This is a genomic window from Photorhabdus sp. RM322S (genome assembly GCF_042879395.1).
GTDB classification, from domain to species: Bacteria; Pseudomonadota; Gammaproteobacteria; order Enterobacterales; family Enterobacteriaceae; genus Photorhabdus; species Photorhabdus khanii.
On the sequence record NZ_JBHFKW010000008.1, the window covers coordinates 1 to 115343 of the forward strand.

Below are 115343 nucleotides of genomic sequence, written 5' to 3' on the forward strand. Positions count from 1 at the left end.
ACCTGTGCGCTGATTTCCCGAATGAGTTGTGCCTGTCTCAGTCGTTTCTGTTCTTTCTCTTTATCAAAGATAGGGCTTAATGCATTGCCGGCATTATCCGTGTCGCGGCTCAGGGTGGTGATATCCTGTTGCTGTTTGTCCTTATCTCGGATAGCAATCGTGCCGTCGCTGACTGCCGCATGAGTGGTGCTTTGGGCATGGCCTTCTTTATTTGCCCCACCCAGGGTATTGGAGGCCAGATTACTCAGCAATGAACTCCCTACCGGTCCGCCGGTGCTGAATCCGGCACTCTGGTGTTCGGTTTTGAAATCCGCTTTGTTTTGAATATCCCCGAAGCCGAGGGTACCGGTCTCGAGGGTGTTTTTGGCTTTGTCTGCGGTACTGGCAATGACGGCGCCATCAAGCTGGGTATGTTCACCCACGTTGACCTCGTAGCCGCCTTTGCCGGCAAACAGGCCGGTTTGCTCTTGCACGCTGTCAAAGTTGCTGTGGATTTTGTCGCGTCCGATACTGAAACTCACTGTTCCATCAGTCTGAGGGCCGACCGTGACACTGGTGCCGGCGCTGACGTTCTGCTGCTTCATATCATAGCGGTTGCTGTCTTGTTCGCTGGTAAGCGTCAGGTTGCGTTTTACGTCGGCGGTAATCTGTTCGCCACTGACCTGTGCGCCTTTGAGGGTGGCATCCCGACCGGCGTTGAGGGTGACGGTGTGTCCGGCACTCACGGTGGTTTCGTTATGGCTGACGCCGTCACCGCTTTCACGGCCTTTGCCATGGTTGACACTGGCGGAGATATTCAGACCGGTGCCACCCGGTCCGGCGGTGAAGCCTATACCGAGTGAGCCGCTGCGACTGCTGTTGCTGCCGGTGGTCTGTTCGGTGTTCTGGCTGGAGGTCAGCTGAATATCCCGGTTGGCATTGAGTTGCAGGTCTTTGCCTGCCTGCAATCGGCTGCCCTGAATGCGGATATCGCCGTCAGGAGTTGAGGTGTCTTTGCCTGTAGCGGTGATATTGAGGTTATCCCCGGTGGTCAGGCTGCTGCCCTGTTGAGTGGTCTGATGCTGTTTCTGCTCTGACCGGGAGGACTGGCTGCCGTAGGAGAGGTTGATACCCACCAGGTTGTTGTTGGTTTTGTTGTCACCGCCTTTGGCATCGGCCAGTCGGGCGGCCTGCACCGCTTGTACCCCGCTGAGGGCGGCTTTGGTACCCTGTAAGGCTTTGAGGCGGCTGTCACTTTCATTGCTGGCCGCCTTGACGGTCTGCACGGCGGTATTCACCGCACTGCCGGCTGTCCCGGACAGGGCCACGGTCAGGCCGCTTTGTTTCTGCTCGGTTTTGGAGATAGCGGTGTGGCTGTTTTCGGCACTGGTGATAGTGACGTTCTGACCGGCAAGTTGCATATCGCGGCCCGCCACCACATCACTGCCGTGAATGTTGAGTTGTTCTCCGGCGTTGAATGTCACGCTGCCCTGACTGCTGCCGACGGTGCTGCCTTTGCTAAGGTTGCTGTCGATGTTGGTGGTGGATTTTTGGCTGGCTTTGCCGACGGTGAAGCCGATGCCGCCGGTGCCCATCAGGCCGGATTTTTTCTCCTTCCGCAGGTGAGTTTCGTGACGGGCTTCATCCGCAGTGGTGACGGTAAGCTGATTGCCGGCGGCCAGATTGACATCTTGGGTGCCAGCCACGTTACTGCCGATGATGTTCAGGTCATTGCCAGCCTGTACGGTGACGCTGTCTCCGCTGAGGGTGGTACTCACTGCCCGGCGCTCATGGACTTCGTCGTGGGTTTCGACTGAGGATTTGGAGAGTAAACCTTTGCTGGTCTGTTTACTATGCTCGACCAAATCGGATGAAGCAGTACCAGCATCCAGAGTCAGATTATTCCCAGCTTGTGCTGTCAGTTGTTGACCGGCATTGACGTTGGCGGCGGTAGCTTTCAGGTTATTGCCGGCCCGCAGTGCCAGGTTGCCCGCTGTATTTATTTGGCTGCCGGTGTCGCGCTCCTGTGTCAGATGACGGTAATTGTCATTCCCCCAGTCACCGTTTTCTGTGCGGCGGGTGCGCAGGGTGTCCAGTGTCAGGTCAAGGCCTGCTGTTATCTCTGTCTGACTGTCTTTGCCGGCATTATTTACTTCACTGGCGGTGAGACGGACGTTGTTGATGGCTTTCAGTGATAAGGTACCTTGGTCATTCTGGACATAAATCCCCGCAGGGCGGTCCAGCCAGCGATCAACTCCCTCTCCGCGCAGGGCAGAGGCACTGGTGATATCCCGGCCTGCCAGCACGGAAACTCTATCTTGTCCCTGAATGCTGCCACCCAGGTTGGTGATGTCCTGCTGGGTGGTTAAGTTGACCTTACCGCCTTGAATAAAGCCGCTGTTGGTCAGGTTCTTAGCCGTCAGTTGGGTCACTTCACGTCCAGTGATGGTGCCACTGTTGGTGATATCACCCCGGCTATTCAGTGTGACGTTGTGACCGGAGAGCAGGGCGCCGTCACCGGTCAGATCGCCTTTATTCACCCGGGCGTAGACCTGCGGTACGGTCACGGTCTGTGTTGTGCCGTCCGGCAGGGTCACCGTGCGGTTGGTTAGCCAGATAATGTCCGAGGTGAGCAGCGCCATCTGCGATGGGCTCAAGGCAATGCCAGGGGTGAGTTGTTGCTGTTTGCCGAAGGCAACGCCGGCTTCCATTAACGCTTTGAACTGGGCTTCATCGTTGTTGTGACCGGCCAGATAACGGTGTCCGGTCAGCTGGGTGATCTGATCACGCACCAGACGTTGTTCGTAGAACCCGTCTCCCAGGCGTTTGTGGGTCAGTGCCGGGTCGTTGGTGAGCTGTTGTTGCATATAATCCGTGCCCAGCCATTTTTTATACTGGGTGAATTTGGGGTCGGTCTCTACCAGATAGTGGCTGTCACTACCCGGTTGCACGATATACAGGCTGTTATCCGGTAGGCGGGTCTCCGGGGCGATTATGCGGATAAGCGGTTCGGCTGTTTGCCCTTTGACGGTAGTGGGTGGAAGTGCAAGTTCAAATTGTTGACCGGTTGGTAACATCAGTGGGCGTTCATCCAGCGGATCGCTATCCGGCAATGTGATGGTGTTTGGTGGCAGCACCCGCTCAGTTTGACCGGTAGGTGACAGTGTTGGGTGTTCAGCCAGTGCGTCTCTGTTCGGCAGTACCACTGTGCCGGATGGTAATACCTGCTCAGTCTGTTGACTGGTCGGTGAAAGCATCGGGTGTTCAGTCAGCGCGTCTCTGCTCGGCAATGTCAATGTGCCGGATGACAATGCCTGCTCAGTGTGTTGGCCTGTAGGAGAAACTAACGGGCGGTCAACCGGTATGTCCCTGTTCGGTAATTTAATTGCCTCAGTCGGGATAGCCACGGTAGTTCCTCGATCGTTAGCCTGCAACGACCGGTCGTTAGTCTGTGTCGGGATGCTGAGTGTGATGGCATTGATAGTCGCATTTGTGAGCGAGACATCACCCGCGCCTGCCATCCTTGATGCCGGATTAATCCCGGCAGGTGAATTCTGAACACTGCCCGTTTGCCTGTCACTGATCGTTATGCCGGCTGTATCCGGGCGGGTATTGGCCTGCCAGGCCAGTGCTTTCAGGTCAATGGTTTCTTTTATCGGTGTCGGGCGATAATCGCTCCAGCTTTTTCCCTGGGATCTTTTGCTCCTTCTCAGTTGACGTTTTTTCTTTTTGGGGTACCAGCGGATTTGGTTGCCTTCATCTGCGGTGATACGTTCGCCTTTGGTTGAGTTATTGTGTAGTTCGTCAATATTACCCCCCAATATTGCGCCAGCTACGATTTGACTGTCGTTGTTGGTTAGCATTGTACTATTTAGGGTGATGTTGCCCCCGGCTAGAATTTTACCGGGGTCGCTCTCTTTTATCTGGGTTTCTGTGACGGTATGGGTATATTGGTATTCGTAAAATTTATTATCTCTGCTACCGTCCGGCATAATGGCATCGCGTATACCATATTTGTTTCGGTAGGAGGTATCCACCTGTGACCAGTCATAGCGGGTGGTGTGGCCGCTCAACACGGCTTCATGACGCTGGGATTTTTCCGTTTCTACAACGTGTGTTACTAGGCGATTGTTGGTATTGCGGATAAGAGCAGCATCAATTCCCAAGTTGCCTCCAGCCTCAATGGTTGCCGCGTGGTTGATAAGCCGGCCAGCTTGACTGGTAGCCGTCAGGTTCTCATCCAGTTGCCCACCAATGAGCATGTCTCTCACACTGTAAATCTGGGCATGGTTAAGGTTGTTGAGGGTCCCGGTGGCGATATCCATTCGGTCTCGGGCAGCAATGACTGCGGCTTTGTCTCCCTGAGCGGTGTTATTGAGCGTGCCTGTCTGGAGGGCTATCCGGTCACCGTAAATACGTCCGGTGCCCATGTTGTCCAGTATTTTGGTCGTCAGGTGAGTGAGTTCGCCGTCAATGAGTCCCGTGTTAGTCAGTGTGTCGCGGATGTGGATGCGGGTTTTCCCGGCACTGATTTCCGCAGCTTGGGTGTTGGTGAGGTTTTTTGCTACCAGGTACGCCTGCCCGGCTTTAATTGTGCTGTCGTTGATAATGTTGCCTGCGGTTTCCAGAGACAGATTGCCGTTAGCGGCAGTGTTGCCGGTATTGTGGAAGTCCTGTTTTAACTTTATCTCCATGTCGCCCTGCGATAGTATCTGACCGTCACCGCTTAGGGTATCAACTTTGATGCTGGTTTTTTCACTCGCAATTAGGGTGCCTTTTTGGTTGTTAATCGTCAGTTCCTGATCTTCGTCTTCAATGGTGAGCCGTTTTCCACCAGAAATCATTCCTTGTGTGTTATCCAGTGTCTGGCTGACGATGGCTTGCAGGCTGTCGGCTCCCCGTAATGCGCCTTGGGTGTTATCCACCTGTTGAGCTTCAATTATTAGGTTTTGGGCTTCGGTACCTTGGTTAGAGCGATTAGTTTCCCGGTTAATGAGTTTTGCCGTGTTTAATGCCAGTTGTTGGCTGCCGTGGATAAAACCGCCGGTGTTGTTCGTTTGTTGCTGCGCGTTAATCGTCGCGTCACCCACGGCTTGTACTTGTCCGTGGCGGTTGTCGAGCAACAGGGTATTCAAGTCCATGGTGTCTGTTGACAACAGTTTACCGTCCTGATTATCGGTATCAGCCCGTCCTGTGTCGATGACCAGTTTCTCACCCTGAATGTGTCCATGTTGGTTATCCAGCTTGCCGCTGGTCACTGTGGTGTTGCCATCACCAATAATACGACCGTGCTGGTTGTCCAGTAATTGCCTGTTTGTATCAATATTGATAGTTTTCGCCGATTGTAATGTGCCACCGCGGTTGGTGAGTGTTTGGCTGTGAATCGCCAATCCACCGTTACCGGCAATACGGCCATTGTCATTGGTCAATGTTGTGCCGGTGATGTCGGTTTTGCCGTCAGCGGCAATAAAACCGGTGTTGTTATTTAATTCTCCGATATCCAGTTTCAAATCTCCCTGGGCAGAGAATTTGCCTGATTTATCTTTGTCGCCGTTGTTATCCAGACGTTGACCTTGGGTGTTTAGGCTTAGTTTGCCATCAGTCCGGACGGTTCCTTTTAAGTTATTGAATGCTTGGGTAGTCAGTTCAATTTGTTGGGTGCCGGTTAGGGTACCTTGGGTGTTATTTACCGCTGCTGTGTTCAGGGTGGCGATCTTATGGCTGGCAATAATACCGGCCTGATTATGTAAATCACCGCTGGTAATTAACATGTCATCTTGGCTGCGAATGCCGCCCTGATCACGACTGTTCTTGTTAGTCAGGGTGTGACCATTCGTATTGAGTGTCAGTTTACCTGCGGAATGTAACAGGCCGCCGCTGTTGTCAGTTTCGTTCACCGATAATTCCAGTGCATCGGTTTTGCTGGCTAGGGTTCCGCGTTGGTTTTTTAGTTCACCACCGGTGATGGTTGTCTTTCCTGTGCCAATAATTACGCCATCATGGTTGTCGATTTCACCTGTGGTTAGGGTCATTGTCCCTTTGCTGATAACGCCACCGTTGTCGCCACTTTGGGCGGTTGTCAGTTTTTCCCCATGAGTGTTCAGCGTCATATTACCGGCAGAGTCTATCCTTCCGCCTGTACTGTCGAGTTCCCCGCTGTCGAGTTGCAGGTTTTTCTTACTGACAATGGTACCGGCCTTGTTGTGGAGTGATTGTTTCTGGGTGTCAATGTGAGTTTCGTCGCCACGGATAAATCCGCGATCATTGGTTAGTTTACCGGTGGTCAGTTTCATGGCATCTCGTGCCATGATACCGTTGATCTCACCACTGTCAGTATTGGTCAGTTCCTGCTGTTGGGTATCCAATTCTAAGCTGGCTGCGGATTGCACCAGTCCGCGCTGGTTATTAACTGCTTTTGTTGTTAGGGAGGCCTTGCCCTTCGAGAGGATTTTACCGTCGGTATTGTTGAGGTCTTGGCTGGTCAGCTTAATTTCGTCTTGTGAGCCTATCACGCCCGCGGTGTTATCAATTTCACCGGTCTGAAGTGTCAAGTTGCTGCCGCTGCGTATGCCGAGCTTATCTCTGCTTTGCGCGTTAGTTAGCTTCTGGCCGTGAGTGTCTAGTGAAAGGGTGGTGCCGGATTGCAGCAAGCCACCTGTGTTGTCCATTTCACCAGTATTCAGTGTCAGTTGCTGATGCTCACTGACTATTTTGCCGCCTGTGTTCTTAACTATTCCTGATGATGTCACTTTGAGTTGTTGATTGACTGACACGATTCCCTGATGGTTATCAATGGCATCCGCAGTCATCGTCAGGGTTCCCAGGCTTAAGATCCCTTGTTTAGGCTGGCTGTTGCGGTTGGTTATTTTACCTTGTAGCCCATACAGGATCAGGTTTTTACCCGCATGGATCAGGCCAGCATCATTATTGATGCCCTGCGCAGTCAGGTTTACGTTGCCTTTACTGAGGATGCCGCCATTTTTGCCGCTGTTGATGTTAGTCAGCAGCCCACCCTGCGTATCCAGTGTCAAGTCACCGGCTGATTGCAGCAGGCCATTGCTGTTGTTAGTTTCGTTCACGGTTAGTGTCAGTGCACCGGTTTCGCTGACGAGTGTTCCGCCCTGATTTTTCAGTTCACCGCCAGTGACCGTTGTTGTTCCTGTACCAATAATGGCACCATCACGGTTGTCAATTTCGCCGGTGGTCAGAGTGAGTGTGCCTTTACTGATAACGCCACCGTTTTTCCCGCTTTGTGCCGTGGTCAGTTTTTCCCCATGCGTGTCCAGCGTTATGTCGCTATCAGATTCTATCGTTCCTCCAGTACTGTTGAGCTCTCCACTATCGAGTTGCAGGTTTTTCTTACTGAATATGATGCCATCCAGGTTGTTTAATGCCTGCTTTTGAGTGTCAATGTGAGTTTCGTCGCCACGAATAAATCCGTGGTCATTAATGAGGTTACCGGTGGTCAGTTTCAGGGTATTTTTCGCGATCACCCCGCCTGACTTACCGCTGTCGGTATTGGTCAGTTTATGCTGTTGGGTATCCAGCTTCAGATCAGTTGCGGATTGAATCAGTCCGCGTTGGTTGTTGACCACCGCTGTTGTTAGGTCTGCTTTCTCCAGCGAGAGGATTTTACCTTTGGTATTGTTGAGGTTCTGGCTGGTCAGTGTGGTTCCGCCTTGTGACTCGATCACACCCGCTGTGTTATCGATTTCACCGGCTTCCAGGGTCAGGTTACCGCCGCTGAGTATGCCGTGTTTATCTCCGCTTTGAGTGTTAATCAGTTTCTGACCGTGGGTGTTGAGTGAAAGAGTTGTTTTGGATCGCAGCAGACCACCAGCGTTATTCAGTTCGCCGGTATTCAGTGTCAGTTGTTGATGTTGGCTGACCATTTTACCGCTTGTATTATCAACGATTCCGGTTGATGTCACTGTGAGTTGCTTATCGGCGATGACTCTTCCCTGTTGATTATCGATGGTGCCTGCGGTCATTGTTAGCGTTCCCAGGCTTGAAATCCCCTGTTCAGGCTGGCTGTTGCTGTTGGTTATTTTGCCTTGTAGCCCATCTAAGATTAGGTTCTTGTCTGCATGGATAAAGCCCGCTTTATTATTGATCCCTTGGGCGGTTAGGCTTGCATTGCTGGCACTGACTATGCCACCAGTCTTGCCGCTGTTGATGTTAGTCAGCAGTCCGCCCTGCGTATTCAGTGTCAGGTCGTCAGCTGATTGCAGTAAGCCGCCGCTGTTGTCAGTTTTGCCCACTGTTAATGTCAACGCACCCGTTTCGCTGGCAAGTGTCCCGCCCCGGTTGTTCAGTTCACCACCGGTGACCGTTGTTGTTCCTTTACCAATGATGACGCCATCATGGTTGTCTATTTCGCCGGTGGTCAGGGTGAGTGTGCCTTTACTGATAACACCACCCGTATCGCCGCTTTTTGCCGTGGTCAGTTTTTCTCCATGCGTGTCCAGCGTCATATCACCGGCAGATTCTATCCTGCCCCCGGTATTGTCTAACTCCCCGCTGTCGAGTTGCAGGTTTTTCTTGCTGGCTATGGTGCCGGACAAGTTGTTTAGCGCTTGCTGATGGGTGTTAATGTGGGTTTGATCGCCACGGATAGAGCCGCGGTCATTGAGCAGTTTACCGGTCGTCAGCTCCAAGGCATTTTGCGCTACGATCCCGCCGTTTTCACCGCTGTCAGTGTTGACCAGTTCGTGCTGTTGGGTATCCAGATCCAGGCTGGCGGCGGACTGGATCAGTCCACGTTGGTTGTTGACTGCTTGTGTTGTTAGATCCGCCTTGCCCTGTGAGAGGATTTTTCCGTCGGTGTTGTTGAGGTTCTGGCTGGTCAGTGTGGTTTCGCCTTGTGAATTTATCGCGCCAGCCGTGTTATCGATTTCACCGGCTTCCAGGGTCAGGTCACCGCCGCTGAGTATGCCGTGTTTATCTCCGCTTTGAGTGTTAATCAGTTTCTGACCGTGGGTATTGAGTGAAAGAGTTGTTTTGGATCGCAGCAGACCACCGGTGTTATTCAGTTCGCCGGTATTCATTGTCAGTTGTTGATGCTGGCTGACCATTTTACCGCTTGTATTATCAACGGTTCCGGTTGATGTCACTGTGAGCTGCTTATCGGCGATGATTCTTCCCTGTTGATTATCGATGGTGCCTGCGGTCATCGTCAGCGTTCCCAGGCTTGAGATCCCCTGTCCAGGCTGGCTGTTGCTGTTGGTTATGGTTCCCTTTTGTTCATTCAGGCTCAGATTTTTACCTGCATGGATAAAACCTGCTTTATTATTGATGCCTTGAGCGGTCAGATTCATATTGCCTGTACTGATTATGCCACCGCTTTTACCACTGTTGATATTCGTCAGCAGTCCGCCCTGTGTATTCAGTGTCAGGTCGTCAGCTGATTGCAGTAAGCCGCCACTGTTGTCAGTTTTGCCTACTGTTAATGTCAGCGCACCCGTTTCGCTGGCAAGTGTCCCGCCCCGGTTGTTCAGTTCACCACCGGTGACCGTTGTTGTTCCTTTACCAATGATGACGCCATCATGGTTGTCGATTTCGCCGGTAGTCAGGGTGAGTGTGCTTTTACTGATAACGCCACCATTTTTCCCGCTTTGTGCATTGGTCAGTTTTGCTCCGTGCGTGTCTAGCGTCATATCACCGGCAGATTCTATCCTGCCCCCGGTACTGTCTAACTCCCCGCTATCGAGTTGCAGATTTTTATTGCTGGCTATGGTGCCGGCTAAGTTGTTTAGCGCTTGCAGATGGGTGTTAATGTGGGTTTGGTCGCCACGGATAGAACCGCGGTCATTGATAAGTTTACCGGTGGTCAGTTCCAAGGCATCTTTCGCTATTATCCCGCCGTTTTCACCGCTGTCAGTGTTGACCAGTTCGTGCTGTTGGGTATCCAGATCCAGGCTGGCGGCGGATTGTATCAGTCCACGTTGGTTGTTGATCGCTTGTGTTGTCAGGCCTGCCTTTTTCTGCGAGAGAATTTTACCGTCGGTATTGTTGAGGTTTTGGCTGGTCAGCGTGGTTTCACCTTGTGACTCGATCATACCCGCTGTGTTATCAATTTCACCCGCTTCCAGGGTCAGGTCATGGCCGCTGCGAATACCTTGTTTATCCCCGCTCTGGGTGTTAATCAGCCTCTTGCCTTGGGTGTTGAGTGAAAGGGTGGAGCCGGATTTTAGTAGGCCACCAGTGTTATCAACCGTTCCAGATGTCACTTTGAGTTGCTGATTGGCTGCCACGGTTCCTTGATGATTATCAATGGCATCTGCGGTCAGAGTTAAGTCCTCTGAACTTAGTATGCCTTGATCAGGCTGGCTGTTACGGTTGGTTATGGTTCCTTGCTGCCCATCAAGGATCAGGTTTTTACCCGCATGGATCAGGCCCGCATCATTGTTGACGCCTTGGGTGATCAGCTTCATGTTGCCTGTGCTGGTTATGCCCCGGTTTTTACCGCTGTTGGTGTTGGTCAGCAGTCCACCTTGTGTATCCAATGTCAGATCGCCAGCGGATTGCATTAATCCGCCGCTGTTGTCGGTTTTGTTGACGGTTAAGGTCAGGGAGCCGGTTTTGCTGGCGAGTTTTCCGCGCTGGTTGTGCAGTTCACCTCCGGTGATGGTGGTCGTTCTTGTACCAATGATCGAGCCATCATGGTTGTCGATTTCACCTGTGGTTAAGGTCAGCGTTCCTTCACTGGCTACGCCACCGGTGTCGCTACTTTTGGCTGTGGTCAGCTTTTTCCCGTGGGTGTCCAGTGTCATATCACCATCAGATTTTATCTTTCCTCCGGTACTGTTAAGTTCTCCACTATCAAGTTGCAGGTTTTTCTTACTCGCTATGGTGCCGCTTTGGTTGCTCAGTACTTGCTGATGGGTGTCAATGTTGATGCCATGACCACGAATAAAGCCAGCATCGTTATTCAGTTTACCGCTGGAAATCTGTAATGAATCTTTGGCAATGATGCCGCCAGTTTTACCGCTGTTGATATTAATCAGGGCTTGGTTTTGGGTATCCAACAACAGACTTGATTCTGATTGGATCTGTCCTCGAGTATTATCTAATGCCTGTGTGGTCAGTTCTGCCATCTGTTGTGATAAGAATTGTCCATCAGTATTGTTAACATTACCGGCGTTAAGAGTGGTTTTTCCTTTAGCGGAAATGATGCCAGCGGTGTTGTTGATATCACCTGTACTGAGTTCCAGATTGCCTTGGCTTAATATGCCTTTTTCTTTGTCACTGTTGGCGTTAGTCAGTTTTTGTCCGTGGGTATTGACTATCATGTCATTGCCGGATTGTAACAGACCAAATGTGTTATCCAGTTCACCGCTGTTTAGGGTTAGTTTTTCTCGGGCAATAACTTGCCCTGCGGTGTTGATGAATTTATGTCCTTTGGTCTGGATATCTATCTGCTGGGCGAGTAATTGTCCTTGATGGTTATTCAACGCCTGACTTTTTGTGGTGAGCTCTGTTTTGGCTTCGATTCGGCCATCGGCGTTCTTAATGTTTTGCTCGGTGATCAGTTCTGCATTGCCACCGGTTGCCGCGATTTTACCCTGGCTGTTATCAAGCTGCCTTGATGTTAGCTGGATATCTTGACCTGCCTCCAGGCTGCCATTCTGGTTATTCAGAGTGTCATTGACAGTCAGCTTCAAAGAGCCTTTTTCGGCAGCCGCTATTTTGCCTTTGCGGTTATCCACTGTAGTGGCGTTAATTGTCAGGTTGCCATTACCTTCAATCTCACCATTGTGGTTATTCAGCGTGTTGGCAGTGAGGGACATTTTGTCTTTGCCCTTCTGTTGCATTAATCCACTCTGATGGCTCAATGTGTCTGCTTTTATGGTAATTTTGTTGGCGGTAGTGACGGCTTTTTCGTTCAGTTGCAGGTTGTGGGCTTGTATATCCAGTTCGCCGTTGGAGAGGAGTTTGCCACCATCGCCTATCCACTGTTGTGTGTTGAGTGATAGTTTACCTTCACCAGACAGTTGAATTGTTCCCAGAGTGTTGTTCGCTTCATGTATGGTCAGATTCAGGTTATGACCATTATTGGCGATTTTTCCCCGTTGGTTGTCCAGCTCTGTTGTTGTGATCGTCAGTTGTTTCCCTTCATTGAAAAGGGTGCCGCCGCGGTTGCTTAATTTTTGGGTGTTGAGTACCAGGTCGCCTTTGCCGGTCTGGTTAATTTCCCCCTGATTGTTAGATAAATCTGGTGTAGTTAAGTTGATTTCCCGGGCCACCAGTTTACCGCCATTATTGTTAAATTGGTCTGGTGTTTTAGCGGTAAAACGGTCAGCTGTAATGGTAGCGTTGGCGGTGCTAATCTCTTTTTGACTGGCAGTGAGTTGAATGTTGTTGGCAGAGGTTTGGCTGCCGCTGAGATCAATCTTTTTACTCTGTACTTCCAGGGTATTGGTTGCCAGATTTTGTCCATTGGCTTGAATTTGCTGTTTAGCTGTCAGTGTCAGTGAACCGGGCAGCGTGGCTTTCCCTTTATCATCAATACCGGCAGCCAGAATACTGCCATTGTTACTTTGTATTTTACTCGCGGTTATTGTGGTATTGCCCCGCGCCGCGATTGTGCCTCTGTTCTCAATTTGTCCATTAATTGTGAGGTGTACTTCGCCGGCTGATGCCCCAATGTGACCAGCGTTACGTACCCCCACGCCAGACTCTGTTCCTATCAGCGTGATTTTATTGGCATACATGCCTCCGAGTGCGGCTACATCCAGCGTAAATTTCGGAAGCTTACTGTCGTCAGCAGATTTTTTCTCGATGTTCTTGTGAGCGGCATCAACGATATTACGCCCGGTGGTGACTTTCAGATCCTGCGCATGGAGCTTGCCGTTGATTGCCACCGAACGGGCAATAATTTCTGTGTAATTTTGTTGTGAGCTATCCATACCCAGCCCTTCAATGCTCACCTCTCCTTGGCTGATATCAAAGCCTTTTAGTCGGCCTTGTTCCATCATGACTTGTCCAGTGGTGAGTGTTGTGCGATGAGCGTTGATAAATCCGCAGCCGTCGCAAGTGATACCTGCCGGGTTGGCAATAATAACTTGTGCTTTTTGTCCAGCAACCTCAATCCAGCCATTAAGTCGACTTTTATCTAGGCTGTTGATTTCATTTATAATGATTTTAGCTTCTGCTTTGGCGAGCCACGGATTGCCGGCCACCATACCGCCTAGTTGAGTTTGGGTAGCAGTATGACTGTTATTTAAGATCGCTCCTTGTTTATCAATATCAAATTTGCTGTAGGTATTGTGTGAAACACCAGCCGCATTGGGGGTCTGAATATTGATTTGTGGCGTGCCGTTTGCGCTGCTAAGGATAGCGGGTTGCTGATGACCTGGCGCGTGTCGGTCGGCTACAATGTCTGCTTGTGCGGTTAGAGAAATACAGCCGGTTGCCAACAACAAACTTAGCCTTAACGCGGTTAGCCGACAAAGACATTGTGATGATTGCCGACGGCTGCGGCGGCGTACCGTACTACCTTGCCCGGCGGTAGCAATATCAGCCACGACCATCAACATGTTTCGGGCTTTATTAAAGATAATGCGATACAGGTGCTTGTTCATTGTTTTTCTCCGCTAACACGCTTTATATCTGCTACGCTCTGGCAGCATTGTTATTTTGAATTAGTACTGCCAGTACAAGCTGAATCCGGTTGTGACGGGTGAGGTTTTAAAGCCATCCGGTTTGGATAGAGGGATACCGGCAAACAGGTCATAGCTCACGCCTTTCAGGCTGCCTCTCCAGCCCAGGACGCTACCAGCCAGGTGTTTTCCCAACTGTCGTTCTTTTCCAGGTCCGCCAATTTCGCCATAGTCCATTCCCATATATAGGGATTGACCATTCAGTGGTGTTTGCCATTCCAGTTCGTTACGGCTGTACCAGCCACGATCCCCGTTTAGCGTGCGTTCCCCGTCAAATCCGCGTACGGTCCAGCGATTGCCAATTGAAAATTGATCTTGTGGTGTCAATGGTCTGTTGCTTATTTGATGCATGTATTGGGTTTTGTAGGAAAATGACTGAGAAAATAAGGTAAATGGCGCGGAAAGCGCGGCCGTAAATTGCGTTGTTTTAGGTAGAGCGGTTGCCTCATCCCGGGCTTCTTCTGGGGCTGGTTGAGCACCAAACCAGCGCGTTCCCCGCAGGTAAGTCACTCCGGCATCCAGTGTTGCACTGCCGATGTAGTGACGATGAGATAGCCCTAGTTTCCAACCGGCGGTTTCCCGTCGCTGTATGTCTACTTCAATGTTATTAAAGAAATTTTTGGATGTGCGACGATAAATTTCTCCGTTAAGGGAGGTTTTCTGGCTGGCGTTACGATGCAAGACCCGACTTAACTGGAAGTTTAGGTTTTTGCTTTCACCACTGTATTTATCATCTTTATGTAGCCCGGCTACCGTTTGGTTATAATCATAATTACTGGCAGTAATGCCCACCATCCAATACCCCACAGGCAGTGAGTAGTGGATGGTGTAGTTTTTGTTGCCGCGACCGGAGGGGGAGTGAATATCGCGCCCACCGGAGAGATAAAATAGGTCACTCAATGCCAGTGGGTTGTGCAGATATAAAGTTAATCCGCCTTGGTAGCGCCCAGTGCTTTCAGAACCTGAATCATCCATATAAGTGGCTAACTGCCAATGCCGTGACTGGCGCCAGTCTAGTACAATATCGCTTTCCCCTGGTTGTTCACCCGGCACGATTTCCATATTGGCTTGAACGGTAGAAAAACGCTGTAAATTTTCTAATCCCTGCTCGATATCTCGTAAATCAAGCAGCTTTCCTTCTCGGGGGGAAAGGTGGTTACCCGTTGGATATAACTTCCGCTTTCAGCGGTATAGCGGATGTGACGGATTTTGCCCGGTATTATCACCAATTTTAATGTTTTGGAATTAAGATTCTGATTGGGAGCCAAGACCCTACTGGTGACATAGCCATGATTGATTAGCCGGTTTTGTATCCGGGTCATCAACACATTAATCCCCTGAGTGCCCAGGCATTGATTTTCGCCTTGTTGGGCTAGGCGCATAAGGGGTAACCAGTGCGGGAAGTTTTCTGTTCCTGCCAGCACGACACGCGTAATCGGAAAACAGGGCGTATCGACCGGAAATTCAGAAGGTACAGTTTTTTCAGGTATAGACAGACGAATATCCGCTGGTGGCGGTGCTAATTGGGCCTCCAGGGCTTTCTGACGTTCCTGTTGATGAATAAGTTGTTGATCTGATATTTCGGTAGCTTTAGCACTGGTAGTCACAATAAGAAAGCTAGTGAAAACAATAACCTTTTTTTGCATTATTCTTCAGCATCCCGCACACGTCATGTGATTTTTGGGGTGCTATTAATCATTAATTTAAATTAACAATCAATATGTGAGAATTACTTAATTGATATGGAATAGATGTATGGGTTTATTTAAATTTTCAGTAAAAACAATATGTTATATTTCATTGAAAAATAAGAGGGTAATGTGAAATATGATATCAATCAATGAATTATGTGAATAATATAGATATTTGTGACCTGATGTTATTTATTGGTAAGTATGTGATATGTGTCACTGGGAATATTATTATGTAATTTTGGGAATTATTGCTTTTGGTATTAGATAGTGAGGGGGTTTATTTTTCTTATCATAATATAGGATGCTTATTTTTTGGCATATTTACCAAAAAATAAGCTCTTACGGGTTGAGAGATGGCAGTCAGATATTTTAACTTATTCTTCTTCTTGCTGGTTTTTCTCGTTTGATTTGCTGTTGGCAGTCAACAAATAAGGCGACTGTTGCCAGCGGCTGGGTGTTAATTGCAACAGGTTATGCGCCAGAATAAAACCAATTGCTAGAGCCAGTAAGATCATGATCCTGAGCAGGTTGGTGGTGTTATCCACCTGTTTGGATTCCGTTGCCAGTTTGTGTGTGTCCAGCGTCAGGCGCAGAAAACCTTTTGGTTCTTCTTTTCCTGGAATGGGAACGACTATTTGGTGGTTAAAATAGCTGCCCGCTTTTTTACCATCCAAAGATAAGCGATCCCGTACCGATACATTTTCTCCGCTATGGGCAACTTGTGTCCCATTGTTAAGATAGACACTGGCGTCAAGTATGCGGCTGTTTTTGGTCAGGTAGTGCAAATTAGCCAGTATCTGTTCATTATTAAGATCTTTGCTGCCACTCTCCATATAATCGGATAAGCTGAATGCGACTTGTTTTGCCAGGGTTTTCGCCAATTCCTCAAATTGATCCATCTGGGCCTGTTGGTGAGAACGGCTAAAATAAGAAACGCCCTGCATTAGAAATACTAATAAAGCAATACAAATCAATATAATAGCTGTTTTATGCAGTCGAAATTTTAATTTAGCTTTGGTCATGGTTATTTCTTCCAGGCGTTGGTCAACTCAATGTTGCCAGATGCAATATAGGGAGGATAGTTTGAAATGCAATTTTTTGCTGCCAGAGTCATGTGGGATTACAGGAGTAGGGATTAATGTCTAATAACCTGGCTTATCGCTATTTGCCGGAAGAGGTCCATAAGTGGCCGGGATTACCACTTTCGTTAAGTGGGGAGGAGGTGATGCCATTGGATTACCGGGCGGGTGACAGTGGCTGGTTGATATACGGCCGTGGCCTGGATAAACAACGCATCAGTAATTTTCAGCACCGGCTTGGTGCTGCTATTGTCATCGTCTCTTCATGGCGTATTGATGATTATCAGGTGGTACGTATTGCCGGAAGTTTGACTTCGCGTATTAAGAGGCTGGCTGATGAGTGCCGGTTGGATGTGGTTCCTTTGGGGCAGATCCCTCGGTTGCGCTCACCCGGTTTGCTGGTGATGGATATGGATTCAACGGCAATTCAAATTGAATGTATTGATGAAATTGCCCGTTTGGCCGGCGTAGGTGACCAAGTAGCCGAAATTACCGAGCGGGCAATGCAAGGAGAACTGGATTTTTCTGATAGCCTGCGGGAGCGGGTTGCTCAACTTGCAGGGGCTGATGCTGATATTTTGCGGCAGGTTGTTCAAGATTTGCCGCTTATGCCGGGGCTGACCAGTTTGGTACGTAAGTTACAATCTTTTGATTGGCATGTGGCAATCGCATCGGGGGGGTTTACCTATTTTGCCGACCATTTGCGCCAGAATTTACGTTTAGTTGCTGCGGTAGCAAACCAGTTAGAAGTCAAAAACAGCAAGTTAACAGGTAAGGTTATCGGGCCAATTGTTGATGCTAAATATAAGGCTGCCACATTGATGAAGCTGGCGAAAAAATGGGATATCCCGTTGGAACAAACAATCGCTATTGGGGATGGTGCCAATGATCTGAAAATGATTCGCAAAGCGGGGCTGGGTGTTGCTTATCATGCTAAACCGAAAGTTTATGCACAGTCGAAAGTGACAATTCGTCATGCTGATCTAATGGGAGTACTGTGTGTGTTAAGTGGCGGTCTTAAACACGAAGAACGTTAATAAAGTCGTTTTAGGGAGTACAGAGTGGCGAAAGCAGCAAAACGGGCATTTGTCTGTAATGAGTGTGGGGCGGATTATCCGCGCTGGCAGGGGCAATGCAGTGCATGTCATGCCTGGAATACCATTACTGAGGTGCGTTTAGCCGCAGTATCTTCCTCTCGTAATGACAGATTCAGTGGTTATGCGGGAGATGCTGGTGTCAGCAGGGTTCAGAAATTATCAGAGATTAGTCTGGAAGAGCTTCCCCGTTTTTCCACTGGATTTAAAGAGTTCGATCGGGTTCTTGGTGGTGGTGTTGTACCCGGTAGCGCGATTCTGATTGGCGGGAACCCCGGCGCAGGGAAAAGTACCTTATTGTTGCAGACGATGTGTCAGTTGTCCGCACAGATGAAAACCTTATACGTCACCGGAGAGGAGTCATTACAGCAGGTTGCGATGCGTGCGCACCGGTTGGGGTTGCCGGTTGATAATCTGAATATGCTGTCAGAAACAAGTATTGAGCAGATTTGTCTGATTGCGGAGCAGGAGCAGCCAAAATTGATGGTGATTGACTCCATCCAGGTGATGCATATGGCGGATATTCAATCTTCTCCGGGGAGTGTCGCTCAGGTCAGGGAAACCGCTGCTTATCTTACCCGGTTTGCCAAAACCCGCGGTGTTGCCATTGTTATGGTAGGTCATGTCACCAAGGATGGCTCGCTGGCAGGCCCGAAAGTGTTGGAACACTGTATTGACTGTTCAGTAATGCTTGATGGTGAAGCGGATTCCCGCTTTCGTACTTTACGCAGTCATAAAAACCGTTTTGGTGCTGTCAATGAGCTTGGGGTGTTTGCCATGACAGAGCAGGGATTGCGCGAAGTCAGTAACCCATCAGCGATTTTCCTTAGCCGTGGCGATGAAATTACGGCGGGTAGTTCCGTCATGGTAGTGTGGGAGGGAACTCGTCCTCTGCTGGTGGAGATTCAAGCGCTGGTGGATCATTCGATGATGACCAATCCACGGCGGGTGGCTGTGGGTTTGGAGCAAAACCGGTTGGCTATTTTGTTGGCGGTTCTTCATCGTCACGGTGGCTTGCAAATGTCCGATCAGGATGTATTTGTCAATGTGGTTGGTGGGGTTAAGGTCGCGGAAACCAGCGCGGATCTCGCTTTACTTCTCTCTTTAGTCTCCAGTTTTCGCGACCGGCCCCTGCCGCGTGATTTGGTTGTCTTTGGTGAGGTGGGGCTGGCCGGTGAAATTCGTCCTGTACCCAGCGGGCAGGAAAGGATATCAGAAGCGGCTAAACATGGTTTCAAACGGGCGATAGTGCCTTATGCCAATATGCCGAAAAAAGAGCTGCCAGGGATGAAAGTTTTTGGTGTGAAAAAGTTGTCAGATGCGTTATCTGTTATGGAAGATCTTGATTAAACGGGAGGAGATATGGGTCAATTTGACTACCTTAAAGAAGCGATTAAACAAACGGGTTGTACGTTGCAACAAGTTGCTGATGCAAGCGGTATGACCAAAGGTTATCTCAGCCAGTTAATTAATGACAAAATTAAAAGTCCCAGCGCTCAAAAACTGGCATCTCTTCATAACTATTTGGGGGTGCAATATCCTGTGCAGAATAAAACGGTTGGGGTGATATTCGGTAAGTTCTATCCATTGCATACCGGGCATATCTATCTGATTCAGCGGGCTTGTAGTCAGGTGGATGAGTTACATATCATCCTTTGCCATGATGAGCCCAGAGATAAGGCGTTGTTTATGAGCAGCTCCATGTCGCAGCAACCGACGGTCAGTGATCGTCTGCGCTGGTTACTTCAGACGTTTAAGTATCAGAAAAACATTCATATTCACTCTTTTGATGAACAGGGCATTGAGCCATATCCACATGGTTGGGATGTGTGGAGTAAAGGCATGAAAGCCTTTATGTCAAAAAAAGGGATTAATCCAAGTTATATTTATTCCAGTGAAGCTCAGGATGCTCCTCGTTATAAAGAGCAATTGGGAATTGAGACTATTCTTATCGATCCACAGCGCTCGTTTATGAAGATCAGTGGTCGGCATATTCGTCAGGATCCATTCCGTCATTGGGAATATATCCCTACGGAAGTAAAGCCTTTCTTTGTGCGTACTGTAGCGATTCTCGGTGGGGAATCCAGTGGTAAATCCACATTGGTTAATAAATTGGCAAATATTTTTAATACTACCAGTGCCTGGGAATATGGTCGTGATTATGTTTTTTCTCATCTGGGGGGTGATGAGATGGCGCTACAATATTCAGATTATGACAAGATTGCGTTGGGGCAGGCTCAGTATATTGATTTCGCAGTAAAATATGCGAATAAAGTCGCATTTGTCGATACTGATTTCGTGACTACTCAGGCATTCTGTAAGCGGTATGAAGGACGTGAGCACCCGTTTGTTCAGGCATTGATTGATGAATACCGATTTGATTTGGTCATTTTATTGGAAAACAACACACCTTGGGTTTCTGACGGTTTGCGTAGCCTTGGCAGTGAGCAGGATCGTAAAGCGTTCCAGCAATTGTTGGAAGATATGCTGAAAGACAATAATATTGAATATGTAAATGTGAATTCACCAGACTATGATCAGCGTTTTCTGCATTGTATAGAGCTAATTCAGCAACTTTTAGCGGTTAATCCTAAGTAACGGGTTAGTTGAATCGTTTATAATTAGATTCATATATAATATTTTATATGATAAATTAATAAATATATTCAATGTATATCCAGCCACAATATGAATTGTGGTTGGATGTTTTTATTACTGATAAGTAATAAAATATATAATAGCTATTAATATTTTTGATACTTCTATTGATTATTTATTCCTTGAATAAAAGCAAAATTAATAATTAAATACTTCCATGTTGATTTGTAAATAAAAATTTTTATATTTGTGATTTATTCTTGAATAAGATAAGGTTGGTTTTTTATTAAAGATTTAATGTTTGATGCGTTGTTGTTATATGGAAATTAAATATTAATTTTAACATGTTGTTATGATATTAAGGTGTTTTTATATATAAGAAATTATTTGTCTGATGTTATTTTTGTGTTTGAACTAACAAAATAATGGCCTATTGCTAATGAGTGGTTGCTAGGAATGGATTGATTTTGTTTAGTGAAATTTTAATTTTAGCATACAGATAGCCATTTGAAATAGTCACTGGTAGAAATATTGATATACTTTTAGTTGAGATATTTCTTATATGATTTCCCCTCGTTTGTGTAATCTTATAATGATAACTATCTGTATTTTTACGGATTGCTCTGGCTGCAAGTGTTACTGATAATGCCAGATTTCTTACACTATTATGCTGAGATAATGAATTTGAATCAAATTGCTACGATTGAAGCCATTGATATTTCATATGGTTTTTCTAACAGTAAAGCTAGCCAGAAAATGATTTCAGACATCACTCTTTCTATTTTTCCAGGTGAATTTACTTTGGTTACTGGGGATCTCAGTTCGGGAAAAAGTACTTTCCTGGCAACGATTTCCGGGTTATTGCGTCTCGATAGAGGAAAAATATTAATTGCTGACAAAGAATTGGGTAAACTGAATAACAGCGAATTAGATAGATTCCATTTGATGAATTGTGGTTTTATCTTTCAAAGAATTAATTTATCTAATGAACTTACAGTCCTGGATAATTTGCTATTATCTCTGTCCTGTGGAATCACAGCTTCCCATCAGGAAGCCATGACCAGGGCAACTAAGGCCCTCAATATTGTTGGTCTGAAACACAAGAAGGATATATATCCCAATGAATTACGTGACAATGAAAAACAACGGGTAGCAATAGCCAGAGCTATTGTGAAAAGCCCCCAGTATTTGTTTGCTGACGAGCCGACCAGTTATCTTGATAATTATGACTGCCAGGTAGCCATTGATATCTTAAGTTTTATTGCTCATAACCAAAGAGGAACGGTTGTTGTGGCTTCACAGGATAATAGGCTTATTAGGCATGCAGATCGTATTATTACTTTGAAAGAAGGAAAGATTATCCATGATACTCATCTTACACATAGCATAAGGAATAAGACTACGAGTTTATATGTAAATAATTGAGAGGAAAATGGCCTGTTATCAGGCCATTTCTAATATGATTACTTGCTGATTCTCTTATATTTAATGCGATGCGGTTCTAGCGCTTCGGCACCAAGAGTCCGTTTTTTATAGTCTTCGTATTCACTAAAGTTACCTTCAAAGAAAGTCACTTTACCCTCATCCTGATAATCAATGATGTGGGTTGCAATACGGTCAAGGAACCAACGATCATGGGAAATAACCATTGCACAACCTGGGAACTCCAATAGGGCGTTTTCCAGTGCACGCAAGGTTTCAATGTCCAGGTCGTTGGTTGGTTCGTCGAGCAGCAACATATTACCGCCAACTTGCAACAGTTTAGCTAAATGTAGCCGGCCTCTTTCACCACCAGACAGTTCACCGACACGTTTACCCTGATCAACACCTTTGAAGTTGAAACGGCCAGCATAAGCACGGCTTGGCAGCTCGAAGTTGCCGATACGCATGATATCCTGACCGCCGGAAATCTCTTCCCAGACGGTTTTCTTATCATCCATATTGTCACGGAACTGATCTACAGAAGCCAGTTTGACGGTTTCACCTAATGTGATAGTACCGGAATCAGGTTGTTCCTGGTTAGCAAGCATACGGAATAGGGTGGATTTACCTGCACCGTTAGGCCCGATAATCCCGACAATTGCCCCTTTTGGCAGAGAGAAGTTCAGATTGTCGATAAGCACCCGGTCGCCATAGGATTTGGTCAGATTTTCCACTTCCAGAACTTTGTCGCCCAGGCGTGGCCCAGGTGGGATAAACAGTTCACTGGTTTCGTTGCGTTTCTGGTATTCAACGTTGTTTAATTCTTCAAACCGGGCCAGACGTGCTTTACCTTTTGCCTGACGGCCTTTTGGATTTTGGCGAACCCATTCTAACTCTTTCTCAATAGATTTACGGCGGGCGGCTTCTGTTGATGCTTCCTGAGCCAGGCGGGCGTCTTTCTGCTCCAGCCATGAAGAGTAATTACCTTCCCATGGAATACCTTCACCACGGTCAAGTTCCAAAATCCAGCCGGCAACGTTATCAAGGAAATAACGGTCATGCGTAATTGCAACAACAGTACCTTCGTAATTGTGCAGGAAGCGCTCCAGCCAGGCGACAGATTCGGCGTCAAGATGGTTTGTCGGTTCATCCAGCAGCAGCATATCTGGTTTTTCCAGCAGTAAACGGCAGATTGCTACACGGCGGCGTTCACCCCCGGACAAATGCTCAATTTTTGCATCCCATGGCGGCAGACGCAGCGCGTCAGCTGCACGCTCAAGCTGGTTGTCAAGATTATGACCATCGTGGGACTGGATAATCGCTTCTAGTTCACCTTGCTCTTTAGCCAGTTTGTCAAAATCAGCATCAGGATCAGCATAGGCTGCGTAGACTTCATCCAGACGGGTCAGCGCGTGTTTCACTTCGCTAACTGCTTCCTCTACTGCTTCGCGGACAGTGTGCTCAAGGTTTAATTTTGGCTCCTGTGGTAGATAGCCAATTTTAATTCCCGGCTGTGGGCGGGCTTCGCCTTCGATATCTTTATCAATACCGGCCATAATCCGCAGTAAGGTTGATTTGCCCGCGCCGTTAAGGCCAAGAACACCAATTTTGGCTCCCGGAAAGAAACTCAGGGAGATATTTTTTAGAATATGACGCTTCGGGGGGACAATTTTGCCGACCCGATGCATGCTGTAAACATATTGAGCCACGTTGCTATAAGCCTCGCTATCTCTGATTGTTGTGATGATAATGCCTGTTTTGCGAAGTCAATCGCATGAACAGGGCGTGTTGGTATCTGATTATATCCAGTTAGGTTATTTATGTTCATCTGAACACGATTTATCACAGTTTACCCGATTTAAGTTAATAAACTCTATAACCCAATTGCCGGAATAGGATGACTCTGGGGAGAGTTTGTTAGGATGGATCAATTTATTGGATAAAAAACTTACCTGTTTAGTATATATGGTTAAATATTTCATTATGGAGTGAATTAATGTGGTAAGTGGCGGTGATTATATTATTATGGTGTGTATACATTTGTAATATTAACCTATTCAATTTGATCTCCGGGAGGAGCGTGTGGTAATGGCTAAATGGCAACACTTTGCGGTGGCTATAGGGTTGGTTTTTGTGTCTGTCGCAGTAAACGCTGATTCTCTGGACGATCAGCGGCAGCGATATCAGCAAATTAAGCAAGCGTGGGATGCCAGTGATATGGCTGAGGTGGCGAGATTGATGCCAACATTGAAAGACTACCCGCTTTATCCTTATCTTAAATACCGGGAACTGACTCAGGATTTGGCGCTGGTGACACCAGAACAGATCCGTAGCTTTATTGATAGTTACCCTAATCTGCCACCAGCACGCTCTTTACCATCCCGTTTTATCAATGAACTTGCACATCGTGAAGATTGGCGTGGGTTGCTGGCATTTAGTCCTACAGCACCGAAATCGATTACAAGCCGTTGTAATTACTATTTTGCCAAATGGGCGACTGGTGAAGAGCCGGTTGCCTGGCAGGGAGCGAAAGACATTTGGTTGAATGGTCGCTCTTTACCTGCCAGTTGCGATAAATTATTTGATGTCTGGCAGCAAGCGGGCTACTTATCGGCGGAACTGATATTACAGCGTATTAGTCTCGCATTGAAAGCAGGGAACACTTCGCTGGTCAGTTACCTCGCTAAGCGATTGCCGCTGGGATACAAAAGTATCGGTGATGGCTTGATTAAGTTGCAGGATGATCCTGCGACTGTCTCTGTTTTTGCTGATAATACCGGGCCGACTGATTTTACCCGTGTCGTTACTTTAACGGCTTTCTCACTCCTTGCCCGTCAAGATCCGGATCAGGCAGGAGCAATTATTCCATCAATTGCCAGAGCGCAAAAGATGAATGACGGCGAGCGTCAGCGGTTAAAAGATATTGTTGCCTGGCAGTTAATGGGGGATGTAAACGATGAGCAGGAGAAGTGGCGCGATGATGTGATCCGCGATAGCCAATCTGTTTCACTGCTTGAGCGTCGTGTTCGTCTGGCGTTGGGTCATGCAGATGAGCCGGGTCTGGCTCAGTGGATCAAATTGCTACCGTCAGCGAACCAGAACAAAGAGGAATGGCGTTATTGGTGGGCTAATATTTTATTGACGCAGGGTAATAAAAGCGAAGGTGAGGCGATACTGCGTAAGTTGACGGAAGGTCGCGGTTTTTACCCAATGGTTGCTGCGCAAAGACTGAATATCCGTTATCCACTGACGATTAATACCGCAGAAAAGCCAGATGCGACGATGGCTTCGATGCCCGAAGTGCGAAGAGTAAGGGAACTGATATATTGGCAGATGGATAATCTTGCCCGCATAGAGTGGAGTTATTTGGTTGCCAGCCAGAATAAATCACAGCAGCAGCAGTTGGCACGTTATGCTTTTAACCAAAAATGGGCGGCTCTTAGTGTACAGGCGACAATAACCGGGAAAATGTGGGACCATCTTGAAGAGCGTTTTCCGTTGGCATGGCAGCAAGATTTCAGTCGTTTCACGTCAGATAAGGGGATTTCTCAAAGTTATGCAATGGCGATAGCCCGTCAGGAAAGCGCCTGGAATCCTCAAGCCAGTTCTCCAGTCGGTGCAATGGGTTTGATGCAGGTGATGCCGGGAACGGCGGCGGATACGGTTAAGCAAAATGGTATTCAGGGATATGTAAACAGTAGCCAGTTGATGAACCCGCTGACGAATATCGAAATTGGTACGGCTTATCTCGAATCGGTCTATCAGCGTTTTGGTCATAACCGAATACTCGCCAGTGCTGCTTATAATGCGGGTCCGGCCCGTGTGGATCGTTGGTTATCTGACAGTGGTGGGCGGTTGGATGCGATAGCTTTTATTGAAAGCATTCCGTTTTCCGAAACGCGCAGTTATGTCAAAAATGTTTTGGCTTATGATGTTTTCTACAGTAACTTTATGGGTAAGTCATCAAATGTGTTGGCTAACGCAGAATGGCAAAGGCGATACTGATTTATGGCAAACTATGCTATGCTGCTGTACTAGTTAAATAGTATGACAACTGATTAATTATGACTCCAAATCATCTGACAGACCCGGCGCTTTCGCCCCAAGATAATGAAGATTGGCAACGCTTCGTGACGTTACTCCAACAGGCTTTTGCGCAAGATCTGCAACATCCGGTTTTGCAGTTATTATTGACGCCTGATGAGCGGACAGCTCTGGCTACAAGAGTACGGATTATCAAAGAATTGATGAGTGGGCAAATGAGCCAACGTGAGCTGAAAAATGAACTTGGGGTTGGAATTGCGACTATCACTCGTGGTTCTAATAGCTTGAAGTTTGCTTCAAACGATGTGAAAGCGTGGTTAGAAGAACAATTGCTGAAATGACAGGCCGCCGACTGCGGCCTAGGTGAATGCCTGTTTTAACGGGTATTCAGTTCTTTATAAATTTCATGATGGACAGGCACTAAAGCGAGTATCAGGGCTTGATGGTACACACTGGTACGAGTCAGGATGCCATCAGTGAAAAAGCCAATAGCACCGCCTTTCTGTTTGATGTTATCAACACCTGTGAGGTAAGCCATTTCGTGGCCTAATTCACGACCTTCGCGGATACCATCAAGAATTTTCTCTGGCAGCATCAGGCTGGCAGAGCGGGATTCTCCGCGAATTTGCTGATATTCCACTACCATCCAGGCAAATGTCATATCATCTTCAATACCTGCTTCCACACCTACCCAAAAATCTGCTTCGGGGCGGACCTGCCTGGCTGCCATCACACGCTGGCGGGCACCGGTACGGGTTTCTGTGTTACCTATGGGTTGTTGTGGGACACTGCTGTCTACATTGATATCTTCGATCCGGTAAGCACCTGGTCCAAAAACGTCATCAAATGCGAGACTGATGGCTTTAATTTTGGCGGGGTTGGTGGTTGCAGCAATAACGTGATACATAATAGATAAGTTATCCTTTGAACTAATATTTACGCAGTATAACGGAAAATGAAAATGTTACAGGTATATCTTGTTCGTCATGGGGAGTCTGAATGGAATGCGGCACGTCGTATCCAGGGTCAATCTGACAGCCCTTTAACCGAGACAGGCGAACATCAGGCCAGATTAGTGGCGCAAAGAATAAAATCTGAAAATATTACCCATATTATTACCAGTGACCTCGGGCGTACATGTCGTACCGCAGAAATCATTGCTGAGGTTTGCGGTTGTGAAGTTATTTTGGAGCCACGTTTGCGTGAATTGCACATGGGAGTGCTTGAGCGCAGAAATATTGACTCACTGACTTCAGAAGAAGAAAGGTGGCGTAAGAAAGTCCTTGATGGTACACCGGGTGGGCGCATCCCTGAAGGTGAATCTATGGAGGAACTCTCCGTGCGAATGAGGGCCGCGCTGGAGACTTGCCGTCATTTGCCTAGTGGTAGCCGGCCGTTACTGGTCAGTCATGGAATCGCTTTGGGATGTTTAGTTAGCACGATATTGGGATTACCCGCACATGCTGAACGTCGTCTTCGTTTGCGTAATTGCTCTCTGTCTAGAGTGGATTATCAGCACAGCCCGTGGCTAGCATCAGGCTGGATTGTGGAAACGGCAGGCGATATCACACATCTTGATATGCCCGCACTGGATGAATTACAGCGTTAGTGCTGGATAGGAATGAGATACTGAAATTCGATGATATGATTCGCTGCTTCCTTTTCCCGGTCATTGGTATTGGTGAGATAATAGCGTTCGATATCGTATCCTTTTCGGCGTGTCAGATTTAACATTGGCAAGCAAATACCATAGACGGTGAACAGGAAATCCTGTAAGCCATCTTTGGTGCCATAGTAACTGAATGAGACATATTCTCCAGCTGGCAATGTAACAGGTTGACTACCTGCCACATCAAACTGTGCATATTTGGGTTCTACTGCTGTCGTGTAGAATACCGTCTGCTCATCTTCTTTGTCTGGGTTGAGAATAGCGTGGTGAAGGCCATAAAGCACCGGCGGTAACACTTCTGCATTTTGCAGATAGTAGGTCCAGAAATTATGGCGCATTTCAGTACAAGAACTGGACCACTGTTCCAGCGTATAGGAACAGGTCTGTTCTATACCAACCAGAGGTTGTTCCTCCAGCGTGATATATGTTGCTTCGGGAATATGCCTCTTATCCAGCAATATGGGGGGGCAAATACCGGCTGCACACCATTCCTCACTGAGCCGGTAAAGTGCCGGAGTTTTATTGAATTGTTTTTTAAATGCACGAGTGAAAGTTTGTTGGGAGTCAAATCGGTATTGTAAAGCAATATCCAGAATAGGACGGCTGGTTAAACGCAAAGCAACGGCTGCCCGCGATAACCTTCTGGCACGGATATAGGAGCCAATAGCCTGGCCGGTAACATCTTTAAACATACGTTGCAGGTGCCATTTAGAATAACCTGCTTTGGCTGCAACATTGTTGAGTGATAACGGTTGATCCAGATGACTATCTAGCCAACGTAATAAATCACGAATGATGCTGGTTTGATCCATACATCTCCTTAGTCATTAAGACCAGAAAGAATAATATAAGAGCCTATACCATTAGGCTATTTTGTTTGCTATTTGAACAGTCTCGCAGGCTAAGTGAAACGAATCATTCACATATATTGTGTACGTTTTGGTCTCTGCGTGCTGCTCGTGTTCATAATTTATTGACAAGAGTAGCATTCAACAATAACTCTACTGGATATAAACACTAAGTGTAAGACAAGTCTTCTATTTACAATAGGATACTTGTTCGTATTATTATTTCACTCATTACTTTATGAAATTATATTAATGAGTAACTATTATTGTTGGTGGTATTACCATATTGTTTGGTATTACTGTGGTGAAATTTTAGGCTTAATTAATTAAGGTATGAGATTATATATGTTAAAAATCATAAAGATATTAGTAGCAACTACATTGTTGTTCGTACCTTTGGCTACTCAGGCTGAAGAAATTGGCTCGGTAGACACCGTTTTTAAATTTATCGGGCCAGATCACAAAATTGTGGTGGAAGCGTTTGATGATCCAGATGTTAAAAATGTGACTTGCTACCTGAGCAGAGCAAAAACAGGCGGAATAAAAGGGGGATTGGGGCTTGCGGAAGATACCGCTGATGCGGCTATTTCCTGCCAGCAGGTTGGATCCATTGAACTGACAGATAAGATTAAAAAGGGCGATAAGAAAGGTCAGATTGTTTTCCAGAAACGCACTTCACTGGTGTTTAAAAAACTTCAGGTTGTTCGTTTCTACGATGTAAACCGTAATGCATTAGTCTATCTGACTTATTCTGACAAAATGATTGATGGTTCACCGAAGAATGCGATCAGTGCTGTACCCATTATGCCGTGGAAAGTTGTGGAAAACTGAGAGGCAGGATGGGGTCCCATATGGATATCCCATCCTTCATTTATTTAGATGTATCGATGATTCACGTTACGCTTCTAAATCACCGCAGAAACGATAACCTTCACCATGAATGGTGGCAATAATTTCCATCGTATCTGGGTTAGATTCGAAATGTTTACGGATACGCCGGATAGTCACATCAACAGTACGGTCATGAGGTTTCAGCTCGCGGCCTGTCATCTTTTTCAGTAATTCTGCGCGAGTCTGGATCTTACCCGGATTTTCACAGAAATGAAGCATGGCGCGGAACTCACTGCGTGGCAATTTGTATTGCTCACCAGCAGGACTGATCAGAGAACGGCTATTGATATCCAATTCCCAGCCATTGAATTTGTAGCTCTCAACCAGGCGGCGTTCCTCGCTGAGATTACTCAGATTCATGGTACGGGAAAGCAGGTTGCGGGCCCGAATAGTTAATTCACGTGGGTTAAAGGGTTTGGTGATGTAATCATCTGCACCAATTTCCAACCCAAGGATCTTGTCTACCTCATTATCACGGCCGGTCAGGAACATCAGAGCAACATTCGCTTGCTCACGCAACTCGCGGGCAAGTAACAAGCCATTTTTGCCTGGAAGATTAATATCCATAATCACCAGGTTAATGTCATTGTCTGACAGAATATGGTGCATTTCTGAACCATCAGTGGCTTCATAAACGATATACCCTTCAGCTTCGAAAATGCTTTTTAGGGTATTGCGAGTGACAATTTCGTCTTCAACAATCAAAATGTGCGGGGTTTGCATGGTTGCTACCTAGAATCGCTTAAAATAAAATCAGAATGACTCAAACTACTCTTATCTCAGGATATTTACTGGTTATTGTTTGTCATCACTGAAATTATAGCTTAAGTCAGTAATAACATTTATTGATATGTTTTACACTGAAAGTAAAAGTTGTTTTTCCTTTGTGGGCATATACCCGAAAAAACTAGCTAAACAGTGTTATGTTAGTCTATTAACAGCAATATAACAGCTTGCAATGCATTTACCATCTAAAAAAACTACCTTTTATTGACGTACATCAAAATTGATTGTAGCACGTTAATATTATTTATATTTGTTATTTTATACCTTGTACTATGTCAGGCAAATGACAAATTCCTGTTAATGTGACGATCGTTATTGTGCGAAAAATAATCCACAATAAGTTTGTCGGCGAACAAAAATAACTGATTTTTACTAAAAGATAAAACATATTGTTAATTTTGTTAAAAGTAGATTTAACAACTAAAATATTACGTTCAGTAAGATATATTTGTTGGTATTGATGACTATGAAATGAATTATTCCAATGGGAAAAATATCAAAAAAATAAGATTATTTAGATAAAATGTTTGACTTTGTGAAAGAATTCATTTAACCAGTATAGGGTCGAACTAATTAAATGACAGACAGGAACCTATGCAAACTATCAGCCTGAAAACGACAATTATTATCACCACCGGAACCACAGGTTGCGGGGCGGGCTGACGCATATATTAAGATAGAGAGAAAAGCCCGCATCCAAATCAGATGCGGGCTTTTTTTTGGCGTGAAATCAGGAGAAAAATGTTAATGCGAGTGCTTAAATTTGGAGGAACTTCGGTCGCTAATTGCCAGCGTGTGCAGAGCGTCGCCGATATTGCAGAGAAAAAACTTTCTCAGGGAGGGGTTGCGTTAGTGCTTTCTGCCCCGGCAAAAATTACCAACCATTTAGTGGCGATGATCGAAAAAACGGTGGTTGGGCAAGATGTTATTACCCATATGCACGATGCAGAGCGGATCTTTGCTGATTTATTGCAGGGGTTAGTGCAAGCACAACCTGGTTTTGATTATGAGCGGTTAAAAATGGTGGTGGAGCAAGAATTTGCTCAATTGAAACAGGTTCTGCATGGTATTTCATTATTGGGTCAATGCCCGGACAGTATTAACGCTTCACTGATTTGTCGTGGTGAAAAACTCTCTATCGCAATCATGGAGTCTGTATTGCAGGCACGTGGTCACAAAGTCACGGTGATTGATCCGGTAAAAAATCTATTGGCACAAGGTCATTACCTTGAATCTACAGTAGATATTAATGAGTCTACCAAGCGTATTTCTTCTCTGAATATTCCTGATGACCATATTGTCCTGATGGCTGGATTTACTGCCGGCAATGATAAAGGGGAGTTGGTTGTTCTGGGTCGGAATGGTTCTGACTATTCTGCTGCTGTTTTGGCTGCTTGTTTGCGGGCTGAATGCTGCGAAATCTGGACGGATGTGGATGGCGTTTATACCTGTGATCCCAGAGTTGTACCGGATGCTCGGCTATTAAAAGGCATGTCCTATCAGGAAGCGATGGAACTCTCTTATTTCGGTGCTAAAGTGCTTCATCCACGGACTATTGCCCCGATTGCCCAATTCCAGATCCCTTGTTTGATTAAAAATACAGCCAATCCAGAGGCACCGGGAACACTTATTGGTGACGGACAGAAAGATGAAAGTACGCCGGTGAAAGGGATTACCAACCTGAGCAATATGGCAATGATCAACGTATCAGGCCCCGGTATGAAAGGGATGGTTGGTATGGCCGCAAGGGTATTTGCTGTTATGTCCCGCAAAGGGATTTCTGTCGTGCTGATTACTCAGTCATCTTCAGAATACAGCATCAGCTTCTGTGTCCCTCAACGTGAATTGGAACGTGCTCGTCAGGCGTTGAGTGAGGAATTCTATCTCGAGCTGAAAGAGGGTGTTCTTGATCCTCTGGATGTGATGGAAAATCTTTCCATTATCTCTGTTGTGGGTGATGGTATGCGTACCTTACGTGGCATCTCTGCCCGTTTCTTCTCCGCACTGGCTCGCGGTAATATCAATATTGTCGCCATCGCACAGGGATCTTCTGAACGTTCTATCTCTGCGGTTATCGACAATGAAATGGCAACGACAGCGGTTCGTCTGTGTCATCAGATGTTATTTAATACCGATCAGGTGATCGAGCTCTTTGTTGTTGGTGTTGGTGGTGTTGGCAGTGTTTTACTTGAGCAGATCCGTCGTCAGCAAACCTGGCTGAAACAAAAGCACATTGATTTACGGGTATGTGGTATCGCCAATTCACGAGCTATGCTGACGGATATGAGAGGTATTTGTCTTGATAACTGGCAGCAATGTTTATCAGAGGCCAAAGAGCCATTTAGCCTAAGCCGTCTAATTCGCCTGGAGAAAGAGTACCATTTGCTTAATCCGGTGATAGTCGATTGTACCTCTAGTCAGCAAATTGCTGACCAATATGCCAGTTTCCTGAGTGATGGTTTCAACGTGGTAACGCCGAATAAAAAAGCCAATACTTCGTCAATGGCTTATTATCGTCAGATCCGTAAGGCAGCAGAGAAATCTAAACGTAAATTTCTGTATGACACCAATGTGGGTGCGGGTTTGCCGGTTATTGAGAACTTACAAAACCTGCTTAACGCGGGCGATGAACTGGTGCAGTTCAATGGTATTCTTTCCGGTTCTCTCTCTTTCATTTTTGGTATGTTGGATGAAGGGATGTCATTATCTCAGGCGACTTTACTGGCGAAAGAGAAAGGCTATACCGAACCGGATCCTCGTGATGATCTCTCCGGTATGGATGTTGCCCGTAAGCTATTGATCCTTGCTCGTGAATCAGGTTATGAACTTGAACTGGGGGATATTGATGTGGAGCCTGTGCTGCCAGCCTCTTTTGATAGTAGCGGTAGTGTGGATACTTTCCTTGAACATTTGCCCTTGCTTGATCAAGTTTTCAGCCAGCGTGTGGCAGAAGCAAAGGAACAAGGAAAAGTGTTGCGCTATGTTGGTATGATTGAAAATGGCCGGTGCAGAGTGAAAATCTCCGCGGTGGATGGTAATGATCCGCTTTATAAAGTTAAAAATGGCGAAAATGCGTTGGCCTTCTCCACACGTTACTACCAACCAATACCGTTGGTGCTGCGGGGTTACGGGGCAGGTAATGATGTTACTGCCGCAGGTGTTTTCGCAGATATACTGCGTACTTTATCCTGGAAACAGGGAGTTTAATTGTGGTTAAAGTCTATGCGCCCGCATCTATCGGGAATGTCAGTGTTGGGTTTGATGTGCTGGGAGCTGCGGTCTCTCCTGTTGATGGTACTTTATTAGGTGACTGTGTTACTGTCCGGGCTGCGGAGAGTTTTAGCTTGCGTAATGAAGGACGGTTTGTCGGAAAGTTACCTGCGGAGCCGGAGTACAATATCGTGTATCAGTGCTGGCAGCTGTTTTGCCAGCATTTAGGTAAACAATTACCCGTGGAAATGACGCTGGAAAAGAATATGCCAATTGGTTCTGGTCTTGGCTCCAGCGCGTGTTCGGTTGTGGCGGGCTTGATGGCGCTGAACGAATTTACGGGGCACCCATTCAGTGAACACCAATTACTGGAAATGATGGGGCAACTGGAAGGGCGTATTTCCGGCAGCATTCACTATGATAATGTCGCTCCATGCTACCTTGGTGGTTTGCAATTGATTATGGAACAGGAGGACATTATCTGTCAGCCGGTACCGTCATTTGATGAGTGGCTATGGGTGATGGTCTATCCGGGAATCAACGTTTCCACTGCGGAAGCCAGAGCCATTTTACCGGCAAAATATTCGAAACAGGATGTTATCGACCACGGACGTTTTCTGGCTGGTTTTATTCATGCTTGCCATACACGGCAGCCAGAATTGGCAGCCAGATTGATGAAAGATGTGGTTGCTGAACCGTATCGGACGCAACTGCTCCCGGGTTTTACCGAGGCCCGTGAGGCAGCAAAAGCGATAGGTGCGTTGACCTGTGGTATTTCTGGTTCCGGCCCGACGTTGTTTTCCATTTGTAATGATATGACTACCGCAGAGAAAATGGCGCAGTGGCTGCAACAGCATTATGTTCAGAATGATGAAGGTTTTGTACACATTTGCCGTCTGGATCTTGCAGGCGCACGACAGATAGGGTAACGGAACGGATGAAACTGTATAACTTAAAAGACAATCGCGAGCAGGTGAGTTTTGCGCAGGCGGTAAAGCAGGGATTAGGCAAACAGCAAGGGCTTTTTTTCCCGCAAGATTTGCCAGAATTTAACCGTGAAGAAATTGATCAGCTACTGAAATTGGATTTTGTCACCCGCAGTGGCCATATTCTTTCGGCGTTTATTGGTGATGAGATTCCGCCAGAACAACTGGCGGCACGGGTTAAGAGCGCTTTTACTTTCCCGGCGCCTGTAGCAAAAGTGGAAAATGATGTTGCAACACTGGAATTGTTCCACGGCCCGACTCTGGCATTTAAAGATTTTGGTGGTCGTTTTATGGCGCAAATGCTGGCACAGGTTGCTGGTGAGCAGCCTGTGACTATCCTGACCGCGACTTCCGGCGATACCGGTGCAGCGGTAGCACACGCTTTTTATGGGTTGGACAATGTACAGGTGGTTATCCTTTATCCGCAGGGAAAAATCAGCCCGTTACAAGAAAAACTGTTCTGTACATTGGGCGGTAATATTCATACGGTAGCGATTGATGGTGATTTCGATGATTGCCAGGCATTGGTTAAGCAGGCGTTTGATGATAATGAGTTAAAACAGGCTCTGTATCTCAATTCAGCTAACTCAATTAACATCAGCCGCTTGTTGGCGCAAATTTGCTATTACTTTGAGGCGGTTGCTCAATTACCAGAAAATAAACGTGAACAACTGGTTATCTCTGTACCCAGTGGGAATTTTGGTGATTTGACCGCGGGTTTATTGGCGAAATCAATGGGGTTGCCGGTAAAACGCTTTATTGCGGCGACTAATGTTAACGATACCGTTCCACGTTACCTGACCGATGGAAAATGGGTGCCTCATCAGACAGTTGCCACGCTTTCCAATGCAATGGATGTTAGTCAGCCAAACAACTGGCCGCGTATTGAAGAATTGTTTTATCGTAAATCCTGGCCGCTAAGTGAATTGAGCCATGGTGTAGTCAGTGATGAAGTGACTAAAGAGACGATTAAGGCGCTGGCTAAACTGGGTTATATCTCTGAGCCTCATGCTGCTATTGCTTACCGTGTTCTGCGTGATCAGTTACAGGAAGGTGAGTATGGGCTGTTTCTCGGTACGGCTCATCCGGCGAAATTTAAAGAGAGTGTGGAGCAAATTTTGGGAGAGGAATTACCCTTGCCTGAAGCTTTGGCAGAACGGGCTGATTTAGCGTTATTGTCCCATTGCTTACCCGCAAATTTTGCTGAATTGCGGGCTTTCCTGCTGGAAAGAGCACCTGAGTAATTAAGAAAATAAACGCCGCACAGATCATGCGGCGTTTATTTTCTTATCAATGATAAAAGTTTTAGTGTTGTTCCGGGCGTTTGAATACCAGCTCGTTCCCTTTGGATAACGACTCATCAAAGGTATAGCCATCCAGATTAAACTCCACCAGATGGTCAGATTGGGTTAGCTGATTTTGAATAATAAACCGGCTCATCAGTCCACGGGCTTTTTTCGCATAAAAACTGATGATTTTATATTTACCGTTTTTCTCATCAAGGAATACGGGTTTGATAATTTTACCGGCTAACTTTTTCGTATTAACGGATTTGAAGTATTCATCGGAAGCCAGATTAACCAATATATTATCGCCTTGCTGCTCCAGGGCTTCATTAAGCTTTTCCGTGATCAGATCTCCCCAGAAAGAGTAGAGATCTCTACCGCGTTTATTTGCCAGTTTGATCCCCATTTCCAGTCGGTAAGGTTGCATCAGATCCAAAGGACGAAGCACGCCGTAAAGGCCGGACAAGATCCGCAGATGATCCTGAGCAAAATCAAAATCCCTATCGGAAAAAACTTCAGCTTGCATACCGGTATAAACATCACCTTTAAATGCCAGAATAGCCTGACGTGCATTTTCTGGTGTGAAATCAGCATGCCATTCACCAAAACGGGCTGCATTCAGACCAGCAAGTTTATCGCTGATACCCATCAGGCTGGCAATTTGAGCAGGCGTCAGTTCTCGACAGATACTGATTAACTGCTTTGATTGGTCGAGTAATTCTGGCTGACTGTATTTTTCCGTGGCAAGCGGACTTTCATAATCAAGGGTTTTTGCTGGTGAAATAGTAATAAGCATAATATCGTCCCGGTTGTTCAGATTGAGCTACTTTAATAAAAACTCAGGTGAAAAGAATAATAACAACGATAACGGAAACTGTGAGGCATTTTATTTACACTGTTTGAAAACATTTGCGAACCAACTAACTGTCAGTGATCGTTTTTACCGCCTTGCAGCAAGGCCTTGCCGTGTTATCATCAATGGATGGCTCAGTAACAATGCCTTAATTTCACGCATAACGATGAGATATGACAAAATGACCGATAAACTAACTTCCCTGCGTAAACTGACAACAGTAGTAGCAGATACTGGGGATATTGCGGCGATGAAACTTTATCAGCCACAAGATGCTACAACTAACCCATCTCTGATCCTTAACGCTGCACAGATCCCTGAATACCGCAAACTCATTGATGAAGCCATTGCGTGGGCGCGTGAACAAAGTGATTCCCGTGAGCAGCAGATTGTGGATGCCAGCGATAAACTGGCTGTGAATATTGGTCTGGAAATTCTGAAACTGATCCCTGGCCGTATCTCTACAGAAGTTGATGCCCGTCTGTCTTATGACACCGAAGGTAGCGTAGCTAAAGCTAAACGCCTGATTAAGCTGTATAACGAGGCGGGTATCAGCAATGATCGTATTCTGATCAAACTCGCTTCAACCTGGCAAGGTATCCGTGCGGCTGAACAGTTAGAAAAACAAGGTATTAACTGTAACCTGACTCTGCTGTTCTCTTTCGCTCAGGCCCGGGCTTGCGCAGAAGCGGGTGTTTACCTGATTTCTCCATTCGTTGGTCGTATCCTCGATTGGTATAAAGCGAACAGTGATCAGAAAGAGTACGCTCCACACGAAGATCCGGGCGTAGTTTCTGTGACGGAAATCTATCAATATTATAAAGAACATGGCTATGACACTGTTGTGATGGGCGCAAGTTTCCGTAACTCCGGTGAGATCTTGGAATTGGCGGGTTGTGACCGTTTAACTATTGCGCCTGCGCTGCTGAAAGAGCTGTCTGAAACTCAGGGTGAGGTTGAATATAAGCTGGGTTATAGCGGTGAAATTAAAGCGCGCCCGGCGCCACTGAATGAAGCTCAGTTCTATTGGGAACATCATCAGGATGCAATGGCTACAGAAAAACTGGCGGATGGCATCCGTAAATTTGCTGTAGATCAGGGAAAACTTGAGAAGATGATCGCTGAGCTGCTGTAATTACAGGTTATAAACTATTCTTTTTGCTTTAAAGGCGGCATAATTAGCCGCCTTTTTGCTGTTAGTTAATTATGTATTATTGAGGTTTGTATGAATGAATTGCGCATTGGCCTGGTATCCGTCTCTGATCGTGCATCAAGCGGTGTTTATCAGGACAAAGGGATTCCGGCACTGGAAAAGTGGTTGAAAAGTGCTATTACAACACCTTTCAATATAGAAACGCGTCTGATCCCTGATGAGCAGATTATCATTGAACAAACCCTGTGCGAGCTGGTGGATGAAATCGGCTGTCATCTGGTTTTGACTACCGGTGGAACTGGCCCTGCACGCCGTGATGTGACTCCTGATGCAACATTAGCGGTTGCAGATCGTGAAATGCCAGGCTATGGCGAACAGATGCGCCAGATCAGCCTGAAATTTGTTCCAACCGCAATCCTATCCCGCCAAGTTGGCGTTATTCGCAAACAGGCGCTTATTTTGAACTTACCAGGACAACCAAAAGCAATAGCAGAAACGTTGGAAGGTTTGAAAGACGAAAATGGCAATGTTCTGGTATCCGGCATTTTTGCCAGCGTGCCGTATTGTATCCAATTGCTGGATGGCCCATATATCGAAACCGATGATAAGGTAGTTGCTGCTTTTAGACCGAAAAGTGCTCGTCGCTGAACAATGAACTCACTGTGGAAGGAATCAAAAAAATCGAGCTTTTATCTGACACTTATCGAAAGGCAACTTCAACATTATAAGTCTATAATTCATTTAGCATGTTGATTAGTTGTTTGGAATAAATTCCGAGGTGAAAAGATGAAACGGTCAAAAAAAGCAAAGATAATTGGTTTTATTTCTGGTTTTGCATTGGTTGTGAGCATAATGGCCTCAATGTCGGTGCAGGCAATGGAAACAAAGACAACGATAGCCCAGTTAATTAATCAGCGTCTTTCTTACATGAAAGATGTGGCAGGATATAAGGCTGAAAACCATTTACCTGTTGAGGTTATGGCTCAGGAAGATAAGGTGCTTGCCAAATCAATAAGTGAAGCCGAGTCTTTTGGATTAAGCGGGGAGTCAGTCAGGCCATTTATTGTAATCCAGATGGATGCTGCGAAGGCGATTCAATATCGTTATCGGGCCGATTGGTTGTCAGTTCCTGAAAATGGCTGGCAACCAAAACCGCTGGATGATGTTCGTATTAAAATTAGTGGGTTAAGTACTGAAATTCTCCAACAAATTGCGGTTCTGCTAAAAGACGGAGAAAAGATAAACGTTTCTGACAAGGAAATGTTTATGGCAAATATTCAACAACATAACTTAAAGGATTCGGATAAACAGCAAATTTTTGCTGCGCTTGAAAAAGTGAAATTGAAATAATAGTTGCGTTTTACTCTTCAAAGTCAGTTAGTTTCAGTGCCACAACAAGGATGGAATACCCGAACGCCAGACCGATTAGTCTAGTGATACTGGCGATAACTGAGTGGATAGCCAGAATTTGCGCACTGAATCTAACATGCATTATATATTTTCCTTAAATGGAGTTTACCAGGTAAGTGTATATATCTCTTTGTGGCAGAGTGCTTCCATTAAAACGTTCACCGTCATAAAAAATACATGAAGCCGCAGGGCCTTGTCCACCATAGGGAAGAAACCCACGTTCTTCTTTATGGAGATCCGTATTATGGAGGATGCTTTCTTTGTGGTGTAATTTCTCATCCAGTTGATGAGAAATATAATCACTGGTTCCAAATAAGGAGATGTACATAGCGTTGTTCGGGTATTGTGGGTCTGAGAAGTAAAGATGAAGGTCGGAGTCAGTATTATATTCTTGAAGAAAAAATACAGGCGCGAAAAATTCCTTATAATTCCCCCCAAGATAAATAGGCTTCTCAAATACTGTAGGTTTAATCATACCGTTAATGGGGTTGACTTCACCGCCATATGTACAGAACTGACGATATTGCTTGAATACACTGGCAATTTTTATAGTGTGATCAATATCACTGTTGGGACCGACAATATTTTCTCTCACACTATAGGGGCCAACTTTATTTTCAAGCAAGATCAGGTCTGACAACAGCCGCTCTTTGAAATTCTTATATATTTTACTATGTACTAATATGGTGTTAGGGCCAGCGCAATCCTGGCCTTGATTGTAAAGAACGATACTTTTAGCACTTTCGACAGCCTTCTCTATATTTGCATCATCTGAAACAATTAAAGGATTGTGACCAGCACCATTGAGGATAAATAGTGTTTTTTTCTTAAAATGTTTTCTAACTTTTAGTGCATTTTCGGGTGTTCCTGTAAAAATCACTGCATCTGTAATTTTTACCCGGTCACTAAGAAAATTTTCTTTCTCGGCAAAGGATACCGATAAAGAAGGTGAGTATTGTGTGATATCTATTGCATTAAGGAAACGTTTGTAATGTGGGGTCATGGTTGTCGGTGGTCGAATACAAACATCTTTTGACATGATAGAGGGAATAAATCCAAAACATACAGATGCATAAATAGGCTGATTTAACGGAAGAAATGAGGTCACTCCGTAAATTTTCTTTTTAAAATAGTTTTGGTTCATCTCAATATTCAAAAGCAAATCTGTCGATCTTTTAATTTCATCTTCTGTAACATTTTTACATTGATAGGAAGATAATGCCTCAATAATATGATCTTTCTTTTCGACTAAAGCATATGCGAATAATTGGCAGGTTTTTTTCACACTTTCGAAATCGATATCTTCATAGAGTAGAGAAGAGCCCATTTGATCATCCTCTTTATTATTTCTTGTTAATAATTCTTGTTGTTCAATAGCCGGGTTTTTTGCGGAAAGTAGGGTGTCCATTGAAAGGATTGGATTTTGCAAACGTTTTGTTGCAACTTCGATCCCGACAATATCAAACCAGGTTTTAAGTTTGGGTCCGTGAATAGTTCCAAACAAAGCTCGATTAAGTAGATTCCATGCTTCACTTGGTTGTCTTTCTGGGAATAATTTGATGAATATATCGATGGCAAATTTATGTAGTTCACTGGCATTGCATGCAAAGCCAGTCGTCAAATTATCCGCTATCGTTGAGATATATTGTTTTTCATGTTCGGTACTTAGTCCATTAGATCCGTAGTTAAATGTCTTTTTATGATAATTGTAACTGTAATTAATAACGTCATCAGTGATTTCAGATTGAGATTTTCTCGCATATAGAAGTAAGAATTTTCTGGCTGAAAGTTTATCAATAGGCTTAGAGGCAAATAACATGCGAACAGCCTTTGCGAAACCTATATTGCATGCAGATTGTTTCTCATCTGTGCTGTCATTGAGTTTTGGTGCAAGTGCGATATGAAATTTTAATGTCCGTTGAGGTTTTTTAGACAGATACCACTCTATCGCTCTTTTTTTTAATAAATTCTTGGCATCAGATAAGGAAAATCCGTTGCCTTTAGATTTAGAAATTTTTTTACCATTTGCATCCAGAAAAAGCCCGTATCTATATAATCTGGGTATAGGGGCGTTTAATGCCTCTGCGATTTCTTTGGCCACTTTGGCTGAATCACTTAGATCTTCACCATGCATTTCAAAATCAATCGATCTGGAAAGCAATCGCATTGCCCAGTCAGCTTTCCATTGGAGTTTACAGTTACCATTGAGGACAGAAATTGTTTGCTCTTCATCCAAAACTTCAGACTTGTATAATTCACTTAGCTCAACGGCATATTCATAACCAGGCTTATTTATCACTTCGCTGCTAGGAATGAAATAAGTCATTTCTCCCTTATTCCAATCAACGTTTGTCACCTTTATATGTTCAATAACATTTCCAGTGATGGGAGATATAGGCATAACAATGCTATATGTCCTTTGTCTTAAAGGCCCAGTTGAATTCATACAAATAGTGTTGATTTTATCGTAGTTTTTAATTAATTCAGTAAGTTGTTTATTATAGTCTCCTTTGGAATAAGCTAATGAATTGCGGATCAAAGTACAATTAATATTGTATCTTTCAGCCAGTTGTATCAATTTATTTTCAGCCATCGCAGAAAAAGAATTGAACTCACCATAAGGATCAGGTACTTGGTTAATAGGTTTACCAAGATAGAGTTTTAATTCTTCTTGTAACGGAACGTTTGCTGGTACTTTCCTGAAAGGATCGAGATCGTCTGATACCAGGAAAAAATTGACTTTGCGGCCAAGTTTTTCTAATTCCGTTTTAACGAAATTGATCCGAATAATTTCACATAGGGTTCCTATATGAGGAAGGCCTGTGGGACCAAATCCTGCACCTATATTTATGACTTCGTCATTTGCTTTAGTATTGTGAATATAAAGCGCTTCTTTTAAAAACCATTTCATAATTAGATAAAACTTCTCTAAGTCTATAGTTGTTCTACTCTTATTGGTTAATGACTTTAGGAAATTGAGCTATCCATAACCATGAGTCCAACATATGAAGTTTTGATATGATTTGGTCTGTAAGATACAGATTGGGCTCAGTAGGTATTGTAGGTTGCCATCATTGATATCATCTTCTCTGCAAGGTAAATAACGGGCAGTAATTATTATGTAATGGATATCAATAGTGTGGAGAAGCAAACTTGTCAATGGAAATAAATCATTACTATTTTTCAATAGCTTCTGTGCGATTATTATCTCGGACGAGATCGTATTATCTTTATTATGCAATTCCATCTAAATCTCAATTATATGTTATTTAAAGATTTCTGTTTATGTCATTGCTTGTGACCGATTTCATGACAAATCATATTTATGCCAGAGTACAGCATTTAATGTGAAATGTTTTGCTTCCTTGTATTATTGGTTGCCTTACCTAAGGACAACCCTCTTTGTCAAAGCATTATATTAATTAAACTATTTAATCAACTATGTAAAGGGGTATTTAATCTTAGATAATATTTTCAGTAGGAAAGTATTTTAATATTTGAGTGGATTTCAATGCATTAATTAATCGATATTTAAACGAAAAAATTAACAAATTCAACATCAGCCAAGATGATGAGGCGATTCCAACTTAAGGATATACAGTTAAATCACCTCAACTCTGCATGAGACAATTTCATTACCAGAAAGCAACATACAACACAGCGAGAATAATCATGATGGCATAAGCCGCTATGTTAAAACTGCGGTCAGTAACGAGCATGGATGAAACTAATATAATTCCTTTGGGATCTATTTGATTCATTTTCGTATTTTGGGTGAAATCGTTTACATTTGCGTGATTGATATCTCAGATTGGTGTTGAGGCCCATTGTTACACTGCGGTCAGTCCAAGTATTAACAAATATTTTCACAAATGATGTTGAAAAATATAAAAAAGTAGAGACTGTTATGTCTAAGATTGAATTTAACCCTATTGAACATCCCCATCGTCGTTATAATCCTCTAACCGGGCAATGGGTTTTGGTTTCTCCCCATCGGGTGAAGCGGCCGTGGAGTGGGCAAGATGAGCAGTCATTAATAGACGATATCCCAAACTATGATGAGCAATGTTTCCTTTGTCCATCAAACGTGCGTATTTCTGGTGAGCAAAATCCTGCTTATCAAGCAACATTTGTTTTCAATAATGATTTTTCGGCTTTAATGCCAGATTCGCCTGATATTCCACAATCGCATCACCTGTTATTTAAAACACAAGGGGTACGGGGATTAAGCCGCGTGATCTGTTTTTCTCCTGATCACAGTAAAACCTTGCCTGAATTGTCTGTTGAACAAATTCGTCAATTAATTGATACCTGGCATGAACAAATTGAAATGCTGGGTAAAGAGTATCTCTGGGTGCAATTATTTGAGAATAAAGGAGAAACAATGGGGTGTTCTCAGCCTCACCCGCATGGGCAAATCTGGGCAAATAGTTTTTTGCCAAATGAAATTGAGCGTAAAGATAAACAGTTGCGAGCCTATTACCAGGAACATAATTCTAACTTACTGGTGGATTATGTTCAGGCTGAATTAGCTGATGGTGAGCGAGTCGTGGTTAATACCCTGCATTGGCTGGCGGTTGTGCCTTATTGGGCAGCATGGCCCTATGAAACAATGTTGTTACCTAAAGTTCATGTTCGTCGTATGAGTGAATTAACAGATGAACAACGTGATGATTTAGCGGTTGCACTTAAAAAACTCACTAGCCGTTATGATAATCTATTTCAAAGTTCTTTTCCTTATTCGATGGGCTGGCATTTTGCCCCGTTTTTTGAACAAGATACAGATATTGAGCATTGGCAATTACACGCACTTTTCTATCCGCCGTTATTGCGGTCTGCTACCGTGCGAAAATTCATGGTGGGCTATGAAATGTTTGCTGAAACGCAACGTGATTTAACGGCAGAGCAAGCAGCTCAAATTTTGCGTGCTTTGAGTGATGTACATTATAAAGAGCAAAAGTGATTATGCCCGGTGGCGATATTTCATTGAAAGTATCGTGCGGTTAACGCTATATTTGAGAATAAAGTGATGAAAACTTTAATTAATTGTGCTAAAGATATTTTTAATTCAGTATTCCATTATACACCGACACATATTATTCAAGCGCCAGGTCGGGTTAATTTGATTGGAGAGCATACTGATTATAATGACGGCTTTGTATTGCCATGTGCCATTAATTACCAAGTTGTGGTTGCTGCGGCGAAGCGACAGGACAATATTATTCGTGTTGTTTCAGTTGATTATGGTAATCAATTAGATGAGTTTGATATCAGTCAGCCTATTATATTTCACGAAAGTAAAATGTGGGCTAATTATATTCGAGGGGTTGTGAAGTATTTGCTCCATCGTGGATATGTATTTAAAGGGGCAGATATTGTCGTGACGGGTAATGTGCCGCAGGGCGCTGGATTAAGCTCATCGGCTGCATTGGAAACGGCTATTGGTCAAACATTTAAAACCCTTTACCACTTAACGATTAGTCAAACAGAAATTGCGCTAAATGGACAGCAGGCGGAAAATGAATTTGTGGGATGTCATTGCGGCATTATGGATCAATTAATTTCAGCAGAAGGGAAAAATAATTATGCGTTATTAATTGATTGTCGGAATTTAACCATTCAGGCTGTGTCTATGCCTAAAGATATAGCGGTTATTATTATTAATTCAAATAAGAAACGAGAATTGGTTGGCAGTGAATATAATATTCGCCGGACTCAATGTGAGCAAGCGGCGGCATTATTTGGTGTTAAAGCTTTACGGGATGTGACAATAGATGAGTTTGAAAAGCGTATCTTTGAGCTTGATGGGGTAGTCGCTAAACGTGCACGCCATGTGATCACAGAAAATGAGCGTACGCTTTTGGCAGCAAAAGCATTGATGGCCGGTGGTGATATATCGTTAATCGCGGAACTCATGGCACAATCACATCAGTCAATGCGTGATGACTTTGAAATTACCGTACCTGAAATTGATATCTTGGTTGATATTGTGAAGCAAGTTATCGGTAAACAGGGTGGGGTAAGAATGACTGGAGGGGGATTTGGCGGTTGTGTGGTTGCGTTAGTGCCACAAGTACAGGTTGATGCTGTTAAGGCCGCGGTAGAACAACACTATTTTGCATCGACAGGTCTGAAAGAAACCCTTTATGTGTGTCGGGCTATGGATGGTGCAAGCTTAGTTGAAAGAGGGAGTGAGAAAACTTTCCCTCTTCCAACCCGCGGTTTATGACTATTTTATCTCGCCAATAGGCAGGATAGTGCGGCCATACTGTTCATTCAGTACTTCCGCCATGGCCAGATAAAACGCACTGACGCCACAAATGATCCCTTCATAACCGGCAATCGTCAGAAGCGCGGTATTTCCAGTAAAGTTGCCAATGGCTAACAAAGCGAATAACAGTGTCAGGCCACCAAAGATAAACTGGAGTATGCGGTTAGTCTTGAAGGTGCCAAAGAACATAAACAGAGTAAAAATACCCCACAAACCAAGATATACCGCCAAATACTGACTGCTGGTGGCTTCTGCCAGTCCCATTTTCGGCAGAAACAGTAACCCGACTAGACTGAGCCAAAACAGCCCATAAGAGGTGAAAGCCGTTGCGGCAAAAGTATTGCCTTTCTTATATTCAAAAAGTCCCGCCAGTATTTGGGCCAGACCGCCATAAAAAATGCCCATGCTCAGGACAACTGATGCCAGTGGAAAGAAACCTGCGTTGTGCAGATTAAGCAGAATGGTTGTCATGCCGAAACCCATCAAACCTAAAGGGCCGGGATTTGCCAACTGATTAGTGCTCATAAGTCCTCTGAAAGAAAATCGTAAAAGTAATAAATAGCAAAGGTGGCGAATCATAATGATCTGTCAGCAAGGAAACAATGACCTGTGAAATAATAAAAAGGTTTTTTTTTCACGCCCCCCTTGATGATGGTTTTAACGGCCCCATCTTATAATCAACCGCAGTTGCTAATCGCTGTTCTATACAGCTGATGTATATAAGCAAAGGTGAGGAATCGCATAGAGGCAATAAAAATAGGTGCCGTTGAAAAGCAGATAACCATCCTCATATTGATTAGCAACTTGACTGATTACGAATTTCTTGTGGAGGCGTTTAGATGGGTAAAATTATTGGTATCGACTTGGGAACTACCAACTCTTGTGTAGCTATTATGGATGGCACGACAGCTCGTGTACTGGAAAACAGCGAAGGTGATCGTACAACTCCTTCCATTATTGCATATACCCAGGATGGTGAAACTCTGGTTGGTCAACCGGCTAAACGTCAGGCTGTTACTAACCCGCAAAATACGCTGTTTGCTATTAAGCGTCTGATTGGTCGTCGTTTCCAGGACGAAGAAGCACAACGTGACGTAGCTATCATGCCATACAAAATCATTGCGGCAGATAACGGTGACGCATGGCTGGAAGTGAAAGACCAGAAAATGGCTCCTCCTCAGGTTTCTGCTGAAGTTCTGAAGAAAATGAAGAAAACAGCTGAAGACTACTTGGGTGAGCCGGTAACTGAAGCAGTTATCACTGTACCTGCCTATTTCAACGATGCTCAGCGTCAGGCAACAAAAGACGCAGGTCGTATCGCAGGTCTGGAAGTAAAACGTATTATCAACGAACCAACCGCAGCTGCACTGGCTTACGGCCTGGACAGAGAAGTGGGTAACCGTACTATCGCGGTTTATGACCTGGGTGGCGGTACTTTCGATATCTCTATTATCGAAATTGATGAAGTTGACGGCGAAAAAACCTATGAAGTTCTTGCAACCAACGGTGATACTCACTTGGGTGGTGAAGATTTCGACAGCCGTATGATCAACTATCTGGTTGACGAATTTAAGAAAGATCAGGGCATTGATTTGCGTAATGATCCACTGGCAATGCAACGTCTGAAAGAAGCGGCGGAAAAAGCAAAAATTGAGCTTTCTTCTGCACAGCAGACCGATGTTAACCTGCCGTACATCACTGCGGATGCAGCGGGTCCTAAGCACATGAACATCAAAGTGACCCGTGCGAAATTGGAATCACTAGTAGAAGACCTGGTTAAACGTTGTATGGAGCCGGTACGGGTTGCATTGCAAGATGCTGGACTGTCAGTTTCTGATGTGCAAGATGTGATTCTGGTGGGCGGTCAGACCCGTATGCCAATGGTGCAGAAAGTGGTTGCTGACTTCTTCGGTAAAGAACCACGTAAAGACGTGAACCCTGACGAAGCGGTAGCGATGGGTGCTGCGGTACAGGGCGGTGTTCTGGCTGGTGATGTGAAAGACGTATTGCTTCTGGACGTAACGCCTCTGTCTCTGGGTATCGAAACGATGGGCGGCGTGATGACTTCCCTCATTACGAAAAACACCACTATCCCAACTAAACACAGCCAGGTGTTCTCTACGGCAGAAGATAACCAATCTGCGGTAACTATCCATGTATTGCAGGGTGAGCGTAAACGTTCCGGCGATAACAAATCTCTGGGTCAGTTCAATCTGGATGGTATTCAGCCGGCACCTCGTGGTATGCCTCAGATCGAAGTCACTTTTGACATTGATGCCGACGGCATTCTGCACGTATCTGCTAAAGATAAAAACAGTGGCCGCGAACAGCAGATCACCATTAAGGCTTCTTCTGGTCTGAATGAGGAAGAGATCCAACAGATGGTTCGTGATGCAGAAGCTAACGCTGAATCTGATCGTAAGTTTGAAGAGTTGGTACAGACGCGTAACCAGGCAGATCAACTTGTTCACGGTACTCGTAAACAAGTAGAAGAAGCGGGTGACAAACTGCCAGCAGAAGATAAAACAGCTATTGAAAGCGCGGTAACTGCATTGGAAACTGCCGCTAAAGGCGAAGATAAAGCGGATATCGAAGCGAAAATTCAGGCTCTGGTTCAGGCTTCCGCTAAACTATTGGAAATTGCTCAGCAGCAGGCTCAGGCTGGTGCAGCAGACGCGGGTGACAGCGCGAAAAAAGATGACAACGTTGTAGACGCTGAATTCGAAGAAGTTAAAGACAAAAAATGATTGCCCTTAGCGGGCGCAGTGACAGTGGATAACAACTGTTGCTGATTAACCGGCACGGGCGTTGAGGGAACTCTGCGCCCGTGCGCGCATGTTAAGGGTAAAATAAGAGATGGCAAAAAGAGATTGTTACGAAGTTTTGGGGGTCTCCAAAACAGCCGACGAAAAAGAGATTAAAAAAGCCTATAAACGGCTGGCAATGAAATATCATCCTGATCGTAATCAGGGCGATAAAGATGCGGAAGGCAAATTCAAAGAAGTTAAAGAAGCCTATGAAATTCTGACTGACGATCAGAAACGGGCTGCTTATGACCAATATGGTCATGCTGCTTTTGAGCAAGGTGGCATGGGCGGCGGTGGCGGCGGTGCTGATTTCAGTGATATCTTTGGTGACGTTTTCGGTGATATCTTCGGTGGTGGTCGTCGTCAGCAGCAGCGTCCAAGCCGCGGTGCTGATTTGCGTTACAGCATGGAACTGACACTGGAAGAAGCGGTTCGTGGTGTGACCAAAGAGATCCGTATCCCGACATTGGAAACCTGTGATGCCTGTCATGGCAGTGGTGCTAAAGCCGGTACCAGCCCTGTCACCTGTTCAACCTGTCAGGGTTCTGGTCAGGTTCATATGCGTCAGGGTTTCTTCACCGTTCAGCAACCTTGCCCACATTGTCATGGTCGTGGTCAGATCATTAAAGATTCTTGTAACAAGTGTCATGGTCATGGTCGTGTCGAAAAATATAAAACACTGTCTGTTAAGATCCCGGCTGGTGTAGACACCGGTGATCGCATTCGCCTGAGTGGTGAGGGTGAAGCGGGTGGTAAGGGCGCACCGGCAGGTGATTTGTATGTTCAGGTACAGGTGAAAAAGCACCATATTTTCGAGCGTGAAGAAAATAATCTCTATTGTGAAGTGCCAGTTAACTTTGCCATGGCGGCACTGGGTGGGGAAATCGAAGTCCCAACCCTTGATGGCCGTGTGAAACTGAAAATACCTGCTGAAACCCAGACAGGTAAGATGTTCCGCATGAAAGGTAAAGGTGTTAAATCTGTCCGTGGCGGCGTTCAGGGTGATTTACTGTGCCGGGTGGTAGTAGAAACTCCGGTTAAATTGAACGAAAGACAGAAAGAATTACTGCGTGAATTGGGAGAATCTTTAGGTGGTACTGGTGGCGAAACCAACAGCCCACGTTCTAAAAGTTTCTTTGATGGCGTAAAGAAATTTTTTGATGATTTGACCAAATAGCCGTGCATATCTTCATAATAGCGCTGTGTTTATAAACACAGCTCAGATTATTGATAAAGTCCTCGTTTTCACGCGAGGACTTTTTGTTTTGGCTGAAAATTATAAACTAAAGGTAATTTGTGTGAGTAAATTATAAGCATCGTCCTCTTTTGGTGTTACTGAGGGGTGATGAGTATAGGATAAGCTGTTGGTCCAATAGATCCCGTTGTAAACACGATACGAATATGACGCGGAAGCAGTTGCACTATAACTTTCAGCAGATTGACCGTTACGGGCGAAGTAATCTTTTGCGTCATCACTAAACTTATTATATGACAAACCAAAAGTAAGCATATCGGTCGGACGTGAATCGAATGGACCAATGCTGAACAACGATAACGAAACATCGGTATTAAACAGGTTACGATCCTTTGGTGCATAGTTGGCTTTACCATCAATATACCAGCCGCGGAAAGGCATGGACGCATCCGGTTTGGTTATCTGGCGGGTAACCGCGATATAATGAGAGTAGGTATGATCTTCATATTCTGAGTTGTTATAGTTAAAATAAGGTGTTTTATTAAACACCGAGCCGCCTCGAATCCAGATCATGTTTTCCGTTTCATTGGCATTAACACGATAACCTAATTCATTGATGACTAACGTACCCGCACTGGGAAGTTTCCAGCGCAGACCATAAGTATTGTATTTTGAGTCCGCTCTTAAACCTTCCGAGCTTTGACTTCTGGCAACGCCAATATGGTCATACCAACGTTTATTTTCCGATAAAAACCGAATATCTATCGATGGACTCGGTTTTGTACTGGGCAGACCGGCCTGGGACAACATCACACTGGTTGGCCCCAGGGCAGATGACGCTGTACTGCTACCGAAAAACAATCCATAGAAATGAGAGAGCAGTGTTGTGTAGCCGTAATTCAATATCACCCGATCATTAAATAAAGGTTGGTTAATAGAAAAAGCGGAAATAAAAGGATGCCCATCTTGACCATTATTTTTAAAGTTATTGTAGGCATAGTTTAGACCTACACGTAATTGTGCCTTATCAGTGAAACCAACCCGCGATAAATCATAGGTCAGTTCTGTAATAAACATATTACCGGTGGTTAAGCGTTGGCCTACATAGTTAGGATTAGAGGTATTTTTCCAGTTTCTTGAAACATCATAGGTTAGATTTGTTAACATTTGGATATTTGCATAAAAACCATGATCTGCCATCTCTTTTCTGAGACCGCCCCATTCAGGAAATACGGTATCGCAAGCGGATGAAACCGAAGGTGTTTCCGGACCTCTTGGTAAAAGGGCATCATATGCACTACAGTCACTTTTTGTCGCTGCAACTGTATTGCTATGAAGCAGAATAAGCGACAGCGTTAATAAAAGAAATTTATTGGCTATTTTCATTTTTTACCTCCGGGGCTTTAAGAATATTTCCGTGACTGCTTATAACATCTTTATACCAGCTAAAACTTTTCTTACGCCGCCGTTCCAGTGTGCCATTGCCCTGATCATCACGATCGACATAAATAAACCCGTATCGTTTTGACATTTCTGCGGTAGAGGCGCTGACCAAATCTATTGGCCCCCATGAGGTATATCCTAATAACTGAACACCATCTTCAATGGCTTCCCGTACCTGGAATAAATGATCGTTGAGATATTGAATACGATAATCATCAATAATAGTGCCATCGTTTTGAATAACATCTCTGGCGCCCAAACCGTTTTCTACAATAAACAGTGGCTTCTGATAACGGTCATATAGCATATTGAGCAGATAACGAATGCCCTTAGGATCTATTTGCCATCCCCATTCTGAGCTGGACAAATAAGGGTTTTTCACCGGATTAATCAGATTCCCAGCGGTCTTATTAATTTCTGGATCTGTTGTTGCACAACAGCTCATGTAGTAACTGAAAGAAAGGAAATCTACGGTTTCTTTTAGTGCTTGTGTATCTTCATCTGTTATATCGAGCGTAATATTCTGCTCTTTAAACAGGCGTGTCATATAGGATGGATAATACCCACGTGCCTGTACATCAAAAAAGAACAGCGATTCTCTATTCTTTTTCAATGATTCTAGTGCATCATCAGGATGACAAGTTAATGGGTAGTAAGATGCTGCCGCTACCATATTACCGATTTTTGCATCAGGAATGATTTCATGGCAGGCTTTAACCGCTTTGGCACTGGCAACTAGCTGATAGTGTAGTGCCTGATAAATATCCTGAATTTTACTGTTTTCCGGTAATCCTGCACCGGTAAAGCAAGAAAATAAAGACATGTTAATTTCATTGAATGTCAGCCAGTATTTTACTTTATGTTTGTAACGTTCAAAGACCGTTCTGGCATAATGGTCAAAAAACTCAATTGTTTTACGATTTCCCCAGCCGCCATATTTTTTTACTAAACCATAAGGCATTTCAAAATGAGACAGCGTAATTAATGGTTGAATATGATATTTTCTCATTTCGTCAAAAAGGCGATCATAAAAAGCCAGACCATTTTCGTTCGGAGTTTCTTCATCACCTTCGGGAAATATCCGTGTCCAGGCGATAGAGGTTCTCAGGCATTTAAATCCCATTTCAGCAAACAGCGCAATATCGTCAGGATAACGATGGTAAAAATCAATACCAATATCCTTGATATGGAAATCACCCAAATTGCGTTCTAAACTGTGACCTATAACGCCGTGAGGTTGCATATCTGAGGTTGATAACCCTTTTCCACCTGTTTGATAAGCGCCTTCGGCCTGATTTGCAGCTAATGCGCCTCCCCAAAGGAAGTCTGCTGGAAATTGTTTTTTCATGGTTTTCCTCTCTTTTATTACTCGTTAAACTTGGAAGATATCGTCTTAATACGACACGTTTTATCAGCGTTTAAATTAATTTGTTGTGCGGGATATGCTTTGTGAAGCTTTAGCTTCTGACGGTACACCGAATAAATAGGTTGCAATACAGGAGAACATGAATGAACCCAGTGAACCTAAAATTACACTCCAGAAAGCGTTGTCTATTCCAGCCGGAGAAATAAATGAGGTAAACGCAAAGACACCCATACCGCCGAAGTTATGTGCTGTCCCAGAATAGAAGCCGACAACAGCACCACCAAGTGCACCGCCAATACAACCGATAATAAATGGACGTTTCAGTGGTAGTGTCACACCATAAATAGACGGCTCAGTAATGCCAAAGAGACTTGATATGAATGCAGTTCCTGATAACGTTTTCATATTCTTATCGCGTGTACGTAGAAATACACCTAATGTTGCACCTGCCTGACCAAATATTGCTGGCTGGAGCAGTGGGGAGAGCATATCTTTTCCCTGTGTCATCATATTATTGATTATTATTGGGATGAGTCCCCAGTGCAGACCGAAAATGACACAAACTTGCCATATTGCTCCCATTATAATCCCAGAAATGACCGGGTTAAGTTGATAGAAAAAGAGATATCCTGCCGCCAGACCATTACTGAGTTCCGTTGCCACAGGGCCAATGACCAGAAAAGTCAGAGGAACGGTAATCAACAGGCACAGGAAAGGCGTAATAAATATTTTGAAGGAGGAATGAAACCAACTATTGAGCTTCTTCTCCAAAAAGCAGCTAAACCATGCGGATAAAATAATAGGAACCACTGTCGAGCTGTAATTAATGAAAGTGATGGGAATACCCAGGAAATCTAAGTGAATGTCTGGCGTCGTTTGAGAAAGTTTAAATGCTTCGGTCATGGTTGGATAAGTTAATACTGCCCCAATAACCATAGTAATAAAAGGGTTTCCACCGAATCGCTTACCGGCGGTATACCCTAATAAAATAGGCATGAAATAAAGCATTGCATCGCCGGTAGCGAATAAAATTTTATAGGTACCACTGTCTATACTCATCCAATTAAATACATTGGATAAAGCGATTATTCCTTTAATTAATCCGGCAGCAACCAGTACACCTAATAGTGGTGTAAAAATACTGGAAATAATATCAATTGCGCCATCAAAAATACGTTTTACACCTTTTGTATTCTCTTTTTTTATCTCTTGTTTTGAGGTTACACCTTGTTTATTCTCGGTTTTTTCTACATTATCCTGTAAGTATTTATTATTAATATCATCGTAGACATCACCTACATGGCTACCAATAACCACCTGATATTGCCCACCACTCTCTACTACGGTGATAATTCCTGTTGTCTGTTTAAGTAATTCGCTGTTAGCTAAATTCCTATCTTTAAGTTTAAATCGTAAACGTGTGGCACAATGGACAAGGCTGGATATGTTTTCTTTCCCGCCTATTGTGCTGACTATCTTATCAGCCAGACTTTCGTACCTCATTAGACTTCCCCTTCTTTGAATTAAGTTGAAAACAGCGAAAGGCCGAATTTAAGTCAAAAAAAAACCTAACCCACCATCTAATAGCCCTGGAATAGGGGCATAGTAGATAATAGATTAGGTTTTGCCCGACATCAGTCGCAACTAAGTCGGTAACAAGCCTAGATTAATATTTAGAAATTAGTTATTCCTGATGATACTTGCAAGTCATTAAGAATAATTTTGGCAAAAATGTGATACTTATCATAAATGCCTTAGGTAAACTGCGCCTGTTGTTGTGTCATTGACTTTATAAAAATTATACCTTAGCCTGAAAGAGGGAATGTCTATATGAATTAGTGTACGGAAGTGTCAATGACCAGGATTGACTAGATCAGGTACAATCAGGTCACGGATATATTTTACCTATTCTATAGGTTAGGGCTGATAATAGTTTATCCTTAGGGTATATCTTTTGTTAACGATAATAAAACTCATAAATAATAATGTCGTTCTTGCTATTGATGAGAATAATAATGAAATGATTCTTATGGATAAGGGCATAGGATTTAATCGGAAAAAAGGGGACAGGCTGCATATTCAAGATGTTGCAAAAGTTTTTACTGTCGAAAAACACTGTAAAATAAATCAGATCCTTTCTACTATCCCTGTTTCAGTTATAGAGTTAACTGAGAAAATTATCACATTGGGTAAAGATTTTCTTGCCAAACCTCTTAACGATTCATTACTCATTACTTTGTCAGAACATTTAAACTTTGCATTTGAGCGTGTGCGCAAAGGGTATCAGATTGGTAATGTCTTGCAGTGGGAGATTCCCCATCTTTATCCGTTAGAATATGAAATTGGTAAACAGGCGCTTATTCATATTAATAACCAGATTGAAACGCCATTACCACCGATAGAAGCCTCATTGATTGCCTTGCATTTTGTTAATGCTCAATATGAAGGGCAAACGATGGGAGATACATTAAAATTAACGAATTTAATTAATAAAACTGTTAAACTCATTCACTACTATTTTCATGTTAACCTTGATTCAACGTCAGTAAATTATTCTCGTTTTATTACTCATCTGCGCTATTTCTTAATCAGACAAAATAAAAATCAGCACTCGTCTGCTATTGAAATGGATTTCTCATTGCAAGAATTGATAGAGGAAAAATATTTCAAAAGTTACAACTGTGCAGTGAAATTAATAAAATATCTGCGAGAAAAATATCAGTGGAAAGTTCCCGATGATGAACTGATTTATTTGGTGATTCATATAGAACGGGTGGTCAATGATAGTTATAAGGCCAGAGATTAATAGTAATAGCAAATGAGTCGTCAAATAGGTTTGTAGACAGGTATTAATTTAAACAATATGAGATAAATAGATTTATGTGGTTTGGTTATTTTTGACAATAGATTAGATGTGGGTGGTAAAAATGAATTATGAAGACTTAGCGAAAGATATTATTATATTTCTTGGGGGAGGGGGGAATATAAATAAAAGTTGGCATTGTGTTACCAGATTACGTTTTAATGTTATAGATGATAGTAAAGTAGATATTGCCGGGATAAAGAAAATTCAGGGGGTTATGGGGGCGCGTTTCCATAGTGGACAGTTGCAAATAATTATTGGTAATAGAGTTATTGAAATATTTAGTGAAATAATTAAGCAATTGAAAGAGAGTGAAAGTGGTTGTGATGACCAAAATAAAAGCCGGGTAAGTCATATTTTTGATATAATCTCAGGTATATTTGTTCCCATATTGCCAGCGATAGTTGGCGCTGGGTTACTGAAAGGCGGGTTGATTTTTTTCTATACGATGAACTGGATTTCAGCGGAGAGTAATGAGTATAAATTATTATATATTATTTCTGATGCGCCTCTGTATTTTTTGCCTGTTCTTCTTGCCTTTTCGGCGGCAAGAAAATTTAAAACTAACGAATTTATTGCGGCAACGTTAGCATGTATTTTAATTTATCCAACATTATCTGATCTTATAAGCGCCTCTGGTGGTGGATATTTCGATGTGTTTGGTGTCTCTGTTCCCGCTATTCATTATAGCTACACTGCCATTCCAATTATCTTAGGTGTTTGGTTACTTAGTTATATCCATAGATGGGTAGACAGATTTATTCCAATGGTATTAAAAATAATATTTACGCCATTGTTAGTCTTATTGATTTCCGTGCCAATTTTATTAATTATTGCTGCGCCGTTAGGAAATGCAATTGGCTTGTATCTTGAGAAGATGATTTTAGAATTATTTTCTGTGGTTGGACCATTTGCGGGATTATTACTGGGAGGACTGATACCTGTTTTGGTGATTACTGGGATGCATTATGCTTTTTTACCGAGTGTTTTTGCTAATTTTAAATCTCTCGGATATGATTTTATGCTATTACCAATCAGTTTTGCCAGTAATATCGCACAAGCTGGCGCTACATTGGCAGTTGCAATTAAAATTAAAGATAGACAGATGAAATCATTAGCATATTCAGCCTCATTTTCTGCTTTTTTAGGGGTAACTGAACCCGCAATGTATGGTGTTACTCTTAAATTAAAAAAGCCTTTTTATGCAGCATTAATTGGAGGGGCAGTTGGTGGGGCTATTGTGGGTGTTTTTTCTATAAAAATATTTGCTTTTAGTATTCCAGGATTGGTATCACTCCCTTTTTATATGCAAAAAGATAGCAATAATTTTCTTTCTATTTTGTTTGGGATTTGTTGTAGTTTCTTAGTTGCGTTTATACTCACGTTATTAATGAAATTAGAACCTAATAGTGAGCCTATGGTATTAACAAATCCACACTCTTCGAAAACTAAAAAACTTACATTACTTTCTCCTATGACGGGTGAAATTAAACCTCTCTCAAGCGTACCTGACGACACTTTTTCTGAAAAAATCATTGGCGATGGCATTGCTATTATTCCTACCGAAGGTATAGTGAAAGCGCCTTTTAATGGTAAGGTTTCAATGATTACTCCAACTGGACATGCTATTGGTTTAATTTCCGATCAAGGAATTGAATTATTGATTCATATTGGTATTGAAACTGTAGATTTACAAGGAAAGGGGTTTAATTTGCAGGTTATGGAAGGTCAGATTGTGGTTGCCGGTGACATATTAGTTAATTTCGATATTTATTTTCTTCAAGAGAATCAGATTCAACTGATATCACCGATTATTATCACTAATAGCGAAGAGTATTGTGAAATAATTCCTGCTGAGAAAAAATCGGTTATGGCGGTTAAGGATTCTTTGCTAATTATTAATAAGTGTTAATTTTTTAAGTTATTTATATGTGTTAATGATTTTCTTAATATATTTCACATAATATGCATTCATGTTGAATACGAATATTTTGCGATGAGCACTATGAAATGACTACTGCTGAACTCGAAAAAATCCATGCTGAAATAGTAAAATTAATGGCAAAAACAACAAAGATAAACCGTGAGGCCATGTGGTATCCGATTGTCGTCGCTTCCTGCCTTATTGGTGTGGTAGCTACCATCACAACTCTGTTGCTCAAATTCATTTAATGGCTCCCTCTGGTTGATAATCTACTTTTATTGAGATGTAGATCATCAATAGATCGGTTATAGCGAATTATTCTGGCTATAAAATCGATTTTTTTCGAAATTATAGTTGGAGTACTATTTATAACCCGATCAATTTCAGAGGTTAATCATCGTGACAGCAATTATTCGTCAATTCCTGAAATTAGAAGCGGCTGGAGGGCTTCTTCTTATCATTGCAGCCATTATTGCGCTGATAATGGCGAATTCGCCATTACAGGGTGTTTATCAGCAATTTCTTAACATTCCGGTAGCAGTACAATTTTCTGCACTGGAGATAAATAAACCTTTATTGTTGTGGATAAATGACGGCTTGATGGCTGTCTTCTTTTTGATTGTTGGTTTAGAAGTTAAGCGTGAGCTGCTGGAAGGTTCTTTGGTGGGGCGTGATAAAGCGGTATTTCCAGTGATAGCGGCTATGGGTGGTATGGTCGCACCGGCATTGATCTATCTGCTATTTAATGGCAGTGATGAGTTTACCCGTCAGGGATGGGCTATTCCTGCGGCAACAGATATCGCATTTGCCCTGGGTGTGATGGCGCTATTGGCTAAACGGGTACCAACAGAACTCAAGGTTTTTCTACTGGCATTAGCGATTATTGATGATCTGGGCGTTATTGTGATCATTGCTCTGTTTTATACCAAAACAGTTTCCCTTGTTGCGCTTGGATTATCGGCAGCAATGATTGCTTTGCTGATTTGGATGAATTGGCGTGGTGTCGAAAAAACATCGGCTTATCTGGTTATTGGCACAATTCTTTGGGTTTGCATCTTGAAATCGGGTGTTCATGCAACGCTGGCCGGCGTCATCGTTGGTTTTCTTATTCCTCTGCGTTGCCGGAATGGTCATTCACCCTCTGAATCACTTGAACATGGATTACATCCTTGGGTGGCGTATCTTATTTTGCCGTTATTTGCATTTGCCAATGCAGGTGTGATCCTGAGTGGCGTTACGTTGAATGGTTTGACTGATATGTTACCGTTGGGTATTGCGGCGGCTCTGTTTCTTGGTAAGCCACTGGGAATTTTCCTGTTCAGTTATATTTCCATCAAGATGGGATTGGCTAAATTGCCACAACGGATTAGTCTTAAACAGATATTTGCTGTTTCGGTTCTTTGTGGGATTGGCTTTACCATGTCCATCTTTATTTCAGGGTTGGCTTTTGAGGGAGCAGGTGAATCTTTCAGTACCTATTCCCGTCTGGGAATTCTGATTGGCTCAACAACTGCCGCGCTAATGGGCTATGGTTTGTTACGAATGGTCTTACCAAAGAAAAAGTGATGGCAGAGCCGTGATAAATTAATTAACTTAGCCTGATAGTTTCAGAAAGAATTTCCGAACTGACTCTCATTTTTGTACTCGCGGTACAACAATAAAATTGTATCGCGGATATTTTATGTAGCGAAAAAACAGGAAATCGCCGTAAAACGGTAAAAATTAGGAATGTATGGCTGGCGTTGATTATCAGACGAAAGCGATACACAAGGAAAAATATATGCGGGTGTCACATCTGAATTTTAATCATCTCTATTATTTCTGGCATGTTTGTAAGGAAGGGTCTGTGGTTGGGGCGGCAGAAGCGCTTTACCTGACGCCGCAGACGATTACAGGGCAAATAAAAGCACTGGAGGAGCGTTTAGGCGGAAAGTTGTTCAAACGCCAAGGCCGGGGTCTGGTGCCATCAGAACTGGGACAGCTTATCTTCCGCTATGCGGATAAGATGTTTATGCTGAGTCAGGAGATGCTGGATATTGTTAACTACAGCCGTGAATCCAACCTGTTGTTTGATGTTGGTGTTGCTGATGCATTATCTAAACGTCTGGTTAGCCAGGTATTGGAAACGGCGGTGGTGGAACATGAGCAGATCCATCTGCGCTGTTTTGAATCAACCCATGAATTGCTGCTTGAGCAACTGAGTCAGCACAAACTCGATATGATACTGTCTGATTGCCCAGTGGATTCTTCCCAGCAGGAAGGGTTGTTCTCGGTAAAACTGGGTGAGTGCAATGTCAGTTTCTTTTGCCGGCAACCTATTCCGGAAAAGCCTTTCCCAGAATGTTTAGAGGAACGTCGCCTGTTGGTTCCAGGACGTCGCTCTATGTTAGGGCGTAAACTGTTGACCTGGATCCGTAATAAAAATCTTCAGGTTGAAGTTCTGGGTGAATTTGATGATGCCGCATTAATGAAAGCGTTTGGTATGTATCATAATGCGATTTTCGTTGCGCCGTCTTTGTATACCAATGATATTTTTGCTGACAATGATATTGCTGAAATTGGCCGGCTGGATGCAGTGCAAGAAGAGTATTATGTGATTTTTGCTGAACGAATGATTCAACATCCGGCGGTTCAGCGCGTGTGTAATAAAGATTTTTCCGCGTTGTTTAATGCGCCATCTAAGAAGCGGACTTAAAAAATAATTGATAATAATCGCAAACAACAAAAAAACCGGCGAAAGCCGGTTTTTCAGTAATCTAAACGCAAATTATTACATTGCGTTGATTTGAGCTGCCAGATTAGATTTATGACGTGCTGCTTTATTTTTGTGGATCAGACCTTTACAGGCGTGACGATCGACAATAGGTTGCATGTCATTAAATGCTTTCTGTGCAGATTCTTTATCGCCAGTGGCGATAGCAGCATAGACCTTCTTGATGAAGGTACGCACCATAGAACGACGGCTAGCGTTGTGCTGACGACGTTTTTCAGACTGAATGGCGCGTTTCTTAGCTGATTTGATATTAGCCAAGGTCCAACTCCCAAATATATTCTATCGAGGACAATTCAAAGGCCGAGGAATATGCCTGTTCAGCCTTCTTTTGTCAATGGATTTGTGCAAATAAGCGCCGTTGTACTGCGGCACTTGTTACGTTGTGATGGCGCAGGATTTTATCAGCTTAGTTAGCTGGAATACAGTCTTTCACAATAAAAATCTCATTGAATAGTCCTGATGAGAAATAAAATAAATATTTTTCGGGATTCCTGCCCGTTTTTGTTGTATGAATCAGGGTTATTAATTTTAGCCATCTTATGATGGTGGGTTAACCTTGCGCTTTGTACAAGGTATAATTTGGCAATTTCCAGGGTATTGAGCCAGCTATGGAGCTAATTCGCGGTATACGTAATATTCGGGCGCGTCACCATGGTTGCGTGCTGACGATTGGTAATTTTGATGGCGTTCATAGAGGCCATCAGGCACTGCTGAGGCACTTAAAACGCGAAGGGCAGCGTCTGGGTTTACCGGTAACGGTTATGATTTTTGAACCACAACCCTTGGAAGTTTTCGCCAGGGATGATGCTCCAGCCCGTTTGACGAGATTGAGGGATAAAGCTAAATATCTCGCCCGGTATGGAGTGGATTATTTATTATGTGTGAAATTTGACAGGAATTTTGCGGCAAATACGGCAGAAGCCTTTGTTTCGCGGTTGCTCGTGGAAAAATTGGGTGTTAAGTTTCTGGCGGTAGGAGATGATTTTCGTTTTGGTAAATCCCGCAGTGGTGATTTTGCCTTTCTACAGCAAGCCGGTGAAACATACGGTTTTGACGTGACCAATAGCGAAAGTTTTTGTGACAGTGGCTTACGGATCAGCAGCACCGCTATCCGTCAGGCACTGCAAGATGATGATTTGGTATTAGCTGAAACATTATTGGGACATCCATATAGTATTTGTGGCCGGGTTGTTCATGGTAGACGGCTGGGGAGTACTATTGGCTTTCCAACAGCTAATTTACCATTAAAACGTTTAGTGGCTCCTGTACAAGGCGTTTATGTCGTTGAAGTCTATGGCTTGGGAGATAAGCCTTTACCGGGGGTTGCCAATATTGGTACACGTCCAACCGTCTCTGGTCAGGGCCAACAACTTGAAGTACATCTGATTGATACCCAAATGGATCTGTATGGGCGTCATATTGATGTGGTGTTACGCAAAAAACTGCGTAATGAGCAGCGGTTTGCTTCCCTTGATGCACTCAAGCAGCAAATTGCTAATGATTTGGTCGCTGCGAAGGAATTTTTTAAACAGCAGCCAGTGTCATGTATCTAGCGGAAAATTGGAATTGAGAATCGAATGAGTGACTATAAAAATACCCTGAACTTACCAGAAACAGGGTTTCCAATGCGCGGAGACTTAGCAAAGCGCGAACCAGACATGCTAAAACGTTGGTACAAAGATGAGTTGTATCAGGTAATTCGTAAAGCAAAAGCCGGTAAAAAAACATTTATTCTGCATGACGGCCCTCCTTATGCGAACGGCAGCATTCATATTGGTCACTCAGTTAATAAGATTCTCAAAGATATTATTATTAAATCCAAAGGGATGGCGGGATATGATTCGCCATATGTACCCGGTTGGGATTGTCACGGTTTACCCATTGAGCTCAAGGTTGAGCAGATTATTGGTAAACCGGGAGAAAAGTTTTCCGCTGCTGAATTCCGTGCCGAATGCCGCAAATATGCCAAAGAGCAGATAGAAGGTCAGAAGGAAGACTTTATCCGTCTGGGCGTATTAGGTGATTGGGAACGTCCATACCTAACGATGGACTTTAAGACTGAAGCCAATGTTATTCGTGCATTAAGCCGTATTGTTGCCAATGGACATTTGTTGAAAGGGGCAAAACCTGTTCACTGGTGTACGGATTGTGGTTCATCATTGGCTGAGGCGGAAGTTGAGTATTATGACAAAACTTCGCCATCGATTGACGTGCGTTTTGGTGCTGTTGATACGGTAGCTGTTTACGAGAAATTTGGCGTGCAGGCATCAGATCAACCCGTTTCTTTGGTGATCTGGACAACCACGCCGTGGACGTTACCGGCTAACCGAGCGATCGCTTTGCATGCTGAATTTGACTATCAATTAGTACAGATTGAGGGTGAATGTCTGATCCTGGCTGCTGATTTGGTTGAAAGTGTGATGAAGCGTGCGGGTGTGACTGCGTGGACAGTGCTGGGGAATTGTGCGGGTGCTGCACTGGAACGGTTATGCTTCAAACATCCATTTATGGGCTTTGATTCACCGGTTGTACTCGGTGATCACGTGACTCTGGATGCAGGTACTGGTGCTGTTCATACCGCGCCAGGTCATGGCCCGGACGATTTTGTCATTGGTCAGAAATATGATTTAGAAGTCGCAAACCCGGTTGGCCCGAATGGCTGCTATCTGCCGGGGACTCATCCTTCTCTGGATGGCATGTTTGTCTTTAAGGCGAACGACATCATTACGGATATCCTGCGTGAAAACCATGCGTTGTTACATCTGGAAAAATTACAGCACAGCTACCCTTGCTGCTGGCGTCACAAGGCACCCATCATTTTCCGTGCTACGCCGCAGTGGTTTGTCAGCATGGATCAAAATGGCCTGCGCAAACAATCTCTGAAAGAGATCAAAGGTGTTCAGTGGATCCCAGGCTGGGGGCAGGCCCGTATTGAGGCAATGGTAGAGAACCGCCCTGACTGGTGTATTTCACGTCAACGTACCTGGGGCACCCCTATGTCCCTGTTTGTCCATAAAGAGACGGAAGAATTTCATCCACGCACTGTCGAACTGATGGAAGAAGTTGCCAAACGTGTTGAAGTGGATGGTATTCAGGCGTGGTGGGATCTGGATCCAGCCGAACTGCTGGGTGATGATGCGGCTAACTATGTCAAAATCTTTGATACTCTGGATGTATGGTTCGATTCTGGATCAACCCATTCATCGGTTGTTGATGCTCGTTCTGAATTTCAGGGTAATTCTGCGGATATCTATCTGGAAGGTTCAGATCAGCATCGTGGTTGGTTTATGTCTTCCCTGATGATCTCCACCGCAATGAAAGGCAAAGCGCCTTACCGTCAGGTACTGACACACGGTTTCACGGTGGATGGTCAGGGCCGTAAGATGTCCAAGTCTATCGGCAACACTATCAGTCCACAGGATGTGATGAATAAATTAGGGGCGGATATTTTGCGTCTGTGGGTTGCCTCTACTGATTACACCGGTGAAATTGCGGTATCGGATGAGATCTTGAAACGTTCTGCTGATGCATATCGTCGTATCCGTAACACAGCGCGTTTCCTGTTGGCAAACCTGAATGGTTTTGATCCTGAACAACATAGGGTTAAACCGGAAGAGATGGCTGTGTTGGATCGCTGGGCTGTAGGCCGTGCTCAGGCTGCTCAGGCAGACATTATAAAATGTTACGATCAGTATGATTTCCACTCTGTTGTTCAGCGTTTAATGCAGTTCTGTTCTGTGGAAATGGGGTCGTTCTATCTCGATATTATTAAAGACCGTCAGTATACCGCGAAGGGCGATAGTCTGGCTCGCCGCAGTTGCCAGACTGCGCTGTATCATATTGCAGAAGCATTGGTTCGCTGGATGGCGCCTATTCTCTCCTTCACCGCAGATGAAGTCTGGAATGAATTGCCTGGTAAACGCGCTCAGTATGTCTTTACCGAAGAGTGGTATGACGGCTTGTTTGGCCTAGCCGCAGGCGAACAAATGAATGATGCTTTCTGGGCTGATTTACTGGCTGTTCGTGGTGAAGTCAACAAAGTGCTGGAGCAGGCACGTGCAGATAAACATATTCGCAGCTCTTTGGAAGCCGCCGTCACTCTGTATGCAAATAATGAACTGGCTGATAAATTGAACAGCCTGGGAGATGAATTGCGTTTTGTTCTGCTGACATCTCAGGTTTCTGTTGCGGCTTATGAACAGGCGGGTGACGATGCGCAGCAAAGCGAAATCGACAGCCTGAAAGTTGCTTTCCGTAAAGCGGATGGTGAAAAATGTCCTCGTTGCTGGCATTACGCGAAAGATGTGGGATTGGTGGTGGAGCACGCAGAACTTTGTGGCCGCTGTGTAACTAATGTTGCCGGTAACGGCGAAGAGCGTAAATTTGCCTGATGAATAGACCCATTTGTTCCACTGGCCTTCGCTGGCTTTGGTTAGTTGTCGTGGTATTGATTCTGGATCTGGGTAGTAAACAGTTAGTGCTGAAGCACTTTTATCTGTATGAATCCGTTCCATTAATACCTTATTTCAACCTGACTTATGCCCAGAATCTGGGGGCGGCTTTCAGTTTCCTTGCGGATAAAGACGGCTGGCAGCGTTGGTTGTTTGCATTAATTGCCGTTGCTATTTCAGTCGTATTGATGGTGATGATGTATCGTTCCAGTGCAAAGAAGAAACTGAGTAATATCGCTTATGCCCTGATTATTGGTGGAGCATTGGGTAATCTATTTGACCGGTTGGTCCATGGTTTTGTCATCGATTTTATTGATTTTTATGTCGGTGACTGGCACTTTCCAACCTTTAATATCGCCGATATGGCGATATGCATCGGGGCCGCATTGGTTATCATTGATAGCTTTTTAAGCCCGGATGAAAAGACAATTAAAGCGGGATAAAAGCCTATTTTACTAGGCGTTATTGTCCAAGTCGTTCTTGTGAATGAATAGTGAACTTGGCTGTGCTCAGGTTCACTTTTTACGATAAAAAACGGCAAATAAAATAGGCAAATAAAATAGGTTCTAAGCAATATGTCAAAGCAGGTGCATGCAGATAGTGCGGTTTTACTGCATTTCACATTAAAACTGCAAGATGGTTCTACTGCCGATTCCTCCCACCATCAGGGTAAACCTGCATTATTCCGTTTAGGTGATGGAACCCTTTCTGCTCCTTTGGAACAGCAGCTTACTGGTCTGAAAGAGGGAGATAAACACACATTTACTCTGGCTGGTGAGGCTGTATTTGGTAAACCGAATCCTGATCTGATTCAATATTTTACTCCGCGTGATTTTGCCGAAACGGGGATTCCTGAAATTGGAACTATAATGTTATTTATGGCAATGAATGGCAGTGAAATGCCAGGCATTGTAAAAGAAGTGGCAGAGGAGTCCGTCACTGTTGATTTCAATCACCCGTTAGCCGATCAGAACATCACATTTGAGATTGAAGTGTTGGAAATTGATCCACAGTTGGAGGAAAACCATGCAGATATTGTTGGCTAACCCGCGTGGTTTTTGTGCCGGCGTTGACCGAGCCATCAGTATTGTAGAACGTGCTCTGGAATTATATGGTGCACCGATCTATGTTCGCCATGAGGTTGTACATAACCGCTATGTTGTGGATAACCTGCGCAAGCGGGGTGCTATCTTTATTGAAGACATCGCAGAAGTACCCGATGATGCGATTCTGATTTTTTCTGCCCACGGCGTTTCACAGGCGATCCGCGCAGAAGCCCGTTCCCGCAATTTGACGATGCTGTTCGATGCGACTTGTCCTTTGGTAACTAAAGTCCATATGGAAGTAGCCAGAGCCAGTCGCAAAGGCAAAGAAGCTATTCTTATTGGTCACGCTGGGCATCCGGAAGTTGAAGGGACAATGGGTCAGTACAATAATGCTGATGGTGGAATGTATCTGGTTGAATCTCCCGAAGATGTGTGGAATCTGAACGTCAAAGATGAAGATAACTTGTGTTTTATGACTCAAACAACGTTATCTGTTGATGATACTTCAGAAGTGATTGATGCGCTTAATGAGCGATTTCCCAACATTGTCGGCCCGCGTAAAGATGATATCTGCTATGCGACGACTAACCGCCAGGAAGCGGTACGGGATCTGGCATCTGATGCTGATGTTGTATTGGTTGTGGGTTCGAAGAATTCATCTAACTCTAACCGCCTTGCAGAGTTAGCTCAACGTGTTGGTAAACCTGCTTACCTGATAGATTCTGCTGATGATATTAAAAAAGAATGGATAACAGGTGTTTCTCTGATTGGCGTGACTGCGGGAGCTTCGGCACCGGATATCTTAGTTCAGCAAGTCATTGAGCGGCTGAAAAATCTTGGTGCTGATTCTGTCGAGGAATTACATGGCAGGGAAGAAAATATTGTTTTCGAAGTGCCGAAAGAGTTACGTGTTGAAGTTAAACAGATTAGTTAAGTAATTTAAAGTACTGCGCCGGATTATGAGCGAGGTTGCTCGTAATCTATTGATTTAAGATATTTATCTGACTGATCGCCTGTGTTAAATCAGGAAAGGGATTAATTCACAGTGAGGGCTTATGGCTGATACAGAAATTCGTGTTGCTATTGTTGGTGCTGGTGGGCGTATGGGGCGTCAGTTAATACAGGCTATCCATCAATTGAGTGGCGTCGCTCTTGGTGCAGCTTTAGAACGCTTAGGTTCTTCTCTGATTGGCGCGGATGCCGGAGAATTGGCGGGTATTGGTAATATAGGCGTTACTGTTTGTGATGACCTGAAAAATGTTGTTGATAATTTTGATGTTCTTATCGATTTTACCCGCCCGGAAGGAACGCTTGCCCATCTTGAAATCTGCCGTCAGAACGGTAAAGCGATGGTTATCGGCACCACAGGTTTTGATGATGAAGGTAAGCAGGCGATTAAAGATGCTTCCGCGGATATCCCGATAGTATTTGCTGCAAATTTCAGTGTTGGTGTGAATCTGGTGCTTAAATTACTGGAAAAAGCGGCGAAAGTGATGGGTGAATATACTGATATCGAGATTATCGAAGCACATCACCGCCATAAAGTGGATGCACCATCAGGAACGGCGTTAGCGATGGGAGAATCTATTGCCCATACTTTAGGGCGGGATCTTAAAGAGTGTGCTGTCTATGCCCGTGAAGGTTATACCGGTGAACGTGATCCGAAAAGTATTGGTTTTGCGACTATTCGTGCCGGGGATATCGTTGGTGAACATACCGCTATATTTGCAGATATGGGTGAGAGAGTTGAGATAACTCATAAGGCTTCCAGCCGGATGACATTTGCAAATGGGGCGGTAAAGTCAGCATTATGGTTAAGTGGTAAAAATAGTGGTCTTTTTGATATGAAAGACGTTTTAAACCTCGATTTTATTTAAAATTTTATTTTTATAACTAATTGATATCGCATAATTAAATTATCTATTATGCGATTTTTGATTGCTTGATATGGTTTAATTAATTTTTTGTGGGTTTTGTTTGTTTTTCTCTCTTTTTTACCTTTGTTTTTCAGTTTTTTTCTCTTTTTTATGGTTATTTTCAATTCTTCACCTGAAAATTAAATCTTCTATGCTGGTAATCGTTTTCTAAACTAACTTTGTCTCTATTTTTGGTCTTATTTTATCAGTTTATCCAGTGAAGTACGCAAAAAAATAATAAAAGTAACATTTTTTGTAGACAACTATCCCTCTCATCATTAGAATGCGCGCAATTTGCCAAAATTTTGCCTAAAAAGCAGCTTTGGCATTGATTTTGACGAACAAATCTGAATTAATATGCACTAATTGTGATTGATTATTCCCTGGAGGGTGTTTTGATTAAGTCAGCTATATTGGTTCTGGAAGACGGAACCCAATTCCACGGTCGCGCCATAGGTGCTGAAGGGGCGGCAGTTGGGGAAGTGGTTTTCAATACCTCAATGACCGGATATCAAGAAATTCTTACAGACCCTTCCTATTCCCGCCAAATTGTCACTCTTACTTATCCCCATATTGGTAATGTCGGTGTTAACTCAGTCGATAAAGAATCACTAAAAGTTCAGGCCCAGGGGCTGGTAATTCGTGATCTGCCGTTATTGACCAGTAACTTCCGCAGCGAAGAAACGCTTTCTGATTACCTTAAACGCCATAATATTGTTGCGATAGCGGATATCGATACTCGTAAACTGACCCGCTTGTTAAGGGAAAAAGGTTCACAGAATGGTTGTATTATAGCAGGTAAGCAGATTAACGCTCAGGTTGCACTGGAAAAAGCACAAGCGTTCCCAGGGCTGGAAGGGATGGATTTGGCAAAAGAGGTGACAACGGAGCAGGTTTATCCGTGGTTACAGGGGAGCTGGACTCTGGCAGATGGATTACCGGAAGAGAAGCAAGAACAGGAGCTGCCTTATCATGTTGTTGCTTATGACTTTGGTGCAAAACGCAATATTTTGCGGATGCTGGTAGATCGTGGCTGTCGCTTGACAGTGGTTCCCGCTCAGACACCGGCTGAGGATGTATTGAAGCTGAATCCAGATGGTATTTTCTTGTCCAATGGTCCGGGCGACCCGGTACCTTGTGGCTATGCGATTGAAACAATTAAAATTCTCCTTGAGACAAATATTCCGATCTTTGGTATTTGCCTTGGGCACCAATTGCTGGCATTGGCCAGTGGCGCCGAGACAATGAAAATGAAATTCGGCCATCACGGAGCTAACCATCCGGTAAAAGATCTTGATCGTAATATTGTGATGATTACCGCACAGAACCACGGTTTTGCTGTAGATGAAAAGTCATTGCCGGCCAATCTGCGTGTGACCCATAAATCCCTGTTTGATGGTACGTTGCAAGGAATTCATCGCACAGATAAATCGGCATTCAGCTTTCAGGGGCATCCGGAAGCTAGCCCTGGCCCACATGAAACGTCGTCATTGTTCGATCACTTTATCGAGCTGATTAAACAGCACTGTCAGCAAAATAATCGTCATAACACCAAGTAATCAGGAGAGAATAAAATGGCAAAACGTACTGATATTAAAAGTATCCTGATCTTGGGTGCTGGTCCAATTGTTATCGGCCAGGCGTGTGAATTCGATTACTCAGGTGCACAGGCTTGCAAAGCGTTACGGGAAGAAGGTTATCGTGTTGTGTTGGTGAACTCAAACCCTGCCACCATCATGACTGATCCAGAAATGGCGGATGCCACTTATATTGAGCCGATCCACTGGGAAGTGGTACGTAAAATCATTGAAAAAGAGCGTCCTGATGCAGTTTTGCCAACCATGGGTGGACAAACTGCGCTGAACTGTGCGTTGGAACTGGAACGCCAGGGGGTTTTGAAAGAATTTGGCGTGACTATGATTGGCGCTACCGCAGATGCGATTGATAAAGCGGAAGATCGTCGCCGTTTCGATATGGCAATGAAAAAGATAGGCTTGGAAACTCCGCGTTCTGGTATCGCCCATTCAATGGAAGAAGCGCTGGCCGTTGCAGATAAAGTTGGTTTTCCTTGTATTATCCGTCCTTCCTTTACTATGGGAGGAAGTGGGGGGGGGATTGCCTATAACCGCGAAGAATTTGAAGAAATTTGTGAGCGTGGTTTGGATCTTTCGCCGACCAATGAGCTATTGATTGATGAATCGCTGATTGGTTGGAAAGAGTATGAAATGGAGGTGGTGCGTGATAAAAATGATAACTGCATCATCGTCTGTTCGATTGAAAACTTCGATGCCATGGGGATTCACACTGGCGATTCCATCACTGTTGCACCGGCCCAAACCCTGACAGATAAAGAATACCAAATCATGCGTAACGCTTCGATGGCGGTACTGCGTGAAATCGGTGTGGAAACCGGAGGCTCTAACGTTCAGTTTGCGGTGAACCCGAAAAATGGCCGTTTAGTTATCATCGAAATGAACCCGCGCGTTTCCCGCTCTTCGGCATTGGCTTCGAAAGCGACAGGTTTCCCGATTGCTAAAATTGCCGCCAAGCTGGCGGTAGGTTATACCCTTGATGAACTGATGAATGATATCACTGGTGGTCGCACGCCAGCTTCCTTTGAACCTTCTATTGACTATGTAGTGACTAAAATTCCTCGTTTCAATTTCGAGAAATTTGCTGGTGCCAATGATCGCCTGACGACTCAGATGAAATCTGTTGGTGAAGTGATGGCGATTGGCCGCACTCAGCAGGAATCCATGCAAAAAGCGTTGCGTGGTTTGGAAGTGGGCGCAACCGGCTTTGATCCGAAAGTCAGCCTGGATGATCCACAAGCATTGACTAAAATTCGCCGTGAATTGAAAGATGCTGGTGCGGAGCGTATTTGGTATATCGCCGATGCTTTCCGTGCTGGTATGTCGGTTGACGGTGTTTTCAATCTGACTGATATTGACCGCTGGTTCTTGGTGCAAATTGAAGAATTGGTGCGACTGGAAGAGCAAGTAGCTGAACAGGGAATTAACAGCCTGACTGTCGATTTCCTGCGTCATTTGAAACGCAAAGGTTTTGCTGACGCACGTCTGGCGCAACTGGTCGGTGTGGCGGAAAAAGAGATCCGCAAACTGCGTCACAAATATAATCTGTATCCGGTTTACAAACGGGTTGATACCTGTGCGGCAGAATTTGCGACTGATACCGCGTACATGTATTCCACTTATGAAGATGAGTGTGAAGCCAATCCGAATAGTGACAAGCCGAAAATCATGGTGTTGGGCGGTGGTCCTAATCGTATTGGACAAGGGATCGAGTTTGACTACTGCTGTGTTCATGCATCACTGGCACTGCGTGAAGATGGTTATGAAACCATTATGGTGAACTGTAACCCAGAAACAGTTTCAACGGATTACGACACTTCGGATCGCCTCTATTTCGAACCCGTTACTTTGGAAGATGTGCTTGAAATTGTGCGTGTTGAGCAGCCAAAAGGGGTGATTGTTCAGTATGGTGGGCAGACTCCGTTGAAATTGGCTCGTGAGTTGGAAACCGCAGGTGTGCCAATTATTGGTACCAGCCCGGATGCGATTGATCGTGCTGAAGATCGTGAGCGTTTCAAACAGGCGGTCAATCGTCTCGGTCTGAAACAACCAGAAAATGCCACTGTGGCGACGATTGAACGAGCGGTTGAGAAAGGGAATGCGCTGGGTTATCCGCTGGTGGTTCGCCCATCTTATGTTCTGGGTGGCCGTGCGATGGAAATCGTATATGACGAAGCTGACCTGCGTCGTTACTTCCAGACGGCGGTCAGTGTATCTAATGATGCCCCGGTACTGCTTGATCGTTTCCTTGATGATGCAATAGAAGTGGATGTTGATGCTATCTGTGACGGTGAACGTGTGCTGATTGGTGGCATTATGGAACACATTGAGCAGGCAGGTGTTCACTCCGGTGATTCCGCTTGTTCATTGCCGGCTTACACATTGAGTCAGGAAATTCAGGATGTCATGCGTCAGCAGGTAGAAAAACTGGCGTTTGAGTTGTGTGTCCGTGGTTTGATGAATGTCCAGTTTGCAGTCAAGAATGACGAGGTTTACCTGATTGAAGTCAACCCTCGCGCGGCTCGTACTGTGCCATTTGTTTCTAAAGCTACCGGTTTGCCATTGGCGAAAGTTGCCGCTCGTGTGATGGTGGGCCAGTCTCTGGCTGAACAGGGCGCAACTCAGGAGATCATCCCGCCATACTACTCGGTGAAAGAGGTTGTACTGCCTTTCAACAAATTCCCAGGTGTGGATCCGATTCTTGGGCCTGAAATGCGCTCAACCGGGGAAGTGATGGGTGTTGGCCGTACTTTTGCAGAAGCTTTCTCAAAAGCCCTGTTGGGATGTGACTCCAGAATGAAACAGAGTGGCAGAGCCCTTTTGTCGGTGCGTGATGGTGATAAAGGCCGAGTCGTAGATTTAGCGGCGAAGTTGTTGAAGCAGGGCTTTGAATTGGATGCGACTCACGGTACGGCAGTTGTGCTGGGTGAAGCGGGAATCAATCCTCGCTTGGTGAACAAAGTTCACGAAGGGCGTCCGCATATTCAGGATAGAATCAAAAATGGTGAGTATAGCTATATAGTGAACACCACCGCTGGTCGTCAGGCGATTGAGGATTCTAAGCTTATTCGCCGTAGTGCACTGCAATATAAAGTGCATTATGACACTACATTGAATGGCGGTTTTGCTACAACAATGGCACTGAGCGCAGATCCAACCGAGCAGGTGATCTCTGTACAGGAAATGCATGCGGAGATTAATAGCTAGTCTGTATTCTGATTAATTGAAGTAATAAAAAGGTGCGCTCTAATTTAAGCGCACTTTTTTTATATTCATTGAAAACTTAAAGGGAGGGAATGAACTCCTGTTATCCCAGTGCCACTTTGACACCTAAGCCAATCAAAACAACGCCAAGCAGTTTATCAATAATCTTTTGAGCTTTAACTAATCCACGGCGTACTGGCGCACTCTGGATCAATATTACCAATAATGGCCAATAGATGGCCGCCAGGCTCCAGATAATAAAGGCATACCATAATTTTTCATCAACACCCGAATTGACGTTTAGTATCTGAGTAAATATTGCCAGGAAGAATAAGGTTGCTTTTGGATTCAGCAGATTACATAGAAATCCCTGCATAAACGCTTTTTTAAAAGTGACAATTTGTCGTGTCTGGTCATCAAGAGTGACGGTATTTCCTCCGCGGGAAAGCAAGCTATTGATCCCGATCCAAATAAGATAAGCCGCTCCGGCATATTTCATCAGATTAAACAACCACGGAGTAGTGGTAATAAGAATAGCCAGTCCAGCGACACAGTAAACCATATGGCAGGCGATAGCGGCAATTAATCCCATCACTGTCATCATTGCGGCAGGACGTTGATAACGTATGGCATTTTTGACTACCAGAAAGAAATCGGGACCGGGAGAGAGCATGCCCAAAGTTGATATGGTGATGACGAACAGTGATGTTTCCAGCATAATGTACCCTATAGTTAATATTAGATTTGTTATTATTTTGATCAATAAATATCTTAATCGACAAATCAAGTATAAATGAATTTTTTGTACTTAAGAAAGTGTTGATCCTATCGACTGGGTACATCCCTTTCCGTATAGTGTCACCAATTTTTATACTATTTGCCTATAAGGTGACTCAATGAATATCAGCTTGATCGCTGCTTTAGCTATGGATCGGATTATCGGCATGGAGAATACAATGCCGTGGCATCTGCCGGGGGATCTGGCTTGGTTTAAACGTAATACATTGAATAAACCAGTCATTATGGGACGAGTAACTTATGAATCCATAGGTCGCCCATTGCCAGGGCGGCTCAATATTGTATTGAGTAGTCAACCGGGTAACGATGAACGTGTAACCTGGGTAAGTTCAGTTGATGAAGCACTGGCAGTAGCCGGTGATGCAGAAGAGATTATGGTGATGGGGGGCGGTAAAATTTATGACCAGTTCATCTCGCTGGCTAGCCGTATGTATCTGACTCATATTGATGCAGAAGTGATAGGTGATACTCATTTTCCTGATTATGAGCCAGATGAGTGGGATTCTGAATTTACTGAATACCATGATGCAGATGGATTAAATTCTCACAGCTACTGTTTTGAGATTTTACAACGCCGTATCTAATTGATAAAACACGCCGATGAACTTTCTTCACGGCGTGTCTGGTTTTAGTGCTGTTTTACGGCTGACAGCGATGGTTGCGTAAAATATTGTTTATCTTCCCAACGCAGCATGGTTAGCTCGCCTCCCCAGCAGCAACCTGTATCCAATGCATAAAATCTTTCTGGTACTCCCTGACCTTCCAGTGAGGCCCAGTGGCCGAAAACGATGGAATACTCTTCAGGGATTGGCAATGGCAGTTCAAACCAAGGTTTCAGCGGTGCGGGAGCACTTTCGGGTTTATCTTTGCAAAGCATATCTAGCTGACCATTTGGAAAACAGTAACGCATACGTGTTAATGCATTGGTACTGAAACGTAAGCGCCCCAGTCCAGAAAGTTCCGGTGACCAGTTATTCGGCATATCCCCATACATTGAATTGAGAAACAGAGGATAGCTGCTACTATTGAGCATGACTTCAACTTCGCCAGCGCATATTTTAGCTGTTTCCAGATCCCATTGGGGCGTAATACCCGCATGTGTCATGACCAGTTTCAGATCATCGTCGCACTGTAATAGCGGTTGTTTGCGTAGCCAATTAATTAATTCGTCTGCATCTGGAGCGGACAGTAATTCATTAATTTTGTCTTTAGGTTTATTACGGCTGATCCCGGCATAAACGCCTAATAAATGAAGATCATGATTGCCTAATACTATTTTTGCGGCTGAACCTAACTGTTTAACATACCGCAGAACTTCAAGAGAATCTGGGCCACGGGCAACTAAGTCTCCTGTCAGCCATAATGTATCCTTTTTGGGATCAAAATTGGCTTTAGTTAATAAAACTCGTAATTCATGATAGCAGCCATGAATATCACCGATCAGATAGGTAGACATAATTAATTAATCAGAGTTGGGATAGCCAAACGGAAAACCGGAATGGCAACGCGGAATGGATCACCATTGTGATCGACCATTTCATAATGGCCTTGCATCGTGCCTAAAGGCGTTTCTAATATAGCGCCACTGGTGTAACGGTATTCTGTACCAGGCAGGATTATGGGTTGTTCACCAACAACACCTTCCCCCTGAACTTCAGTCTGGTGACCGTCACTATTGGTAATTAGCCAATAACGGTTGATTAACTGAACCGGTTCGCGCCCAAGATTACGGATAGTGATTGTATAGGCAAAAACGAAACGCTGTTGCTCGGGATACGATTGGCTCTCGACATAAACACTTTGTACCTGAATAGAAACTCTGGGCGCATTAATCATGGTTGACTCCTGTTATGACTGCATTTCAGGTTGTTCCGATAACCAGTTTGCCATTTTGCAGTATTGCTCAACAGAAATATTCTCTGCGCGTGTACCTGGATTGATACCCAGTTCTGTGAGCTGTTCTACAGTGAAAAGATCACCGAGGCTGTTACGGATAGTTTTACGCCGTTGGTTGAAAGCCTGAGTAGTGATCCGGCTTAGCATACGAATATTTTTGACCGGGTGAGGTATGCTTTTGTGCGGTATCAGACGTACAACTGCTGAATCGACTTTAGGTGCGGGAGTAAACGCGGTTGGCGGTACTTCCAGCACTGGGATAACCTGACAATAATATTGGGCCATGACACTTAACCGCCCGAAAGCTTTGCTGCCGGGGCCTGCTACCAGTCGGTTTACTACCTCTTTTTGCAACATAAAATGCATATCAGCAATAGCATTAGTATAGCTGAAAAGGTGAAACATCAACGGCGTGGAAATATTGTAAGGTAAATTACCAAAGACCCGCAGCGGCAACTCTCTTTGTTGAGACAATTCGCTAAAATTAACGGTCATTGCATCTTGCTGGATAATGGTCAGTTTATCTTTTAATTGCGGATGAACTTGTAGACGTGCAGCTAAATCGCGGTCGAGTTCAACCACGGTCATTTTATCCATGCGCTCACCAACCGGTTCTGTCAATGCGCCAAGACCGGGGCCGATTTCCAGCACTGCCTGGCCTGGTTGTGGATTGATAGCGGTAACAATACTATCAATGACAAACTGATCGGTTAAAAAGTTTTGCCCGAAGCGTTTACGGGCGAAGTGCCCTTGGTGGACTCTATTATTCATTACTGTTTTGTATCATTTTAATTGCTAAATTCAATGCGGTGATAAAGCTTCCCACATCAGCTTGACCTGTACCAGCCAGTTCCAATGCTGTGCCATGATCGACAGAAGTACGGATAAACGGCAGGCCCAAGGTAATATTCACAGCTCTGCCAAAACCTTGATATTTTAACACGGGTAATCCTTGATCGTGATACATCGAGAGAACGGCGTCTGCATGTTGAAGATATTTAGGCTGGAACAGGGTATCTGCCGGCAAAGGTCCTTCTAATATAAGACCTTCTGCTCTCAGATTTTCTAACACGGGAATAATGACATCAATCTCTTCCCGCCCCATATGACCACCTTCTCCTGCATGGGGATTCAGACCACAAACATAAATACAGGGTTTTGCCAGGCCAAACTTTGTTTTTAAGTCATGGTTAAGGATCGTGATAACTTCCCGCAGACTATCGGCAGTGATGGATTTTGGTACATCAACAATGGGCAGATGCGTTGTTGCCAGAGCAACCCGAAGTTCCTCTGTCGCAAGCATCATGACAACCCGCTGACATCCACTGCGATCAGCAAAGAATTCGGTATGGCCGATAAAAGGCACGCCGGCATCATTGATATTCCCTTTATGAACCGGTCCTGTGACTAACGCTGAAAACTCGCCATTCAGGCAACCGTCGCAGGCTCTTGCCAGAGTTTCAGTCACATATCTGCCGTTTTCCTGCTTCAGCTCGCCGGCGATTGCCGGTACATGCAGAGGAACTGGCAATATAGTCAACGTTCCGGCAGCCTGGGGTTCGGGTATTTTATCAGGCGAATATTCTAATAATTGTAAAGGCAAATTGAGTTGTCTGGCCCTGTCCAGAAGTAAACTGGGGTCTGCGCAGGCGACCAATTGTATGGGCCAGCTTTGTTGAGCAAGAGCGACAGTCAAATCGGGCCCAATCCCGGCCGGTTCGCCGGGGGTAATCACAATAGGTTTATTGTTGTACATCGCTGCCATCTAAAATTTTCACATAAGCTGAGGCGCGTTGTTCCTGCATCCAGCTTTGTGCTTCTTCGGTGAATTTACGGTTGAATAACATACGATAAGCACGATCTTTCTGAGCGACATCTGTTCTATCGACTTTACGGGTATCCAGCAATTGAATCAGATGCCAGCCAAAAGAGGAATGAACCGGTTGGCTGATTTCACCTTTATTCAGTCGCATTAACGCGTCACGGAAGGCGGGATCATAGATATCTGGTGTGGTCCAGCCAAGATCGCCACCACGCAGGGCTGAACCGGGATCTTCTGAAAACGCTTTTGCGGCATCAGCGAAATCCGTTTTTCCGCTGCGAATATTACCGGCGATTTGCTGCAACTGAGTACGCGCCTGATCATCGGTCATGACGGGTGAAATTTTCAGTAGAATATGACGGGCATGAACTTCAGTGACTGCGATTGTCGCATTACCGCCACGGATATCATTGACTTTGAGAATATGGAAACCAACACCAGAACGGATTGGGCCAACGACCGCACCTTTCGGGGCTGATTGCAGTTGCTCGGCAAACAGGGTTGGCAATTCTTGAAGCTTACTCCAACCCATATTACCGCCTTTCAGGGCTTGTGGATCAGCGGAATAGGCGATAGCCAGTTTACCGAAGTCAACGCCATGCTTAAGTTCAGACATAATTTTCTGTACTACAGCCGTGGCTTTTTCCATTTGTGCCTGGTCAGGGTTTTCTGGTAGTGGGATCAGAATGTGGCTGATATTCAGTTCAGTATCATAAGCATTCTGGTTGCCAATTTGTTTCGCTAAGGCGTCAATTTCCTGAGGCAGAATGGTGACACGACGGCGAACTTCATTGTTGCGCACTTCTGCAATGATCATCTCCTTACGGATCTGATTACGATAAGTATCGAAATTCATCCCGTCAGCAGCGATACGGAGTTTCATCTGATCCACAGTTATATGGTTCTGGGCTGCAATATTTGCAATGGTGGAATCCAGAGCCTGATCAGGAATGGCGATCCCCATCTGTTTTGCCATTTGTAGCAGGATATTATCCATAATCAGACGCTCAAGGATCTGATTATGTAGCATTTTCTCGTCCGGTATCTGCTGGCCTGCACGTTGCGCATCCAGTTTAACGGACTGTAAGAGGCTGCTGATGTCGCTTTCCAGTACTACCCCATTATTGACAACCGCAGCGATTTTATCCATTTGCTGAGGTGCAGCGAAGGCGGTACTCACTGAAAACATCAATCCGAGAATGAGCGTTCTCCAGTTCTTCATACTTTTCCCATCATATGTAGGTTCCGCAATAGCGGACTTATATTGTTTAATATCAAAGCGTTATTAGCATCAGAATGCACGCTGGTATGGCATGATGCCAGACTGCAACATTTTCTGGCTACCCAGACTATGATTGTTACTTAAGCCTCGGAGTTCAAAATTAAATGACCATTTGTTGTCATATTCACTATTGTTGTCTTTCCAACCAACGATTTTACGCTCATAACCGACGTTAACCGCCCAGCAGCAAGTGTTGTATTGTAAGCCCACTAACTGACTTGCAGGTTGCTGCTCTTTGGTATCATAGTAGTAAGCGCCAACCAAAGCCCAGCGATCACTTAACGGCCAGCTTGCAACCAGACCAAGTTGAGAAATCCCTTGCTGGAAGGCTGGGGCATTTTTAGCTGTGGCCTGGATATAATCTCTGTCAACAAAACGATAGTTCAACTGGATAAGCCGGTCTGCATCACGGCGATATTCCAGTACGGTATTCCCCATCGTTACGCTGCCCAGACGGGTATCGTACTGCACACCGCCTTTTAAACCCCAGGAATCATTAATTTTCCAGTAAGTATCACCAGCCCAGGTCATCATACCTGTTCTGTCTTTACTGTTAATGATATTTTCCTCACCGGTACGTGGACGTTCAAAGTAATAGATTTGACCTAACGACAGGTTAAAACGTTCAACTAAACTCTCATCATAAATGCGGGTAGTGAGGCCGGTAGTGACTTGATTAGCGGATGAAATGCGGTCCAGGCCACCATAAAAGCGCTCACGGAACAGGCCGGTATAGTCAGTTTGCAGTAAAGATGAATCGAAGTTATTGATATTATCTTGGTTTTTGTATGGCACATACAGATACTGAACCTGTGGTTCCAGCGTTTGGGTGTAATCGCTGTTCAGGTATGTTGAACGTTCAAACACCATTTTGGCTTCACTTTTGAACTGCGGCAGAACCCGGTTAACCGATTCTTTATATTCAGTATTTTCAAGAGATTTGGGAATATCCTGCTGATAGTGAGTCGACATCAGCTTAACTTCATTATTCATACTGGCCCAGCCATTGGAAAGTGGCAGGTTAATGGAGGGTTCCAAATGCCAGCGGGTTGCTTCCGGATTATCTTTACCTACACTGGTAAATTTTACCGCCTGACCATAGACCTTAAGATCAAATGGCCCCAGATCGTTTTTGTAATAGTTCAGATCTAACTGTGGTTCAGCTCTGTAGGCTTTTCTATTGGTATCTTTAGAAAAAATCTGGAATTGTTTAGTGGATAAGGTGGCATTCCAGTTTTGTTGAGCATATCCCAGGCTAAGTTTCTGTGTAGCATAGCCGTCGGTGGTGGAACCATATTGAGAACTAAAGTCAGAAAAATATTCAGGGTCACTGACTTTGGTATAGTCGATATTAAAGCGCCATACCTGATCCATCACACCACTGTGTCCCCAGTAAAATAACCAGCGATTATCACTCTCTCTGGCGGTACGTGTTCTTGCATTTTTATCTTTAACATACAGATCGTCATTATTCAGCCAGTCGAACGCAAGTGTACCTGCACCTGCTTTGGTTAAATAACGGAATTCATTATCCAGTTTTAAACCACGTCTACTGATATAATGCGGCGTAATCGTGGCATCATAATTCGGTGCGATATTCCAGTAATAGGGCAGAATAAATTCAACGCCGTTATTTTTGGAATAGCTGGCGTTAGGAATAAGGAAACCAGAGCGGCGTTTAGTGCCGATCGGTAATTGAAGATAGGGACTATAAAATACCGGAACATTCGCCACTCTGAAACGGGCATTCCATATTTCAGCGACTTCTTCTTCTCGGTCGAGAATGACTTCGGAGCCAACAACGCTCCAGCTATCATTACCAGGCAGGCAGGAAGTAAAAGAACCATTATCCAGAATGGCATAACGGTTTTCACCACGCAGTTTCATTTTATCTGCGATGCCGCGTCCCTGACGCCCGACCATCTGATAATCGGCTTGATCCATATCTGTGTCTTTATTATTTAAATTAGACCAAGCGCGTGGACCTTTCAGAATAATTTGGGGGTCGTCATAATGAACATTGCCCGTAGCAGTAGCAGTCCTTAATGGAACTTCATCCTCTGTTTGATCAAGTTGTACCTTATCGGCGGTCAGCGTTTTATTACCCTGTGTAATATTGACATTACCGCTGAACTTAGCAGAACGTGGATAATCTGCGTGTGAGTCATCTGCCAGGATATTGATAGGAAGTTGATTTAGATCGCCATTAATTATTGGCTGGTCGTAAACAGGTATACCCAGCATGCATTGTGCTGCGAGATCAGCATGTGCATGCTGACTATAAAGTGCGGCCCATACCATTGTGGCCAGCAAAGTTGGATAACATTTCTTCATAGATATTTATGCGGTTCCGTCATCAGTGGCGTTATGCCGGCAAACCTCAAGAGACTAGCGCACTCAATGAGTATGCGCCAGTGTAAAGTCATACCTTTACTTATCTTGCCGTTAGGCACGGGGCTGAATGAATAGTATGATAATGCAAAACTACACTCAGAGCATTGATGAATTGAGGAGTATATGCATTATTGGGGAAAATTGCTTGGTCTGATCTTTGGTGTCATGTCTGGAGCAGGCTTCTGGGGTATTGTCATTGGCCTGTTTGTTGGTCATCTGTTTGATAGGGCCAGTGTACGGAGAAGCCAGGTTTTTTTTGCAAATAATCAGTCCCGCCAGATGCTGTTTTTCAGTAGTACCTTTCAGGTGATGGGGCATATTACTAAATCAAAAGGACGGGTGACTGAAACAGATATCCAGCTTGCCAGCCAGTTAATGGACCGGATGCAACTTCATGGGCAAGCTAGGACTGCGGCCCAGCACGCTTTTCGTGAGGGTAAAGAGCTGAATTTTCCTTTGCGTGAGACATTGAGACAATTACGTCGTGCCTGTTTCGGTCGGTCTGACTTAATTCGGATGTTTTTGGAGATTCAGTTGCAGGCTGCATTTTCTGATGGTCAGTTGCATCCGAATGAAAGGAAAGTGTTGTTTATCATTGCTGATGAACTTGGGATCTCCCGTAACCAGTTTGAACAATTCCTTGCCATGATGGAAGGTGGCCGTCATTTCAGTGGTGGTGGAGAGTGGCGGCAGCATCAGTATGGTAGCTACCAGAGCACTGTTCAGGGGCCAACCCTGGCGGACGCCTGTAAGGTGCTAGGTGTGCGTGAAAGTGATGACGTGACAACAATTAAACGTGCCTATCGTAAACTGATGAGTGAACATCATCCTGATAAGCTGGTGGCAAAAGGTTTACCACCGGAAATGATGGAGATTGCTAAACAAAAAGCCCAGTCAATTCAAGCTGCTTATGATCTGATTAAAAAAGAGAAAGGTTTTAAGTAAGCTATTTTTTCTTTTTTAAAACATGCTATTAAACATATAGGGGAATAAAATCCCCTACTGTTATTGAGTTTATTTTTTATTCCTTTAAAATATTAGAGTATTTTATATATTTTTTACTTTAAATAAATTGAGGAATGAGAAAATGGCAAGTATCCGTATTCTTTCGGGTTATTTTGGCTTGGCCTTGTGCCTGATATTGGCTTCATTGGATTCGGTTACCGTATTTGTCTATTAATCAAAAATCGGCTTTACACTGAAAATGCATTGGGGTTCCATAGGCCGGATGAGCGATATGTAGTTCCTGTGCATGTAATTGCAGGCGAGGCGCCATTGCTCTTGCCTGCTGATGAGCGTAAAACCGATCTCCCAGAATAGGGTGCTCAAGTGCCAGCATGTGTACCCTGAGCTGATGTGAACGACCTGTTATTGGTGAGAGTTTTACCCGGGTCGCTTCATCTTCGTAAGCGAGTACTTCGTATTCAGTTTGAGCTGATTTTCCGGTTTCAAAACAAACTTTCTGCTTTGGTCGGTTCGGCCAGTCACAAATCAGCGGTAGATCGACCATGCCGGTTTCTGGTTCCAGACGTCCCCAAATCCGTGCAATATAGGTTTTTTTCGGTTCCCGTTCACGGAACTGGCGTTTCAATTCACGCTCTGCATCTTTAGTCAATGCAACCACCATTACGCCGCTGGTTGCCATATCCAGCCGGTGAACAGATTCTGCTGTCGAAAACTGCTGTTGTATCCGCGTCATAATGCTGTCTTTATGTTCTTCTGCCCGGCCAGGAACAGAGAGTAGCCCACTGGGTTTGTTGACCACAATGATGTGTTGATCCTGATAGAGCACATGTAGCCAGGGATCGGTGGGAGGGTTATAAGCTTCCATTGAGGCTCCGGTAGCAGAATATCATAAGGAGGCGTGGGAATAGGGGTCTTGGTGAGAGACACCCCATCCCGGTCCCGCCTCCGGGTATTTCTAATACTTACTGATGCGTAACAACAACAAGGCGAATAGCATCCAGACGCCAGCTTGCCTGATTCAGGTTAAGCAATAACTGTTGGCGATTGGATTCAATCGCTTCCAACTCATCATCACGAATATTCGGATTGACGGCTTTGAGTGCTTCCAAGCGGCAAAGTTCAGCCGTGAGTTTTTCATCAGCTTCCTGTTTCGCTTGTTCAATCAATGATTGAGCCTGTGTTTCTATCAAACCTTCTGCTTGCTGTAGAATAGCGTGAACTTCTTTTTGTACCGCATTAACCAGCTTACTCGCAGTATGACGATTGACGGCGTTAAGTTGGCGGTTAAAGCTTTCAAATTCCACCTGACCAGCCAGATTGTTGCCTTTCAAGTCCATCAGTATCCGCAATGGTGTTGGTGGCAGGAAACGGGTCAATTGCAGATGTTTTGGCGCTTGTGCTTCAACCACATAAATCAGCTCTACCAGCAGGGTTCCAACGGGTAATGCTTTATTTTTCAAAAGAGAGACAGCACAGCTGCCGGTATCACCGGAAAGGATCAGGTCCAACCCATTACGGATAATCGGGTGTTCCCAACTGATAAACTGGGCATCTTCACGGGACAGCGCTTGTTCACGATCGAATGTGATAGTACAGCCATCTTGTGGCAGGCCTGGGAAATCCGGAACCAGCATATGATCGGATGGTGTCAGCACAATCATGTTGTCGCTGCGATCTTCCTGATTGATACCAACGATATCAAACAAGTTGAGAGAGAAATTCACCAGTTCAGTATCACCATCATACTTTGCAATTTTTTCTGCTAACTGTAAGCCATGTTCTCCGCCATTGGAGTTCATTTCCAGCAGCCGGTCGCGGCCTTGCTCCAGTTGTAATTTGAGCTGCTCATGTTGTTGGCGGCATTGCTCAATAAACTCACCAAATTTTTCCTGTTCATTTGGTTTGGCAAGATAGCTCAGCAGAGTTTCATAATAGTTATCGTAGATAGTACGGCCTGTTGGGCAGGTGTGTTCGAATGCATCCAGACCTTCGTGATACCACCGGATCAGAACGGCCTGTGCGGTATTTTCCAGATAGGGCACACTGATTTGGATATCACGGCTTTGGCCGATACGATCCAGACGTCCGATACGTTGTTCCAGTAAATCCGGGTTGAATGGCAAATCGAACATGACTAACTGGTTGGCGAACTGGAAGTTACGGCCTTCTGAGCCAATTTCGGAGCACAGCAACACCTGTGCCCCCTCTTCTTCAGAAGCAAAGTAGGCAGCGGCGCGGTCACGTTCAACCAGTGATAATCCTTCATGGAAAACAGCACCGCGAATGCCTTCGCGTTCACGCAGTATCTGCTCCAGGTGTAGAGCTGTGGTTGCTTTAGCACAAATGACCAGCACTTTTTCATCGCGGTTTGCGGTCAGGAAACCCAGTAACCATTCTACGCGGGGATCAAAATTCCACCATGTGGCGTTTTCGCCTTCAAACTCCTGATAAATCTGCTCTGGGTAAAGCATATCCCTTGCGCGTGATTCCAGCGATTTTTTAGCGCCCATAATATCGGAGACTTTAATGGCTGTTTGATATTGGGCTGGCAGAGGTAACTTAATCTGATGCAGTTCCCGATGAGGAAAGCCTTTCACACCATTACGGGTATTACGGAACAGAATACGGCTGGTACCGTGGCGATCCATCAGCATGGAAATCAGTTCACGGCGTGCGGTTTCACTTTCATCACTATGACTGTTGGCTGCTTTTAGCAGAGGCTCAATATCCTGCTCACTAATCAGCTCACCCATCAGATTTAATTGATTGTTGTTAAGTTGTTCACCAGATAACAGCAGAGTTACGGCATCGGCAACCGGGCGGTAGTTTTGTTGTTCGTCAATAAAAGCCTGATAATCATGAAAACGGCTTGGATCAAGCAGGCGCAGGCGGGCAAAATGGCTTTCCTGTCCTAACTGCTCTGGTGTTGCGGTCAGCAGCAGTACACCAGGGATCTGTTCAGCCAATTCTTCAATAACCTGGTATTCTCGACTTGGTGCATCTTCACTCCAGGCCAGGTGGTGAGCTTCATCCACCACCATCAGATCCCAATTGGCTTCAAGCATATGCTCAAAACGTTGTTTATTACGGCGGACAAAATCCAGCGAGCAAAGTATCAGTTGTTCTGTTTCAAATGGATTATCGCTGTCATGTCGGGCTTCGGTATAGCGGCTGTCATCAAACAGGGCAAAACGCAGATTGAAACGGCGCAGCATCTCTACCAGCCATTGGTGCTGAAGACTGTCTGGCACAATAACCAGAACACGTTCAGCGCGACCTGCCAGCAGTTGCTGGTGGATGATCATCCCGGCTTCAATGGTTTTACCCAAGCCGACTTCATCAGCCAACAATACCCTTGGCGCGTGGCGTTTGCCTACTTCATTAGCGATATGAAGCTGATGGGGGATCAAGCTTGCGCGGATACCCCGCAGACCACTTTCAGCCAGTTTAAATTGTTCGCTTTGATATTTACGGGCGCGAAAGCGCAAGGCAAAGCGATCCATGCGGTCAATCTGACCGGCAAACAAGCGATCCTGTGGCTTGTTGAAGGTGAGTTTGCTGTCGAGGAACACTTCGCGCAGACTGACATTCTCTTCCAGAGTATCAAGACGTGTACCTGTATAAATAATCAGGCCATTCTCTTGCTGGACTTCATCCACTTTGAGTTGCCAGCCTTCATGGCTGGTGACAACATCCCCCGAGTTAAACATAACGCGGGTAATAGGAGAATCATTGCGTGCGTAAAGGCGGTTTTCACCGCTGGCAGGAAAAAGCAAAGTGACCATTCGTGCGTCCAATGCAACAACGGTTCCTAATCCAAGTTCGCTTTCTGTATCGCTGATCCAGCGTTGACCGAGGGTAAATGGCATAAATTTTGACTCAGTTTCTGTTAGATAAATGTTATTTATAGGTGAAGGACGACAGCTTTTATTTGATTTAACGAAGATAATGGGCAGATAGCAAGATGCCCACAAATCGCCTTATCACTCGTTAAAGGGGCGATATGTTAATGGAAGCAAAGCCGGTCGTCACCTGCAAAAAATAGTAATCAGCCAAAAGGCATTACCATCTGTCCGGTGAGTAAAGTTATAAAATCATCCTGTAAAAATGGCAGGATAGCATCAGCGATAGGCTGAAGCTGTTTATTGATATAGTGATCATAGTCCGGTGATGAATGCAGATTTTCCAGTGGTTCCGGCCCGGATAGTGTCATGACATAGCTTATCCACCCCCCATTTTGGTACTGCAAGGGCCGGTTGTGTTGCAGATTGTATTCATCTGCCAGCCTTGCTGCTCTCACATGGGGTGGTACATTGCGCTGATAGTCAGACAGCTTACGGCCCAACCTTTTACGGTAGGTTAGTTTATCATCAAATTTTCCTTTTTGGGTACTGGTAACATAACCACGGATAAACTCTTGATAAGGCTGCTCATGAAAAATCAGTGAATACAATTGCTTCTGGAAATCTTGCGCCAGAGGTGTCCAGTCAGTGCGTACCGTTTCCAGACCTTTATAGACCATGCGGTCACCACTCAGACCGGCATAACGTTTTTTACTGCCTTGTTCAGCACCACGGATGGTTGGCATCAGGAAGCGGCGATAGTGAGTTTCAAATTCCAACTCAAGGGTGCTTTTAAGCCCAAAATGCTCTTGCAGGTACTTTTGCCACCATTGGTTAACGAACTGAGCAAGTTCTTTACCGATGCTGAGAGCCAGTTCTTCCTCATGTGCCTGTTTCAGCCATATAAAGATAGAATCTGTATCACCGTAGATAACTTGATAGTTTTGAGATTCAATCAACTTTCTGGTTTGGAGCATAATTTCGTGGCCGCGCATAGTAATGGAAGACGTCAGGCGCGGGTCGAAGAAACGACAGCCCTCTGCCCCAAGAACACCGTAGAAAGCGTTCATGATGATCTTCAATGCTTGTGACAATGGGGCGTTATGCTGTTTTTTTGCTGCGTCACGTTCATGCCAGATTTGCGTCACGATATCAGGCAGACAGTGCTGAGTACGGGAAAAGAAGGCGTTGCGAAAACCGGGAACTGCATGCTCGCTGTCCGACTGTGCCAGACCTTCCACCATACCGACAGGATCGATAAGAAAAGTGCGGATAATCGAGGGGTACAGACTTTTATAATCCAGTACCAGCACTGAATCATACAAACCGGGCCGAGAATCCATCACGAAACCGCCTGGGCTGTTATCTTCGGGTCTCCCACCTGGATTAGGGGCCACATAACCGATACGGTGCATTCTTGGCATGTAAAGATGAGTGAAAGCCGTGACTGAACCACCACTGCGATCTACGGCGAGACCGGTAACTGTTGCTCTGTCCAGTAAGAATTCCATTAAGTGGGTTTTATCGAAAATCCGGTTTACCAGAATACAGTCTTGCAGATTATATTGCGCCAGTGCGGGCTTATCTTGCTGGAAACGGCGGTCAATCTCATCCATACGCTGATAGGGCGTATTAATGGCTTTACCTTCACCTAATAGTTCCTGTGCTACATATTCCAGACTAAAAGAAGGAAAATTCCAGGTAGCGGTTTTCAGTGCTTCAATACCATCAATAATCAACCGGCCGGCGGTGGAAGCGAAAAAGTGCCCCGATTTAAAGCCGTGCTCCCGCCATTCCAGTAACCCTCCGGCCCGTCCAAATTTCAGCGGGACACCGTAGCGTTCAGCATGTTTTTGTAAAATGCGTAGATCGAACTGAATCAGGTTCCAGCCAATAATGGCGTCAGGGTCATATTTTTCCAGCCACTCGTTAAGTCTTTCCAGCATTTGTGGACGACTTGCTACATATTCCAAATCGAAATTTACCGGGTGTTCATTACCGTTAGCAGGGCCAAGCATAAATACTTTTTGCTGATCACATCCTGCTAATCCGATGGAATAAAGTTCTCCATGTTGACTGGTTTCAATATCCAGGGATACCCATTTCAATGTTGGGCGATAAGCCGGGTTGGGTTTCATTTGATAGCTGCCATTAGGTGCCTGACTGAACCAGATGGGAGCAGTGATAAAACGTTCCATCATAAATCTGTCTGGTGGACGGATATCTGCTTCATAAACCTGAATTTCCTGTTGCTGTAGCACTTTCTCAATCCGTTGTAACTGCCGATATTGCTGGCAATAAAGTGCAGCAACAGGTTGGCGATTGAAATCTTTTAATGAAAGTGGGCGGAGATGGTAGTTGCGCTCTTGTGCCAGAATTTTTTCCGCTTGCGGCATATTGGCTTGCGGGATAAAAGCAACAGCTTGTTGGTGAAGAATTTTTATATGACGTGGCCCCTGATCTGTCACCAGCCAGTATTCCACTTCAATACCCGAGGGAGTATCTCGCCAGTGGCGTGTCAGTATAAAACCTTGTTCAGCATGATTCTGTTGCATCATAGAGGTTGGCGCTTATATTTGTTGAAAATAACCACAATTATAGCATTGGGCAATGGTTATTTGTACAGTTGTTTGAACTCGCTATATCGTGATGTGATGTATAACTGATCATCGAAGCACTGCTTTATTACAAAGAACGGAAAGTAAAATAGCCCTAATAGGATAGGCAGGGATTATTGAATATATCTATGAGAGTATAGTAAGAGAAAACGTATTACGTTTGTTATAAGTAATACGTTTTTAATATTATTTGGCTTTATTCTTATATATATTTCTATAATTTCATACTACCAAGAATTAAAGTTACAGTAATGATGGATAATAACGTAGTCCATGTGATAATAGAGGCCATTGCCTCATGGTCACCCCCCATTTGTCTGGCTAATATATAAGCATTACCGGCACAAGGCACGGCGGAATATAGAATAGCAATATTCGCAGGCACGCCTGATGCACCTAAATATTTAATTATCAAGATGGTGATAAGTGGCATGACAACCAGCTTGAGTATAGTTGCATAGGAGATCGAAAGTAGCTTTCTTATATGCATGCTGATGATCAATCCAGCGCCTACAGACATTAAGCTTAATGGTGTGGCTGCATTAGATAGATAGATAAAAAGTTGCTTAATTGAACCAGTAATATGAATGTTAAAGAAGTTTAGTAACACACCAATGATTGCGCCAATGATGAGTGGGTTTTTAGCTAAAGCAAGGATAGCACTACTGAGGCTTTTTTTACTTCCACTACCATAATGATTCATGACCAGTACACTCATAATATTGGTGATAATTATCATATAGGCGACAAAAAATCCGGATAATGCAACACCTTCACTGCCAAATAGTGATTGTGAAAGGGCTATAAAAACATATGAATTATATCTAACTCCACCTTGAAAAATAGAGGTAAATAGAGCGGGTGTAGTATTAAATAAAAATCTACCAAAGAAAATAATAATAGCGACTATTATTGTGGAACTTATTGTTGATACTATTGGGTAGAAATTGTCAGCGCCAGAAAAATTAGCTTCGCTAATATCTAAAATTAATAAAGCAGGAAAAAATAGATAGTAAACAAATTTATCTGAAAAGTTCCAGAAATTAGAAACATCTTTTATATATTTTTTAGATAAGAAACCAAGAATAATTAGTAGAAATATAGGCAGAATTGAAAAGAAAACATTTAGCATCTGAAGATCCTTCTAAATAGAGAAAATTCTATTTTCGATTTGGTTTAAATATCTATGATTCCAAAGATTTGGTGAGATAAATACACGTTGCAACCAACGTAATGGAGTTCCTCTATTATCGAATGTTGGTGTGAATTTATCTCTTGAATGCAAAGTGAATCTGTTATCTATATATACTAAATCTCCTGGTTCAATATGTATTCCTACCGAATTTTCTTTAATCAAACAGTAGAATTTTTCCAAAGCAATGTCAGCTTTAGTTGTACTTGCTGTTATCATACCGGGATAAAATACAGCGCTGATGTCGGGTAATATATGATTTTCTGATATAAGTGGGACAAGATGGGTCTCTTCTTTCCCAATCACTGTGGATTGTCTCCAGCGGTAAGGTAATTTAATACTGTACAATGGTGCTGCTAATATCTCTATATCTTCTTTCTCTAATTGAGCAATGGATATACGTGAGTCTGATATATGTGTCAGAGGACCACCGGGATCATTCCTGACTCCTGTAAGTAATAAGCCTAGTGGTGAAACATTATATTGTTCTAAATGTTTTAACGCTGCATTTTCAATATGAAAATCAAGTTCAACATCAAATCCTAAACCTGTATATTCATTTTTCGATTCATGAGTTGGAATCAGGTTATTAATTAACTCTTTACCTTCAAAAAACATCGAATAGGGTTCACCGATGAGTGAAGCTATACCTGTTAAAAGGTTTTCACTAATATTTCCTGATTTTGCTGAGGGAGTATATTGGTTTGGTGATGGAGAGAAGAATATTTCACAGTCTATTGGCGTATTCTTTAAAATTATGTATGGCCTGGGATCTATAGATGCCCGCTGTTTATTCAGGGCTGATATTATCCTTACAGGTAAAAAAGACATCATTGCAGATCTTACTGCGTGAATATATAAATCACTCCCCGTAGGATCGTAATCAATTTTATTTAATGCTAAAAATAGGTCATGTTTTTCTTGCGTGGTTAATTGAAATAAGTTCTGATAATCCATTTATCATTCTCTTTGAAAAATAATAATGTTAATAACCGCAAAAACAAGAATATGTTACATTTATTATTCGGTTTTAAAACTAAAATTAACAAATAGTGTGATGTTAATCACCTTAAATAACTGATTGTATTTGATTGTTTTTTTGAACTATTAGGATGTGATGGAAAATCATATTTATAATCGAGAGTGATTCCGGTAACTTGAACGTCTAAAAGTTAATTTAAATAGAGTGATATCTGGCAGGCAGGCGTGTCGGAGTTATGATTACACGTTAACGATTTTGTTAAATCGAATTCCTGGATTTCTTTTATAAAAATACCATTATAATTTCGTATAAAATCGCCTAATTTTCGTTGCATTATAAAACACGTGGAGAATTGACTATATGGAAAATATTAGATCAATATTACGCTTATCCCGTCTAGCAATAAAGCATAAATCTAGCGTAGTAAGTATAGAACCAATAAAGAACAAAGACAGCGGCAAAAACGAAGTAAATCACAGATCTGATTTTGTTTTTTTTAAATAAAACATATGACTTGTAAAAACAGGCTATATAAAAAGGACTAAGTGGGATTAAGATAAATATGGAAGTGATTATATCAATACCTCCATCTTCATATTGCCATATATCACAGTCAACTGGGTTGAAGTCAAAAAGGTCTGTAACCCTAGGAAAAGCGAATGAGTTAATTAATCCAAAGGATAAAAAACTTAACATAAAAAATGTAAATATATCTGATATTTTCATTTTTTATCCTTTAAGTAAATTATCTAAATAATCCAGCCGTTTATATATACTTACTCCGTAAGAAATCCATTTTTTTTCATCAGTAGTGCTTAATTCAGGCGGAGTGTTCATTATTCTTATGAAATCTCCCTTTTCTCTTGTTATACCACGGTTATATCTAGAACCAGCCATGATATATTGTTCTTTTGTTAAGTTTTTGGTATCTGCATTAGGATAATCATAGAAAATTAAATCTCTTAAATGACGAGCAACCATTTTAATATTAAATTCATCAATTTGAAGGCAAGTTGCAATTTCTAACTGGTCTGTTGTTGTTAATGTATTTGAGTCGAAACCCATCATATCTGCTACATGTCTTATCTGTATTGCAACTATACCCGTAGAAGTTTCATTTGAGCCTTTTGAGCGAGTTTTATCAAGGTTAAAAGCTTGTTCACGCCATTGTCTCATTGCAATAGTGTTTAACTTCCACATATCTGGTTTACCGCCCGCTTCTATTCTGGCAACACCAGCCAAAAGATTTGGCGGGATTTGTTCTATATGGGCATATTTTAAAATTAAGTTCCTGTTATATTTTACATATGCATCTTTATAACCATCCAGATAGTTCACTGAGCCTGGAATAAATCGATTAAGAAAATAAATCGAAGCATCTATTTCATCCCATCGCCTAAAAGATGGCCTGGAACTTGGGTCATATGTACAGAAATTATTACTTAATACCCTGTCACGTAATTTATTCATTTTTAATAAACCTCATCATCTCTGATACTATAAGCAGAAGTACCTGCAATGTGGTGACTCCAAGTTATATTTTGATAAATGACAGAGATACTTTCTTCTGGTTGATTCTCTGCATGAGTTAAAGAATGAGGGTAATTAATATTAAAAGCATTTATTTTTGCTTTTGTTAATTCTATTGAATAAAACTTTTCTTGAGCACCTTCTGATGAAGTTCTATAAAAATCTAACAGGATATGAAGTTCTTCGTTGTTTGAAATTGCTAGTCCAAGTAAAGGAGAGGATTTATCGATGGGTTTTATGATATTAAAAGGATGATGGCTTACATGTTGTACGCGAGTTAAAGAATGTGTAGCGGAGTAAACTAATATTTGATCCCTGTGGTTCTCTTGATATTTATTCCCAATAGAATCAAAAGTAGAACAGCCTGCTGAAATTAACCCTTGGTTCTTTCCTTTTATGGTCGCATAAATCAAATTAGACATTATTAAATCCTTTATGAAAAATTAATACATAAAAATTACTTATAACAAAAAAGATTTATACCATCCAATTTTATTTTCAAAATATAGACCTTAGTCACAGAAGGATATAATCGAAATACCAAGCCATATCCTATCCCCATTTATTCTGATAACGATGGAGTTAATAACGCCTAATGAGAGTCAACCTTCCTTCCCAAAATAGCCGCCTCAGGAACAATACCGGCAACTAACGCGTTTGTTGCTCCGTCATAATGAATATTGCCATCAACAACTAATAAAGCGCGGTCAGCTATACGGGCGGCATCATCCAGATTATGCGAAACCATCAGCAAAGTAAGCTGGCGTTCATTGCAAACTTGCTCCAGCAATACCAGCATTTCATTACGCAGTGCTGGGTCAAGGGCAGAAAAGGGCTCATCAAGTAACAGAATTGGTTGCTGGCGCACTAAACAACGCGCTAATGCTGCTCGTTGTCGTTGTCCACCAGAAAGTTGAGCAGGCAGGCGGGTAAGGCAATCTTCCAACGAAACCTGGGAGACTATTTGCTGTAACGTCTGTTGCTGTTGGCTATTAAGGCGTAATCCGGGATGTAATCCCAACCCAATATTCTGTTCAATCGTCAGATGAGAGAAGAGGTTATTTTCTTGAAATAACATGGATACGGGGCGCTGAGAAGGTGGCGTATTGGTGTGATTTTCTCCATTCAGCCATACGGAACCTTTTTCTGTTGTTTGAAAACCGGCGATCAGATTCAGTAATGTACTTTTACCTGCTCCACTAGGGCCAAGAATAGCGATACGCTCCCCAGCCTGAATCTGCAAGTCAAAGAACATCACCAGATGTTCATAGGTGTAAGTCAGATTCTCAAGTTTAAGCATGACGTCGTCCCGGTAAGCGTTCAAGTAAACTAAACAGCATAAAACATAATAATAACAGCAATAAGGCGGTGACTGCGCCATCTTGACTACGGTAAGCCCCTATTTGCTGGTACAGATAGAAAGGAAGTGTACGGAAATCTTCATTACCAAACAGCGCGACCACACCAAAATCCCCAATCGAAAGGACACAAGCAAAAGCCAAAGCTTGCGCCAGCGGGATTTTCAGTGCTTTTAGCTCAATCCAACACAGTCGGTTAATACCTTGAATATTCAGGGATCGGCACAACGGATTATAGCGGGCTGCCAGATCTTTCATCGGATTATCCAGAACTTTCAATGCATAAGGAATTGCCATCAGTGAGTTGGTTAAAATTACCAGACCATAGGGTGAGCGGGGCAGGCCGATGGTGTCGTTAAGGAGAAGAAAAAAACCGGTTGCCAGCACGATGCCGGGCATCGCCAGGATCAACAAACCGCTTATTTCCATCGCTTGTCCCCAGCGGGGTGAATAACGCAGGTACAACTCGCGGCTGCTCCACAGCAGCATCATTGTGAATAAAACACACAGTAATCCGGCACCTAAAGCAATCACAACGGATGTGATAAATGCCTGCCACAATGCAGGCTGGCGTAATACGTTGAATAACCCGCTGTTCAGACCATCCACCACAACAGCTAACAATGGAGGCACCAGCAGTAACAGTGCTGCGGTAATTAACACGCTGTCACAGATTTTTCTCAGTAAAGTATCCTGTGGATTACGCCACTGCTGTTGATTGCTATAGCCGATGGATAGAGCACTGTTAAGTTTCTGACTAAGAAGAACCAGGCCAAGACAGCAAGTCAGCTGAATCAAAGCCAGTAACGCGGCACGGCCGAGATCGTAGTCATAGCTTAACGCCTGATAGATTGCCAGCTCGACAGTCGTTGCCGCAGGCCCGCCACCTAAAGCCAGCACGGTGGCAAAACTGGCAAAACAGAGCATAAAAATCAGCGCGCCGGTTGGCAGGATTTGGCGGCGCAGGTAAGGCCATTCAACGAAACGAAAATGTTGCCATTCATTCATACCCAACTGTGAGGCTAATTGCCGTTGTTCCACCGCAATGTTTTCCAGTGATTGCAGTAACAGCCGTGTTGCCAGTGGCATATTAAAGAAGATATGCGCCAGCAAAATGCCCTGTAAACCATAAGGGGTGAAAGGGTAATTGATACCGGCCCATTCACAGAACTGTGCCAGCCAGCCGACTCTGCCATAGACAGTTAGAATGCCGAACAGAGCGACCAGTACCGGCAAAACCAGCGTCATAGCACACAGGCGCAGAAACAAGGTTCGGCCGGGAAAATGGCGGCGGTAGAGTGCCCGGGAAAGAAAAATAGCGGGCATAACAGAAAACAGAGCCGATAAAAAAGCTTGCCAGAATGTAAAACGCACCACATGCCACAAATAGCGATCTTCTGTCAGTAAGTACCAGTCGTCTTCAGGCGCGTTAAACCAAAGTGTACCGAATGCCAGTAAAGCGACCAATAGCAAAAGACCGGCGGCAATCGCCCCCGGCAGCAGCCATCCGGCTATTAGCGGCTGACAGCGTTTTGCCATGTGCGAATCCATTGGTTACGGTGTTTTGCGACTTCTTCTGCGTTGTACTGTAATGATTTCTCTGGTATTGAAAGCTGTGAATAAACTTCTGGTAGTTGGATATCAATAACCGGATACATCCAGTTAGTGGTTGGAATTTCCTGTTGGAAAGCCGGAGTCAGCATAAAGCGCATAAATTTCTGGGCAAGTTCCGGTTGCTTGCTGGAGGCCAGTTGGGCGGCAACTTCGATTTGCAGGTAATGACCTTCACTAAACGTTGCCGCAGCATAATCGTCTTTCTTCTCAGACAAAATGTGATAGCCCGGTGAAGAGGTATAGCTCAGGACTAAATCGCCTTCGCCTTTCAGGAACAGACCATAAGCTTCACTCCAGCCTTTGGTGACCGTGAGTGTTTTCTTTGCCAGTTTTTGCCAGGCTTGTGGGGCATCATCACCATAAATTTTCTGCATCCACAACAGCAAACCTTGCCCAGGTGTGCTGGTGCGGGGATCTTGATAGATCACTTTCCAGTTATTGTGACTGTTGATCAGTTCATCCATGCTCTTTGGTGGATTTGGCAACGTATTTTTGTTGTAAATGAAGGCAAAGTAACCATAGTCATAAGGAATAAATACGGTGTTATTCCATTGTATCGGCAGCTTCAGTTTACGGGTATCCACTTGGCTTTCAGTGAACAGACCTGTCTGTTGGGCCGCTTGAATCAAGTTGTTATCCAGACCAAGGATAATATCGGCAGCCGTGCGTTTTCCTTCCATTCTGAGGCGGTTGAGCAGGGACACACCATCTTCCAGTGCAACAAATTTCAGCTCACAGTCACATTCAGCTTCAAACGCTTTTTTAATCGCGGGCCCTGGTCCCCATTCGGTGGCAAAAGAATCATAGGTGTAGACGGTTAATACCGGCTTTGCCTGTACAACCTGACTCAATAACAAAGCAGCGGCTGACAGTACCGTCAGTACGGTTAATTTGGAAAATAACGTCTTAAACACTTTGCTCTCCTTAATTAAGAGGATTGGCAAAGGATCTGAGGGCGCGCTAAACGGAAAGATAATTTCTGTGAAACAATTAGCAGCTCAAATCCCTACGCCGGTATTAGCCGGATCAGGTTCGGCGGGTTTACTCTCAGCAAGACCGTTTTAAACAGCCAGCACCCCGTTGAGATGGTGCTATTGTAGAGATTTAGCTAGCGACTGCAAAGTCCAATGATAGAGGTTTACCACTTGAGGGTAGTGTGAAACAATTAGTCATCTTTCAAATTTAGTTTATTGAGGTAGTCTGGTGATCGATGATGATGGCTACCGCCCGAATGTAGGAATTGTAATTTGTAATCGACAAGGCCAGGTTTTGTGGGCCCGGCGTTATGGGCAACATTCCTGGCAATTCCCTCAGGGGGGGATTAATCCGGGGGAATCACCAGAGCAGGCAATGTACCGGGAACTGTATGAAGAAGTGGGTTTAGGCCGGAAAGATGTACGCGTTTTGGCCTCTACCCGTAATTGGTTACGTTACAAATTACCTAAGCGTTTGGTGCGTTGGGATACAAGACCTGTCTGTATTGGCCAAAAACAGCGTTGGTTTTTATTACAACTGCTTTGTAATGAAGAAGATATTAATGTGCAGCACAGTAATACCCCAGAGTTTGACGGTTGGCGCTGGGTCAGCTATTGGTATCCTGTCCGGCAGGTTGTCTCTTTTAAACGTGATGTTTACCGGCGCGTGATGAAAGAATTTGCTTCGGTTGTGATGCCAATGCAGGAAAACGTATCATTATTACGTTCTTCATATTCTTATCGTCGCAAAAGAAGTTAGGTTAGCTCCATGCTTATGCGCTTACGGGAAATTGTTGAAAAAGTTGCGATGGCAACCAATTTGGCCGAGGCGCTTGAGCTATTGGTGAATGAGACCTGCCTGGCGATGAGCACAGATGTGTGTTCTATCTATCTTGCTGATCATCAACGGCAGTGTTATTACCTGATGGCAACCCGAGGATTGAGGAAACCCCGTGGAAGAATTATCAGCCTGGCATTTGGTGAGGGGGTGGTTGGACAAGTTGGTCAATTATCTGAACTGATTAATTTAGCGGATGTACGCAGTCATCCAAGTTTTAAATATCTGCCTCAGGTTAAGGAAGATAACTTCCGCGCTTTTTTAGGGGTTCCGGTTATTTATCGCCGTCAGTTGCAAGGCGTTCTGGTTGTTCAGCAGCAGGAACAACGCTTGTTTAATGAAACCGAAGAATCCTTTATGGTGACGCTGGCGACACAGTTGGCTGTGATTCTTGCTCAGGCTCAGACCAAGGGCTTGTTTGGGCACTACCGGCAGACCCGAATTAAAGCGTTGGCAATTTCCAATGGCATCGTCATGGCCCAGGGGTGGCAGGATTGTTCCCAGCCCTCATTTGAACAAATTTTTGAAGCATCAACCCTTGATCATGCAGCAGAACGTTCTCGTTTGATTCAGGCACTTGAAGATGCGACGGCGGAATGCCGGCGGCTCAGTAAGCGTTTTACTACCGGCTCTCAAAAAGAGAGTGCCGCGATTTTTGATCTCTATTCCTACCTTTTGAATGATCCTCAACTGAAACAAGATCTGTTTTCTTGTATTGAGCAGGGATCTGTTGCGCAATGGGCGGTTAAACAAGTTATTGAGAAATACGCAGAGCAATTCGCCAGCTTACAGGATGCCTATATGCGGGAAAGGGCATCGGATCTGCGGGCACTTGGGCAACGATTACTGTTTCATCTGGATGATTCACCGACTGTCAGTCATCTGTGGCCTGAATGGTTTATTCTGGTTGCTGATGAACTGAGTGCTAACCTATTGGCAGAAATGCCGCAGGAAAGATTAGCAGGGGTTATTGTTCGTGATGGCGCGACGCATTCACACTCTGCCATATTGGTTCGGGCGATGGGCATCCCGGCTATTATGGGAGCTGATATCCTGCCGGAACTCCTGCACAATCGTATGCTGATTCTTGATGGTTTCCGCGGAGAAGTTTTTATTGAACCTGAGCCGCTGATTTCTCAGGAATATAAACAGATCATCGAAGAAGAAAAAGCGCTGAGTAAACTGGCTGAAGGGGATGTTGATCAGGAAGCGCGGCTCAAAAGTGGTGAGCGTGTTCTTGTTCAACTTAATGCGGGTTTGAGTCTGAAATATGAGTTACATATAGGCAATAATATTGATGGTGTTGGTCTCTATCGAACTGAAATACCCTTTATGTTGCACTGTGGTTTCCCTTCAGAAGATGAACAAAAAGCCCGTTATCAGGAGATGCTGCAATTATTTCCTGATAAACCGGTGGTATTGCGTACACTTGATATCGGTGCGGATAAACAACTGCCTTACATGCCTATCAGCGAAGAAAACCCTTGTTTGGGGTGGCGCGGTATACGGGTGACATTGGACCAACCGGAAATTTTTCTTATTCAGCTTAGGGCTATGCTCAGAGCGAATGTTAATAGCGGTAATTTGAAAATCCTTCTGCCAATGGTTACTAGCGTGGAAGAGATTGATGAAGCTAAGAGATTGATAGACAGAGCGAAAGAGGAAGTTGAGCAAATTCTGGCGCATCAGATACCTATGCCGCAGCTCGGCGTGATGATTGAAGTTCCTTCGACCATTTTTCTCTTGCCACAACTCAAGTGCAGAGTCGATTTTGTTTCTATTGGCACCAATGATTTGACACAGTATCTGTTGGCAGTGGATAGAAACAACACCCAGGTCGCTTCCCTTTATGATTGTCTACATCCGGCTGTGATTCGGGCATTAAAACTGGTATTTGAAAATAGCCGGCAAGCGGGTCTTGCTATCAGTATTTGTGGTGAAATGGCGGGTTCTCCGATGGGTGCTCTGTTATTGATTGGTCTTGGCTATCGCAGCCTGAGTATGAGTGGTTGTAGTGTGCCAAGGATTAAATATTTATTACGTCATCTGGAGAGGGTTCAGGTTGAGCAGTTAATGACTGAAGTACTACAGGCTGAAACCAGCGTAAGAGTAAAGGAGCTGTCAGCAACGTTTATGGAGCGGCATGGGATTGGCGGTTTGGTCAGAGGCGGAATTTAATCCGTTTAACGGCCTGTGCTATGATCCGCAATCATTTGCCTTAGGATTCATTTTAAATATTAAGTGGGGAACGATGAGTAACAGCTACCTGGCATTTCCTAATATTGACCCGGTTATTTTTTCAATAGGCCCCATATCCCTTCATTGGTATGGTTTTATGTACCTGGTGGGGTTTGTATTCGCCATGTGGCTGGCGACACGCAGAGTCGCGAAACCTAATAGTGGTTGGGCAAAAAACGAAGTAGAGAACTTGCTCTATGCAGGTTTTGTTGGCGTCTTTGTTGGTGGCCGTCTTGGCTACGTACTGTTTTATAATCTCCCTGCCTTTCTCGATAACCCGCTTTATTTGTTTAAAGTTTGGGATGGAGGAATGTCTTTCCACGGTGGCTTGGTGGGTGTTATCTGCGCAATGTGGTTATTTGGTCGCAGAACTAAACGTCATTTCTTACAAGTTGCTGATTTCATCGCACCGTTAGTCCCTTTTGGCTTAGGAATGGGGAGAATTGGTAACTTTATTAACGGTGAATTGTGGGGGCGTGTCACATTGGATACACCGTGGGCTATGCTGTTTCCAAGCTCCCGTAGTGAGGATATTGCACTGGCAGCAACTGACCCTTCACTGTTATCAATACTTGAACAATATGGCGTTCTTCCCCGTCACCCTTCACAACTCTACGAAATGGCGTTAGAGGGGATCGTCCTGTTTATTATTTTAAATTTATATATCCGTAAACCTCGTCCAATGGGCAGTGTTTCCGGCCTGTTTTTAATTGGCTACGGTGTTTTCAGGATAATAGTGGAATTCTTCCGTCAACCAGATGCACAACTGGGTTTATTCGATGGAATCAGCATGGGACAGATTCTTTCTGTTCCAATGATCCTGGCGGGAGTTTTAATGATGATATGGGCATACAAACACCAAGGTAATAAGGTACAAGAGGTAAAATGAAACAGTATCTGGACTTAATGAAAAGAGTGCTAGAAGAAGGCACTCCAAAAGCAGACCGCACCGGGACGGGGACGGTCTCCACTTTCGGGCATCAGATGCGTTTCAATTTGCAGGATGGTTTCCCATTGGTGACAACTAAACGTTGTCATATCCGCTCAATTATTCATGAGCTTCTCTGGTTCCTGAATGGTGATACGAATATCAAATATCTGCATGAAAATAGTGTCACTATTTGGGATGAATGGGCGGATGAAAACGGCGATTTGGGGCCTGTGTATGGTAAACAATGGCGCGCATGGGGAGCGGCAGATGGCCGCCAGATTGACCAACTGAAAACGGTGTTGGAACAGCTTAAAAGCGATCCGGATTCACGTCGGATCATTGTATCGGCTTGGAACGTCGGTGAACTGGATAAAATGGCATTAGCGCCATGCCATGCTTTCTTCCAGTTTTATGTTGCGGATGGCAAACTTTCCTGCCAGCTTTACCAGCGTTCCTGTGATGTATTCCTTGGCTTGCCGTTCAATATTGCTAGCTATGCATTGTTGGTTCATATGATGGCACAGCAGTGTGATCTGGCAGTGGGCGATTTTGTCTGGACGGGTGGTGACACGCATCTTTATAACAACCATATGGAACAGACACAATTACAGCTCAGTCGTGAGCCGCGTTCACTGCCAAAACTGGTTATAAAGCGTAAACCGGAATCACTTTTTGATTATAAATTTGATGATTTTGAAATTGTCGATTATGACCCGTATCCAGGAATAAAGGCACCGGTTGCTATTTAGAGGTTATGGCTGAAACAGTTCTTCTGTGTTTGTCAATAATCTGGGGGAACAATTTATTATAAATTGTTCCCCTTTTCATTTTGGTGGTATAATATACAGATACACAGAAGTAGGAGGAAAAAGACCATGAATACCATTTCTCAAAAAAAAGCTAGGGATCTACTCAGTAACCCAGAGAACTTCGAGGGCGGCTTGTTTATTACCAAAAACGGAATATCTGAATTGTTTATTCAACCGGTAGCAGAACGTGAGAGGGAGCAAGCCGATAGAAACGCAGAAAGACAGGCGATGGCGTTGCTTAAAATCGCTATGCTGTCTAAGAAAGATATCATGGATGGTAGAAAAATGACCCCTGAAGAAGCACTTCGTAGACGCAGGGAATGTCGGACGTGATATATAAAGTTCAAGTTGCTGAAACAGCCTACCAGACACTTTCTATTATTGAAGACTACAAGGTTTACACAATAGGGTTGGAAGCGGCTCAAAATTTGGTAGATGATTTACTGATTGAATCATCGAGATTGATTGGGGAAAACCCGTTAGCATACGGCTATTCCTCAATGTTACTGGATAAAGGAATTCAATTTCACCAGTGGTTTTCCAAAGATCGGCAATTCCGTGCCATTTATGATGTAGTCGGGGGTGAAATTCAGATATTGGCATACGCAAGCACAAACCAAGATTTAATTACCCTCTTGTATCAACTACTGATCATACACTGATAACGAAAAGATTTTGTTGAAAGGACAAGTATCATTGCAGGAATTAGCGGGAATCCGACACAAAGCCGATGTAGGTCAGCCAAGGGATCTCTGAAAACAGAGCGTTAGCCCGTTCCTGAACGACTGCAAGATTGATCATGCTTTGTTTCTCCAGTAAGTCGTCGGTTAGTCTGTCGTATTCTGCGTGGGATACGATATATGAAGAGTTTTTTTTGATTATATTTATGAAACTTCTTCCTTATAGCCATATAAGCTTACAATGCATGATAATAATAAGAAACAAAAACGTCTATCCTTATTGATTTTTGCGAGGCTCTACGCAATTTAAATGTAACAATAATATGTTGTTATTTTTTTATTGATGCACTCTCGCATAAAATTCAATTATGTGTTTATTCTGTTTTTAAAACAAATAGAATGTTTTGCGAAAGGATGTAAGGAATTGTTAATGGAAGATAACATTAATATAATTGGTAGTGATAATATTGATAATCAATTAGGTTTTTCCTTATTGGAATTGATGATTGTTATTGTTCTGGTTTCAATATTTTCTTTATGGGGGATACAAGAATGGGGTGATCATCAGGAAAGAGTCAGGTTACAGGAATCAGTACAGAAAGTATTGACATTTATCGCCAGGCAGCAATCTATGGCGAATTATCTGAATAAAGAGGTGATATTGTGGCTGAAAACGGGAAAAGAGTGGTGTATAGCGCTTTCTAGATCTGCACTTGCTGATTGTGATTTAGAGAATGTTGAGGGTATAAAATCATCCTATCAGGATGTTGTTATAAGCTCAGCAACTAAGGAGCAGATAGAGTTTCATGGAATAAGAAACACGATGATGCCCGCGAGTTTTATCTTGGCTAATTCCGCAGGTGAAATATCAGTTATTTTTTCTTCACGAGGAAGAGTAAGATCATGTAGTAATAATAAGTTTAATAGTATTCCGGCTTGTGGTTAATTATGCTTTTTCTTATAAAATAAGTGATACTCTATTGTAATGATAAAACATAAAAACCAATCTGGAATGACATTGTTAGAAGTGATTGTAGCAATGGCTATTGGTACTATTATTTTACTGGCGATTGCCAAAAGTTACCCGGTTTTAACCAGACAAGTAATGGAGTTATATCAGCGATATCGTTTAGGATATTTTGTTAAACAAACATTGTATATTATAGAAAAAGACATTCGTCGTGCAGGATATTGCCAGCATTATTGCGATGGAAAGCCAATATTAATCAATAATAGAAATGATGAAAGTGAGGGTTCATGCCTGATTATTGCATACGATCTTAATATAAATAACCAATGGGAGCCACCAGAACACAGTGAATCAGAATTCTTTGGCTATCGTCTTAGTAATAAATCAGTGGAATGGAAAAGAGGTGCGGGTAACTGTCAGGAAAATGGCTGGGAAAGGCTATTTGACCCAAATGAGATAGTGGTAGATTCATTTAAAGCAGAAAAATTACCAACAAAAGATGGTTTAGTTTTTATCAAATTGACGCTTATTGCACATTGGTTTAAACATCCATCAATAAACTACCAATATCAGGCAGTAATACGTTTGCGCAATATCAGGGGATAAGTACCGTGACTGAGCATTCTCCAAATGTTTGCCTGCAATTTCAGCAAGGAAATGTATTGTTAATTTCAGTGCTGATGTTGCTGGCTGTGAGCCTTATGATGCTGAAAGCTTTACATCATCATCTGGATAACGCATTAATCATGATGGTTGATGAACGCAGATATTTAAAAGCTTTTCAGCAAGCAGAATCTGCATTGTCATGGGGAATGGCTCAGTCATGGCTACTTTATCGTGATAAAACAGAAGAGTGGTATTGCCTGCAACAGCAGGAGTTCCATTTAACAAGCTGTTTAAAAAGGTACTCAAGTAATTTTTTTCTGCTGAAAGGTGTGGCAGAAGTGGCATCCGGGCAATTTGTCGGATTGTATCAATGGATGAAATTAATCTCTTCTGGTGGAAGTGATTCTCTTATTCCGGTAGAAAGCGGTTGGCTGGATTTCTGTCCCGAGGCAGATACGGGGTTTTGTTTATGAAACCAAATCTTTTTCATGCTCATCAATTAGGGATGAGTTTGCCCGAAGTTATGGTTGCCGTTATGGTCTTTTCTGTCTCTTTACTGGGATTAATGCGTTATCATCAGGCACTATTATTTGGATTTCAGCAACATTGGCAACAATCAAAGGCGGATAAATTATCTTATGGATACCTGGAACAATATGAATTAATTGCAGGTCAAAGTGCTTTATCAGAATTAACACCGCCACCGGGATGGCATGCTGAATTTCAGACGACATATCAGTTATCTGATTGCTATCAGCTTACAGTTATAGTAACAACGTCTTATAATCAGCAAAGTAAAGCAAGCCGGTGGATTTGTTCAAACGGGAGTCCTGATGTTCAAGGTTTATCATTCTAATCAGTTGGGTCTTCTTAAAGAGCTGATAACCATACTTATCGGAGATAATCCACTGACTGATCCGTTTGAGCAGGAAGTCATTCTGGTACAAAGCCCAGGCATGTCACAGTGGCTGCAAATCCAACTGGCTGAAAGAATAGGGATATCAGCCAATATTTCGTTTCCACTTCCGGCTACTTTTATCTGGGATATGTTTACCAAAGTATTGCCTGATATCCCGAAAGAAAGTGCTTTTAGTAAAGATGCCATGACATGGAAACTGATGGCGTTATTGCCTCAATTATTGCCAGAAGCAGAATTTGTCCCACTTAGGCACTATCTTGATCAGGATTTTGATAAACGGAAAATTCATCAATTGGCCGGGCGGGTTGCTGACCTGTTTGACCAATATCTTGTTTATCGCCCGCAATGGCTGGAAAGCTGGCAGCAAGGGCAGCTTATTGATGGTTTGAGCGATAATCAATTGTGGCAGAAAAGATTGTGGCTGGAATTAACGGAATATACCCACCAGCTACAACAACCTCAATGGCATCGGGCTAACTTGTATCGCCGTTTTATTTCGATATTGGAAAACAGTGCTGAACTTTCAGCTTGCTTACCGAAACGGGTATTTATCTGTGGTATTTCGGCTTTGCCGCCTGTGTATTTACAAGCCTTACAGGCATTGGGACAGCATATTGATATTCACCTGATGTTTACCAACCCATGTAAATACTATTGGGGAGATATTCAGAATTATGCTTTTCTGGCAAAACTGAGCAGCCGTAAACCGCGTCACTATAAAAATAAGCAGGAATTGGAATATTTTAAAGATCCTGGCAATGCTCAATCACTGTTTAACGATGAAGGTGAACAGGATATCAGTAACCCCTTGTTGGCGTCATGGGGGCGATTAGGGCGTGATAATCTTTATTTATTGTCTCAGCTTGAGCAAAGTTCGGATGTTCACGCTTTTGTCGAATTAGAACAAGATAACGTATTACATCAGCTCCAAAGGGATATTCTCTATCTGGAGGATCATGCCCAGATTGGCTCAACAAAAGAAACATTTGAAAATAGCCTGCAAAAACGGCTGCTTGATCCTTCAGATCGTTCTTTGTCTTTCCATGTTTGCCATAGCCCTCAACGGGAAGTGGAAATTTTACAGGATCAGCTTTTAAGGTTATTGGAAGATAATCCATCACTGACGCCAAGGGATATTATTGTGATGGTCGCGGATATCGACAATTATACGCCCTATGTTCAGGCGGTATTTGGTAATGTCTCTGCTGAACGTTATATTCCATTCGCAATTTCTGATCGCAAAGCCCGTCAAGCGCATTCAATTTTACAGGTATTTATTACACTGCTTGATTTACCTCAAAGCCGTTTTACCACTGAGCAGGTTTTAGCATTGCTGGAAGTTCCGGCGTTGGCGAATAAATTTGAAATTCATGAAGAGGGTTTACGTTTATTAAGGCGTTGGGTTGAAGAATCTGGTGTTCGCTGGGGGCTGGATGACGACAATGTGGAAGAGCTGTCCTTGCCGGTGACAGGCCAGCATACATGGCGTTTTGGGCTGACCAGAATGTTGTTGGGTTATGCCATGGATAGCCGGTCAGGTCCTTGGAAAGAGGTATTGCCTTATGATGAATCCAGCGGTTTAGCAGCGGAGCTTGCCGGCCAATTAGCTGAGTTTTTAATGCAATTGAGCTACTGGCGCAAAATTTTGGGTGAGAATCAGACGCTAATGGGTTGGTTACCTGTCTGTCAGCAATTGCTGGAAACATTTTTCGTCGCAGACAGTGAAACTGAATTAGTACTGGCAATGATAGAGCAGCAGTGGCAGAAAGTGATAGGTAATGGCTTGAATGCCCGCTATCAGGAAATCGTGCCACTGGTTCTGTTGCGGGATGAATTGGCTCTCCGGTTTGATGATGAAAAAATAAGTCAGCGTTTTCTCGCAGGGTCTGTCAACTTTTGCACCCTAATGCCAATGCGTTCTATCCCCTTTAAGGTTGTCTGTTTATTGGGAATGAATGACGGTATTTATCCCCGTTCAATTCCACCGCTTGGGTTTGACCTGATGGCAGAAAAAAGTCAAAGGGGAGACAGAAAACGGCGGGATGATGATCGTTATTTATTCCTTGAAGCGCTGATATCCGCTGAACAGTTTCTTTATATTAGTTACATCGGTAAATCCATTCGTGATGATACGGAATGCAACCCTTCAGTGCTGGTTAATGAATTGCTGGATTATGTTTGCCAGAGTTTCTGCTTGCCAGGCAATGAAAAACTGAACGTTGATGAAAGCGCCGCTAATATCAGAAAACATCTGTTGTCTCTTCATACCCGGGTTCCATTTGCGCCGGCAAACTTTATACCGGGCAGTTATCAGCAAAGTTATGCCGGAGAGTGGCTACCGGCAGCGACTGAGCAAGGTGCTGCATATTCTGAATTTTGTCAGCCTGTCGAAACGGAACACATTCGGGAAATTACACTTGATGATTTAATCCGCTTTTACCGTCATCCCGTTCGGTTTTTTTTCCAGCGTTGTCTGAAAATAAACTTTGTCATTGAAGAAACGGAGTTACCTGAGGAAGAACCTTTTGTTTTGGATAATCTTCAACGTTATCAATTTAATCAGCTATTGTTGAATACACTCATTGAACAACAATCGCCTGAGCCGCTCTTCAACCGACTTCGTGCGGCTGGAGGGCTGCCTTTTGGTGCTTTTGGTGAAGTTTATTGGTTGAAGCAGCAAAAAGAGATGCAACCGCTGGCGGATAAAATTCGTGAACAACAAATAGAGACTTTCTCTGTCGATTTACATCATGATTTAGGGCAAGTCATTCTGACAGGACGAATTAATAAGGTGCAGCCGGATGGTTTACTACGTTGGCGGCCGGCTAGTCTGACAGCAAATGATGGTATGCAGCTGTGGATTGAACATCTGGCTTACTGTCTTGCTGGTGGTCAGGGGGAAAGCCGCAGTTATGGGCGAGATAACAGTGAATGGCGCTTTGCCCCTGTGCCGTCAGAACAAGCGAAAGATTATTTGAATCAATTGGTTGAAGGTTATCAACGCGGAAGAACAATTCCTTTGCCCTTATTTTGTAAAAGTGGTTGGGTGTGGCTTTCAACATGCATGAATAAAGAAACGGGTGAGATTGACAGCAGTGATGAAATCCAATCAAAAGCTGAAAGCCAGCTACTGAAAGCCTGGCTTGGGGAGCAAGGGCGCAGAGGGGAAGGTGATGATCCTTATGTTCAGCGGGCTTTCAGGCAAGCTGATAAATTATTTTTAGCAAAACTTAAACAAGAAGCGCTCAGTTATTTGTTACCGATAGCGCGATATCAGAATACATAGGGAGAATATCCGATAATGCATAAACATCTTGTCCGCATGATTGCTGTGATGTTCCTGTTTTTCTGGGGAACGGCAGGTTATGCGCAAACACAACAGTGGCAGCCACTGCAAGAGACAATTTATAAAAGCGAAAATGATCACCGTCAGTATCAGGGAATCAAATTGGCAAATAATATGACGGTTTTGCTGGTGTCTGATGAGAAGGCGACAAAATCACTGGCAGCGGTATCGATTCCGGTTGGGAGTATGGAAAACCCTGACAGCCAGCTTGGGCTTGCACATTATCTGGAACATATGGTTCTGATGGGATCTGCGCGCTACCCACAGTCGGGTAGTTTATCTGAGTTTTTGCAAAAACACGGCGGTAGTTATAATGCCAGCACCGCCTCTTACCGTACTGCTTTCTACCTTGAAGTAGAAAATGAAGCGTTAGCTGATGCCACAGATCGTCTGGCTGATGCACTGGCTGAACCTCTGCTTGACCCGGTAAACGCAGATCGGGAGCGAAACGCAGTCAATGCGGAACTGACAATGGCGCGTTCTCGCGATGGGATGCGGGTTGCCCAAATACGATCAGAAACCCTGAACCCTAAACATCCCAATGCCCGTTTTTCTGGTGGTAATCTGGAAACGCTGAAAGATAAACCGGGGAGTCAATTACAAACAGAACTGGTGGATTTCTATCAGCACTATTATTCAGCCAATCTGATGAAAGGTGTCATTTACGGTAATCAGCCTATTGATAAACTGGCTCAAATTGCTGTTGATACTTTTGGCCGGATACCGGACAGAAAAGCGAGCGTGCCGGCGATTACCGTCCCGGCAGTAACGGAAAAAGAGAAAGGAATTATTATCCATTATGTTCCTGCTCAACCGCAAAAAGCGTTGCAACTGGAGTTCAGTATTGACAATAACAGTGCTGATTTTCGCAGTAAAACGGATGAATATCTCGGTTATATGATAGGTAACCGCAGTTTGAATACGTTATCAGACTGGCTGCAATCTCAAGGGTTGGCTGAAAGTATCAACGCAGGTGCGGCACCGATGATTGACCGCAATAAAGGCATCTTTTTTATCTATGTGACGTTGACAGACAAAGGGCTTGAACAGCGGGATCAGGTTGTTGCGGCTATTTTTGCCTATATTAATTTGTTAAAACAAAAAGGCATTCAGAAAAGCTATTTTGATGAGATCGCTAAGGTTTTGAAGCTCTCTTTCCAATATGCTTCTATCGTTCGTGATATGCATTATATCGAATGGTTATCGGATGCAATGCTGCGAGTTCCTGTTTCCAATGTATTGAATTCCGGCTATGTGGCTGATGATTATAATCCGAAAGCAATTGCCAGTCGGCTTGCTGAATTGACGCCTGAAAACGCCCGTATCTGGTATATCAGCCCAAAAGAGCCGCACAATAAACAGGCTTATTTTGTCCAGGCACCTTATCAGGTTGATCGAATCACATCGCAGCAGCGGACAAAATGGCAGCAGTTAGAGGAACAAATGAACTTTTCTCTGCCGGTGCCAAATCCTTATATTCCTGACGACTTGAAACTGATAAAAGCAGGTAAAAGTCAGAAGCATCCTGAGATGATTCTTGAACAGCAGAATCTCCGTTTGTTCTATATGCCGAGCCAATATTTTGCTAATGAGCCTAAAGCCAGCATCGTTCTTGATTTGCGCCATGCGGAAAGTCTGAATAGTGCCCGTAAGCAGGTAACTTCCTCTTTGCTTGATTATTTGGCAGGGCTTTCCCTTGACCAGTTGGGTTATCAGGCTTCCGTTGCAGGAATGAATATCTCCAGTGGCGCATCGCAGGGACTGCAATTAGGCGTCAGTGGCTACACTCAGAATTTGCCGCAACTCTTAACCTCTTTAATCAGTAATTATATGGCGTTTACACCAACTGAGAGTCAACTGGAACAAGCTAAATCCTGGTATCGTGAACAGATCAAGGTTTCTCATAACGGTAAAGCTTATGAAATGGCTATGCAGCCATTGAAGCGCCTTTCTGGGGTACCTTACACTGAACAATCTGTTCGATTGAAAGAGCTGGAAACCATCACCGTTCAGGATATTGTTGAGTATCGTCATGAGATGATTAAAAACGCTGCTTTGCAGATGATGATCATTGGAAACCTGACCGAACAGCAGAGCAAAGTTATTGCTGAATCTGCCCATCATCAACTGGCGAATCAAGGAAGTCACTGGTGGAGTGGGAACAAGGTGGTGATTGATAAAAATTACCCGGTTAATTTCCAGCGTGCTGGCAGCAGCACCGACGGTGCTTTAGCTGAAGTTTATATCCCGACGGGGTATGACCGCATAGAAGGTTATGTTTATTCCAGTTTGTTGAGCAATATGCTTCAGTCTTGGTTCTATGAGCAGCTAAGAACGACGGAACAATTGGGGTATGCGGTGTTTGCTTTCAATACCAGTGTCGGGGAACAGTGGGGGTTGGGTTTCCTGCTGCAAAGTAACAGTAAACAACCAAAATACTTGAATCAGCGTTATCTGGATTTCTATCAGAAAGCCGCGGGTAAACTGGAAGCGATGTCTCAAACTGATTTTGAGCAGTACAAAAATGCGCTGATTAATGAAAGGCAGCAGCCGCCACAAACTTTCTATTCCGAAGTTGCCCGTTTCTCCGGTGATTTTAGTCGCAATAACTTTAGTTTTGATAGCCGAGATAAGATGCTGGAGGCACTAAAGAAAACCACACAGAAGCAACTGATTCATTTCTATCAGGATGCGGTAGTCAAACATCGCGGACTGTCATTTATTTCCCAAGTGATTGGCAAATCAGCAAACCCGGATGGATATGCGAAATTGAAAGGTTGGAAAACTTATCATAATGTCACTGAACTTCAGAAGCAGTTACCTGTTGAGGTAAGAACTCAGTGAGTACAGAGATATCTGTCCATAGGCTTAATGCATTAACTCTGCCGCTGAATGGTCAGCGGCTGATCGAAGCTTCTGCTGGGACGGGTAAAACCTACACCATTGGCATTTTATATCTCCGTTTGCTACTTGGATTGGGGAAAGATGCCGCTTTTCCACGGCCTTTAAGCGTGGAAGAAATTCTGGTGGTGACGTTTACTGAAGCCGCAACAGATGAGCTGCGTGGCCGAATCCGTGAAAATATTCATAAACTTCGCCTGGCTTGTATTCGAAGCGAAGTAGAAAGTGCAGGATCCGACTATCAACAGCTATTGGATGAAATCCCGGATAAAGAACAAGCGGCTATCTGGTTGCTGGCAGCCGAGCGGCAGATGGATGAAGCCGCGATTTATACCATTCATGGTTTTTGTCAGAGAATGTTGGCGCATAATGCTTTTGAATCTGGGATTTTGTTTGAACAGACATTAATTCAGGATCAACATCCATTGGAAAAACAAGGGTGTGCTGATTTCTGGCGCCGTTACTGCTATCCATTGCCGTTGTCAATGGCAATGGTCATCAGTCAGGAATGGAGTGGGCCGGAAGCACTGTTAGCTGAATTACACCCTTATTTACAAGGGGATATGCCACATATTGTTGATGCGCCAGACAGTGATGAAACGCTGTTAAGCCGTCATGAGAAAATTATCCAGTTGATCAGCGGTGTTAAATGCCAATGGAATGAAGTGGCTGGAAAATTGCATGATTTAATTGCGGGTTCCGGTGTAGACAAGAGAAGTTATAGTAGTAAGCACTTACCAAATTGGCTGAACAGAGTCACTGATTGGGTTCAGGAACCTACAGAGGATTATCAGTTGCCAAAAGAGCTGGAGAAATTCCGGCAGTCGGTATTAGCAGAAAAGACAAAGAAAGGTGATGTACCTAAGCATTCACTTTTTGTTGCTATCGATGATTTATATCAGCAACCACTGACCTTACGTGATTTGATTATCTCCAGAGCGATTGTTGAAATTCGCCAATCAATCCGCCGGGAAAAATTGATACGTGGCCAGATGGGGTTTGATGATTTATTAACCCGTCTTGATGATGCTTTGAAAGGCCCGGGCAGTGATTTGCTTGCTCAAACTATCCGTCAGCGCTATCCGGTTGCGTTGATTGATGAGTTTCAGGATACCGATCCACAGCAATACCGAATTTTCCATACCATCTATGGCGATCAGCCTGAAAATGGGTTGCTATTTATCGGCGACCCTAAGCAGGCTATTTATGCATTTCGTGGTGCAGATATTTTCACTTATATTCGTGCCCGCTCTCAGGTAAGTGCTCACTATACTCTGGAGACAAACTGGCGTTCTGCCTGCTCAATGGTACAGGCAATAAACAAGTTGTTTATGCGTTCAGAAAATCCATTTTTGTTTGAACAGATCCCCTTTATTGAAGTTTCTGCGGCAGAGAAAAACCGGGGACTCTCTTTTAGCTATGATGGTCAAGAGCAGGCAGCGTTGAATTTCTGGTTACAGCCAGGAGAAGGGATTTCTACCGGAGATTATGAACAAACAATGTCACGGCTTTGTGCCGCGCAAATTCGTGATTGGTTGCAGGCTGGCAGTGAAGGACGTGCGCTGTTACATAAAGGAGATGATCCCCGGCCTGTGACGGCTGCCGACATGACTGTTTTGGTGCGTAGCAGAAAGGAAGCCATACTGATCCGTAATGCACTTAACTTGTTATCTATTCCTTCCGTATTTCTTTCTAACCGGGAAAGCGTATTTGAGACCGCGGAAGCAAAGGATGTTCTTTGGTTACTGCAAGCGGTATTGTCGCCAGAGAAGGAACGTGTTCTGAGAAGTGCACTTGCCAGTGGTTTGTTTGGTTTGACTGCTCGTCAGATAGACAAGCTGAATCATGATGAAAAGGCGTGGGATCAGTTAGTTGATGAGTTTGATGGTTATTTCCGCCTGTGGCAACGCCGTGGTGTATTACCGATGTTACGGGCAGTAATAACAAACCATCATATTGCCGAAAATTTGCTGGTGAGTTATGAGGGTGAACGGCGTTTGATGGATGTGATGCATATTGGTGAGTTGTTGCAGGAGATATCTTTACAACTCGACAGTGAACATGCGGTTATTCGTTGGCTGGCTCAACAAATATCTCATCCTGATCCGCAGTCGGAAAGCCAGCAAATGCGGCTGGAAAGTGATCGCCATTTGGTACAAATCTGTACTATCCATAAATCTAAAGGATTGGAATATCCGCTGGTATGGTTGCCATTTGTTTGTAATTTCAGGGCGCAGAAACGGGCGATATATCATGATCGTACAAGTTTTGCTACTTGCCTTGATATTTTTCCTGATGAGGAAACGATCAAACTGGCGGAACAAGAGCGGCTGGCAGAAGATTTGCGTTTGCTTTATGTCGCATTGACGCGCTCTGTTTACCATTGCAGTGTCGGTGTGGCTCCGCTGATAAAAGGTAATAAGAAAAAGGCCGGAGATACCGATCTGCATCAGTGTGCTCTGGGTTACCTGCTCCAAAAAGGAGTTAAAGGTGATGCTGATTTTCTGGCGAAATGTCTTAAAGAATTAAGTGGGGATGGAATTGTTGTCTCCTCAATCGGTGATACTGATGATCGTCCATGGCAATCACAAAGCCAAAATGATTTATTGCTGTCGGCAAGGCAGTTTAATCGCAGGATTCAGGATGATTGGCGGATCACCAGTTATTCTGGTTTACAAAACTCTGCTGTTCATTATGGTAATACTTCCCCCCGTATTGTTGGAGAAGAGTCTATTGAGGTTATTGTTCAGTCTATCGCGCCAAAGTTGGATGTTGATGCCAGTGGTGAAAAACAAATAGCAGAACAACCTGAAATGACACCACATACGTTTCCACGGGGAGCCTCTGCGGGGACTTTTTTGCACTCTATTCTGGAAGAGCTTGATTTCAGCCAATTGCCTGATGAGAAATGGTTGGCAGAACAACTGAAATCGGCCGGGTTTGATGAACACTGGAGTGGGGTATTACAACAGTGGATGGCAGATATTTTTACGACTCCATTGAGTGATGACGGTATACAGCTTGCAGAAATTCCGCTTCATCACCAACAGGATGAAATGCAGTTTTATCTGCCGGTCGAACAACTTTTGCGATCTCAGGAGCTGGATGCGGTGATGCGTCGTTACGACCCTGTTTCTGCCCGCTGCCCTCAACTGGAGTTTCAGCAGGTGAAAGGGATGCTGAAAGGGTTTATTGATTTGGTCTTCTGTTGGCAAGGCCGGTTTTATGTATTGGATTACAAATCAAACTGGTTGGGCGAGGGGAGTCAGGCTTATACCCGAGAAGCGATGGAAACAGCCATGATTGAGCATCGTTATGATCTGCAATACCAGCTTTATACACTGGCATTGCATCGTTACTTGCGTCACAGACTGGTTAATTATGATTACCAACAACATTTTGGCGGTGTGATTTATCTGTTCCTGAGGGGAATCGATAAACAACAGCCGGGAAATGGTATTTTCAGTTGTCGCGCTGCGGCTGAATTTGTCGATGCTTTGGATCTGCTTTTCCGTGGTAATGAACAGCCTGATAAAGAGAAAAATTGATGATTTCGTTATTACGACAGGCCGTAGACCTCAGGCTCCTGCGTTCATTGGATTTACAGTTTGCTCATACGTTGATTGAGGATGAAGATCCTGTTCTGTTGCTGGTAATGGCGTTGTTGAGTGCTGAAACCGGTACCGGCCACGTTTGCCTGCCGGTTAACCGGATAACACCTGAACATTTTTTTGATGGGCGACATCGTGAATTTGCGGAGCAACTATGGCAAATTGCGGGAAAACCTGATGAGCAGAGTTTACTGGCGGCACTGGAAAACTGTGCTGCCGTCAGTGATGGTTTTCAACCAACGCCTGTTGTGCTTTCGCATGATCGACTCTATTTGCAGAGGATGTGGCAAAGTGAGTGCCAGGTAGCTGCTTTTTTCTCCGCTAATCAATCAGCCGATAGTATTCAGGAAGAGCAACTGAGAACTATTCTGGATGAATTATTCATACTGTCTGATGAAACAGTGGACTGGCAAAGGGTGGCTGCTGCTGTAGCGGTGACTAGCAGAGTTTCTGTTATCTCTGGTGGGCCGGGAACCGGAAAAACGACAACGGTTGCTAAGTTATTGACTGCCTTAATCAAACTTAATCCGGATAAAAAGCAGGTTATCCAACTGGCGGCTCCGACGGGAAAAGCGGCTGCCAGATTGACTGAATCTCTTAACAGCGCCGTTAGAAAATTGCCTCTGACAGAGAAACAGTTTGAATCTATGCCAAATCAGGCGCAGACGATTCATCGGCTGTTGGGCGCTCAACCTGATAGCCAGCGGTTGCGTTATGACCGGGATAACCCACTGAATCTGGATGTGCTGGTGGTGGATGAAGCTTCAATGGTGGATTTACCCATGATAGCCAGGTTGATTGATGCATTGCCACCCAAGGCGAAAATCGTTCTGCTCGGTGACCGTGATCAATTGGCGTCAGTGGAAGCGGGTGCTGTGTTGGGCGATATTTGCCGTTTTGCTGAATTGGGATACAGCGCGGTAAGAGCAGAACAGCTAAGTCGATTGACGGGATGCCATTTGGTTGCAGGCGATCAGAAAAATGCTCCAGAGGTTCGTGATCGTCTGTGCCTGTTGCGTAAAAGCTACCGCTTTGATGAAAATTCGGGAATTGGGCAACTTGCGGCGGCAGTTAATCAGGGAAAGAGCCGGGAAGCTCTGTCTATTCTGCAACAACCATTGAATGATATCTGTTTTTACCCGTTGTCTGGGGACGAAGATTATCAGCGGTTACTGACAGAAACGGTATCGGGTTATCACTCTTATTTGCAACGGGTGGCAAAGCAGGCGCCTGCAAAAGAAATTCTGGCTGAATTTAACCGCTATCGCTTGTTGTGTGCACTCAGAGAAGGGCCATTCGGTGTCAGTGGGCTTAACGAGCGAATAGAACAGCTATTGCATCGTCAGGGGCTGATCCGTCGCCCTGCCGGGATTTTCAGCCGTGGTTATGCTGGGCGGCCAGTAATGATTGCCCGTAATGACAGCACACTAGGCCTGTTTAATGGCGATATCGGCATTATGCTCAGGGACGAAAATAATGAGCTGCGTGCGTATTTTCAACTGCCTGATGGACAGATCAAAGGGATTCAACCCAGTCGTTTGCCACAGCATGAAACCGCGTATGTGATGACAGTACATAAATCCCAGGGTTCAGAGTTTGAGCATACGGCTCTGGTATTGCCAACGCAGTTTGTACCGGTTGTCAGCCGCGAACTGGTCTATACAGCGATGACCCGTGCCAGAAAAAAACTGACTCTTTATGCACATGAGGCGGTATTGCGTCAGGCTATCCAGACGCCGACACAAAGGCGAAGCGGGCTGGCTGAACGGCTTAGTTTATTGGATATAATAGCGTCAGGCTGATGATATTAATAATACACTGTATCTATATATTTAAATTTTTTCATCATTTCGGCATATTTATATTAGATAATAATGAAATATTTAAAATGCATTGAGTGGATAAATAATTATTTTGTACTGCTTGGGCTTACTCTTTACTATAAAAAACAGTAAATAAAATAGCTTAATGAAATAGGGATTGAAGTATTTGAGCTATGTTCTGTGTTTTGGCAAGGACTCAGTTTGTGTCTCAGATCTGAATAATTTAACCGCCTTAACAAATTTGGATAATAATTAATCTTAATTAAAACAATAAGTTGAATTGAAAATTGAGGTGTGTTATTTTCTTCACAATGATAATAATGCAAGTGGTTATCATTTGCATTTGCATTTTTTTTTAGTTGTTTATATAATTCCTCAAGTTTTTTACTAATGGATGGTAAAAGCGTTTTTGCCGGTATTATTGAATGCCTATACCCGCTTCTTCTTGGAGATTAGCTATCTATGTTAAAGCATAGCGTAACCACTATTGCTGTGTTATCTGTTTTTTATTCTCATCAGAGTTTGGCAAATAAAAATAGCAAAACAGATTCGTTGGATACCATTGTTGTAACTGCGGAGAAAGTTTCTGCGGATCAGCAAAAAACAGCAATAAGTATGACGGCATTATCTGATTTTGATATTGAACGGAAAGGGATTGAAAACTTTTACGAAGTCGTTTCAGAAGTTCCCAATTTATATATGATAAAAGCAGGTAACCCATCTGATGCTGGGTTTATTTCATTACGTGGTGTGACGCCCGGAATGGAAGGGGAACAAGCGGTCGGTTTCTTTACCGATGGTGTATATAGCCATTCATTTGATACCGAATTACTGGATATTGAACGTATTGAAGTATTACGTGGCCCACAGGCAACATTATATGGCCGCA

At 44.0% G+C, this 115343-nt stretch carries 80 protein-coding genes, 1 pseudogene, 1 riboswitch and 1 other annotated feature (1 of these 83 running past the window's edge); of the genes and pseudogenes, 49 read left to right on the forward strand and 32 right to left on the reverse strand.

Features of this window, described 5'->3' with window-relative positions; all coding sequences use genetic code 11:
• The 3 genes and pseudogenes from ACGF63_RS07025 to ACGF63_RS07035 form a co-directional block, all read right to left on the reverse strand.
• Positions 1-13562: hemagglutinin repeat-containing protein (locus tag ACGF63_RS07025; RefSeq protein WP_387629719.1), on the reverse strand; the 13562-nt coding region annotated here is incomplete at its 3' end.
• A gap of 60 nt (positions 13563-13622) precedes the next feature.
• A pseudogene (locus ACGF63_RS07030) lies at positions 13623-15286 on the reverse strand (ShlB/FhaC/HecB family hemolysin secretion/activation protein).
• Positions 15287-15708: 422 nt separating this feature from the next.
• Positions 15709-16356: a YtjB family periplasmic protein gene (locus ACGF63_RS07035; protein WP_387629722.1), complete on the reverse strand. Its 648-nt coding sequence runs from the start codon at positions 16354-16356 to the stop codon at positions 15709-15711.
• A 116-nt stretch (positions 16357-16472) separates the two neighbouring features.
• Between ACGF63_RS07035 and serB the strand changes: the two genes are divergently transcribed.
• From serB to ACGF63_RS07055, 4 genes are all read left to right on the forward strand, one after another.
• Positions 16473-17450, forward strand: a complete 978-nt coding sequence (gene serB / locus ACGF63_RS07040) for a phosphoserine phosphatase (RefSeq protein ID WP_036843877.1) — start codon at positions 16473-16475, stop codon at positions 17448-17450.
• A 24-nt stretch (positions 17451-17474) separates the two neighbouring features.
• Positions 17475-18857: a DNA repair protein RadA gene (gene radA / locus ACGF63_RS07045; RefSeq protein ID WP_036843875.1), complete on the forward strand. Its 1383-nt coding sequence runs from the start codon at positions 17475-17477 to the stop codon at positions 18855-18857.
• Positions 18858-18869: 12 nt separating this feature from the next.
• Positions 18870-20105: a multifunctional transcriptional regulator/nicotinamide-nucleotide adenylyltransferase/ribosylnicotinamide kinase NadR gene (nadR, locus tag ACGF63_RS07050; protein ID WP_132354583.1), complete on the forward strand. Its 1236-nt coding sequence runs from the start codon at positions 18870-18872 to the stop codon at positions 20103-20105.
• 645 nt (positions 20106-20750) lie between these two features.
• Positions 20751-21530 carry an ABC transporter ATP-binding protein gene (locus tag ACGF63_RS07055; RefSeq protein ID WP_239002527.1) on the forward strand — a complete coding sequence of 260 codons (780 nt, stop codon included), beginning with the start codon at positions 20751-20753 and terminating at the stop codon, positions 21528-21530.
• A gap of 38 nt (positions 21531-21568) precedes the next feature.
• Here ACGF63_RS07055 and ettA read toward each other — a convergent pair whose 3' ends face one another.
• Complete coding sequence (gene ettA, locus ACGF63_RS07060; protein ID WP_132354584.1) at positions 21569-23236, reverse strand: energy-dependent translational throttle protein EttA; 1668 nt, start codon at positions 23234-23236, stop codon at positions 21569-21571.
• 379 nt (positions 23237-23615) lie between these two features.
• On the opposite strand from ettA, the gene sltY reads away from it, so the two are divergent.
• Both sltY and trpR read left to right on the forward strand, forming a co-directional pair.
• Positions 23616-25532: a murein transglycosylase gene (sltY, locus tag ACGF63_RS07065; RefSeq protein WP_387629728.1), complete on the forward strand. Its 1917-nt coding sequence runs from the start codon at positions 23616-23618 to the stop codon at positions 25530-25532.
• Positions 25533-25591: 59 nt separating this feature from the next.
• Positions 25592-25912 carry a trp operon repressor gene (trpR, locus tag ACGF63_RS07070; RefSeq protein ID WP_036843871.1) on the forward strand — a complete coding sequence of 107 codons (321 nt, stop codon included), beginning with the start codon at positions 25592-25594 and terminating at the stop codon, positions 25910-25912.
• Between the two features lie 35 nt (positions 25913-25947).
• On the opposite strand, the gene yjjX is transcribed toward trpR, so the two are convergent.
• Complete coding sequence (gene yjjX / locus ACGF63_RS07075) at positions 25948-26478, reverse strand: inosine/xanthosine triphosphatase (RefSeq protein ID WP_152963516.1); 531 nt, start codon at positions 26476-26478, stop codon at positions 25948-25950.
• 54 nt (positions 26479-26532) lie between these two features.
• Between yjjX and gpmB the strand changes: the two genes are divergently transcribed.
• Complete coding sequence (gene gpmB / locus ACGF63_RS07080) at positions 26533-27180, forward strand: 2,3-diphosphoglycerate-dependent phosphoglycerate mutase GpmB (protein WP_152963517.1); 648 nt, start codon at positions 26533-26535, stop codon at positions 27178-27180.
• On the opposite strand, the gene robA is transcribed toward gpmB, so the two are convergent.
• Complete coding sequence (gene robA, locus ACGF63_RS07085; RefSeq protein WP_036843867.1) at positions 27177-28052, reverse strand: MDR efflux pump AcrAB transcriptional activator RobA; 876 nt, start codon at positions 28050-28052, stop codon at positions 27177-27179. The two genes, gpmB and robA, sit on opposite strands and share 4 nt — an antisense overlap.
• Positions 28053-28433: 381 nt before the next feature.
• Here robA and creA point away from each other — a divergent pair, with 381 nt between their 5' ends.
• The gene (gene creA, locus ACGF63_RS07090) at positions 28434-28919 is read left to right on the forward strand and encodes a protein CreA (RefSeq protein WP_081738161.1); all 486 of its coding nucleotides are present in this window, start codon (positions 28434-28436) and stop codon (positions 28917-28919) included.
• A 66-nt stretch (positions 28920-28985) separates the two neighbouring features.
• Here creA and arcA read toward each other — a convergent pair whose 3' ends face one another.
• Positions 28986-29702 (reverse strand): two-component system response regulator ArcA, encoded by a 717-nt coding sequence (gene arcA / locus ACGF63_RS07095; RefSeq protein ID WP_036843866.1) that lies wholly within the window; start codon positions 29700-29702, stop codon positions 28986-28988.
• Positions 29703-30359: 657 nt separating this feature from the next.
• Here arcA and ACGF63_RS07100 point away from each other — a divergent pair.
• The 4 genes from ACGF63_RS07100 to thrC all read left to right on the forward strand — a co-directional run bounded on the left by ACGF63_RS07100 (position 30360) and on the right by thrC (position 35205).
• Positions 30360-30428 carry a thr operon leader peptide gene (locus ACGF63_RS07100; RefSeq protein WP_110742820.1) on the forward strand — a complete coding sequence of 23 codons (69 nt, stop codon included), beginning with the start codon at positions 30360-30362 and terminating at the stop codon, positions 30426-30428.
• Positions 30367-30487, forward strand: a sequence feature (Thr leader region). (Overlaps the previous gene by 62 nt.)
• Before the next feature lie 25 nt (positions 30488-30512).
• Positions 30513-32972, forward strand: a complete 2460-nt coding sequence (thrA, locus tag ACGF63_RS07105; RefSeq protein WP_387629735.1) for a bifunctional aspartate kinase/homoserine dehydrogenase I — start codon at positions 30513-30515, stop codon at positions 32970-32972.
• Entirely contained in the window at positions 32954-33904 is a 951-nt protein-coding gene (gene thrB / locus ACGF63_RS07110) for a homoserine kinase (RefSeq protein ID WP_152963519.1), read from the forward strand. The genes thrA and thrB overlap by 19 nt, the downstream gene beginning before the upstream one ends.
• An 8-nt stretch (positions 33905-33912) precedes the next feature.
• The gene (gene thrC, locus ACGF63_RS07115) at positions 33913-35205 is read left to right on the forward strand and encodes a threonine synthase (protein ID WP_152963520.1); all 1293 of its coding nucleotides are present in this window, start codon (positions 33913-33915) and stop codon (positions 35203-35205) included.
• A 61-nt stretch (positions 35206-35266) separates the two neighbouring features.
• On the opposite strand, the gene yaaA is transcribed toward thrC, so the two are convergent.
• The gene (yaaA, locus tag ACGF63_RS07120) at positions 35267-36043 is read right to left on the reverse strand and encodes a peroxide stress protein YaaA (RefSeq protein ID WP_387629739.1); all 777 of its coding nucleotides are present in this window, start codon (positions 36041-36043) and stop codon (positions 35267-35269) included.
• Positions 36044-36281: 238 nt separating this feature from the next.
• Between yaaA and tal the strand changes: the two genes are divergently transcribed.
• The 3 genes from tal (at position 36282) to ACGF63_RS07135 (ending at position 38603) form a co-directional block, all read left to right on the forward strand.
• Entirely contained in the window at positions 36282-37235 is a 954-nt protein-coding gene (gene tal, locus ACGF63_RS07125; protein WP_036844282.1) for a transaldolase, read from the forward strand.
• Between the two features lie 90 nt (positions 37236-37325).
• Positions 37326-37901 (forward strand): molybdopterin adenylyltransferase, encoded by a 576-nt coding sequence (gene mog, locus ACGF63_RS07130; protein WP_387629741.1) that lies wholly within the window; start codon positions 37326-37328, stop codon positions 37899-37901.
• 138 nt (positions 37902-38039) lie between these two features.
• Entirely contained in the window at positions 38040-38603 is a 564-nt protein-coding gene (locus tag ACGF63_RS07135) for a chorismate mutase (protein WP_387629744.1), read from the forward strand.
• Positions 38604-38613: 10 nt separating this feature from the next.
• On the opposite strand, the gene ACGF63_RS07140 is transcribed toward ACGF63_RS07135, so the two are convergent.
• Both ACGF63_RS07140 and ACGF63_RS07145 read right to left on the reverse strand, forming a co-directional pair.
• Positions 38614-38745, reverse strand: a complete 132-nt coding sequence (locus ACGF63_RS07140; RefSeq protein ID WP_269149783.1) for a hypothetical protein — start codon at positions 38743-38745, stop codon at positions 38614-38616.
• 12 nt (positions 38746-38757) lie between these two features.
• On the reverse strand, positions 38758-41574 hold the full coding sequence (locus tag ACGF63_RS07145) for an aldehyde dehydrogenase family protein (RefSeq protein ID WP_387629748.1): 2817 nt from the start codon (positions 41572-41574) through the stop codon (positions 38758-38760).
• Positions 41575-42570: 996 nt separating this feature from the next.
• On the opposite strand from ACGF63_RS07145, the gene ACGF63_RS07150 reads away from it, so the two are divergent.
• Both ACGF63_RS07150 and galK read left to right on the forward strand, forming a co-directional pair.
• Positions 42571-43626, forward strand: coding sequence for a UDP-glucose--hexose-1-phosphate uridylyltransferase (locus tag ACGF63_RS07150; protein WP_387629751.1), 1056 nt, complete (start codon positions 42571-42573; stop codon positions 43624-43626).
• Between the two features lie 66 nt (positions 43627-43692).
• Positions 43693-44892: a galactokinase gene (galK, locus tag ACGF63_RS07155; RefSeq protein WP_152963527.1), complete on the forward strand. Its 1200-nt coding sequence runs from the start codon at positions 43693-43695 to the stop codon at positions 44890-44892.
• Here galK and satP read toward each other — a convergent pair whose 3' ends face one another.
• Positions 44893-45459: an acetate uptake transporter gene (satP, locus tag ACGF63_RS07160; RefSeq protein WP_152963528.1), complete on the reverse strand. Its 567-nt coding sequence runs from the start codon at positions 45457-45459 to the stop codon at positions 44893-44895. It lies immediately after the preceding gene.
• Positions 45460-45773: 314 nt separating this feature from the next.
• Here satP and dnaK point away from each other — a divergent pair, with 314 nt between their 5' ends.
• On the forward strand, positions 45774-47681 hold the full coding sequence (dnaK, locus tag ACGF63_RS07165) for a molecular chaperone DnaK (protein WP_152963529.1): 1908 nt from the start codon (positions 45774-45776) through the stop codon (positions 47679-47681).
• A gap of 109 nt (positions 47682-47790) precedes the next feature.
• Positions 47791-48918 (forward strand): molecular chaperone DnaJ, encoded by a 1128-nt coding sequence (gene dnaJ, locus ACGF63_RS07170; protein WP_387629757.1) that lies wholly within the window; start codon positions 47791-47793, stop codon positions 48916-48918.
• Positions 48919-49017: 99 nt separating this feature from the next.
• On the opposite strand, the gene ACGF63_RS07175 is transcribed toward dnaJ, so the two are convergent.
• The 3 genes from ACGF63_RS07175 to ACGF63_RS07185 form a co-directional block, all read right to left on the reverse strand.
• Positions 49018-50322, reverse strand: a complete 1305-nt coding sequence (locus ACGF63_RS07175; RefSeq protein WP_387629760.1) for a carbohydrate porin — start codon at positions 50320-50322, stop codon at positions 49018-49020.
• Entirely contained in the window at positions 50306-51727 is a 1422-nt protein-coding gene (gene ascB, locus ACGF63_RS07180; protein ID WP_387629763.1) for a 6-phospho-beta-glucosidase, read from the reverse strand. Before ascB ends, ACGF63_RS07175 begins: the two co-directional genes overlap by 17 nt.
• Positions 51728-51802: 75 nt before the next feature.
• Positions 51803-53248: a PTS transporter subunit EIIC gene (locus ACGF63_RS07185; RefSeq protein WP_387629766.1), complete on the reverse strand. Its 1446-nt coding sequence runs from the start codon at positions 53246-53248 to the stop codon at positions 51803-51805.
• 451 nt (positions 53249-53699) lie between these two features.
• Between ACGF63_RS07185 and ACGF63_RS07190 the strand changes: the two genes are divergently transcribed.
• The 5 genes from ACGF63_RS07190 to nhaR all read left to right on the forward strand — a co-directional run bounded on the left by ACGF63_RS07190 (position 53700) and on the right by nhaR (position 59227).
• On the forward strand, positions 53700-54551 hold the full coding sequence (locus ACGF63_RS07190) for a PRD domain-containing protein (protein ID WP_387629769.1): 852 nt from the start codon (positions 53700-53702) through the stop codon (positions 54549-54551).
• A gap of 121 nt (positions 54552-54672) precedes the next feature.
• Entirely contained in the window at positions 54673-56520 is a 1848-nt protein-coding gene (locus ACGF63_RS07195) for a beta-glucoside-specific PTS transporter subunit IIABC (RefSeq protein ID WP_152963532.1), read from the forward strand.
• A gap of 98 nt (positions 56521-56618) precedes the next feature.
• Entirely contained in the window at positions 56619-56780 is a 162-nt protein-coding gene (locus ACGF63_RS07200; protein WP_203448966.1) for a hypothetical protein, read from the forward strand.
• Between the two features lie 151 nt (positions 56781-56931).
• Positions 56932-58098: a Na+/H+ antiporter NhaA gene (nhaA, locus tag ACGF63_RS07205; protein ID WP_036843849.1), complete on the forward strand. Its 1167-nt coding sequence runs from the start codon at positions 56932-56934 to the stop codon at positions 58096-58098.
• Between the two features lie 214 nt (positions 58099-58312).
• The gene (gene nhaR / locus ACGF63_RS07210) at positions 58313-59227 is read left to right on the forward strand and encodes a transcriptional activator NhaR (protein ID WP_152963564.1); all 915 of its coding nucleotides are present in this window, start codon (positions 58313-58315) and stop codon (positions 59225-59227) included.
• Between the two features lie 75 nt (positions 59228-59302).
• Here the strand turns inward: nhaR and rpsT are convergent, their stop codons facing one another.
• The gene (rpsT, locus tag ACGF63_RS07215; protein ID WP_021326156.1) at positions 59303-59563 is read right to left on the reverse strand and encodes a 30S ribosomal protein S20; all 261 of its coding nucleotides are present in this window, start codon (positions 59561-59563) and stop codon (positions 59303-59305) included.
• A 350-nt stretch (positions 59564-59913) separates the two neighbouring features.
• On the opposite strand from rpsT, the gene ribF reads away from it, so the two are divergent.
• The 8 genes from ribF (at position 59914) to carB (ending at position 71517) form a co-directional block, all read left to right on the forward strand.
• Complete coding sequence (gene ribF, locus ACGF63_RS07220; protein WP_152963533.1) at positions 59914-60858, forward strand: bifunctional riboflavin kinase/FAD synthetase; 945 nt, start codon at positions 59914-59916, stop codon at positions 60856-60858.
• Positions 60859-60882: 24 nt separating this feature from the next.
• Positions 60883-63696 carry an isoleucine--tRNA ligase gene (gene ileS / locus ACGF63_RS07225; protein ID WP_387629773.1) on the forward strand — a complete coding sequence of 938 codons (2814 nt, stop codon included), beginning with the start codon at positions 60883-60885 and terminating at the stop codon, positions 63694-63696.
• Positions 63696-64199, forward strand: coding sequence for a signal peptidase II (gene lspA, locus ACGF63_RS07230; RefSeq protein ID WP_036843845.1), 504 nt, complete (start codon positions 63696-63698; stop codon positions 64197-64199). The genes ileS and lspA overlap by 1 nt, the downstream gene beginning before the upstream one ends.
• A 132-nt stretch (positions 64200-64331) precedes the next feature.
• Positions 64332-64802: an FKBP-type peptidyl-prolyl cis-trans isomerase gene (gene fkpB / locus ACGF63_RS07235; protein ID WP_036843844.1), complete on the forward strand. Its 471-nt coding sequence runs from the start codon at positions 64332-64334 to the stop codon at positions 64800-64802.
• Positions 64783-65736 carry a 4-hydroxy-3-methylbut-2-enyl diphosphate reductase gene (gene ispH, locus ACGF63_RS07240; RefSeq protein ID WP_036843843.1) on the forward strand — a complete coding sequence of 318 codons (954 nt, stop codon included), beginning with the start codon at positions 64783-64785 and terminating at the stop codon, positions 65734-65736. Before fkpB ends, ispH begins: the two co-directional genes overlap by 20 nt.
• Positions 65737-65857: 121 nt before the next feature.
• The gene (gene dapB, locus ACGF63_RS07245) at positions 65858-66679 is read left to right on the forward strand and encodes a 4-hydroxy-tetrahydrodipicolinate reductase (RefSeq protein WP_152963535.1); all 822 of its coding nucleotides are present in this window, start codon (positions 65858-65860) and stop codon (positions 66677-66679) included.
• Positions 66680-67113: 434 nt separating this feature from the next.
• On the forward strand, positions 67114-68277 hold the full coding sequence (gene carA / locus ACGF63_RS07250) for a glutamine-hydrolyzing carbamoyl-phosphate synthase small subunit (protein ID WP_152963536.1): 1164 nt from the start codon (positions 67114-67116) through the stop codon (positions 68275-68277).
• 15 nt (positions 68278-68292) lie between these two features.
• Positions 68293-71517, forward strand: coding sequence for a carbamoyl-phosphate synthase large subunit (carB, locus tag ACGF63_RS07255; protein WP_036843839.1), 3225 nt, complete (start codon positions 68293-68295; stop codon positions 71515-71517).
• A gap of 100 nt (positions 71518-71617) precedes the next feature.
• Here carB and ACGF63_RS07260 read toward each other — a convergent pair whose 3' ends face one another.
• Entirely contained in the window at positions 71618-72232 is a 615-nt protein-coding gene (locus ACGF63_RS07260; RefSeq protein WP_036843838.1) for a LysE family transporter, read from the reverse strand.
• A 178-nt stretch (positions 72233-72410) separates the two neighbouring features.
• Here ACGF63_RS07260 and folA point away from each other — a divergent pair, with 178 nt between their 5' ends.
• The gene (gene folA, locus ACGF63_RS07265) at positions 72411-72896 is read left to right on the forward strand and encodes a type 3 dihydrofolate reductase (RefSeq protein ID WP_036843837.1); all 486 of its coding nucleotides are present in this window, start codon (positions 72411-72413) and stop codon (positions 72894-72896) included.
• A gap of 44 nt (positions 72897-72940) precedes the next feature.
• Here the strand turns inward: folA and apaH are convergent, their stop codons facing one another.
• The 6 genes from apaH to lptD form a co-directional block, all read right to left on the reverse strand.
• A complete protein-coding gene (gene apaH, locus ACGF63_RS07270) occupies positions 72941-73768 on the reverse strand; it encodes a bis(5'-nucleosyl)-tetraphosphatase (symmetrical) ApaH (protein ID WP_152963538.1) in 828 nt (275 codons plus the stop codon).
• 2 nt (positions 73769-73770) lie between these two features.
• Positions 73771-74148: a Co2+/Mg2+ efflux protein ApaG gene (apaG, locus tag ACGF63_RS07275; protein ID WP_036843834.1), complete on the reverse strand. Its 378-nt coding sequence runs from the start codon at positions 74146-74148 to the stop codon at positions 73771-73773.
• A gap of 12 nt (positions 74149-74160) precedes the next feature.
• Positions 74161-74979, reverse strand: coding sequence for a 16S rRNA (adenine(1518)-N(6)/adenine(1519)-N(6))-dimethyltransferase RsmA (rsmA, locus tag ACGF63_RS07280; RefSeq protein WP_036843833.1), 819 nt, complete (start codon positions 74977-74979; stop codon positions 74161-74163).
• Positions 74972-75964 (reverse strand): 4-hydroxythreonine-4-phosphate dehydrogenase PdxA, encoded by a 993-nt coding sequence (gene pdxA, locus ACGF63_RS07285; RefSeq protein WP_387629783.1) that lies wholly within the window; start codon positions 75962-75964, stop codon positions 74972-74974. Before pdxA ends, rsmA begins: the two co-directional genes overlap by 8 nt.
• Positions 75951-77252 (reverse strand): peptidylprolyl isomerase SurA, encoded by a 1302-nt coding sequence (gene surA / locus ACGF63_RS07290; protein WP_387629785.1) that lies wholly within the window; start codon positions 77250-77252, stop codon positions 75951-75953. Before surA ends, pdxA begins: the two co-directional genes overlap by 14 nt.
• A gap of 69 nt (positions 77253-77321) precedes the next feature.
• The gene (lptD, locus tag ACGF63_RS07295) at positions 77322-79646 is read right to left on the reverse strand and encodes an LPS assembly protein LptD (RefSeq protein WP_036843829.1); all 2325 of its coding nucleotides are present in this window, start codon (positions 79644-79646) and stop codon (positions 77322-77324) included.
• A gap of 183 nt (positions 79647-79829) precedes the next feature.
• Here lptD and djlA point away from each other — a divergent pair, with 183 nt between their 5' ends.
• Positions 79830-80651 (forward strand): co-chaperone DjlA, encoded by an 822-nt coding sequence (gene djlA / locus ACGF63_RS07300; RefSeq protein ID WP_387629789.1) that lies wholly within the window; start codon positions 79830-79832, stop codon positions 80649-80651.
• Between the two features lie 235 nt (positions 80652-80886).
• Here the strand turns inward: djlA and rluA are convergent, their stop codons facing one another.
• From rluA to thiB, 10 genes are all read right to left on the reverse strand, one after another.
• Positions 80887-81537, reverse strand: coding sequence for a bifunctional tRNA pseudouridine(32) synthase/23S rRNA pseudouridine(746) synthase RluA (gene rluA, locus ACGF63_RS07305; RefSeq protein WP_036843826.1), 651 nt, complete (start codon positions 81535-81537; stop codon positions 80887-80889).
• 97 nt (positions 81538-81634) lie between these two features.
• Positions 81635-84541, reverse strand: a complete 2907-nt coding sequence (gene rapA, locus ACGF63_RS07310; RefSeq protein WP_152963539.1) for an RNA polymerase-associated protein RapA — start codon at positions 84539-84541, stop codon at positions 81635-81637.
• Positions 84542-84720: 179 nt separating this feature from the next.
• Complete coding sequence (locus ACGF63_RS07315; protein ID WP_387629842.1) at positions 84721-87069, reverse strand: DNA polymerase II; 2349 nt, start codon at positions 87067-87069, stop codon at positions 84721-84723.
• 277 nt (positions 87070-87346) lie between these two features.
• Positions 87347-88264 carry an AEC family transporter gene (locus ACGF63_RS07320; protein ID WP_036843824.1) on the reverse strand — a complete coding sequence of 306 codons (918 nt, stop codon included), beginning with the start codon at positions 88262-88264 and terminating at the stop codon, positions 87347-87349.
• Positions 88265-88276: 12 nt separating this feature from the next.
• Positions 88277-89281, reverse strand: a complete 1005-nt coding sequence (locus tag ACGF63_RS07325; RefSeq protein WP_152963540.1) for a TauD/TfdA family dioxygenase — start codon at positions 89279-89281, stop codon at positions 88277-88279.
• 754 nt (positions 89282-90035) lie between these two features.
• Complete coding sequence (locus ACGF63_RS07330; RefSeq protein ID WP_152963541.1) at positions 90036-90776, reverse strand: hypothetical protein; 741 nt, start codon at positions 90774-90776, stop codon at positions 90036-90038.
• Positions 90777-90778: 2 nt separating this feature from the next.
• The gene (locus tag ACGF63_RS07335; RefSeq protein ID WP_088373893.1) at positions 90779-91258 is read right to left on the reverse strand and encodes an Hcp family type VI secretion system effector; all 480 of its coding nucleotides are present in this window, start codon (positions 91256-91258) and stop codon (positions 90779-90781) included.
• A 170-nt stretch (positions 91259-91428) separates the two neighbouring features.
• Positions 91429-92136: a thiamine ABC transporter ATP-binding protein ThiQ gene (gene thiQ / locus ACGF63_RS07340; RefSeq protein WP_387629796.1), complete on the reverse strand. Its 708-nt coding sequence runs from the start codon at positions 92134-92136 to the stop codon at positions 91429-91431.
• Positions 92129-93733, reverse strand: a complete 1605-nt coding sequence (thiP, locus tag ACGF63_RS07345; RefSeq protein ID WP_387629799.1) for a thiamine/thiamine pyrophosphate ABC transporter permease ThiP — start codon at positions 93731-93733, stop codon at positions 92129-92131. The genes thiQ and thiP overlap by 8 nt, the downstream gene beginning before the upstream one ends.
• Entirely contained in the window at positions 93709-94722 is a 1014-nt protein-coding gene (gene thiB / locus ACGF63_RS07350; RefSeq protein WP_387629802.1) for a thiamine ABC transporter substrate binding subunit, read from the reverse strand. Before thiB ends, thiP begins: the two co-directional genes overlap by 25 nt.
• 71 nt (positions 94723-94793) lie before the next feature.
• Positions 94794-94898, reverse strand: a riboswitch (TPP riboswitch).
• Between the two features lie 113 nt (positions 94899-95011).
• On the opposite strand from thiB, the gene rppH reads away from it, so the two are divergent.
• From rppH to ACGF63_RS07425, 15 genes are all read left to right on the forward strand, one after another.
• Positions 95012-95542 carry an RNA pyrophosphohydrolase gene (gene rppH / locus ACGF63_RS07355; RefSeq protein WP_036843817.1) on the forward strand — a complete coding sequence of 177 codons (531 nt, stop codon included), beginning with the start codon at positions 95012-95014 and terminating at the stop codon, positions 95540-95542.
• Positions 95543-95551: 9 nt separating this feature from the next.
• On the forward strand, positions 95552-97798 hold the full coding sequence (ptsP, locus tag ACGF63_RS07360; protein WP_036843816.1) for a phosphoenolpyruvate--protein phosphotransferase: 2247 nt from the start codon (positions 95552-95554) through the stop codon (positions 97796-97798).
• A gap of 73 nt (positions 97799-97871) precedes the next feature.
• The gene (gene lgt, locus ACGF63_RS07365; RefSeq protein ID WP_152963567.1) at positions 97872-98747 is read left to right on the forward strand and encodes a prolipoprotein diacylglyceryl transferase; all 876 of its coding nucleotides are present in this window, start codon (positions 97872-97874) and stop codon (positions 98745-98747) included.
• Complete coding sequence (gene thyA / locus ACGF63_RS07370; protein WP_152963545.1) at positions 98744-99538, forward strand: thymidylate synthase; 795 nt, start codon at positions 98744-98746, stop codon at positions 99536-99538. The genes lgt and thyA overlap by 4 nt, the downstream gene beginning before the upstream one ends.
• 126 nt (positions 99539-99664) lie before the next feature.
• Positions 99665-99931, forward strand: coding sequence for a hypothetical protein (locus tag ACGF63_RS07375; protein WP_036843812.1), 267 nt, complete (start codon positions 99665-99667; stop codon positions 99929-99931).
• A complete protein-coding gene (locus ACGF63_RS07380; protein WP_152963546.1) occupies positions 99919-100260 on the forward strand; it encodes a hypothetical protein in 342 nt (113 codons plus the stop codon). Before ACGF63_RS07375 ends, ACGF63_RS07380 begins: the two co-directional genes overlap by 13 nt.
• A gap of 448 nt (positions 100261-100708) precedes the next feature.
• Positions 100709-101224, forward strand: a complete 516-nt coding sequence (locus ACGF63_RS07385) for a prepilin peptidase-dependent protein (protein WP_051477181.1) — start codon at positions 100709-100711, stop codon at positions 101222-101224.
• Between the two features lie 39 nt (positions 101225-101263).
• Positions 101264-101854: a prepilin peptidase-dependent protein gene (locus ACGF63_RS07390; RefSeq protein WP_036843809.1), complete on the forward strand. Its 591-nt coding sequence runs from the start codon at positions 101264-101266 to the stop codon at positions 101852-101854.
• Positions 101855-101859: 5 nt separating this feature from the next.
• Positions 101860-102327, forward strand: coding sequence for a YgdB family protein (locus ACGF63_RS07395; protein WP_387629807.1), 468 nt, complete (start codon positions 101860-101862; stop codon positions 102325-102327).
• Positions 102324-102710 carry a prepilin-type N-terminal cleavage/methylation domain-containing protein gene (locus ACGF63_RS07400; protein WP_036843807.1) on the forward strand — a complete coding sequence of 129 codons (387 nt, stop codon included), beginning with the start codon at positions 102324-102326 and terminating at the stop codon, positions 102708-102710. Before ACGF63_RS07395 ends, ACGF63_RS07400 begins: the two co-directional genes overlap by 4 nt.
• Positions 102688-106059: an exodeoxyribonuclease V subunit gamma gene (recC, locus tag ACGF63_RS07405; protein WP_387629810.1), complete on the forward strand. Its 3372-nt coding sequence runs from the start codon at positions 102688-102690 to the stop codon at positions 106057-106059. The genes ACGF63_RS07400 and recC overlap by 23 nt, the downstream gene beginning before the upstream one ends.
• Positions 106060-106074: 15 nt before the next feature.
• Positions 106075-108963 (forward strand): pitrilysin, encoded by a 2889-nt coding sequence (ptrA, locus tag ACGF63_RS07410; protein ID WP_387629813.1) that lies wholly within the window; start codon positions 106075-106077, stop codon positions 108961-108963.
• Positions 108960-112568, forward strand: coding sequence for an exodeoxyribonuclease V subunit beta (gene recB, locus ACGF63_RS07415; protein WP_387629816.1), 3609 nt, complete (start codon positions 108960-108962; stop codon positions 112566-112568). The genes ptrA and recB overlap by 4 nt, the downstream gene beginning before the upstream one ends.
• A complete protein-coding gene (gene recD / locus ACGF63_RS07420) occupies positions 112568-114433 on the forward strand; it encodes an exodeoxyribonuclease V subunit alpha (protein WP_387629818.1) in 1866 nt (621 codons plus the stop codon). Before recB ends, recD begins: the two co-directional genes overlap by 1 nt.
• Positions 114434-114916: 483 nt before the next feature.
• Positions 114917-115343, forward strand: the 5' end (the start) of a protein-coding gene (locus ACGF63_RS07425; protein WP_152963550.1) for a TonB-dependent receptor. Its footprint extends 1655 nt past the window's final position; only the first 427 of its 2082 coding nucleotides appear in the window; its start codon is at positions 114917-114919; its stop codon lies off the right edge, out of view.

Excerpts from the sequence above, each read along its gene's own strand:
- ACGF63_RS07035 (WP_387629722.1), bottom strand. The coding sequence starts at position 16,356 with ATGACCAAAGCTAAATTAAAATTTCGACTGCATAAAACAGCTATTATA.
- serB (WP_036843877.1), top strand. The coding sequence starts at position 16,473 with ATGTCTAATAACCTGGCTTATCGCTATTTGCCGGAAGAGGTCCATAAG.
- nadR (WP_132354583.1), top strand. The coding sequence starts at position 18,870 with ATGGGTCAATTTGACTACCTTAAAGAAGCGATTAAACAAACGGGTTGT.
- ACGF63_RS07055 (WP_239002527.1), top strand. The coding sequence starts at position 20,751 with ATGCCAGATTTCTTACACTATTATGCTGAGATAATGAATTTGAATCAA.
- sltY (WP_387629728.1), top strand. The coding sequence starts at position 23,616 with ATGGCTAAATGGCAACACTTTGCGGTGGCTATAGGGTTGGTTTTTGTG.
- trpR (WP_036843871.1), top strand. The coding sequence starts at position 25,592 with ATGACTCCAAATCATCTGACAGACCCGGCGCTTTCGCCCCAAGATAAT.
- yjjX (WP_152963516.1), bottom strand. The coding sequence starts at position 26,478 with ATGTATCACGTTATTGCTGCAACCACCAACCCCGCCAAAATTAAAGCC.
- gpmB (WP_152963517.1), top strand. The coding sequence starts at position 26,533 with ATGTTACAGGTATATCTTGTTCGTCATGGGGAGTCTGAATGGAATGCG.
- robA (WP_036843867.1), bottom strand. The coding sequence starts at position 28,052 with ATGGATCAAACCAGCATCATTCGTGATTTATTACGTTGGCTAGATAGT.
- creA (WP_081738161.1), top strand. The coding sequence starts at position 28,434 with ATGTTAAAAATCATAAAGATATTAGTAGCAACTACATTGTTGTTCGTA.
- arcA (WP_036843866.1), bottom strand. The coding sequence starts at position 29,702 with ATGCAAACCCCGCACATTTTGATTGTTGAAGACGAAATTGTCACTCGC.
- thrA (WP_387629735.1), top strand. The coding sequence starts at position 30,513 with ATGCGAGTGCTTAAATTTGGAGGAACTTCGGTCGCTAATTGCCAGCGT.
- thrC (WP_152963520.1), top strand. The coding sequence starts at position 33,913 with ATGAAACTGTATAACTTAAAAGACAATCGCGAGCAGGTGAGTTTTGCG.
- yaaA (WP_387629739.1), bottom strand. The coding sequence starts at position 36,043 with ATGCTTATTACTATTTCACCAGCAAAAACCCTTGATTATGAAAGTCCG.
- tal (WP_036844282.1), top strand. The coding sequence starts at position 36,282 with ATGACCGATAAACTAACTTCCCTGCGTAAACTGACAACAGTAGTAGCA.
- mog (WP_387629741.1), top strand. The coding sequence starts at position 37,326 with ATGAATGAATTGCGCATTGGCCTGGTATCCGTCTCTGATCGTGCATCA.
- ACGF63_RS07135 (WP_387629744.1), top strand. The coding sequence starts at position 38,040 with ATGAAACGGTCAAAAAAAGCAAAGATAATTGGTTTTATTTCTGGTTTT.
- ACGF63_RS07140 (WP_269149783.1), bottom strand. The coding sequence starts at position 38,745 with ATGCATGTTAGATTCAGTGCGCAAATTCTGGCTATCCACTCAGTTATC.
- ACGF63_RS07145 (WP_387629748.1), bottom strand. The coding sequence starts at position 41,574 with ATGAAATGGTTTTTAAAAGAAGCGCTTTATATTCACAATACTAAAGCA.
- ACGF63_RS07150 (WP_387629751.1), top strand. The coding sequence starts at position 42,571 with ATGTCTAAGATTGAATTTAACCCTATTGAACATCCCCATCGTCGTTAT.
- galK (WP_152963527.1), top strand. The coding sequence starts at position 43,693 with ATGAAAACTTTAATTAATTGTGCTAAAGATATTTTTAATTCAGTATTC.
- satP (WP_152963528.1), bottom strand. The coding sequence starts at position 45,459 with ATGAGCACTAATCAGTTGGCAAATCCCGGCCCTTTAGGTTTGATGGGT.
- dnaK (WP_152963529.1), top strand. The coding sequence starts at position 45,774 with ATGGGTAAAATTATTGGTATCGACTTGGGAACTACCAACTCTTGTGTA.
- dnaJ (WP_387629757.1), top strand. The coding sequence starts at position 47,791 with ATGGCAAAAAGAGATTGTTACGAAGTTTTGGGGGTCTCCAAAACAGCC.
- ACGF63_RS07175 (WP_387629760.1), bottom strand. The coding sequence starts at position 50,322 with ATGAAAATAGCCAATAAATTTCTTTTATTAACGCTGTCGCTTATTCTG.
- ascB (WP_387629763.1), bottom strand. The coding sequence starts at position 51,727 with ATGAAAAAACAATTTCCAGCAGACTTCCTTTGGGGAGGCGCATTAGCT.
- ACGF63_RS07185 (WP_387629766.1), bottom strand. The coding sequence starts at position 53,248 with ATGAGGTACGAAAGTCTGGCTGATAAGATAGTCAGCACAATAGGCGGG.
- ACGF63_RS07195 (WP_152963532.1), top strand. The coding sequence starts at position 54,673 with ATGAATTATGAAGACTTAGCGAAAGATATTATTATATTTCTTGGGGGA.
- ACGF63_RS07200 (WP_203448966.1), top strand. The coding sequence starts at position 56,619 with ATGACTACTGCTGAACTCGAAAAAATCCATGCTGAAATAGTAAAATTA.
- nhaR (WP_152963564.1), top strand. The coding sequence starts at position 58,313 with ATGCGGGTGTCACATCTGAATTTTAATCATCTCTATTATTTCTGGCAT.
- ribF (WP_152963533.1), top strand. The coding sequence starts at position 59,914 with ATGGAGCTAATTCGCGGTATACGTAATATTCGGGCGCGTCACCATGGT.
- ileS (WP_387629773.1), top strand. The coding sequence starts at position 60,883 with ATGAGTGACTATAAAAATACCCTGAACTTACCAGAAACAGGGTTTCCA.
- lspA (WP_036843845.1), top strand. The coding sequence starts at position 63,696 with ATGAATAGACCCATTTGTTCCACTGGCCTTCGCTGGCTTTGGTTAGTT.
- fkpB (WP_036843844.1), top strand. The coding sequence starts at position 64,332 with ATGTCAAAGCAGGTGCATGCAGATAGTGCGGTTTTACTGCATTTCACA.
- ispH (WP_036843843.1), top strand. The coding sequence starts at position 64,783 with ATGCAGATATTGTTGGCTAACCCGCGTGGTTTTTGTGCCGGCGTTGAC.
- dapB (WP_152963535.1), top strand. The coding sequence starts at position 65,858 with ATGGCTGATACAGAAATTCGTGTTGCTATTGTTGGTGCTGGTGGGCGT.
- carB (WP_036843839.1), top strand. The coding sequence starts at position 68,293 with ATGGCAAAACGTACTGATATTAAAAGTATCCTGATCTTGGGTGCTGGT.
- ACGF63_RS07260 (WP_036843838.1), bottom strand. The coding sequence starts at position 72,232 with ATGCTGGAAACATCACTGTTCGTCATCACCATATCAACTTTGGGCATG.
- folA (WP_036843837.1), top strand. The coding sequence starts at position 72,411 with ATGAATATCAGCTTGATCGCTGCTTTAGCTATGGATCGGATTATCGGC.
- apaH (WP_152963538.1), bottom strand. The coding sequence starts at position 73,768 with ATGTCTACCTATCTGATCGGTGATATTCATGGCTGCTATCATGAATTA.
- apaG (WP_036843834.1), bottom strand. The coding sequence starts at position 74,148 with ATGATTAATGCGCCCAGAGTTTCTATTCAGGTACAAAGTGTTTATGTC.
- rsmA (WP_036843833.1), bottom strand. The coding sequence starts at position 74,979 with ATGAATAATAGAGTCCACCAAGGGCACTTCGCCCGTAAACGCTTCGGG.
- pdxA (WP_387629783.1), bottom strand. The coding sequence starts at position 75,964 with ATGTACAACAATAAACCTATTGTGATTACCCCCGGCGAACCGGCCGGG.
- surA (WP_387629785.1), bottom strand. The coding sequence starts at position 77,252 with ATGAAGAACTGGAGAACGCTCATTCTCGGATTGATGTTTTCAGTGAGT.
- lptD (WP_036843829.1), bottom strand. The coding sequence starts at position 79,646 with ATGAAGAAATGTTATCCAACTTTGCTGGCCACAATGGTATGGGCCGCA.
- djlA (WP_387629789.1), top strand. The coding sequence starts at position 79,830 with ATGCATTATTGGGGAAAATTGCTTGGTCTGATCTTTGGTGTCATGTCT.
- rluA (WP_036843826.1), bottom strand. The coding sequence starts at position 81,537 with ATGGAAGCTTATAACCCTCCCACCGATCCCTGGCTACATGTGCTCTAT.
- rapA (WP_152963539.1), bottom strand. The coding sequence starts at position 84,541 with ATGCCATTTACCCTCGGTCAACGCTGGATCAGCGATACAGAAAGCGAA.
- ACGF63_RS07315 (WP_387629842.1), bottom strand. The coding sequence starts at position 87,069 with ATGCAACAGAATCATGCTGAACAAGGTTTTATACTGACACGCCACTGG.
- ACGF63_RS07320 (WP_036843824.1), bottom strand. The coding sequence starts at position 88,264 with ATGCTAAATGTTTTCTTTTCAATTCTGCCTATATTTCTACTAATTATT.
- ACGF63_RS07325 (WP_152963540.1), bottom strand. The coding sequence starts at position 89,281 with ATGGATTATCAGAACTTATTTCAATTAACCACGCAAGAAAAACATGAC.
- ACGF63_RS07330 (WP_152963541.1), bottom strand. The coding sequence starts at position 90,776 with ATGAATAAATTACGTGACAGGGTATTAAGTAATAATTTCTGTACATAT.
- ACGF63_RS07335 (WP_088373893.1), bottom strand. The coding sequence starts at position 91,258 with ATGTCTAATTTGATTTATGCGACCATAAAAGGAAAGAACCAAGGGTTA.
- thiQ (WP_387629796.1), bottom strand. The coding sequence starts at position 92,136 with ATGCTTAAACTTGAGAATCTGACTTACACCTATGAACATCTGGTGATG.
- thiP (WP_387629799.1), bottom strand. The coding sequence starts at position 93,733 with ATGGCAAAACGCTGTCAGCCGCTAATAGCCGGATGGCTGCTGCCGGGG.
- ptsP (WP_036843816.1), top strand. The coding sequence starts at position 95,552 with ATGCTTATGCGCTTACGGGAAATTGTTGAAAAAGTTGCGATGGCAACC.
- lgt (WP_152963567.1), top strand. The coding sequence starts at position 97,872 with ATGAGTAACAGCTACCTGGCATTTCCTAATATTGACCCGGTTATTTTT.
- thyA (WP_152963545.1), top strand. The coding sequence starts at position 98,744 with ATGAAACAGTATCTGGACTTAATGAAAAGAGTGCTAGAAGAAGGCACT.
- ACGF63_RS07375 (WP_036843812.1), top strand. The coding sequence starts at position 99,665 with ATGAATACCATTTCTCAAAAAAAAGCTAGGGATCTACTCAGTAACCCA.
- ACGF63_RS07380 (WP_152963546.1), top strand. The coding sequence starts at position 99,919 with ATGTCGGACGTGATATATAAAGTTCAAGTTGCTGAAACAGCCTACCAG.
- ACGF63_RS07385 (WP_051477181.1), top strand. The coding sequence starts at position 100,709 with ATGGAAGATAACATTAATATAATTGGTAGTGATAATATTGATAATCAA.
- ACGF63_RS07390 (WP_036843809.1), top strand. The coding sequence starts at position 101,264 with ATGATAAAACATAAAAACCAATCTGGAATGACATTGTTAGAAGTGATT.
- ACGF63_RS07400 (WP_036843807.1), top strand. The coding sequence starts at position 102,324 with ATGAAACCAAATCTTTTTCATGCTCATCAATTAGGGATGAGTTTGCCC.
- recC (WP_387629810.1), top strand. The coding sequence starts at position 102,688 with ATGTTCAAGGTTTATCATTCTAATCAGTTGGGTCTTCTTAAAGAGCTG.
- ptrA (WP_387629813.1), top strand. The coding sequence starts at position 106,075 with ATGCATAAACATCTTGTCCGCATGATTGCTGTGATGTTCCTGTTTTTC.
- recD (WP_387629818.1), top strand. The coding sequence starts at position 112,568 with ATGATTTCGTTATTACGACAGGCCGTAGACCTCAGGCTCCTGCGTTCA.